The sequence below is a fragment of the Ligilactobacillus animalis KCTC 3501 = DSM 20602 genome (assembly GCF_001434535.1).
Lineage (GTDB): Bacteria > Bacillota > Bacilli > Lactobacillales > Lactobacillaceae > Ligilactobacillus > Ligilactobacillus animalis.
This window is the reverse complement of record NZ_AYYW01000025.1, coordinates 127134-242476: the sequence shown is the minus strand read 5'-3', so window position 1 is coordinate 242476 and position 115343 is coordinate 127134. Positions and strand designations below refer to the sequence as shown.

120 protein-coding genes, 1 tRNA gene, 1 other RNA gene, 5 pseudogenes and 1 riboswitch (1 of these 128 only partly in view) are annotated in these 115343 nt (G+C 41.1%); of the genes and pseudogenes, 115 read left to right on the top strand and 12 right to left on the bottom strand.

Going from position 1 to position 115343, the window contains the following annotated elements; all coding sequences use genetic code 11:
- The 4 genes from FC30_RS04895 to FC30_RS04880 form a co-directional block, all read left to right on the top strand.
- Positions 1–75, top strand: the end of a protein-coding gene (locus FC30_RS04895; protein WP_010689665.1) for a YibE/F family protein. Its footprint begins 1020 nt before the window's first position; the window shows 75 of its 1095 coding nt (coding positions 1021–1095); its start codon lies beyond the left edge, outside the window; its stop codon occupies positions 73–75.
- 1 nt (position 76) lies between these two features.
- On the top strand, positions 77–844 hold the full coding sequence (locus FC30_RS04890) for a YibE/F family protein (RefSeq protein WP_010689663.1): 768 nt from the start codon (positions 77–79) through the stop codon (positions 842–844).
- Positions 845–937: 93 nt separating this feature from the next.
- Positions 938–1942: a hypothetical protein gene (locus FC30_RS04885; RefSeq protein ID WP_050778949.1), complete on the top strand. Its 1005-nt coding sequence runs from the start codon at positions 938–940 to the stop codon at positions 1940–1942.
- 23 nt (positions 1943–1965) lie between these two features.
- The gene (locus tag FC30_RS04880) at positions 1966–2334 is read left to right on the top strand and encodes a DUF3899 domain-containing protein (RefSeq protein ID WP_010689658.1); all 369 of its coding nucleotides are present in this window, start codon (positions 1966–1968) and stop codon (positions 2332–2334) included.
- 66 nt (positions 2335–2400) lie between these two features.
- Here the strand turns inward: FC30_RS04880 and FC30_RS04875 are convergent, their stop codons facing one another.
- Positions 2401–3714: an HD domain-containing protein gene (locus FC30_RS04875; protein ID WP_010689657.1), complete on the bottom strand. Its 1314-nt coding sequence runs from the start codon at positions 3712–3714 to the stop codon at positions 2401–2403.
- Between the two features lie 119 nt (positions 3715–3833).
- Between FC30_RS04875 and FC30_RS04870 the strand changes: the two genes are divergently transcribed.
- The 7 genes from FC30_RS04870 (at position 3834) to FC30_RS04840 (ending at position 10378) form a co-directional block, all read left to right on the top strand.
- Positions 3834–4244, top strand: coding sequence for a YwiB family protein (locus tag FC30_RS04870; RefSeq protein WP_010689656.1), 411 nt, complete (start codon positions 3834–3836; stop codon positions 4242–4244).
- 44 nt (positions 4245–4288) lie between these two features.
- Positions 4289–4858 (top strand): DNA-directed RNA polymerase subunit delta, encoded by a 570-nt coding sequence (gene rpoE / locus FC30_RS04865; protein ID WP_010689655.1) that lies wholly within the window; start codon positions 4289–4291, stop codon positions 4856–4858.
- 174 nt (positions 4859–5032) lie between these two features.
- Positions 5033–6631 (top strand): CTP synthase, encoded by a 1599-nt coding sequence (locus tag FC30_RS04860; protein ID WP_010689653.1) that lies wholly within the window; start codon positions 5033–5035, stop codon positions 6629–6631.
- A gap of 117 nt (positions 6632–6748) precedes the next feature.
- Positions 6749–7171 (top strand): hypothetical protein, encoded by a 423-nt coding sequence (locus FC30_RS04855; RefSeq protein ID WP_010689651.1) that lies wholly within the window; start codon positions 6749–6751, stop codon positions 7169–7171.
- A gap of 240 nt (positions 7172–7411) precedes the next feature.
- Positions 7412–8692, top strand: a complete 1281-nt coding sequence (locus tag FC30_RS04850) for a UDP-N-acetylglucosamine 1-carboxyvinyltransferase (RefSeq protein WP_010689650.1) — start codon at positions 7412–7414, stop codon at positions 8690–8692.
- Between the two features lie 24 nt (positions 8693–8716).
- Positions 8717–10030 carry a transcription termination factor Rho gene (rho, locus tag FC30_RS04845; protein WP_010689648.1) on the top strand — a complete coding sequence of 438 codons (1314 nt, stop codon included), beginning with the start codon at positions 8717–8719 and terminating at the stop codon, positions 10028–10030.
- A 99-nt stretch (positions 10031–10129) separates the two neighbouring features.
- The gene (locus FC30_RS04840) at positions 10130–10378 is read left to right on the top strand and encodes a type B 50S ribosomal protein L31 (RefSeq protein ID WP_004049440.1); all 249 of its coding nucleotides are present in this window, start codon (positions 10130–10132) and stop codon (positions 10376–10378) included.
- A gap of 43 nt (positions 10379–10421) precedes the next feature.
- Here the strand turns inward: FC30_RS04840 and FC30_RS04835 are convergent, their stop codons facing one another.
- Both FC30_RS04835 and FC30_RS04830 read right to left on the bottom strand, forming a co-directional pair.
- Positions 10422–10901 (bottom strand): ImmA/IrrE family metallo-endopeptidase, encoded by a 480-nt coding sequence (locus FC30_RS04835; RefSeq protein ID WP_010689644.1) that lies wholly within the window; start codon positions 10899–10901, stop codon positions 10422–10424.
- Between the two features lie 89 nt (positions 10902–10990).
- The gene (locus tag FC30_RS04830; RefSeq protein WP_010689643.1) at positions 10991–11422 is read right to left on the bottom strand and encodes a helix-turn-helix domain-containing protein; all 432 of its coding nucleotides are present in this window, start codon (positions 11420–11422) and stop codon (positions 10991–10993) included.
- 533 nt (positions 11423–11955) lie between these two features.
- Between FC30_RS04830 and FC30_RS04825 the strand changes: the two genes are divergently transcribed.
- The 7 genes from FC30_RS04825 (at position 11956) to FC30_RS04795 (ending at position 16689) form a co-directional block, all read left to right on the top strand.
- Complete coding sequence (locus FC30_RS04825; protein ID WP_010689642.1) at positions 11956–12213, top strand: hypothetical protein; 258 nt, start codon at positions 11956–11958, stop codon at positions 12211–12213.
- A gap of 75 nt (positions 12214–12288) precedes the next feature.
- Positions 12289–12966, top strand: coding sequence for a DUF2238 domain-containing protein (locus FC30_RS04820; protein ID WP_010689641.1), 678 nt, complete (start codon positions 12289–12291; stop codon positions 12964–12966).
- Between the two features lie 179 nt (positions 12967–13145).
- Positions 13146–13691: an alkaline shock response membrane anchor protein AmaP gene (amaP, locus tag FC30_RS04815; protein WP_010689640.1), complete on the top strand. Its 546-nt coding sequence runs from the start codon at positions 13146–13148 to the stop codon at positions 13689–13691.
- 29 nt (positions 13692–13720) lie between these two features.
- Complete coding sequence (locus FC30_RS04810) at positions 13721–14092, top strand: Asp23/Gls24 family envelope stress response protein (RefSeq protein ID WP_010689639.1); 372 nt, start codon at positions 13721–13723, stop codon at positions 14090–14092.
- Positions 14093–14103: 11 nt separating this feature from the next.
- Complete coding sequence (locus tag FC30_RS04805; protein WP_035447505.1) at positions 14104–14322, top strand: CsbD family protein; 219 nt, start codon at positions 14104–14106, stop codon at positions 14320–14322.
- A gap of 13 nt (positions 14323–14335) precedes the next feature.
- Positions 14336–14590, top strand: coding sequence for a GlsB/YeaQ/YmgE family stress response membrane protein (locus FC30_RS04800; RefSeq protein WP_029507343.1), 255 nt, complete (start codon positions 14336–14338; stop codon positions 14588–14590).
- A 110-nt stretch (positions 14591–14700) separates the two neighbouring features.
- Positions 14701–16689 carry an ABC transporter ATP-binding protein/permease gene (locus FC30_RS04795; RefSeq protein WP_010689555.1) on the top strand — a complete coding sequence of 663 codons (1989 nt, stop codon included), beginning with the start codon at positions 14701–14703 and terminating at the stop codon, positions 16687–16689.
- A 63-nt stretch (positions 16690–16752) separates the two neighbouring features.
- Here FC30_RS04795 and FC30_RS04790 read toward each other — a convergent pair whose 3' ends face one another.
- Both FC30_RS04790 and FC30_RS04785 read right to left on the bottom strand, forming a co-directional pair.
- A complete protein-coding gene (locus FC30_RS04790) occupies positions 16753–17166 on the bottom strand; it encodes a DUF1810 domain-containing protein (RefSeq protein ID WP_010689554.1) in 414 nt (137 codons plus the stop codon).
- Entirely contained in the window at positions 17166–18074 is a 909-nt protein-coding gene (locus FC30_RS04785) for a LysR family transcriptional regulator (RefSeq protein WP_010689551.1), read from the bottom strand. Before FC30_RS04785 ends, FC30_RS04790 begins: the two co-directional genes overlap by 1 nt.
- A gap of 140 nt (positions 18075–18214) precedes the next feature.
- Here FC30_RS04785 and FC30_RS04780 point away from each other — a divergent pair, with 140 nt between their 5' ends.
- The 50 genes and pseudogenes from FC30_RS04780 to FC30_RS04540 all read left to right on the top strand — a co-directional run bounded on the left by FC30_RS04780 (position 18215) and on the right by FC30_RS04540 (position 66115).
- Complete coding sequence (locus FC30_RS04780; RefSeq protein WP_010689549.1) at positions 18215–19834, top strand: malolactic enzyme; 1620 nt, start codon at positions 18215–18217, stop codon at positions 19832–19834.
- Between the two features lie 62 nt (positions 19835–19896).
- The gene (locus FC30_RS04775) at positions 19897–20865 is read left to right on the top strand and encodes an AEC family transporter (RefSeq protein ID WP_010689546.1); all 969 of its coding nucleotides are present in this window, start codon (positions 19897–19899) and stop codon (positions 20863–20865) included.
- 187 nt (positions 20866–21052) lie between these two features.
- The gene (locus FC30_RS04770; RefSeq protein WP_010689545.1) at positions 21053–21640 is read left to right on the top strand and encodes an ECF transporter S component; all 588 of its coding nucleotides are present in this window, start codon (positions 21053–21055) and stop codon (positions 21638–21640) included.
- A gap of 30 nt (positions 21641–21670) precedes the next feature.
- Positions 21671–22270: a glycoside hydrolase family 73 protein gene (locus FC30_RS04765; RefSeq protein WP_010689543.1), complete on the top strand. Its 600-nt coding sequence runs from the start codon at positions 21671–21673 to the stop codon at positions 22268–22270.
- Between the two features lie 63 nt (positions 22271–22333).
- A riboswitch (purine riboswitch) is annotated at positions 22334–22432 on the top strand.
- Positions 22433–22489: 57 nt separating this feature from the next.
- Positions 22490–23065, top strand: coding sequence for a xanthine phosphoribosyltransferase (locus tag FC30_RS04760; RefSeq protein WP_010689541.1), 576 nt, complete (start codon positions 22490–22492; stop codon positions 23063–23065).
- Positions 23066–23069: 4 nt separating this feature from the next.
- Positions 23070–24395 (top strand): nucleobase:cation symporter-2 family protein, encoded by a 1326-nt coding sequence (locus tag FC30_RS04755; RefSeq protein ID WP_056938483.1) that lies wholly within the window; start codon positions 23070–23072, stop codon positions 24393–24395.
- Between the two features lie 143 nt (positions 24396–24538).
- Positions 24539–25696: an ATP-grasp domain-containing protein gene (locus FC30_RS04750; RefSeq protein WP_010689539.1), complete on the top strand. Its 1158-nt coding sequence runs from the start codon at positions 24539–24541 to the stop codon at positions 25694–25696.
- Positions 25697–25862: 166 nt separating this feature from the next.
- Positions 25863–28061, top strand: coding sequence for a DNA helicase PcrA (gene pcrA, locus FC30_RS04745; RefSeq protein WP_143828598.1), 2199 nt, complete (start codon positions 25863–25865; stop codon positions 28059–28061).
- A gap of 15 nt (positions 28062–28076) precedes the next feature.
- Positions 28077–30089 carry an NAD-dependent DNA ligase LigA gene (ligA, locus tag FC30_RS04740; protein ID WP_010689537.1) on the top strand — a complete coding sequence of 671 codons (2013 nt, stop codon included), beginning with the start codon at positions 28077–28079 and terminating at the stop codon, positions 30087–30089.
- Positions 30089–31240, top strand: coding sequence for a CamS family sex pheromone protein (locus FC30_RS04735; RefSeq protein WP_010689536.1), 1152 nt, complete (start codon positions 30089–30091; stop codon positions 31238–31240). The genes ligA and FC30_RS04735 overlap by 1 nt, the downstream gene beginning before the upstream one ends.
- A gap of 75 nt (positions 31241–31315) precedes the next feature.
- The gene (gatC, locus tag FC30_RS04730) at positions 31316–31618 is read left to right on the top strand and encodes an Asp-tRNA(Asn)/Glu-tRNA(Gln) amidotransferase subunit GatC (RefSeq protein ID WP_005917887.1); all 303 of its coding nucleotides are present in this window, start codon (positions 31316–31318) and stop codon (positions 31616–31618) included.
- A 3-nt stretch (positions 31619–31621) separates the two neighbouring features.
- Positions 31622–33085, top strand: a complete 1464-nt coding sequence (gene gatA / locus FC30_RS04725) for an Asp-tRNA(Asn)/Glu-tRNA(Gln) amidotransferase subunit GatA (protein WP_010689535.1) — start codon at positions 31622–31624, stop codon at positions 33083–33085.
- Entirely contained in the window at positions 33085–34518 is a 1434-nt protein-coding gene (gene gatB, locus FC30_RS04720) for an Asp-tRNA(Asn)/Glu-tRNA(Gln) amidotransferase subunit GatB (RefSeq protein WP_010689534.1), read from the top strand. Before gatA ends, gatB begins: the two co-directional genes overlap by 1 nt.
- 28 nt (positions 34519–34546) lie before the next feature.
- Complete coding sequence (locus tag FC30_RS04715; RefSeq protein WP_010689532.1) at positions 34547–35569, top strand: diacylglycerol kinase; 1023 nt, start codon at positions 34547–34549, stop codon at positions 35567–35569.
- Positions 35570–35761: 192 nt separating this feature from the next.
- Positions 35762–36401 (top strand): annotated as a pseudogene (locus tag FC30_RS04710) (NAD(P)H-binding protein).
- Positions 36402–36418: 17 nt separating this feature from the next.
- A pseudogene (locus FC30_RS04705) lies at positions 36419–37456 on the top strand (zinc-dependent alcohol dehydrogenase family protein).
- Positions 37457–37611: 155 nt separating this feature from the next.
- Complete coding sequence (locus tag FC30_RS04700) at positions 37612–38928, top strand: replication-associated recombination protein A (protein WP_010689530.1); 1317 nt, start codon at positions 37612–37614, stop codon at positions 38926–38928.
- Between the two features lie 82 nt (positions 38929–39010).
- Complete coding sequence (locus tag FC30_RS04695; RefSeq protein WP_010689523.1) at positions 39011–39415, top strand: MarR family winged helix-turn-helix transcriptional regulator; 405 nt, start codon at positions 39011–39013, stop codon at positions 39413–39415.
- A 5-nt stretch (positions 39416–39420) separates the two neighbouring features.
- Entirely contained in the window at positions 39421–39546 is a 126-nt protein-coding gene (locus tag FC30_RS09835) for a hypothetical protein (RefSeq protein WP_258409071.1), read from the top strand.
- Positions 39547–39554: 8 nt separating this feature from the next.
- On the top strand, positions 39555–39929 hold the full coding sequence (locus tag FC30_RS04690; RefSeq protein WP_010689519.1) for a pirin family protein: 375 nt from the start codon (positions 39555–39557) through the stop codon (positions 39927–39929).
- Between the two features lie 84 nt (positions 39930–40013).
- Positions 40014–40577 (top strand): hypothetical protein, encoded by a 564-nt coding sequence (locus tag FC30_RS04685; RefSeq protein ID WP_010689517.1) that lies wholly within the window; start codon positions 40014–40016, stop codon positions 40575–40577.
- The gene (rlmD, locus tag FC30_RS04680; protein WP_010689515.1) at positions 40577–41953 is read left to right on the top strand and encodes a 23S rRNA (uracil(1939)-C(5))-methyltransferase RlmD; all 1377 of its coding nucleotides are present in this window, start codon (positions 40577–40579) and stop codon (positions 41951–41953) included. The genes FC30_RS04685 and rlmD overlap by 1 nt, the downstream gene beginning before the upstream one ends.
- A 411-nt stretch (positions 41954–42364) precedes the next feature.
- Positions 42365–42802: a DNA methyltransferase gene (locus FC30_RS04670; RefSeq protein ID WP_056938482.1), complete on the top strand. Its 438-nt coding sequence runs from the start codon at positions 42365–42367 to the stop codon at positions 42800–42802.
- A gap of 176 nt (positions 42803–42978) precedes the next feature.
- On the top strand, positions 42979–43728 hold the full coding sequence (locus FC30_RS04665) for a Crp/Fnr family transcriptional regulator (protein WP_010689512.1): 750 nt from the start codon (positions 42979–42981) through the stop codon (positions 43726–43728).
- Positions 43729–43913: 185 nt separating this feature from the next.
- Positions 43914–44216 (top strand): hypothetical protein, encoded by a 303-nt coding sequence (locus tag FC30_RS04660; protein ID WP_010689511.1) that lies wholly within the window; start codon positions 43914–43916, stop codon positions 44214–44216.
- A gap of 50 nt (positions 44217–44266) precedes the next feature.
- On the top strand, positions 44267–46114 hold the full coding sequence (locus FC30_RS04655; RefSeq protein WP_010689510.1) for a heavy metal translocating P-type ATPase: 1848 nt from the start codon (positions 44267–44269) through the stop codon (positions 46112–46114).
- 62 nt (positions 46115–46176) lie between these two features.
- Positions 46177–46410 (top strand): heavy-metal-associated domain-containing protein, encoded by a 234-nt coding sequence (locus tag FC30_RS04650; RefSeq protein WP_016174972.1) that lies wholly within the window; start codon positions 46177–46179, stop codon positions 46408–46410.
- A 292-nt stretch (positions 46411–46702) separates the two neighbouring features.
- Positions 46703–47704 carry a FecCD family ABC transporter permease gene (locus tag FC30_RS04645; protein WP_010689506.1) on the top strand — a complete coding sequence of 334 codons (1002 nt, stop codon included), beginning with the start codon at positions 46703–46705 and terminating at the stop codon, positions 47702–47704.
- Positions 47697–48686, top strand: coding sequence for a FecCD family ABC transporter permease (locus tag FC30_RS04640; RefSeq protein ID WP_010689505.1), 990 nt, complete (start codon positions 47697–47699; stop codon positions 48684–48686). The genes FC30_RS04645 and FC30_RS04640 overlap by 8 nt, the downstream gene beginning before the upstream one ends.
- Before the next feature lie 14 nt (positions 48687–48700).
- Entirely contained in the window at positions 48701–49126 is a 426-nt protein-coding gene (msrB, locus tag FC30_RS04635; protein ID WP_010689504.1) for a peptide-methionine (R)-S-oxide reductase MsrB, read from the top strand.
- Positions 49127–49388: 262 nt separating this feature from the next.
- On the top strand, positions 49389–49649 hold the full coding sequence (locus tag FC30_RS04630) for a hypothetical protein (protein ID WP_010689503.1): 261 nt from the start codon (positions 49389–49391) through the stop codon (positions 49647–49649).
- Positions 49633–49920: a DUF4160 domain-containing protein gene (locus FC30_RS04625; protein WP_373878869.1), complete on the top strand. Its 288-nt coding sequence runs from the start codon at positions 49633–49635 to the stop codon at positions 49918–49920. Before FC30_RS04630 ends, FC30_RS04625 begins: the two co-directional genes overlap by 17 nt.
- A 193-nt stretch (positions 49921–50113) precedes the next feature.
- Positions 50114–50974 (top strand): annotated as a pseudogene (locus tag FC30_RS04620) (helix-turn-helix domain-containing protein).
- Positions 50975–51119: 145 nt separating this feature from the next.
- Positions 51120–52235: an MFS transporter gene (locus FC30_RS04615; RefSeq protein ID WP_010689498.1), complete on the top strand. Its 1116-nt coding sequence runs from the start codon at positions 51120–51122 to the stop codon at positions 52233–52235.
- 138 nt (positions 52236–52373) lie between these two features.
- Positions 52374–53282, top strand: a pseudogene (locus tag FC30_RS04610) (alpha/beta fold hydrolase).
- Positions 53283–53473: 191 nt separating this feature from the next.
- Positions 53474–53988: pseudogene (locus tag FC30_RS04605) on the top strand (ClbS/DfsB family four-helix bundle protein); the annotation flags it as partial.
- A gap of 35 nt (positions 53989–54023) precedes the next feature.
- A complete protein-coding gene (locus tag FC30_RS04600) occupies positions 54024–54533 on the top strand; it encodes a DinB family protein (RefSeq protein ID WP_010689489.1) in 510 nt (169 codons plus the stop codon).
- A gap of 213 nt (positions 54534–54746) precedes the next feature.
- Positions 54747–55073, top strand: a complete 327-nt coding sequence (locus FC30_RS04595) for a DMT family transporter (protein ID WP_010689488.1) — start codon at positions 54747–54749, stop codon at positions 55071–55073.
- 2 nt (positions 55074–55075) lie between these two features.
- Positions 55076–55387 (top strand): DMT family transporter, encoded by a 312-nt coding sequence (locus tag FC30_RS04590; protein ID WP_010689480.1) that lies wholly within the window; start codon positions 55076–55078, stop codon positions 55385–55387.
- 46 nt (positions 55388–55433) lie between these two features.
- Positions 55434–56207 (top strand): protein-ADP-ribose hydrolase, encoded by a 774-nt coding sequence (locus FC30_RS04585; protein ID WP_010689478.1) that lies wholly within the window; start codon positions 55434–55436, stop codon positions 56205–56207.
- A gap of 339 nt (positions 56208–56546) precedes the next feature.
- Positions 56547–57038 (top strand): hypothetical protein, encoded by a 492-nt coding sequence (locus FC30_RS09755; protein ID WP_235804174.1) that lies wholly within the window; start codon positions 56547–56549, stop codon positions 57036–57038.
- Entirely contained in the window at positions 57002–57742 is a 741-nt protein-coding gene (locus tag FC30_RS09750) for an MFS transporter (protein WP_235804173.1), read from the top strand. Before FC30_RS09755 ends, FC30_RS09750 begins: the two co-directional genes overlap by 37 nt.
- Before the next feature lie 132 nt (positions 57743–57874).
- Positions 57875–59755 (top strand): amidase family protein, encoded by a 1881-nt coding sequence (locus tag FC30_RS04575; protein ID WP_050778948.1) that lies wholly within the window; start codon positions 57875–57877, stop codon positions 59753–59755.
- Positions 59730–60356 (top strand): amidase, encoded by a 627-nt coding sequence (locus tag FC30_RS04570; protein WP_050778947.1) that lies wholly within the window; start codon positions 59730–59732, stop codon positions 60354–60356. Before FC30_RS04575 ends, FC30_RS04570 begins: the two co-directional genes overlap by 26 nt.
- Positions 60357–60464: 108 nt before the next feature.
- Complete coding sequence (locus tag FC30_RS04565; RefSeq protein WP_010689476.1) at positions 60465–61070, top strand: NADPH-dependent FMN reductase; 606 nt, start codon at positions 60465–60467, stop codon at positions 61068–61070.
- Between the two features lie 24 nt (positions 61071–61094).
- Positions 61095–62312 (top strand): NAD(P)H-dependent oxidoreductase, encoded by a 1218-nt coding sequence (locus FC30_RS04560; RefSeq protein ID WP_010689474.1) that lies wholly within the window; start codon positions 61095–61097, stop codon positions 62310–62312.
- Between the two features lie 177 nt (positions 62313–62489).
- Complete coding sequence (locus FC30_RS04555; RefSeq protein WP_010689472.1) at positions 62490–63017, top strand: SA1002 family membrane protein; 528 nt, start codon at positions 62490–62492, stop codon at positions 63015–63017.
- 421 nt (positions 63018–63438) lie between these two features.
- Positions 63439–64590, top strand: coding sequence for a hypothetical protein (locus FC30_RS04550; protein ID WP_010689470.1), 1152 nt, complete (start codon positions 63439–63441; stop codon positions 64588–64590).
- Positions 64591–64606: 16 nt separating this feature from the next.
- Positions 64607–65755, top strand: coding sequence for a M20/M25/M40 family metallo-hydrolase (locus FC30_RS04545; protein ID WP_010689469.1), 1149 nt, complete (start codon positions 64607–64609; stop codon positions 65753–65755).
- A 93-nt stretch (positions 65756–65848) separates the two neighbouring features.
- Positions 65849–66115 carry a hypothetical protein gene (locus tag FC30_RS04540; RefSeq protein ID WP_005922582.1) on the top strand — a complete coding sequence of 89 codons (267 nt, stop codon included), beginning with the start codon at positions 65849–65851 and terminating at the stop codon, positions 66113–66115.
- 815 nt (positions 66116–66930) lie between these two features.
- Here FC30_RS04540 and FC30_RS04535 read toward each other — a convergent pair.
- The gene (locus FC30_RS04535) at positions 66931–67293 is read right to left on the bottom strand and encodes an iron chaperone (RefSeq protein ID WP_010689468.1); all 363 of its coding nucleotides are present in this window, start codon (positions 67291–67293) and stop codon (positions 66931–66933) included.
- Between the two features lie 67 nt (positions 67294–67360).
- Here FC30_RS04535 and FC30_RS04530 point away from each other — a divergent pair, with 67 nt between their 5' ends.
- A complete protein-coding gene (locus FC30_RS04530; protein WP_010689467.1) occupies positions 67361–67786 on the top strand; it encodes an N-acetyltransferase in 426 nt (141 codons plus the stop codon).
- 55 nt (positions 67787–67841) lie between these two features.
- On the opposite strand, the gene FC30_RS04525 is transcribed toward FC30_RS04530, so the two are convergent.
- Positions 67842–68489: a nitroreductase gene (locus tag FC30_RS04525; RefSeq protein WP_010689466.1), complete on the bottom strand. Its 648-nt coding sequence runs from the start codon at positions 68487–68489 to the stop codon at positions 67842–67844.
- 188 nt (positions 68490–68677) lie between these two features.
- Here FC30_RS04525 and asnA point away from each other — a divergent pair, with 188 nt between their 5' ends.
- The 4 genes from asnA to FC30_RS04505 all read left to right on the top strand — a co-directional run bounded on the left by asnA (position 68678) and on the right by FC30_RS04505 (position 72427).
- Complete coding sequence (gene asnA, locus FC30_RS04520; RefSeq protein WP_010689464.1) at positions 68678–69685, top strand: aspartate--ammonia ligase; 1008 nt, start codon at positions 68678–68680, stop codon at positions 69683–69685.
- A 59-nt stretch (positions 69686–69744) separates the two neighbouring features.
- Positions 69745–70581 carry a DNA/RNA non-specific endonuclease gene (locus FC30_RS04515; protein WP_010689462.1) on the top strand — a complete coding sequence of 279 codons (837 nt, stop codon included), beginning with the start codon at positions 69745–69747 and terminating at the stop codon, positions 70579–70581.
- Positions 70582–70748: 167 nt separating this feature from the next.
- Positions 70749–71624, top strand: a complete 876-nt coding sequence (locus FC30_RS04510; protein WP_010689460.1) for a CPBP family intramembrane glutamic endopeptidase — start codon at positions 70749–70751, stop codon at positions 71622–71624.
- Positions 71625–71752: 128 nt separating this feature from the next.
- Complete coding sequence (locus tag FC30_RS04505) at positions 71753–72427, top strand: ABC transporter ATP-binding protein (RefSeq protein WP_010689458.1); 675 nt, start codon at positions 71753–71755, stop codon at positions 72425–72427.
- A 77-nt stretch (positions 72428–72504) separates the two neighbouring features.
- Here FC30_RS04505 and FC30_RS04500 read toward each other — a convergent pair whose 3' ends face one another.
- Positions 72505–72876, bottom strand: coding sequence for a DUF4828 domain-containing protein (locus FC30_RS04500; RefSeq protein ID WP_010689456.1), 372 nt, complete (start codon positions 72874–72876; stop codon positions 72505–72507).
- A gap of 221 nt (positions 72877–73097) precedes the next feature.
- Between FC30_RS04500 and FC30_RS04495 the strand changes: the two genes are divergently transcribed.
- From FC30_RS04495 to FC30_RS04410, 19 genes are all read left to right on the top strand, one after another.
- Positions 73098–74114: a Gfo/Idh/MocA family protein gene (locus FC30_RS04495; protein WP_029507341.1), complete on the top strand. Its 1017-nt coding sequence runs from the start codon at positions 73098–73100 to the stop codon at positions 74112–74114.
- A gap of 11 nt (positions 74115–74125) precedes the next feature.
- Positions 74126–75382, top strand: a complete 1257-nt coding sequence (locus FC30_RS04490; protein ID WP_010689452.1) for a DEAD/DEAH box helicase — start codon at positions 74126–74128, stop codon at positions 75380–75382.
- 65 nt (positions 75383–75447) lie between these two features.
- Positions 75448–75861 carry a DUF3284 domain-containing protein gene (locus FC30_RS04485; RefSeq protein ID WP_010689449.1) on the top strand — a complete coding sequence of 138 codons (414 nt, stop codon included), beginning with the start codon at positions 75448–75450 and terminating at the stop codon, positions 75859–75861.
- Between the two features lie 68 nt (positions 75862–75929).
- Positions 75930–76003, top strand: a tRNA-Arg gene (locus FC30_RS04480).
- A 122-nt stretch (positions 76004–76125) separates the two neighbouring features.
- Complete coding sequence (locus FC30_RS04475) at positions 76126–76557, top strand: PH domain-containing protein (RefSeq protein WP_010689447.1); 432 nt, start codon at positions 76126–76128, stop codon at positions 76555–76557.
- 124 nt (positions 76558–76681) lie between these two features.
- Positions 76682–78139: a glycoside hydrolase family 1 protein gene (locus FC30_RS04470; RefSeq protein WP_010689446.1), complete on the top strand. Its 1458-nt coding sequence runs from the start codon at positions 76682–76684 to the stop codon at positions 78137–78139.
- Positions 78140–78264: 125 nt separating this feature from the next.
- The gene (locus FC30_RS04465; RefSeq protein ID WP_010689445.1) at positions 78265–78870 is read left to right on the top strand and encodes a class I SAM-dependent methyltransferase; all 606 of its coding nucleotides are present in this window, start codon (positions 78265–78267) and stop codon (positions 78868–78870) included.
- Between the two features lies 1 nt (position 78871).
- Positions 78872–79324: a tRNA adenosine(34) deaminase TadA gene (gene tadA, locus FC30_RS04460; RefSeq protein ID WP_010689444.1), complete on the top strand. Its 453-nt coding sequence runs from the start codon at positions 78872–78874 to the stop codon at positions 79322–79324.
- Between the two features lie 63 nt (positions 79325–79387).
- Positions 79388–79474, top strand: an RNA gene (ffs, locus tag FC30_RS09315) — signal recognition particle sRNA small type.
- A gap of 76 nt (positions 79475–79550) precedes the next feature.
- Positions 79551–81287 carry a DNA polymerase III subunit gamma/tau gene (dnaX, locus tag FC30_RS04455; protein ID WP_010689442.1) on the top strand — a complete coding sequence of 579 codons (1737 nt, stop codon included), beginning with the start codon at positions 79551–79553 and terminating at the stop codon, positions 81285–81287.
- An 18-nt stretch (positions 81288–81305) separates the two neighbouring features.
- Positions 81306–81620: a YbaB/EbfC family nucleoid-associated protein gene (locus tag FC30_RS04450; RefSeq protein WP_143828584.1), complete on the top strand. Its 315-nt coding sequence runs from the start codon at positions 81306–81308 to the stop codon at positions 81618–81620.
- A gap of 20 nt (positions 81621–81640) precedes the next feature.
- Entirely contained in the window at positions 81641–82240 is a 600-nt protein-coding gene (gene recR / locus FC30_RS04445) for a recombination mediator RecR (RefSeq protein ID WP_010689439.1), read from the top strand.
- A 14-nt stretch (positions 82241–82254) separates the two neighbouring features.
- Entirely contained in the window at positions 82255–82494 is a 240-nt protein-coding gene (locus FC30_RS04440) for a YaaL family protein (RefSeq protein ID WP_010689438.1), read from the top strand.
- A gap of 124 nt (positions 82495–82618) precedes the next feature.
- The gene (gene tmk / locus FC30_RS04435; RefSeq protein ID WP_010689437.1) at positions 82619–83251 is read left to right on the top strand and encodes a dTMP kinase; all 633 of its coding nucleotides are present in this window, start codon (positions 82619–82621) and stop codon (positions 83249–83251) included.
- 10 nt (positions 83252–83261) lie between these two features.
- Positions 83262–83585 carry a cyclic-di-AMP receptor gene (locus FC30_RS04430; RefSeq protein WP_010689436.1) on the top strand — a complete coding sequence of 108 codons (324 nt, stop codon included), beginning with the start codon at positions 83262–83264 and terminating at the stop codon, positions 83583–83585.
- 122 nt (positions 83586–83707) lie between these two features.
- Positions 83708–84700, top strand: coding sequence for a DNA polymerase III subunit delta' (gene holB, locus FC30_RS04425; protein ID WP_010689435.1), 993 nt, complete (start codon positions 83708–83710; stop codon positions 84698–84700).
- A 21-nt stretch (positions 84701–84721) separates the two neighbouring features.
- Entirely contained in the window at positions 84722–85072 is a 351-nt protein-coding gene (locus FC30_RS04420; RefSeq protein ID WP_010689434.1) for a DNA replication initiation control protein YabA, read from the top strand.
- Positions 85072–85953 (top strand): 16S rRNA (cytidine(1402)-2'-O)-methyltransferase, encoded by an 882-nt coding sequence (rsmI, locus tag FC30_RS04415; RefSeq protein WP_010689433.1) that lies wholly within the window; start codon positions 85072–85074, stop codon positions 85951–85953. The genes FC30_RS04420 and rsmI overlap by 1 nt, the downstream gene beginning before the upstream one ends.
- Before the next feature lie 14 nt (positions 85954–85967).
- Entirely contained in the window at positions 85968–86708 is a 741-nt protein-coding gene (locus FC30_RS04410) for an acyl-[acyl-carrier-protein] thioesterase (protein WP_010689431.1), read from the top strand.
- Positions 86709–86770: 62 nt separating this feature from the next.
- Here FC30_RS04410 and FC30_RS04405 read toward each other — a convergent pair whose 3' ends face one another.
- Positions 86771–87748, bottom strand: a complete 978-nt coding sequence (locus tag FC30_RS04405) for an asparaginase (RefSeq protein ID WP_010689430.1) — start codon at positions 87746–87748, stop codon at positions 86771–86773.
- A gap of 204 nt (positions 87749–87952) precedes the next feature.
- Between FC30_RS04405 and tsaB the strand changes: the two genes are divergently transcribed.
- The 3 genes from tsaB to tsaD are packed head-to-tail and all read left to right on the top strand — an operon-like array spanning position 87953 to position 90274.
- Positions 87953–88678: a tRNA (adenosine(37)-N6)-threonylcarbamoyltransferase complex dimerization subunit type 1 TsaB gene (gene tsaB / locus FC30_RS04400; protein WP_010689429.1), complete on the top strand. Its 726-nt coding sequence runs from the start codon at positions 87953–87955 to the stop codon at positions 88676–88678.
- Positions 88662–89264 (top strand): ribosomal protein S18-alanine N-acetyltransferase, encoded by a 603-nt coding sequence (rimI, locus tag FC30_RS04395; RefSeq protein ID WP_010689428.1) that lies wholly within the window; start codon positions 88662–88664, stop codon positions 89262–89264. The genes tsaB and rimI overlap by 17 nt, the downstream gene beginning before the upstream one ends.
- The gene (gene tsaD, locus FC30_RS04390; protein WP_010689427.1) at positions 89243–90274 is read left to right on the top strand and encodes a tRNA (adenosine(37)-N6)-threonylcarbamoyltransferase complex transferase subunit TsaD; all 1032 of its coding nucleotides are present in this window, start codon (positions 89243–89245) and stop codon (positions 90272–90274) included. Before rimI ends, tsaD begins: the two co-directional genes overlap by 22 nt.
- A gap of 84 nt (positions 90275–90358) precedes the next feature.
- Here tsaD and FC30_RS04385 read toward each other — a convergent pair whose 3' ends face one another.
- Complete coding sequence (locus tag FC30_RS04385) at positions 90359–92317, bottom strand: ABC-F family ATP-binding cassette domain-containing protein (RefSeq protein WP_010689426.1); 1959 nt, start codon at positions 92315–92317, stop codon at positions 90359–90361.
- Between the two features lie 169 nt (positions 92318–92486).
- On the opposite strand from FC30_RS04385, the gene FC30_RS04380 reads away from it, so the two are divergent.
- Positions 92487–93116: a redox-sensing transcriptional repressor Rex gene (locus FC30_RS04380; RefSeq protein WP_010689425.1), complete on the top strand. Its 630-nt coding sequence runs from the start codon at positions 92487–92489 to the stop codon at positions 93114–93116.
- Between the two features lie 38 nt (positions 93117–93154).
- Here the strand turns inward: FC30_RS04380 and FC30_RS04375 are convergent, their stop codons facing one another.
- Positions 93155–93793 (bottom strand): CPBP family intramembrane glutamic endopeptidase, encoded by a 639-nt coding sequence (locus tag FC30_RS04375; RefSeq protein WP_010689423.1) that lies wholly within the window; start codon positions 93791–93793, stop codon positions 93155–93157.
- A gap of 208 nt (positions 93794–94001) precedes the next feature.
- On the opposite strand from FC30_RS04375, the gene groES reads away from it, so the two are divergent.
- The 4 genes from groES to FC30_RS04355 all read left to right on the top strand — a co-directional run bounded on the left by groES (position 94002) and on the right by FC30_RS04355 (position 99210).
- Positions 94002–94286 (top strand): co-chaperone GroES, encoded by a 285-nt coding sequence (gene groES, locus FC30_RS04370; protein ID WP_004048331.1) that lies wholly within the window; start codon positions 94002–94004, stop codon positions 94284–94286.
- A gap of 46 nt (positions 94287–94332) precedes the next feature.
- Positions 94333–95949: a chaperonin GroEL gene (groL, locus tag FC30_RS04365; protein ID WP_010689422.1), complete on the top strand. Its 1617-nt coding sequence runs from the start codon at positions 94333–94335 to the stop codon at positions 95947–95949.
- 174 nt (positions 95950–96123) lie between these two features.
- Positions 96124–97953: an APC family permease gene (locus FC30_RS04360; protein WP_010689421.1), complete on the top strand. Its 1830-nt coding sequence runs from the start codon at positions 96124–96126 to the stop codon at positions 97951–97953.
- A 162-nt stretch (positions 97954–98115) separates the two neighbouring features.
- Complete coding sequence (locus tag FC30_RS04355) at positions 98116–99210, top strand: glycosyltransferase family 4 protein (RefSeq protein ID WP_010689420.1); 1095 nt, start codon at positions 98116–98118, stop codon at positions 99208–99210.
- A 45-nt stretch (positions 99211–99255) separates the two neighbouring features.
- On the opposite strand, the gene FC30_RS04350 is transcribed toward FC30_RS04355, so the two are convergent.
- A complete protein-coding gene (locus FC30_RS04350) occupies positions 99256–99903 on the bottom strand; it encodes a YigZ family protein (RefSeq protein ID WP_010689419.1) in 648 nt (215 codons plus the stop codon).
- Positions 99904–100056: 153 nt separating this feature from the next.
- Between FC30_RS04350 and FC30_RS04345 the strand changes: the two genes are divergently transcribed.
- From FC30_RS04345 to trxB, 15 genes are all read left to right on the top strand, one after another.
- The gene (locus FC30_RS04345; RefSeq protein WP_010689418.1) at positions 100057–101403 is read left to right on the top strand and encodes an ATP-dependent helicase ComFA; all 1347 of its coding nucleotides are present in this window, start codon (positions 100057–100059) and stop codon (positions 101401–101403) included.
- Positions 101384–102073 carry a ComF family protein gene (locus FC30_RS04340; protein ID WP_029507340.1) on the top strand — a complete coding sequence of 230 codons (690 nt, stop codon included), beginning with the start codon at positions 101384–101386 and terminating at the stop codon, positions 102071–102073. Before FC30_RS04345 ends, FC30_RS04340 begins: the two co-directional genes overlap by 20 nt.
- Positions 102074–102223: 150 nt before the next feature.
- Entirely contained in the window at positions 102224–102778 is a 555-nt protein-coding gene (gene hpf / locus FC30_RS04335) for a ribosome hibernation-promoting factor, HPF/YfiA family (RefSeq protein WP_004048318.1), read from the top strand.
- A gap of 157 nt (positions 102779–102935) precedes the next feature.
- Positions 102936–105296, top strand: a complete 2361-nt coding sequence (secA, locus tag FC30_RS04330; protein WP_010689416.1) for a preprotein translocase subunit SecA — start codon at positions 102936–102938, stop codon at positions 105294–105296.
- Positions 105297–105371: 75 nt separating this feature from the next.
- Positions 105372–106488, top strand: a protein-coding gene (prfB, locus tag FC30_RS04325; RefSeq protein WP_191975474.1) for a peptide chain release factor 2 whose coding sequence is annotated in 2 segments (ribosomal slippage) — positions 105372–105443 and positions 105445–106488 — 1116 coding nt in all. Because the reading frame shifts where the segments join, the coding sequence is not laid out codon by codon here.
- A 20-nt stretch (positions 106489–106508) separates the two neighbouring features.
- Positions 106509–107204, top strand: coding sequence for a cell division ATP-binding protein FtsE (gene ftsE, locus FC30_RS04320; RefSeq protein WP_010689414.1), 696 nt, complete (start codon positions 106509–106511; stop codon positions 107202–107204).
- The gene (ftsX, locus tag FC30_RS04315) at positions 107185–108072 is read left to right on the top strand and encodes a permease-like cell division protein FtsX (protein ID WP_010689413.1); all 888 of its coding nucleotides are present in this window, start codon (positions 107185–107187) and stop codon (positions 108070–108072) included. Before ftsE ends, ftsX begins: the two co-directional genes overlap by 20 nt.
- Before the next feature lie 195 nt (positions 108073–108267).
- Positions 108268–109410, top strand: coding sequence for a PDZ domain-containing protein (locus FC30_RS04310; protein ID WP_010689412.1), 1143 nt, complete (start codon positions 108268–108270; stop codon positions 109408–109410).
- Between the two features lie 45 nt (positions 109411–109455).
- On the top strand, positions 109456–110169 hold the full coding sequence (locus tag FC30_RS04305) for a response regulator transcription factor (RefSeq protein WP_029507339.1): 714 nt from the start codon (positions 109456–109458) through the stop codon (positions 110167–110169).
- Complete coding sequence (locus tag FC30_RS04300; RefSeq protein WP_010689408.1) at positions 110162–111541, top strand: sensor histidine kinase; 1380 nt, start codon at positions 110162–110164, stop codon at positions 111539–111541. The genes FC30_RS04305 and FC30_RS04300 overlap by 8 nt, the downstream gene beginning before the upstream one ends.
- A gap of 25 nt (positions 111542–111566) precedes the next feature.
- Positions 111567–111890 carry a PspC domain-containing protein gene (locus FC30_RS04295; RefSeq protein WP_010689407.1) on the top strand — a complete coding sequence of 108 codons (324 nt, stop codon included), beginning with the start codon at positions 111567–111569 and terminating at the stop codon, positions 111888–111890.
- A gap of 1 nt (position 111891) precedes the next feature.
- Complete coding sequence (locus FC30_RS04290) at positions 111892–112248, top strand: phage holin family protein (RefSeq protein WP_004048289.1); 357 nt, start codon at positions 111892–111894, stop codon at positions 112246–112248.
- A gap of 217 nt (positions 112249–112465) precedes the next feature.
- Positions 112466–113410, top strand: a complete 945-nt coding sequence (gene hprK / locus FC30_RS04285; protein WP_010689405.1) for an HPr(Ser) kinase/phosphatase — start codon at positions 112466–112468, stop codon at positions 113408–113410.
- 10 nt (positions 113411–113420) lie between these two features.
- On the top strand, positions 113421–114263 hold the full coding sequence (lgt, locus tag FC30_RS04280; RefSeq protein ID WP_010689403.1) for a prolipoprotein diacylglyceryl transferase: 843 nt from the start codon (positions 113421–113423) through the stop codon (positions 114261–114263).
- A gap of 74 nt (positions 114264–114337) precedes the next feature.
- Positions 114338–115264, top strand: coding sequence for a thioredoxin-disulfide reductase (trxB, locus tag FC30_RS04275; RefSeq protein WP_010689401.1), 927 nt, complete (start codon positions 114338–114340; stop codon positions 115262–115264).
- Positions 115265–115343: the final 79 nt, after the last annotated feature.

Here is a 115343-nt window from a genome sequence, read left to right as displayed (position 1 = left end):
ATCAGTGGGATCGGGATCGTTTTGACTGTTCCGTTAGCTAGTTTTTTAAGTGCCCAGTTTTTAGGGGGGAAGTAAAATGTCGGCAATTAGTATTTTAACGCTTATTTTAGCAGGTTTGATGTTACTTGTTGGTGGTAAAGCTGGTCTAACTGCATTTTTTAGTGCCGTATTCAACTTTGTCATTTTGTTTATAACAGTCATCTTGATCACGGGTGGTTTGCCTCCAGTCTGGGTCGCCTTTTTTGCGGGAGTTTGTATCCTAGCGATCACGATCTATATGGGAAATAAGGATGAAAAAACGGCCAATATTGCTTTTAAGGCGACGTTGATCGTGTTGATCGTGATGCTGATCTTGATCATTCCGCTGGATCATTTCGCTCAGATCAAGGGTTTTGCTAACGAGCAATCCGAAGAGATCGAGGCGTTTGATCTTTTGGTCGGAGTCAATTTCGAGCAGTTGATCATTGCCACAACAGTCTTGAGTACTTTAGGGGCAATTGCAGAAGCTGCGATCGCGGTCGCAAGTGGGTTAAATGAATTGATCGAACAAAGACCGACGATCACTTTACCCGAGGTCTTCAAAAGTGGTAAAACGATCGGCTTTCAGATCATGGGGATGACGTTTAATACGTTATTTTTTGGAATGTTTGGCAGTGATCTAGCGCTATTTATTTTGTTGTACAAATTAGAGGCAGGCTTTAGTTATTACTTAAATTCCAAGATCTTTGTCAAAGAATGCTTAGCGGTACTTTGTTCAGCAATCGCTGTGATCTTGGTGATCTGGATCACAACGTATTTGGTCGGGAAAAAGCTCAATGAAAAACGAGCCCAGATCGATAAATAAGTGCGCAAAATGGTATAATGTAACTGTAAGATCATTATGCTGTTTGTTTAAAGCGGAAAGGAAAAGCTATTTTTTAATAGTCGGCTGATAGTTATGAAAAAACAAAGAATATTAACGTTGGGCTGTTTGCTTTTTAGTGTGCTATTTATCTTGAGTGCCTGTTCGAATCGTCAAACAGAGACTAAGACTAGCGAAAGCACTAGTCAAACAGTTCAAGCCAAAGTCAATGAACGCTATCAAGATGCACTTTCATATTTGGAATCAGGTGAAAATAAGCAAGCTTATGATGAGTTGAATAAGATCAAAAATATCAAGCAGGCCCCAGCACGTGTGCGGGAATTAAAAGCTGATCTTGCTTCGCTCTTGGCAGCTAAAAAGGCTGTGACCGCAGCTAAGTTGACCGAAGCGGAGAAATACTTAGCTCAATTAGAGAAAGTTGAATCACCGACAGCTTTAGTCAAACAAGTCAATGAACTTGAAAAAGAATATCAAGCCGTAAAGTTGGCTAAACATTATGCCGATGAAGTTGAACAATACTATCAAGCTGGTGCTTATCAAGCAGCGGGCGGTAGTTTACAAGCGTTAGATTCGCTTTCTAGTAAGTATCAAGCTGTGGCGATGTTACAAGAAAAAGAAGGTGGCTATAAAGCCAAGATCGCTTCAGCACAAGCGACGACTAGCTCTGAACAAAGTAGTACCGCTACTAGTACAAGTGAGGTAACTACTTCAAATAACGCAACGTCTAAGGCTGGATACACTAACGCCCGGAGCTCGAAGTTACTGAGTTCAGAGTATAAAAAAGAAACTGGTAGCGAGATCGCCAGTGCTCCAAGTGAGGCTGTCTCCTCAATGTCAGCTAAGATGAGCAACCAAGATGTCTTGAGTGCTTTTCGTAAGGCGACTGCGATCCCACAAGAAGCCGGTGACCAATATTATGTTCAAGACCTCGGTAATGGTCACTACCAGATCGAGATCAGACATACCAGTCCAAGCGATCCGCAAGTTTCCAATTTGAAAGGTATGTATCAATTTGACCTGACCAGTGGAGTGGCACAAAAGTTAAATGAAGTCAGTGGACAGTACGAAAAACTTAATTAATAAATAATGGGTGAGAAAAGAGAATGCAATTTGTCAAAGAAAACATTTGGCTCAAAGGTGATCTAGTGATCGCAGGGATCGTGTTGCTTTTAACGATCATTGGGCGTTTGACTAGCAACCATATTTTAGTTTCAGATATTTTATTTATGAGTGGATTAGCGTTATTGTGTTTAATGATGTTTGACATTTTACTACACGCTAACTTGTTGGCTGGTTGGTTCCAACGCCAACGCAAGGGTGAAAGTGATGAAGAATTTGCCAAACGCAAGATCGACATCAAGCGGGTAGCTTCAGAGAAGAAAAATGCACCGATCCATTTTAAAAAGTTTAGCTTCAATTGCTTGCTTTTAGGGAGTTTTATGATAATTTTAGCTGTCATTGTGACACTATAACCAATGAAGGCCCCATCATGATGTTTTGCATCACGATGGGGCCTTCGTTATCCACTGGCCACTGCATTAGATGAGCCGGTCATTTTTAATGTGCTCTGAAAATTCTTGATAGTAAGGTTGGAAGACTTCTTGTTGGTCTTCAGGAGTACCTAACATTTGTTTTGGAAAGAAGAAACGTTCGTCACCCAGTTCTTTATCAGTCACAGCCTTGACTAGAGGTGAGACCTCGGATAGTTCTTCTAGGTCGCCATTTGGCTGGATCAAATTGATCTTAGCTTTAGAATCATAAAGCGCATAGGGTAAGTTGAAACTATCATTAGTTGCAGTGTAGTAATTAGCGTCATAGCCTGAATTGGTCACGAGTGAGGCTAATTTTGGTAATAGATCAGCTTGTTCTTCTGTGACGCGCACTGATTTTAAAGGCTGACGATCTAAGAAACGTTGGGCTAAGTCACTTAGGATCGGATCTTTGGCAGTCCGCCAGTTTTCAAAGCAAGTATTTAAGATCCCATCGTCAAGGCGCAAGTAATCGGCTAGTGTAAAATCTTTTTCGAAGAAAGGCTGTAAAAACTCGGCGGCAAAATCTTTTGGTAATTTACCAGCTAAATAGAGGTCTTTAGCTCGCTTGAGCAAATGGCCCAGAATAACTTCCATTGAGCGGGAAACGGGATGGAAATAGACTTGTTGATACATTTGAAGGCGACTGATGATGTAATCTTCGACTGCATGCATCCCGCTGTATTCAAAGACGATCCCATTTTTACTTGGGCGCATGACGCGTAAGATCCGCGTCAGATCAAATGTTCCATAGTTAGCCCCAGTGAAATACGAATCGCGTAAAAGATAATCCATCCGGTCAGCGTCGATCTGACTAGAGATCATTTGCACGACTTGGAGATTGGGGTAAGTCTTAGCGATCACGCTGGCAACTTTTTCGGGAAAGTCAGGTGCGACTTGTTTTAAGACCGCATTGATCTGGGTATTTTCTGATGTGATGATCGTGCGGGTCATTTCTTCATGGTCGGTTTCAAAAATATGTTCAAAAGTATGTGAGTAAGCGCCATGTCCTACATCGTGTAGAAGTGCAGCGCATAATGCTACTAAGCGCTCGTTATCATCCCAACCACCATCACCCGATATTTTAGTGGCGTAGTTTCGTGCAAATAGATCACAGATCCGACGGGTGATCTCGTAAACACCGACCGAGTGTGTAAAGCGGGAATGCTCGGCACTATGGAAGGTGTAATTGGTCGTTCCCAGTTGTTTGATCCGACGCAAACGTTGGAACTCGCGGGTGTTGATCAGGTCGAGAATGACTTGGTGTTTGATATAGATATAGTCATGGATCGGGTCGCGCAAGACTTTTTCTAACGGCAACATTTTTGAGGTATAGCGAGTTGTGATTTTAAAGCCCCCTTCGTAATAATTATTGTTATAATAAGTATATACGTTGAGTGATCAATTGTACATGTTTAGAAATGGGGTAGAGCGTTTTGACAATGCAAGTACCAGTGGAAATAAAATTAAAAACGGTCCAAACTCAGGCGGGTGAGATCGAAAAATTTGAATTGCTCGAACAGGGTGAGTTGACGCGTAAGGGAGAAACGGTATATTTGCGGTATACCGAGGCTAAAGCTGGCGCCCAAACGATTTTAAAGATCAAGCCAGCTGAATTATTGCTGACTAGACACCAAAAGGAGTTAGCTTTGCAATTAAATTTAGCTGAGGGTCAGCAAACCAATGCTAAGTATAAGACAGCTTATGGGATCATTCCGTTGGCGGTCAAGTGTACGACTTACAGATATGAACAGCTTGCTGAAACTAGCGGTGAGTTAAAGGTGGAATATCTCTTATATTCGGGTGAAGAATTATTGGGAGAATACAAATTAGAATTGCAATTCAAGGCTTAATATTGTAAGATGAAGAGTAAACTGTGGAAAGGACGTGTACCAGTTTGGAGCTAGAAAAATTCAAAGATGCTAACCGCAATGAATTATCAATGGTCGAAGTTGCACACGCAATTTTAAGTCAAAAAGGTGATGTGATGGCCTTTGCTGACTTAACAAATGCAATTCAAGAATATCTTGGTAAGAGCGACCAAGAGATCCGTGACCGTTTAGCGCAATTTTATACAGATTTAAATGTTGATGGCAGCTTCATCTCTTTAGGGGATAATCTTTGGGGCTTACGCTCATGGTATCCATTTGAATCGATCGACGAAGCACTCGTTCACTCTGAAGACGAAGAAGAAACTCGTCCACGCAAGAAGCGTAAGAAAGTCAATGCTTTCTTGGCTGATGCGACTGACGATGATGACGTGATCGATTACAATGATGATGATCCAGAAGATGTCGATCTAGATGATGATTATGACGATGACGACGATGATGATGAAGATCGCGAATTAAAAGCTTATAGCAAAGATCTAAGCGATATCGACGATCCAGAAGATGAAGAAGATGATCTTCCAGATGGGATCGAAGGTCAGTTGACTGAATTATCAGATGCTGATTTAGAAGATTAATAATTTTGTGCTTGACGTCAAGCAGTGTTTTATGTAAAATTCAATATGGGCGCTTCACTTATAGGTGAAGTCAGACGTACGGCAAGGCAAGCTCCCTATTCTAAGAGATGAATAGGGAGCTTGTTATTTTTGTTAGTTCTACCCTGATAAATTAAATTAAAGGAGCATTTAATAATGACCAAGTATATTTTTGTTACGGGCGGCGTTGTTTCATCTCTAGGCAAAGGTATTGTTGCCGCTTCACTAGGCCGTTTATTGAAAAACCGCGGATTAAAAGTTACGATCCAAAAATTCGATCCATACATCAACGTTGACCCAGGGACGATGAGCCCCTATCAACACGGTGAAGTTTTCGTGACCGATGATGGCACAGAGACTGATTTGGATCTCGGTCACTATGAACGCTTCATTGATATCAATTTGAACAAATACTCAAACGTTACAACTGGTAAGATCTACTCAGAAGTTTTGAAAAAAGAACGTCGTGGTGATTACTTAGGCGCAACGGTCCAAGTTATCCCACATATCACAAATATGATCAAAGAAAAGATCATGCGTGCTGGTACGATCACCGATGCAGATGTTGTTATCACAGAAGTTGGGGGAACAGTAGGGGATATCGAATCACTTCCGTTCCTTGAAGCATTGCGTCAAATGAAGTCTGAAGTTGGGAGTGAAAATGTAGTTTACATCCACACGACTTTAGTACCATACTTGAATGCAGCTGGTGAAATGAAGACCAAGCCAACACAACACAGTGTAAAGGAATTACGTGGCTTAGGTATCCAACCAAATATCTTGGTCGTTCGGACAGAAAAACCAATTTCTCAAAGTATGCGTGACAAGATCGCTAACTTCTGTGACGTAGAACCAGAAGCTGTGATCGAATCAATGGACGTAGATACACTTTATCAGATCCCATTGAACCTCCAAGCACAACACATGGATGATATCGTATGTAAGAAGTTGCATCTTGAAACACCAGAAGCTGACATGACTGATTGGAGTAAGTTAGCTGATAAGGTACGTAACTTAAATGGTGAAGTTAAGATCGCTTTAGTTGGTAAGTATGTTCAATTACCAGATGCATATATCTCAGTCAACGAAGCCTTGCGTCATGCAGGTTATGCGATCGATTCTAAGATCAAGATCGATTACTTTGATTCAGAAAAATTGACTGCTGAAAATGTAGCCGAACAATTAGGTAGCTATGATGGGATCATCGTGCCAGGTGGCTTTGGTGACCGTGGCCTTGAAGGTATGATCCAATCGATCCGCTATGCTCGTGAAAATGACGTGCCATTCTTAGGTATCTGCTTAGGGATGCAAATGGCATGTATTGAATTTGCCCGCGATGTGTGTGGTCTTGAAGATAGCAACACAGCAGAAGTTGATCCTAATGCTAAGAATAAGATCATCGATCTAATGGCTGATCAAGCTGAAATTCAAGATATGGGTGGTACACAACGGCTAGGTCTTTACCCATGTAAATTAAAACCGGGTACAAAGACAGCCGAAGCTTATGGTAACCAAGACGTGATCCAACAACGTCACCGTCATCGTTATGAATTTAACAACCAATACCGTGAGATCATGGCTGAAAAAGGCTTAGTCTTTGCCGGTACTTCACCAAACAACCATTTAGTCGAAGTTGTGGAAATTCCAGAAAACAAATTCTTTGTGGCTGCGCAATACCACCCAGAATTCTTATCCCGTCCACAACGTCCAGAAGGTTTATTTGCTGCTTTCGTAGCTGCAGCTGCTGGAAAATAGACCATTTAAAAGCACTTCAATTTGAGGTGCTTTTTTTAATAGCTATAATTATTGAGTTGTAGTTAACAGCGATAAGTAGTAGGATCAGCGTAAAATGACTAAGTGAGAAGGTTAGTGATGGCTAAAAAATGGTCAATATTTTTACTTATTGCAACAATGATCAGTGTGCTAAGTGGGTGTGGGAACAGCTCCGCACCTAAAAGAGAGCAGCATACTTCGAGATCTGAAAAAGTATTTAAGAGTGAGCCGGAAGATACTTCAAAAGAAAAAAGGATAATAAAACTATACGCTCAAAGAGGGATAAAAGTCGATATAAGTCCATTTAAAGCGGGCTATCAAGTGATACCGAGGGATGGTTCGCTATTGGGAAATTTACGAAATAATGATAAAGATGGCTATATCCAAAACCAACTCGTTCCAATTTCAAAAATTATCAGCCAAGAAAGTAACGCTAAGATCTACCTTAAAGCAAATGATCCGAATAATGTGCTGTTAGCGGTATGTAATAACGGGGAAATTGAATATACGCTGCTCAGGTGAGCTGATTTTTAGCATTGTGATTTGAAATATATTTCGAATTGCAATGCTGTTTTAGTGTAATTTAAAAATTAGCTAAGATATTTCACTGATAAAGCACTAATTTACATTGAAACCTTAGCTTTTATCCTGTAAAATTCAATATGGCGCATTGTTTACTGTTTAATGATCTGCGCAGACTATTTGATGATGATTCGAAAAGATATATATTTATTTAATTGATTTAGTGAGGAATTTAACAAAATGAAAAAAATGATTGTCAAGGGTTCGCAAAAATTGTCAGGAGAAGTGACGATCGGCGGGGCCAAAAATAGTACTGTAGCTCTTATTCCAGCTTCCATTTTAGCTGATACACCTGTTGAATTTGATTCTGTTCCTGATATTTTAGATGTGCACAACTTAATGTTGATTTTAAAATCAATGAACGTAAAATCATTTTATAACCGAGGAAAACTTACCGTTGATCCAACAACGATCGAATCCACTCCACTTCCCGGTGGAGCTATTCGCAGTTTGCGAGCTTCTTATTATTTTATGGGTGCTTTGCTTGGTAAATTCGGTAAAGCTGTCGTAGGTTTCCCCGGTGGTGATAATATCGGGCCACGTCCGATCGACCAACATATCAAGGGCTTTAAAGCTTTGGGCGCTAAAGTCGTTGAAAAAGATGATACGGTTTATATCACGACTGGTCCAGAAGGCTTACAAGGTGCCCGGATCTTCTTTGATCTAGTTTCGGTCGGTGCGACGATCAATGTTTTATTAGCTGCGGTCAAAGCTAAAGGGACAACGATCATGGAAAATGTTGCACGTGAGCCAGAGATCGTTGATCTAGCAACATTTTTAAATAACATGGGGGCTAAGATCCGTGGGGCTGGAACGGATGTGATCCGCGTACAGGGTGTTGACAGCTTAAAAGCGCAAAACATTCACACGATCATTCCCGATCGGATCGAAGCGGGAACATATTTGTCATTTGCAGCTGCAAACGGTGAAGGGGTCTTGGTGAAAAATGTGATCACGGAACATTTGGATCCTTTTATCGCTAAGATGCAAGAAATGGGCGTGACCCTTGAGATCGATGAAGATAAGATCTATGTTCCTGGGGGCGACCTTCTAGCCCCAGTTAGCGTCAAAACCGCACCTTTCCCAGGCTTAGCCACTGATCTACAGCAACCCTTGACTCCACTTTTAATGAAAGCTAAGGGCAGTTCAACGATTATTGATACCCTTTATCCACAAAGAACTAAGCATATTCCTGAAATGCAAAAAATGGGTGCTAAGATCTCCAGTCAAGATGGTGTGATCACGATCGGTCACGCTAAGAAGTTGATCGGTACAACGGTAGAAGCTGGCGAGATCAGAGCCGGCGTATCATTGTTAGGTTTGGCTTTAATGGCAGATGGTACAACAACGATCACCAAGGCGGACAACATTTTACGTGGGTATGATCGGATCGTTGAAAAATTCCGCGGGTTAAATGTTGATCTGAAAGTTATCACTGAGAGTGAAACACTAGATTTTTAAAATAATTACGATAGAGGCGATCGCATGTCAGAAATGCAAACTTTAGAAGACTTACAAAAAAAGACGTTAAAAGAATTATATGAGTACGCACGTAAGTATAAGATCAAATACTACAGCCAGATGAATAAAAAAGAACTTTCCTTGGCTGTTATCCGTGCTCAAGCAGAAGAATCAAGTTTTGTCATGAAGGGCGTCTTAGAGATCTTTTATGATGAAGGTGGCTACGGCTTTTTACGTCCATTGAATTATAGTCAATCCAAAGAAGATATTTATGTCTCGGCTTCTCAGATCAAGCGCTTTGGCTTGCGTAACGGCGATGAGGTCGTAGGTAAAGTCCGACCTCCAAGACAAAATGTCGCTAACGACCGCTATGGAATGCTTTATATCGATTCTGTTAACGGAAAAAGTCCAGAAGAAGCCAAAGGTAGACCGCATTTTCCAGCGTTAACGGCAAAATATCCTGATCAACGTTTGATCTTAGAACATGATCCTAAAAAATTATCGACACGAATGATCGACCTATTTGCCCCGATCGGTTTTGGCCAACGGGGGCTGATCGTGGCACCACCTAAAGCGGGTAAGACTACCTTTTTAAAGGATATTGCGGCAGGGATCTCGAAAAATCATCCCGAAGCAAAGCTATTAGTCCTTCTGATCGATGAACGACCTGAAGAAGTGACCGATCTGGAAGAATATTTAGCGAAGATCAATCCAAATGGTGAGGTCGTCTACTCAACGTTTGATCAACGTCCAGAAAACCATGTGCATATTTCTGAGCTGGTCTTAGAAAGAGCGATGCGGTTAGTTGAAGACAAACAAGATGTCATCATCTTATTGGATTCGTTGACACGTTTAGCTCGAGCATATAATCTAGTCGTCCCAGCAAGCGGAAAGACCTTATCTGGTGGTCTTGATCCAACGGCACTGTATCGCCCTAAGAAGTTCTTTGGGGCTGCGCGGAATGTCAAAGAAGGTGGGAGCTTGACGATCTTGGCGACCGCTTTAGTTGATACTGGTAGTCGAATGGATGATATTATTTTTGAAGAGTTCAAGGGGACCGGTAACCAAGAACTGCAATTGAGCCGAACCTTAGCCGAACGTCGCATCTTCCCAGCGGTCGACTCGAAAAAATCAGGAACGCGTAAAGAAGAATTACTCCTTTCAGACGATGAATTGGAAGCAGTTTGGAAACTGCGCCGTGCGATGGGGGATGACACGCTAAAGGACACCGAACAGATCTTAAAGATCTTGCGCCAAACCAAAAATAATCAAGATTTTTGTATGCAGATCGATCAACTAGAACTTTCAAATAGTTCGACACAAAATCGCAAAAGATAATTGCAACGAAGTAAAATTCATGGTATCATGTTGTTTGTTGTATAACACGAAAATAACTCTGACCCAGCAAATGGATCAGGGCAAAGGAGCGAAATTAGAATGAAACAAGGAATCCATCCAGATTATCACAAAGTTGTTTTCATGGATTCAGCTACAGGTTACAAGTTCTTGTCTGGTTCAACAAAGACAACTGAAGAAACAATTGAATGGGAAGACGGTAACACATACCCATTGATTCGTGTGGAAATCTCCAGCGACTCACACCCATTCTACACAGGTAAGCAAAAATTCACACAAGCCGATGGTCGTGTGGATCGCTTCAACAAGAAATACGGTTTTACAAACTAATATATTTCATGAAAGCTACGGTCTTGACCGTGGCTTTTTTATTTTAAAGCAGTAACTGCGCTAAGTGTTGATGATGCAATTGCATTTGAGAAAACGTATCTAAGAATAATGCCTTACAATGCTCGGGGATCCCCAGCTCATACATCAATTTATCTGGACCAACTTCTAGATCGGTCGTCGCGTAGTAGTGACATAAAAGCAAGATGATCGCAAATCGATCGGCCTCTGCTTCAAAGTGTGAGATAAAACGACTATGGTTCATATATTGGAGCAATAGTGGTTTGATCCCTTTATGGAGCAAAATATGCCCTAGTTCATGTGCGACGACAAAACGTTGCGTAGTAGTGGCAAGGTGTTGGTTGAGATAGATCAATGAGACATCACAGTAAGTGGTTTTAAAGCCTAGAATATCGCCAAGATCAAAGTATAAGATCTCAATATCTAAGGTAGCACAGAGAATATAAGGATCAAAAGTCCGATCGTATCGTTTGAGAGTAATGACTTTTTCAAATAAGCGCTCCATTTTTAAACCTCCTGAACGTATGTTTGGTTTTAGTTTAGCACTTGCCTCAGAAAAGTAAAATAAAAAGTCCTCTAAATTAGAGAACTTTTCTAGTTATTATCATAATGCTCTGCTTGCTTGCGTTGGCTGAGTTCTAAGCCGATCTCAAGCGCGTTGGCAAGTAACTTGCGATTGTCAGATGTTAGAGGTAGGCCGTCAAAGTTTAGATCGGGTTCATTTTCAGTAAGATCGATCAAGTCTTTGATCTTGCGTGCGAGATCTTTTGCAGTTTGTTCATTATATTTGTGATAAAGCTTTTCTCCCTTAGGAATATCCGCAGACTTTTTACCTAAGATAAAATCAGTTGAGACATCGAAGATCTCGGCTAGTTTTAAGATCTCCTCTGCGCGTAATGGGCGATCACCATGTTCGATCCGCCCCATAACGTTTTTATTTAAGCCCATCAGCTTAGCAAGTTGTGCTTGCGATAGGTCGTGACTTTCTCGAAGTGTGATGATCACTTCGGGGATCGTTGACTTCATATCACACCTCCTTTATCAATTCGACCAAATAAAGCGCCAATGAAAAAAGTGGGTGCAAAATGAAGATGATTTATTGACATACCTATTTTGGAGTGATATATTCATAGTGCAAAGGATTTAGGTATATCTAAAAATTGTCTCTATTTTGTTTGCTTTGTTGAAAGGATCAGTATTACTTTCCCGTATACTGATCCATGTCCATTGACGATATTGAAACTTAATGCCAGCAATTGCGCCAACAATTAGCTGGTCAGCTTTGATCAATTATTCTGACACAATCATAGCATAATTTTTATATCCTGTCATTTTCAAGTTTTAGGCTAAGCGGTGAAGCCCCACTGTATCAGCCTTAGGGCGTTAAAAGCTTGTCGTCCTGAAATCAGTCAAGACCTGATAAGACATTTTTCTGGCATTATAAGTTATAGTGGCGGAAAGCCGATCTTTTTTGATCGAGCTTGTTCATACTTATCGGCATAAGGGGGGCCTGATGTGGGAACCCCTTTTTGCCTTACTAAAAATTAGGGGGAATCGACATGTTACTTATCAAGAGTAATAACTCAAAACAACAAGTGTTGAATCAAGCACTAAAAAAGTTGACAGAAGATCTACATTTGAAGCTGGTTGCGTTTGCAGCTGATGAATTTGGGGTCAACGAAGCAGAAATGGTCGTTTTTTTACTGGACCAACAATCACGCTTAAAGTTACCACTGCTACAAGAGGGATTATCGGAGCGCAAGATCAAAACTAAGGTGCTTGAAACGGAAAATTATGGACTTTTCCCAACGATTTGATGATAATCGCTTGCGAAAATTGTGTGCTTGTCCTTTAATTAATACATAGCAGTATTTTTTGAAGGGAAGAAAAACATGCAAAAAAGCAGTTTTAGTGAACGTTGTTTGAATATATTTTTACTGTTCGTCGTTATTTCGATGGTGTTATCCTTGGGCTTTACAGTCAAGGATGCTCTATTAGGTCCCACGGCAGAGCAAGGAGCAGCTTGGTTTTTAGCACTTGAGATCGTATTAGGTTTGATCATTGTACTGATCCCCAAGTGGGTCGCTAAGCGCTTGCGGATCTATTTACCACCAACATTGTATTTGTTCTTTGCCCTCTTTATTTATGGGTCAGTCTATTTAGGGACAGTCTATCATTTCTACAGTGTTCCATATTGGGATAAAGGGCTGCATTTGTTAAGTGGTGCATTGTTAGGTGGTTTTGCCTTTTCAGCCTTTGGCGCTTTAGTTCCAGATGATGCTATCGAAAAGATCTCACCCTTTTTTATTGGGATGTATAGCGTAGCCTTTGCGGTCTTTTGTGGTGTGTTATGGGAATTTTATGAGTTTACGTGTGATAGTTTTGGCATGAACCTCCAACGTTACATGCAGGCGGGACGTCCGTTAGTTGGACGCGCTGCGTTGATGGATACGATGGGCGATCTGTTCGCTGATTTTATCGGTGCCTTGCTTTTCGCAGTGATAGCTTATGTACAACTAAAGAAAAATCGTAATTGGTTAAAGAGTTTCTTCTTTAAACGAATTGAATAGTAATAATGATTTAAGGCTTTTGTGGTGCAAATATTACAAAAGCCTCTTTTTTTGAAAAAATAATAAAAAATTAAATATTATTTATTTTATGTTAAGAAGTTTGATTTGCTTATGAAATAGCATGCAAAAATGTGAGATATCTGTTAGTGTTAAGACAGGGACAAGAAAGGCGTGATGTCATGAAAGCATGGATCAAATGGAGTGTTTGTTTCGGAATGTTTCTCCAAGCTGCTTTAGGAGGCATCGTGATCGCTTGGTGGTTTTTCCCACAGGCAAGTATCTTCCAAAATATTTTTGCCTATCTACTGACTGACTTTGGTCAAAAGGTCATTTTAGGCCTTGGGATATATCTAGTTGTACTTGCAGTTTTGTGGCTTAGTTGGACGATCAGTCGTCCGACGACACAGGGCAGTATGACGATCCACCGCGATCATGCCAGTAAGGTTCAGATCGATCAAAAGGCAGTTGAGAATAATGTTCGTTTGACGCTTGGTAAGTATGATCTGTTTAACATTGAGGTCAAAGTTAAGTTGTTATCTAATCGAAAGCAAGCTGATGTAGTTGTTGTGGCGACGTTATCGCAAACGACCGATCCTACAGTGTTAGAGTCACAAATCACCCAAACTGTGAGGCGTGATTTAAAGGAGATGTTGAATATCGAACTAAGACGTTTAAATTTAAAACTTAAACCATATCATTATGATCAAAAAGTTACTATTGTCTAGGGATACAAAGAAATTGCGAGGTAAGCGATATGGAGAAAGAAAAGTTAGAACAGAAATTGACCTTTGATGATCAGGTGATCGAAAAAATTGCCGGGATCACAGCAAATCAAGTTCCCGGGATCATTTCACTTGATGGCAACATGTTCAGTGAATTTACCGATAAACTGACCCAAGGGACCGATAAGACCAAGGGGATCGAAGCTGAAGTCGGTGAAAAGCAAGTGGCGATCAAAATGGATGCCACGATCGAATATGGTAAAAGTGCCGAGACGATCTTTGAAGAGGTCTCAAGCAGAGTCCAAAAAGCTTTACGCGAGATGACAGGGCTAAATTTAGTGAAATTTGAAATGCATATCAACGACGTAAAAACTAAAGAAGAATTGCAACAAGATAATAAGTAGGAGGACCAAAAATGAGTGAAGAAAAATTAAAAGGCTTAAAAGACGAGGCAGTAGGTAAGGTCAAAGAGACTGAAGGAAAATTGACCGATGACAAGGTGCGCGAAACGCAAGGTAAAGCACAAGGATTGTTGGGTAAAGCGCGTGAAAAAGCAGCTGATCTGAAAGAAGATATCGAACAGGGTGCTGAAAAACTAAAAGAAAAATTTGAAAAAGACGATAAAAATAAATAAGGAAGTGATTTAAATGTTACATTGGCTTTGGGTATTGATCGTTGGTGCGATCATTGGTGCAATTGCAGGTGCCTTGACGAAAAATGGTGGTTCGATGGGCTGGATCAGTAATATTTTAGCTGGTCTGATCGGTTCATCATTAGGTGAAGCTTTACTAGGTGCTTGGGGACCACAGGTTGCGGGGATGGCGATCATTCCTTCGATCATCGGTGCGGTGATCTTGGTACTTATTGTGTCGGCTATCTTTAGTAGAAGAGCACATGCATAGTTAAAACGGCTTAGACTAGGGGCAATTGTCACTAGTCTTTTTTTGTAGACGGTTCAATTATTAAATATTAAAATTATGGTGAGGGGGAAGATACGGAGAGGATGGGCAGGATGGATATCTTAAAATTAAAAAATGTCGTTAAAATTTATAAAATGGCTGGAGGTGGCACCTTTGAGGCGTTGAAAAATATCAATGCGACCTTTTCAGCCGGTGAGTTAGTCTCGATCGTCGGTGAATCGGGGAGTGGAAAATCCACGTTGATGAATTTGATCGGTGGCTTGGATTCTGACTTTGAGGGTGAAATCAGTTATCGCGGTAAAAATTTGCGCGATTACACTGCACAAGAACTAGCTGATTACCATAAGAAAAGCATCGGGTTTATCTTTCAAAACTTTAATTTGATCCCCCATTTGAATTTGATCGATAATGTTGCCTTAGCGATGACGTTATCTAATGTCGATAAGGAGACGCGGGTCAAACGCGCTAAGGAACTGTTAGAAAAGGTTGGTTTAAAAGATCATCTCTATAAAAAGCCAGATCAGATCTCTGGCGGCCAAAAGCAACGCGTTGCGATCGCCCGGGCTTTGATCAATGATCCCGATGTTATCATTGCTGATGAACCTACGGGGGCTTTAGATGCTGAAACGACAGACAATGTTTTGGCTTTGATCAAAGAGATCGCGCAAAGTGGTAAGTTAGTTTTGATGGTGACTCACTCAGATCGTGTAGCTGCCCATTGTACACGGGTCTTGCGGATCGATAATGGAGAACTGGTTTCAGATGAAGTGACGGGTAAGTTAGAGCCCTTAGCGACGAGAACAGAACATGACGCTATCGAAGTCAAAAATATGAGCTTGTTCAATGCGATCAGATTAGCCTTTCTCAATATGAAAGCCAAATTGGGCCGTAATACTTTAGTTGCCTTTGGGACTAGTATCGGGATCATGGCAGTTGTTTTGATGTTATCGATCGGGCGGGGCGTAACTAATTATATTAAAGATACGATGAATAGTTACACCAATCCTAATGTGACAGAAGTCCATCGCCAAAGCATGATGCCTGATCCTGATAAGCAACCGGATATGGACGATCATGCAGAGATCAGTCGGATGCAACAAAACAATATGGCAGCTTTGACGGGCTCGGGAACAGATAATGATTTTACGACAAAAGATATCACAAAACTTAAAACTATCAAACATGTCGATCGTCTGGAAAAGGGCTATTCGACGCTTTCGTTAGGCACAAACAGTGTTAGTTATGGTGATAAAAATGCTACGATCATGACGTTACAAACGATGTCGAGCAATATCACCAAGTCAAGTATCGTTTCAGGTAAAGCCCCTGGAAAAGATGAGGTATTACTTGATAAGGGAACGGCAGATCTCTTGGCCAAGAATATTGTTGGTAAAGAAGTAACGTTCAAGCTAACGATCGATGGTAAGCAAGTCGAGCAAAAATTAAAGGTCAGCGGGACCTATGAACAGCAGGGGTCTAACTTCAGCACTGCGATCGTCCGTTATAGCGATCTAAAAGATATTTTTGCTCAAAATGGACAGACGTTGAAGCCTAATGTTGTCTATCTCTATACTAAGGATAAAGACAATACCGAAAAGATCAAAGATGAGGTCAAAAAGCTTGGTTTCAGTGGCTCGATGCAAGAAACGATGACTGAGATGTTTACTAAGATGATGGATGTCATCAGCTATGTCTTAGCCGCGATCGCCGCCGTTTCGTTAGTGGTCTCAGCGATCATGATCTTAGTAGTCTTGAATATCTCGGTGGTTGAACGCACTAAAGAGATCGGAGTCTTGAAAGCCTTAGGTGCTAGAAGAAAAGACATTCGCCGGATCTTTGTTTCAGAAGCTTTCTTGATCGGTCTCAGCTCAGGAATACTGGGAGTCGTGTTGACTTGGATCTTACAAGTTTTAGTCAACCATTTTACGGTAGCGCAGTTTGAGGTGCCAGTAGTGATGATGACGACTAACTATATTTTGACAGGGATCGTGATCAGTGTAGTCATCAGCATGTTAGCGGGACTTTTGCCAGCCGATCGCGCTTCAAAATTAGACCCAGTTGAAGCTTTGCGAAAAGAATAGTATATAAGGCCCTCACCACGTGGCATCGTGGTGAGGGCCTTGTTGTTATGTTAGTTTTGTTTGTTACATATTTTTTAGTAATAAAAGGGTCTTTTGATCATGTTCACCGTGAAAAAATTTATCCAGTACAGCTTGAAAAATGGGGTCGTTACTGGCTTTAAAAAAGAGTGTCATTGACGACTTGAGCTTTAGATCATCGGGAAAACCAAAGATCGTTTTAGCGTTATTGGTCGGAACTTGTAACAGAACTTCACACAATTGACGTAAATTGTTGCCTAAATATGGATCGGCCAAGAAGGCTTGGGCTTCATTGAGATCAGCTATCCCGTATAAGTGAGCGGTCTGACTTTTGCCTAAGCCACGTAATTGGGGAAACATGAACCACATCCAGTGGGAACGTTTCTTTTGTGCTTTGAGTTCGGTCATAGCTAGTTTGAAATATTGTTGTTGCGGAGCGGTAAATCTTGCTAAAGTCATTATTCATTTTCCTTTCCGATAGGGGAGTTATAGACCGTGTCGTGCAAGATATCTAGCAACTGTTTTTTAGCTGGTGTTATTACTTGAGTCGCACGTGTGACGATCGAGAGTAAGAATTTGGGCTGTTGTTCGTCTAGGAGTTCTAGAACGGAAAAGTCATCGTTGGGGCTGATCGCAATGTCTGTCAAACAGGCGATCCCCGTGTTGCTTGCGACCATGGATTTTAATACGTGGACGTAATTAGTACGGTAGATGATATCAGGTCGGAAGTGTTCTTTTTGAGCTAAGAGTTTGAGGACCTTATCGTGAATGAAACCTTCATTATGCACGATAAAGCGCTCGTCTTTTAATTCGGAAAAATAGACGGCCTTTTTTGAGGCTAGGGGATGTTGCTTGCTGACGATGATCTTAAATGACGCTTGAGCAAAAGTTTCAGCTTTTAGAGCGGGTTGGGTCAAAGGTTCAAGTGAGCCTAAGAGACAAAAATCAAGCGAGCCATCTAATAAGAGCTTAAGTAGAGCTTGTGAACCAGCTTCCCTAGTCTCGAGTTGTTCGATCAAACCAGTCGCGATCAATTTAGAAACGATATTGGGGAAAAAATAATTGCCGATGATCGGTGGTAGCCCAAAGAGTAATTTTTCTTGTTTAGCACGCAAAGCTTCTTTTTTAGCGATAGCTAACTCGTTTAAGATCACTTTTAAATGGGCATCAAATTGGTAGCCACTAGGGGTGACCAGTAATTCTTTGTGTGAGCGATCCCGGATAAAAAAGGTCGTTTCAAATTCTTCTTCGAGCCGCTTGATCGCTAATGTGACCGTTGGTTGGCTAACAGAGAATATCTGGGCAACTTTGGAAAAATTTTTTTCTTTGACTAATTGGTGGAAATATTCAAAATCTCTAATATTCATCTTCAGATCCTTGATTTGACAGCTTTTTAAAAGCTCATATTAATTTTACTAATAGTGTACCACAAAGTTGACTATAAAAATCGCACCGTTTTAAAATGAGTGACATCAATTGAGATCTAGTAAAAAAGGAGCCGATAAACATGGCAGATACAATGAACATTTTAAATAATCCTTTTTTAAATAAAGGAACAGCTTTTACAGTTGAAGAACGTAAAGAACTTGGTTTGACAGGTGCTTTACCAGCTAAGGTCCAAACTTTACAAGAACAAGCAGACCAAGCTTACGGTCAATTCAAGCGCAAATCAAGCCAATTAGAACAACGCCAATTCTTGATGACGATCTTTAATACGAATCGAACACTATTCTACTATTTGATGGGACAACATATCGTAGAATTTATGCCGATCGTGTATGATCCAGTGATCGCTGAATCGATCGAACAATACAGTGAGATCTTCACGCGTCCCCAAGAAGCAGCTTTTATTTCTGTTGATGACCAAGACAGCATCGAAGAGTCCTTGCGAAATGCGGCTGACGGGCGTGACATTCGTTTGATCGTTGTAACTGATGCTGAGGGTATCCTTGGTATGGGTGATTGGGGCGTTAATGGTGTTGATATCGCAGTCGGCAAATTGATGGTCTACACAGCAGCTGCTGGTATCGATCCAGCTCAAGTTTTACCAGTTTCACTTGATAACGGAACAAATAATGAAAAACTATTGAATGATCCTCTTTACCTTGGTAACCGCCATGCACGTGTTTATGGTGAAAAATACCATGCAATGGTCGACAAGTTTGTTGCTACAGCAGAAAAACTCTTCCCTGAAAGCTTACTGCACTTTGAAGACTTTGGACGCTCGAATGCAGCGGTCATCTTGGAAAAATATCAAGATAAGATCTTGACCTTCAATGACGATATCCAAGGAACAGGTATCATTTCGCTTGCTGGTGTCTTGGGTGCGATGAATATTTCTAAAGAAAAGATCACCGATCAGATCTTCTTGACTTTCGGTGCTGGGACAGCTGGTGTCGGGATCGCCAATATGTTATTTGATGAATTGGTTCGCGAAGGCTTGAGCGAAACAGAAGCTAAAAAGCACTTCTACTTAGTCGATAAACAAGGGCTTTTATTCGAAGATACAGAAGATCTAACTCCAGGTCAAAAAGCTTTTGTGCGCAAACGTTCAGAATTTGAGAATGCTGATGAGTTAACGAACTTAGAAGCTGTCGTTAAAGCAGTTCATCCAACTGTTATGATCGGGACCTCGACACAACCAGGTACATTCACGGAAAGTATCGTTAAGGAAATGGCAGCTCACACGAAACGTCCAGTGATCTTCCCATTGTCTAACCCAACACGTTTGGCTGAAGCTAAAGCAGAAGATCTTTTGAAATGGACAGATGGTCGTGCTTTAGTTGCAACAGGTATCCCAGCTGGTGATATCGAATATAACGGTGTAACTTACAATATCGGTCAAGCAAACAATGCTTTGGTCTACCCAGGTGTTGGTTTTGGTGCGATCGCGGCTAAAGCTAAGATCTTAAACGAAAAGATGTTGGCCGATGCAGCCCACGCTTTAGGTGGTATCGTTGATCCAGATCAACCAGGTGCTGCAGTGTTACCACCAGTTTCTAAGTTACAAGAATTCTCACAAACAGTTGCTCAAGTCGTAGCACAATCAGCGATCGATCAAGGCCTTGCTGGCGTGACAGACGCTAAGAAGGCAGTGGCTGATATGAAGTGGGAACCTAAATATTAATAAATTGATAAAAGGCCACTTGTTGGTCTTTTATCTTTGGCAGAAGAAAAAGGAGAATTATTATGGCAGTTTTTTTAACTTCCGTCTCAAGTGTGCTTGTGATCGTATTGATCATGGCACTTGGTTATATTTTACGTAAAACAGGTTGGTTTGCCGATTCATTTGGTGGCAATATCGCATCTTTGATCACTAAGATCGCTTTACCAGCTTCGATCTTTATGGGTGTGATGGATCACTTGACTCGGGAAAGCCTCTTAGGTTTAGGAAAAGGTATTATTTTCCCAGCCTTAGGTGTGATCATTGGTTATGTGATCGCTTGGTCAGCAGTTAAAGTCTTAAAGATCAAGCCGGGTCGTCGGGGGATCTTCATGAATGCGGTCGTTAACGCAAATACGATCTTTATCGGGATGCCTTTGAACAATGCGCTTTTTGGTGAAAAGGCGATGAGTTATTTCTTGATCTATTACATCATCAATACCGTTTCAACTTGGGCTTTTGGGGTCTACTTGATCTCAAATGATGATCCAACGGTCGATAAGAGTCAAAAGAAAGCTCATAAGATCAATTGGAAAAAAGTTCTACCAATGCCACTCGTTGGTTTTATCGTAGCGATCGTGTGGTTGCTATTAGGGATCCCAGTACCAAGTTTTATGGGACAAACCTTGTCTTATGTCGGTGCTTTGGTGACACCATTGTCCTTGATCTATATCGGGATCGTGTTATGTGATGCAGGTTTGAACAATTTCCGGTTCGAACGCGATTCGATTTTGGCATTATTAGGTCGTTTTGTGTTATCACCAGTCGTGTTGATCTTGTTGATCAAAGCAGGTGCAAGTTTTGGGGTCGACTTACCGACATTGATGCGTCAAACATTAGTTGTTCAATCAGCAACTCCAATGTTAGCCGTCTTACCTATTTTGGCAAAGGAAGCTCATGGGGATGTTAAATATGCGACTGATGTGGTCGTGATGAGTACTGTTTTATTTGTAGTCGTAGTACCGATCTTGATGGCGATCTTACAATTTATTTAGTGTAATATAAAGTCAGTTTTAGTGCTGTAAGCATTAGAACTGACTTTTTTAAATTTTTGGAAAATTCCTTGCATCATAGCCAAATTTGACTAAAATAAACTTACAAGTGATCAGCGAACTTTTCTTTTGTAATATTTAACGCAGGATAATATAATCTATAAAAAGATCATAAAAAAGGAAGTTTAATTTGAAACAACGAAAAAAAACGCAACGGATCGCCTTTTTAGCGCTATTTACAGCGATCATTATCATCCAAAATTTTATCCCATTTCTGGGTTATATTCCACTTGGCCCCCTTAATTTAACGATCATCCATATCACTGTGATCGTGGCTGCACTCGTTTTAGGACCTAAAGATGGTGCGATCGTCGGTGGAGTCTGGGGCACGATCACCTTTATTCGCGCCTTTGTTTGGCCGACGAGTCCCTTGGCAACGATCGTCTTTACGAATCCACTGGTCTCTGTTTTACCTCGGATCTTGATCGGGGTCGTGGCAGGCTATACATTTATGTGGTTATCTAAACGCTTATCCTCAAAGATCTTAGCTGCAGGTATCGCAGCCGTTTTAGGGTCATTGACTAATACATTGTTAGTTTTAGGCCAGATCTATCTCTTTTATCAAGGGCAAGCACCAGCCATGTATGCCTTGGATGTAGCAGCCTTGTTACCATATCTATTGGGGGTCGTGGCAACAAATGGGTTACCAGAAGCGGCTTTGGCAGCGATTATTGCCCCCAGTGTTTCGCTTTCTTTACTGAGAAAATTAAAAGCGTAGGTTCTTGATTTTTAAGAAAGGCGGTATTTTGTGGCACGTCGAAAAAAGAAAAATTACTCACAGTTACTTTTTTTAGGTTTTATAGTGCTACTAGCGGTAACATTTCTTACGGGCATGGCAGATAAATATTTTGCTACTAGTGAGACACCGCAAGCGACAACTTCAAATGATGAACAAGCTAAACAAAATTTTATCAAGCAACTTGCTCCGATCGCGCAAGCCGAACAGCGCCAGTATGGTGTTTTAGCAAGTATCACCTTAGCTCAAGCAGCCTTAGAGTCTGATTGGGGCAAAAGTGAACTTTCTGCTAAGTACAATAACTTATTTGGGATCAAAAATCCGAACGGGTCTTTGATGACAACGCAAGAATATGTCGATGGCCAATGGACTACGATCAAGGATACTTTTGCAGTCTATGGCAGTTGGGAAGATTCGGTCAAGGCGCATACACAACTTTTTGTTGATGGAACGGACTGGAATACCGATCATTATGGGCCAGTACTGCAAGCCAAAAATTATGAACAAGCAGCGTGGGCTTTACAAAATCAAGGCTACGCGACTGATCCTAATTATGCCGAAAAGTTGATCGCCTTGATCAAACAGTATAATTTAAATCAATACGATTTATGATACATTTCAGATATTTTGGTGTAAAAGCCGAATATTTGAGCTTGAAAACGAAAAATAGTTATGCTATTCTAGCTACAGGTTACTTATATAATGCCATAATCTGGTTGGCGAGTTTCTACCCAAGACCGTAAATCTTGGACTATGAGTAAAAAAACGTTAGGAGACCAGACTTTTGTTTTTGCCAAAGTCTGGTCTTTATTATTTTTAGGGGGCTATAGCTTGAAAGTATTAGAAGAACGCATCAAACAAGATGGTGTTGTTTTACCGGGAAACGTATTAAAGGTCAATCAATTCTTGAACCATCAGATCGACCCACAGTTGATGTATGAGATCGGCCAAGAATTTGAGCGTTTATTCAAAGATGAGGCTGTGACAAAGATCTTGACGGTCGAAGCTTCAGGGATCGCACCAGCTATCATGGCTGGACTCGTGATGGATATTCCAGTGGTCTTTGCGCGCAAGAAAAAGCCATCGACCTTGGATAGTGATGTCTATGCGGCTGAGGTCTACTCATATACTAAAAAGGTGACCAATACGATCTCAGTTGACCAAAAATTTTTATCGGAAACTGACCGCGTGTTAGTGATCGATGATTTCTTGGCTAACGGGCAGGCAGTCTTGGGCTTACTTGAGATCTGTCGCCAAGCTAGCGCCCATATCGTTGGAGCAGGGGTAGTTGTTGAAAAATCGTTCCAAGCTGGGGCTAAATTGATCAAAGAGCGCGGGGTAAGATTGGAATCACTTGCGCGGATCGCTTCTTTTGAAGACGATAAAGTGCACTTTGTGGGGGAATAACACGATGAAAAAAGCAAATAATAGTCAGGCGGCTTTACTAGGTTTACAGCATTTATTAGCGATGTATTCTGGAGCGGTGGCCGTTCCCTTATTGATCGGGACAGCCTTGAATTTTAACACCGAACAGATGACTTACCTGGTTTCGATCGACATTTTTATGTGTGGGTTAGCTACTTTACTTCAGCTTATGCGCAATCGTTATTTTGGGATCGGCCTGCCCGTTGTTTTAGGGTGTGCGATCCAAGCTGTCGAACCGTTAAAGATGATCGGAAGCCAATTTACGATCCAGACGATGTATGGGGCGATCATTGTGGCGGGGATCTTTGTTTGTCTAGTCTCGGGCCAGTTTTCGAAGGTCAAACGCCTCTTTCCACCTGTGGTCACAGGGACGTTGATCACTGTTATCGGTCTGACATTGATCCCGATCGCGATCCAAAATATCGGTGGTGGTAATGCTAGTGCTAAAGATTTTGGTTCACTTACCAATATCACTTTGGGCTTTTTGACGGTGATCTTGATTTTAGCGATCCAAGTCTTTGCAAAGGGCTTTTTGAGTTCGATCGCAGTCTTACTGGGATTAGTGATCGGGAGTTTAGTAGCTGCAGCGCTGGGGCTAGTTTCCTTGGCGCCATTACATGAAGCACCGTGGTTCCACGTACCACAGCCTTTTTACTTTGGGATGCCTCACTTTGAATGGTCATCTTCGGTTACGATGATCATCATCGCTTTGGTTTCCATGGTCGAATCGACGGGTGTTTATTTTGCTTTAGGGGATATTTTGAATAAAAAGATCACCGAAAAAGACCTCAAACTCGGCTATCGGGCTGAAGGGATGGCGGTCATTTTAGGTGGGATCTTCAATACTTTCCCATATACGACATTTTCACAAAATGTTGGCTTGCTTGAGCTTTCAGGGATCAAGACCAAGCGTCCGATCTATTGGTCAGCAGGACTTTTGATGCTGTTAGGGCTGTTGCCTAAGGTGGGGGCGTTAGCGACGATGATCCCGACACCGGTTTTAGGTGGGGCGATGCTAGTGATGTTTGCGATGATCAGTGTGCAAGGGATCAGGATCTTAGCTAATGTTGATTTTACCGACCAACGAAATATCTTAGTTGTGGCGGTTTCGATCGGTTTAGGTCTGGGCGTGTCGATCTATCCAAATATCTTCCAAAATCTACCGCGTGCAGTTCAACTATTCTTAGGTAATGGGATCGTGGTGGCAAGTTTAAGTTCAGTATTATTGAATTTGGCCTTCAAGGGTAGAGCAGGACTAGCTAAAAAAGATATCAAGCAACAAGTGCGTGTTTTAGAAGATGTAGACAAATAATGTGTGAAGCAGGTGATAGCCTGCTTTTTTTGTTAGGTGGCACAAAATATATTTTTAAAAATTTACATTATTAAAATACTGTCTTGCTGAGTAATGTGGTAAAATAGAAAGTAAGTATTAGTGATACGAGAGGTTGTGAGAGAATGGAACAAGAGATCCTTTTTCCAGGCGATACTTTAGGGATCATCGGGGGCAATCCCAACGGCATCATGTTAGCACGGGCGGCTAAGAAAATGGGCTTTACTGTGATCGTTTATTGTTCAGACGAAAGTAATCCCGTGTTAGCCGAAGCTGATGTAAAAATGGTCGGTAAGTTGAACGAAAAAACAAAGCTCCAAGATTTTGCACAGCGGTGTGACTTAGTAACTTATACCTCAGAAAACATTGATGTTGAGGCGGTCAAATTCTTGCAACGCTTCACGCGGGTCCCCCAAGGTAGTGATACGTTGGAGATCACGCAGGACCGCTTATTAGAACGGGCTTTCTTTGAACAACTCAATATCAACGTTGCGCCGTATGCTACGATCGTCAGTTTAGATGATGTTTACCAAGCAGTCAGTTCGATCGGTTATCCATGCATTTTAAAACCGATCCAAAAAGGTTTTGGCAAGCGCCGAAAACAGATCATCAAAAAACAAACCGACATTGCTAAGTGTGCGGACATAATCGATCTAGGGACCTATATTCTCGAGTCATGGATCCCGTATGAAAAGGAATTATCCCTGACTTTAGCCCGAGATAAAGACGGTAACTTGACGTATTTCCCGATCGCAGAAGATTATTATCGCGAACACCGTTTACATGCGACCTTGGCACCAGTAGCTTTAGATGGTGAAGTTGCAGCTGAGGTCAAGCGCTTGACAGCTGAGATCGTCAAAGAACTGGATTATGTTGGGGTCTTACAAGCAGAATTTTTCTTGACTAAGAGTGGTGCTTTGTATATCAAACGGATCATTCCGGCATTATATGCTTCAGGTTATGTATTTGATAAGGCGACCGACGTTTCGATGTTTGAACAACATTTGCGTGCCTTGGCACAGATCCCTTTGTCTAAACCTAACTTGGTAAAACCAACTGAGATGGTGATGATCGCGACCAAGGATACCGATGCTTTGCGGACACAATGGGTCTTAAAGGATAACTGGCATTACAATTATTTCCGTTATCCTAAATCGCTTCATCCCGTTAAAGCTGAAGGCTATGTTCTAGTGACCGCTGATTCGAGCAAACATGCCAAGGAACAAGTCGAAGCAACTGGGATCTGGGATGAGATCACAGCTGATGATGAAATAGTTGAATAGTATTTTTTAAGACGCACGGTATTTATATCGGCGTCTTTTTACATCTTGTTTGCTAAGATTTAAGTAATTTTAAAGAATAGGGCTGTAATATTTGCTATAATAGGCATTGATTGAAAATTTTAGAGGGGATTTGAAAATTTTGACAGCAAGAAACTTATTAGATGGCATGAATGATAAGCAAGCAGAAGCTGTAGCCTGCACTGAAGGGCCACTACTCATCATGGCCGGTGCCGGTAGTGGGAAAACACGGGTCTTGACACACCGTGTAGCCTACTTGATCGAAGAAAAAAATGTAAATCCTTGGAATATTTTAGCGATCACCTTCACCAACAAAGCAGCGCGGGAAATGCGTGAGCGGATCAATAAGTTGATCGCTGAAGGTGCAGAAGATATTTGGGTCTCGACTTTCCACGCTTTATGTGTCCGGATCTTACGCCGTGATGCTGAAAAGATCGGCTATGATCGCAATTTTACGATCGCAAGCACAAGTGAGCAACGGACTTTGATGAAACACATTTTAGCGGATAACTTAAACGTTGACGTTAAAAAATTCGAGCCCCGGGCCGTTCTGAGTGCGATCTCGAACGCCAAAAATGATTTAAAGACACCAGCAGAACTAAGAAAAGATGCAGCTGATCCATTTTCACAGGTGGTAAGTGATGCTTATGAATTATACCAAGAGCAGTTGCAAAATAATCAAGCTTTGGATTTTGATGATCTCATCATGCAAACGATCCGGTTATTTAAAGAATCACCAGAAACATTGGCATTTTATCAACGTAAATTTCACTATATCCATGTGGATGAATACCAAGATACTAACGAAGCTCAATATCAATTGGTCAGCATGTTAGCTCAAACATATCGTAATCTATGTGTTGTGGGGGATGCTGATCAAAGTATTTACGGTTGGCGTGGAGCTAATATGGAAAATATCATGAATTTTGAGGAAGATTATCCTGATGCGACCGTGATCAAGTTGGAACAAAATTATCGTTCAACTAAGACGATCTTGCAAGCGGCTAATGAAGTTATCGAAAATAACATCAATCGTAAAGCTAAAACATTATGGACACAAAATGCAGAAGGCGAAAAGATCCATTATTATCGTGCAGATAATGCCAACGATGAAGCCTTTTATGTCGTTAAGCAGATCCAGCAAAAGATGCGCACTGAAGGTAAGCATTATGGCGATTTTGCTGTCTTATACCGCACAAATGCCCAATCACGTGTGATCGAAGAAACATTTGTCAAAGCTAATATCCCGTATAAATTAGTTGGGGCTCACCGGTTCTACGATCGAAAGGAAATTTTGGATATTTTAGCTTATCTGCGTTTAGCTGCCAATCCGAATGATTCCTTGAGTTTTGCGCGTGTTGCTAATGAACCTAAACGGGGGATCGGGGCAACTAGTTTGGCTAAATTGCAAGCATTTGCTGAGATGAACGGTCTTTCCTTGATCGAAGCAGCAGAAAACGTCATTATGACTGGCGTAAGTGGCAAGGCAGCTACCCAATTAGAAAGTTTCGCTAAGTTGATCCGGCGCTTCAATGAATTGGAGAAAACTAAGAATATCACTGAGTTGACGGAGATCATTTTAGATGAATCGGGCTATAAACAAAGCTTACAAGCTAAAAATACGCTTGAAGATCAAAGTCGCCTAGAAAACTTAGAAGAATTCATGTCTGTAACAAAGCAATTTGATGAAAACTGGGAACCAGAAGAAGAAAATAGCGATCCGTTCGTTGATTTCTTAGCTGACCTAGCTTTGGTTTCTGATCAAGATAGCGTTGATGAAGATCCAGATGAAGTGACCTTGATGACATTGCACGCCGCTAAGGGTCTGGAATTTCCAACAGTCTTTTTGATGGGCTTAGAAGAAGGGATCTTCCCGTTAGGCCGAGCTGTGATGGATGAAAGTGAGCTCGAAGAAGAACGGCGCTTGGCCTATGTTGGGATCACCCGGGCTGAAGAAGAACTCTACTTATCAAATGCCTTCTCGCGGATGCTCTATGGACGGCGCCAGAGCAACCAAGTTTCCCGCTTTATCAGTGAGATCTCCGATGAATTGTTGCAAAGTGATAACGAAACTTTAGCTGATTATCAACCAAAAACCAAAGTCGATGTTCCTTTTGCTAAGAAGCCAGTTTACCGCAAACCAGCTGGAACTGTCGAAAAAAGCCAAGGAACTGGGGCTGAAAAGAAACAATGGAATATCGGTGATAAGGTCTCCCATAAAGCCTGGGGTACAGGGACTGTGGTCAAGGTCAGTGGTAGTGGTGAAGATATCGAACTTGATATCGCCTTTGCTGGCCAAGGGATCAAGCGACTATTAGCGGCCTTTGCACCGATCACTAAGATTTAAAAAGAGGTAAAAGAGATGGAAGCAAAGACTTTAGAAGAGGTCAAAGATCTACGTGCTCAATTGAACAAATGGAGCCATGAATACTATGTGTTAGATCGACCAACAGTGGAAGATCATGTCTATGACGCTACCTATCAACGTTTGGTCGAACTTGAAACTAAGTATCCTGAGCTCGTAACTGATGATTCACCTACTAGACGTGTCGGCGGTCAAGTTTTAAGTGGCTTTGAAAAGGTCGAACATGAGATTCCGATGCTTTCACTAGGCGATGTTTTTTCAAAAGCAGAACTAGCCGAATTCAAAACCAAACTAGAGGAAAATGTAGCCAAGACTTTTGCTTATAGCTGTGAATTAAAGATCGACGGCTTAGCGATCTCATTGGTCTACGAAAAAGGTGTCTTTGTCAAAGGTTCGACCCGTGGCAACGGGATCATCGGTGAAGATATCACGGAAAACTTAAAAACGATCAAGGCGATCCCTTTGCGTTTAAGTGAACCGATCGACGTTGAAGTCCGGGGCGAATGCTATATGCCAAAAGAGTCATTTCTAAAATTGAATAAGGCGCGCGAAGAACAGGGCCAAACAGTCTTTGCTAACCCAAGAAATGCTGCAGCTGGTTCATTGCGGCAATTAGATACCAAAGAAACAGCCAAGCGTAATTTAAGTGTCTTTATGTATTATTTGATGGAGCCCGAAAAATTTGGGGTCGCGACCCAAAGTCAGGCTTTAGCTCAATTAAAAGCATGGGGCTTCAAAGTCAATGAAGAAGCGATCGTAGCGAGTGAAATGGCTGAGATCGATGCCTATATTGATAAATATCAGGCTAAACGGGCACAACTAGCTTATGAGATCGATGGGATCGTGATCAAAGCTGATCCGTTTGCGATCCACGCCGAAGTTGGAAATACGGTCAAAGTTCCGCGTTGGGCGATCGCTTATAAATTTCCACCAGACGAACAAGAAACGATCGTCCGTGAGATCGAATGGACGGTGGGACGGACTGGAGTGGTGACACCAACGGCCGTGATGGATCCAGTGACTTTAGCGGGGACCGTGGTTTCAAGAGCTTCTTTACACAATCCTGATTATTTGCAACAAAAAGACATCCGCCTCGGTGATACTGTCAAATTACACAAAGCAGGCGACATTATTCCAGAGATCTCAGAAGTTGTGTTGGCTAAACGTCCAGCTTCAAGTCAACCTTATACGATACCGACAGAATGTCCTGAATGTGGCGCAAAACTGGTTCATTTGGATGACGAAGTTGCGTTGCGGTGTATCAATCCGCAGTGCCCAGCCTTATTAAAAGAAAGTCTGACGCACTTTGCGTCGCGAAATGCGATGAACATAGATGGGTTAGGGCCACGGATCATTGAACAACTTTTCGACAAGAAATTGATCAAAGATGCGGCGGGGCTATATAATTTGACCTTTGATGAATTATTGACGTTAGATAAATTCAAAGAAAAATCAGCCAATAATTTGTTACAAGCGATCGAACAGAGCAAAGCTAACTCATTAGAACGGTTACTTTTTGGCTTGGGGATCCGGCATGTGGGGGCCAAAGCGGCATTTATCTTAGCCCAACACTTTAAGACGATCCAAGCTTTAAAGAAAGCAACGGTAGCAGAGATCGTAGAACTTGACTCGATCGGCGAAACAATCGCGGATGCTGTGGTGACATATTTTGAAAATGAACAAGTTGACCTATTATTGGAAGAATTTACTGCAGCTGGAGTTAATTTGACTTTCCTAGGTCAGAGCGCTGAAGAGCTAGCCGAGCAAACAGCCGATGATCCATTGAATGGTCTGACCGTAGTTTTAACGGGAAAACTCGACAAGATCAAGCGAGCGGAAGCTAAACAGATCTTAGAGGCGCATGGTGCTAAAGTAACAGGGAGCGTTTCGAAAAAGACCGACCTTTTAGTTGCAGGTCATGATGCTGGTAGCAAATTGACTAAGGCCCAAGAATTAGGAATAAAAATTATTGATGAAGATGAATTTTTACGGCAAACAGGAGGCAATTGATGAGAAAGAAGTATTTAGCATTAGTTAGCTTATGTGCAGGTACCATGTTACTTTCAGCCTGTGGTAATTTAGGAAGCAGTGGCTCTGGCAATTCAGTCACGCAATCAACGCAACAATCCAAAAAGGGTTACCAAACTACGGGTCAAGTAGATACCTCCGATTATCAAGGTGTGATCGAAAATGGACGTTATTTAACGAGTAAGGCTCGTGGTGTCGGGATCGTTCAAAATTCAGAAAATATGTTGAATTTAAAGAGTTTTGAAAGTGGCATGACAACCTTATCTAAAGAGGAATTTCCCACCAAAGATTACATTTTCCGCGAAGGCCAATTGTTGACCAAAGGCACGGTTCAAGATTGGCTCGGGCGTAAGTCAAAGGATAACCCGACTGGTCTAAATCCTGAAGATAATGGCGAAAAAGACGCAGACAAGCGCAATCCGATCTATATCCAACAGATCGAAGAACAAGATTACATGAAAGAGACCGATGGCAAACTGGAATTAGCTGGGATCACGATCGGTATCGGAATGAATCGTAAGGATTATTACCAAAAAGAACAGTATGGTGCGATGTACACCACTAATATCTCCAAGGAAAAAATGGAAGAAGAGGGTAAAAAAGCCGCAGCTGAAGTCTTGAAGCGGGTCAGAAAACTCGATGGTGCATCAGATGTACCGATCTTGATCTGTATGTATGAACAAGCGCCTAATGATAGTTTGGTCGGGGGAACTTTCTATGCTTATAGTGTGAGTGATGGTGATACTTTGGGGAGTTGGAAGGAAACTAATCTCCAAACCTCAGTCTTGCCATCAATAGCAGAAAATGGTGCGGTCAACGATAATGATGAAAGTTCCTTCAATGCTTTCAAAAATAAGACGCAAAGCTTTTTCCCTAACTTAGCTGGGGTAACGGCTCAAGCCAAGTATAAGAATAAGTCACTCCAAGAACTGCACGTTAAGATCACGACCCAATTTTACAGTGAAACTGAGATCAGAAGCTTTACGCAGTTTGTTTCTCAGATGGCAAAGACCTACTTGCCGGGTGATATTCCGATCGATATCACGATCAAAGGCTCAGATGGTGAAGTTCAAGCCTTTCTAGCTCGCGAAAAAGATAGTGGTAACTTCTATGCCCACGTCTTTGATGATTAGAATAAAATTGACTATAAAAAAGTCAGCAGATCTATGCTAAAATATTAAGCAGATATGCAAGAAAGAAGGATGAAGATGGCGATCAGCGCAAATGAAGTAAAGCACGTTGCAAGTTTGGCAAAGCTTGAATTTAGCGATGCAGAATTACAAAAATTCACCGGTCAAATGGACCAGATCATCAATATGGTACAACAATTGAGTGAAGTCGATACGACAGATGTACCGGTAACGACAACTGTGACGGATGCCTTTAATGTGATGCGAGAAGATATCGCAGTTAAGGGGACCGACCGTGAATTGTTGATGGAAAATGTACCTGAAAGAAAAGATGGCTTTATCAAAGTGCCAGCAATTATTGATGAAAGCGAGGAAGGCTAGCCCATGGATTATTTTACAACTGATCTGACCAGTTTACATGAAAAATTGGTCAACAAAGATTTGAGCGTGGAGGAGTTAACGAAAGATACTTTCAAGACGATCAAAGACCGTGATCAACAGATCGCTGCTTTCCTAGCTTTAAACGAAGAAGCTGCTTTGAAGCAAGCTAAAGAACTTGACCAAAATGGGATCGATCCAGCTAATGTTTTAGCTGGGATCCCGATCGCGATCAAAGATAATATCGTGACAAAAGGCTTACGGACAACGGCTGCCAGCAAGATGTTAGAAAACTTTGACCCGATCTATGATGCAACAGTTATGGAAAAATTAGCTGCTGCTCAAATGATCAATGTGGGTAAAGTCAACATGGATGAATTTGCTATGGGTGGTTCGACTGAAAGTTCAGCCTTTAAGGTAACTAAGAATGCTTGGGATCAAACTAAAGTCCCTGGTGGCTCTTCTGGTGGTTCAGCAGCCGCTGTTGCTTCGGGCCAAGTTTTAGCTGCCCTAGGTTCAGATACCGGTGGTTCGATCCGTCAACCAGCAGCATATAATGGTATCGTTGGGGTCAAACCTACTTATGGTCGTGTATCTCGTTACGGCTTGATCGCTTTTGCTTCTAGCTTAGATCAGATCGGACCATTGACACGCACAGTCAAAGACAATGCCTATGTCCTAAATGCAATCAGCGGTCATGATAGCCGTGATTTTACCAGCTCTAACCGTGAAGTTCCTGACTTTACCCAAGGCTTAGATGGTGATATCAAGGGTATGAAGATCGCCGTGCCAAAAGAATACTTTGGTGAAGGTGTTGCTGAAGATGTTAAAGAAGCGATCAAAGAAGCGATCAAGACATTTGAAAGCTTGGGTGCGACCGTTGATGAAGTTTCCTTGCCACACAGCAAGTATGGGGTACAAGTATACTACATCATTGCCTCTTCTGAAGCTTCATCTAACTTACAACGTTTTGATGGGATCCGCTACGGCTTTAGAGCCCAAGATGTTAAGAACTTAGAAGACGTTTATGTTCGTTCACGCTCGGAAGGCTTTGGCGATGAAGTTAAACGCCGGATCATGTTAGGGACATTCTCACTTTCCGCTGGGACTTATGATGCCTTCTTCAAGAAAGCTGCTCAAGTTAGAACCTTGATCTGCCAAGATTTTGCGAAAGTCTTTAACGACTATGACTTGATCTTAGGACCAACTGCACCAACAACAGCTTATGGGATCGGTGATGAGATCAATGATCCGATCACGATGTACATGAATGATATCTTGACGATCCCGGTAAACTTAGCTGGTCTACCAGGGATGTCACTTCCAGCTGGTTTCTCTAACGGTTTGCCGATCGGGATGCAATTGATCGCACCACAATTTAGAGAAGATACGATGTATAAAGCGGGCTATGCTTTTGAACAAGCAACCGACTTCCATAAACAAGTTCCAACGATCGGGGGTCAAAACTAATGAACTTTGAAACAACAATCGGGCTTGAAGTCCACATTGAAATGAAGACAAACTCCAAGGCTTATTCTCCCGCACCAGTAGTTTACGGGGCAGAACCAAATACGAATACTAATGTTATCGATTGGGGCTATCCTGGGGTCTTGCCACAATTGAACAAGGGCGCTTTGGAATACGGGATGCGTGCTGCTTTAGCACTTAACTGTGAGATCACACGGGATATCCACTTTGACCGTAAGAACTACTTCTATCCAGATAATCCAAAAGCATACCAGATCACCCAAGCTCAAACACCGATCGGACACGATGGTTGGCTTGAGATCGAACTTGAAGATGGAACTAAAAAGAAGATCGGGATCGAAGAAATGCACGTTGAAGAAGATGCGGGTAAAAACACGCATAATCCGGACGGCTACTCTTATGTTGACTTGAATCGTCAAGGCACACCATTGATCGAGATCGTCTCTAAACCAGATATCGCTTCTCCAGAAGAAGCTTACGCATACTTGACACGTTTACGTCAGATCATTCAATTTACCGGCGTATCCGATGTGAAGATGGAAGAAGGTTCAATGCGGGCTGACGTTAACATCTCAGTTCGTCCGATCGGTTCAACTAAGTTTGGGACTAAGACGGAAATGAAGAACTTAAACTCCTTTGAACACGTGAAGAAAGGTTTGGAATATGAAGCTAAGCGTCAAGAACGTGTCTTGATGGCTGGTGGTGAGATCCAACAAGAAACACGGCGTTTTGATGAACCAAGTGGTGAAACGATCTTGATGCGTGTCAAAGAAGGTAAGAGCGATTACCGTTACTTCCCAGAACCTGATCTACCACCGATCCATATTTCTGATGAATGGGTCGCTGAGGTCAAAGATTCGATCCCAGAAATGCCTGACGTTCGTCGGAAACGCTATGTCAACGACTGGGGCATTACTGAATATGATGCGGGCGTCTTGACGCAAACAAAAGAAATGTCTGATTTCTATGAAGCAACTGTAGCTGCTGGAGCGGATGCTAAATTAGCGGCTAACTGGTTGATGGGTGAAGTTAGTGCCTATTTGAATGCTCAAAAAGTTGAGTTAGGTCAAACCGCATTGACACCAGAACATTTGGCAACCATGATCAAGTTGATCCAAGATGAAACGATCTCATCTAAGATTGCTAAGAAGGTCTTTAAAGAGATCATCAAAAATGATACCGAACCAAAAGCATGGGTCGAAGAAAAAGGCATGGTACAATTATCTGACCCAGCTAAATTGCAACCGATCATCGATGAAGTATTGGACAACAACGAACAATCGATCGAAGACTTTAAGAATGGTAAAGATCGTGCGGTTGGCTTCTTAGTGGGTAACATCATGAAACAGACCCATGGTAAAGCTAACCCTAAAGTTGTTAATAAATTGTTGATGGCAAGTTTAAAGGAAAGATAGACGCAAACTGCGCCATGAGGGAATAATTATGCAAAAGCGTTGCCGAATTATTTATAATCCGACATCTGGACGTGAAGCTTTAAAAAATGATCTAGTTGAGATCTTAAATATTTTAGAACGTGCTGGTTATGAAACGAGTGCCTTTGCAACGACGCCTGAACCTAATTCTGCTCAAAATGAAGCTAAACGAGCAGCTCAAGCAGGCTTTAACTTGATCATTGCTGCTGGTGGTGATGGCACGATCAATGAAGTCGTTAATGGGATCGCCCCTCTAAAGCATCGGCCAAAGTTGGGGATCATTCCCGCCGGTACAACTAATGACTATGCGCGTGCTTTAAAGATACCACGGGAAAGTCCGATCGAAGCAGCTAAAGTTATCGCCAATGGTAAAACGGTCAAAATGGATATCGGGCGTGCCAATGATAAGTACTTTGTCAACATTGCAGCCGGTGGTCTCTTGAGTGAATTGACATATGCGGTGCCATCTGAATTCAAGACGCTCTTTGGCTATTTAGCTTACCTAGTTAAAGGAGCTGAATTGTTGCCACGGGTCAAACCGATCAACATGCACCTTGAATATGATGATGGTGTTTATGATGGGAAAGCCTCGATGTTTTTCTTAGCTTTGACTAATTCAGTTGGTGGCTTTGAGCAGATCGTGCCCGACGCCAGTTTAGACGACGGAAAATTTACCTTGATCGTGGTCAAGACGAGCAATCTGTTAGAAATGATGCGTTTGATCACAATGGTCTTAAACGGTGGTAAACACATCAACGACGCTAATATCCTCTATGTTAAAACATCTAAGTTGGTCGCTAAACCAGTCGACGAAAAAATGATGATCAACATCGATGGTGAATACGGTGGGGATGCGCCGATGAAATTCAAGAACTTGAAACGTCACATTGAGATCTTTGCTAATACCCAAGAGATCCCAGAACGGGCGATCACGGAAGTCAAAGAAGATGAAGATATGGACGAAGCCAAGAAAAACTTTGTTGATGGTGTCCAAGAACTCGATGAATCTGACAATATCAAATTAGATAAGTAGTTAAGAACTCGTTGTTCCAAGATGGAGCAGCGAGTTTTTTTATCTAAATTTCTACTTGCCTTATAGTTCACTTCAAGGTTTATAGTTATTCTTGTAAATAAGTGGAAGCATAATATGCTCAAAAGTAAAATGAGAGAAGTTTTTGGATGACAAAAAAGATATTTTAACATGGGCAAAAGAGGTAATAGAAAAATGAAAAAAGTATTGATCATGGCAGCTAATGGACAAATTTCGCGTTTAGTTGAGGAACGTGTCTTAACTGAACCAGAATTTTCTGATGTTGAGTTGACGTTATTTTTACGCGATAAAAAACGTTTGGCAGCTTTAGAAGATAATGACCGTGTGACGTTGATCGAAGGCAGTTTGAATAATTATGCTGATGTCAAACAAGCTATTTTGGGTCAAGATCTAGTCTTTGTAGGCGTGGTCGATCATACTAGTGATAACCATCAAACTAAATATGTGATCGAGGCGATGAAAGAAACAGGTGTTAAGCGGGGCGTCTTTACCAACATTTTAGGGATTTTTAGGTGAATTTGGGCGTTGGAACAAAGAGATGGTTGCACCTGGCTTGGAATCAGCTAAAAATTCTGATAAGCTGTTGGCAAGATCAGGTCTAGACTATACGACTTTACGGCTCCCATGGTTAAATGACCGTGAAGTGGCTTATGAGATCACTCATAAAGATGAAACTTATCTCGGTGTTTCAGGTTCGCGTAAGAGTATTGCAGATGTGGTCTTAAGGATCATTGCTGATCCAAAATTTTTAGTCAATGATAGTGTAGGCATCGCTGACCCTAAGACTGAGGGCAGTGATCGTCCGGTGTATTAATGAGAGGGGTAAATAGGATGAAAGTGGCAATCTTTGTAGAACCAGGCAAAATGGAAGTTACGGAAGTCGAAAAACCAATACTTCAAAAATCAACTGATGCGATCATCAAGATCGTGCGTGCTTGTGTCTGTGGTTCAGATCTTTGGTGGTATCGCGGGATCTCTAAACGTTAAGCTAACAGTTTAGTTGGTCATGAGGCGATCGGGCTCGTTGCTGAAGTTGGAACAGATGTAAAAAATGTCAAAGTTGGTGATTTCGTGATCGTCCCCTTTACCCATGGTTGTGGGCACTGTGCGGCATGTCAAGCAGGCTTTGATGGTAACTGTTTAAATCAAGAAGCCGGCAGTAATGGGGGCTATCAGGGTCAATATTTGCGGTATTATAACGCTGATTGGGGCCTAGTCAAGATCCCTGGCCAACCAGCCGATTATACTGATGAACAGTTGAATTCTCTTTTAACTTTATCTGATGTCATGGCAACTGGCTATCATGCTGCTTTTACGGCTGAAGTCAAAGCCGGTGATACTGTTGTTGTGATCGGTGATGGAGCTGTTGGACTTTGTGGCGTTATCGGTGCCAAATTACGTGGGGCTAAGCGGATCATCAGTTTGAGCCACCATGAAGATCGAGCTAAATTAGCCCGTGAATTTGGAGCGACTGATATTGTTTCTGAGCGTGGCGATATGGCAGTTCAAAAAGTACTAGAATTGACAGATGGTGCGGGTGCAGATGCTGTTTTAGAATGTGTAGGGGCAACTTCAGCGATCGAACAAGCCGGGCAAGTAGCTCGTCCAGGTGCAGTGATCGGTCGTGTAGGCGTTCCGCAAACTGAACCAAGCTCTAATCAACTATTTTGGAAAAATATCGGTTTACGCGGTGGGCTCGCTTCGGTCACGACTCATGATCGAGCCGTACTATTAGCGGCAGTCTTAGAGGGCAAGATCGAACCGGGTAAGGTCTTTACCAAACGTTTCACATTGGATGATGTCCAAGCCGCTTATGAAGCTATGGATAAACGTGAAGCGATCAAATCATTATTGATCATAAGTAAATAGGTCAAGGTACTTTGGGCTTCAGACCTATGAAAAAATCAATTAGGCAGCTAGGTAACTGGCTGCTTTTTTGTTAGAACAAGTATTTTGATTTTATTTTTTACAAACTAATGTTCGGTGTAATAGAATGGAAACGACAGATAAACGGAGGTGAGAGCATGCAACAAGGATCGATCTTTGAGGACCAAGCTAATGAACCGCTAGCTAGTCGTTTACGACCAGAGAAGTTAGATCAAGTTTTCGGACAGACGCATTTATTGGGACCAGGTAAGATCTTACGAGAATTGATCACGCAAGATCGAGTGACTTCGATGATCTTATGGGGCCCTCCCGGTGTGGGGAAGACGACGTTGGCTCAAGTTATCGCTAAGCAGACTAAAGCCGGTTTTATCTCATTTAGTGCGGTCACAAGTGGAATCAAAGAGATCAAAAAGATCATGCAAGAAGCCGAAGCTAATACTGCTTATGGCCAAAAGACGATCGTTTTCGTAGACGAGATCCATCGTTTCAATAAGGCGCAACAGGATGCTTTCCTCCCATTTGTGGAAAATGGAAGTATCGTTTTGATCGGGGCAACGACAGAGAATCCATCTTTTGAGATCAATTCAGCGCTCTTATCCAGATTGAAAGTCTTTATCTTAAAGCAACTGACGAAAGAACAATTAGTTGAATTATTGGATCGTGCTTGTCGAGAAGGATTTGAAAAAGAGCTCACCGCCTCAAAGACATTATTAGAACAGATCGCGATCTTTAGTGATGGGGATGCGCGAAATGCTTTGAATACCTTGGAGATGTTAGTTGATAATGGAAATGTCAGCCAAGATGGAACTTTAGAACTGAGCGATGATCTGTTAAGTCAAGTTTTAGGGGAAAAGACGCTCAAATATGATAAGAACGGTGAAGATCATTATGACTTGATCTCAGCGCTGCATAAATCCATGCGTAATAGCGATGTTGATGCAGCGATCTATTGGTTGAATCGGATGCTAGCTGGTAGTGAAGATCCTTTGTATATTGCCCGACGCTTGTTGCGGTTTGCCAGTGAAGATATCGGCTTAGCTGATAACAATGCTTTGAATCTAGTGGTCAATGTTTTTCAAGCGTATCAATTTATCGGAATGCCCGAATGCAATGTGCATTTGACCCAAGCGGTGATCTATCTATCTTTGGCACCTAAATCTAATGCCGTCTATAAAGCAACTACAAGAGTCGCTAAAGATGTCAAACAGACTTTAAATGAACCTGTACCCCTGCAGATCAGAAATGGGACGACCAAGCTGATGAAAGAATTAGGCTATGGTAAAGGTTATGAGTTAGCTCATTTTGCTAAAGACAAACTGACTACAATGCAAACGATGCCGGATAATTTAGTGGGACATACTTATTATTTACCAACTGAGCAGGGAAACGAGATCCGTTTCAAACAACGCTTAGAACAGATCAAGGCGTGGCATCAACAACATGATAAAGCTTAAGAGTGGTGCGCCACTCTTTTTTACTTGACAAGATCATAGTTTATATATAAACTTACTAATTGAATTGTAAGGAAGTGGCAAGATGAATCGAGAAAGTTTGATCTTTATGCGTATTAGTCAGTTACAACGGCAACTTTTGGCAAACAGTGCAGAAGTCTTACAGCAAGCCGGGATAACCAACGCACAATATGATATTTTGAATCATTTATATAATCATGCTGGTTGTACACAAAAAGAATTGGCGACAACTTTGATCGTGACTAAGGGAAATATCACTCAAATCATCACAAAGATGGAGAAATTAGAGCTGATAACGCGAAAACAAGTTGGAAAGACAAAACAACTATTTGTAGCTGAACGTGGAAGTAAGCTATATTCGATGGTAACACCTAAATTAGAGGCTGCCCATGCTGAGGCATTAGCTGGATTAAATTCAAACGACCAAAAACAACTTTTAAAACTGTTAAAATTAGCTATGAGGGGATGAAAAAGATGCAGATCTTTCGTAAAGAACAAGCGGTCAATAATGGACATAAAAGCTTTTGGCATCAAGAATCCACGCCAGATGAGGATGTAGAGATGTTACAGATTTTATTCGTCCACGTGAACAAGATCTGAGTCCCAACGTGCAATTTTTTGACCGCAAGATCACGCGTTATGGTGCTTGGAATTTGTTAGCAGGTCCAGAAAATACGGCTAGTCCTTTGACGATCAGAGAAGCAACTTATCTCTATAATGCTCATTTTGATAAGCAAACTAAAACAACTTTACCAAATCTAATGGGGTATAGACCCGGGCTATATGTAATGGAAGGTAAGCTCAAAGTGAACGGACAAAAGCTGACAAAGGGAGAAACAGTAACCGCTGACCCAGTCGAATTAGAGCGGGTCAAGGCGTATCCGGGAACAACTTTAGTCTTATTGTTAACAGATCTACAAGCAAAAATGACTTATGCGGGGAAATTTAGTGGGATCAAGCGTTTTGAGTATGTAGCTGAATAATAAAAAATGGTGGCGCTTTGCCACTTTTTTTGTGTTCCCGGACTTGGTAGAATAGATAATAATGATAAAGAAAGAAGTTTGATGATGAAATTTTATTTGATTTTACTGCTTGCAGTCGGGTATATGTGCTCTAAAGCGTTCAAGTTTGAGAAGGTAAGTCGGTTAGAGGCTGTAACGTTACCGTTCTATGCTTTCTGGATGTTTTTAGCTAACTTTACTTGGAATTGGAAAAATGTAGGGATAATGTGTGCTTTATGCATAGTTGCAGTGTGCTTAGGTTGGTATCAGACAAGGGATGCAGAGCTCAAAGAAACTACTAGATTTGACAAACATGGACGTCCGATCAAGTTGCTCAAAAAAGGAAAAGCATATAATATTGGCTGGTTTTTGGTCTTTTTAGTGGGGATCATGTTAGAAGCTGTAGCTGAGCATGGGATCGGCTTTCAAATGATTTTAGAAAAATTGCAAGAAGAAGTTGAACGTGACCTCTTTATCTTTAAGTATTTTAGCACGGGCAGTACTTGGTATTTATGGGAACTTTCAGCTGTGTCGGACTTAGCTTGTACATATTTTTTAGAAAAGAAATTTCCTAATTTAAGGACAGCTTTTAAAAGAACAAGTAAAACTAAAACAAGTGAGGATAAGTAATGAAACGGAAATTACCTGTAGTTAAAAATCAAAAAGTAGAAGCGACGATCGTGGATCTGACTTATCAAGGAATGGGTGTCGCTAAAGTTGACGGATATTCACTTTTTTGTGATGATGCTTTACCTGGTGAAAAAGTTAAACTCCATGTGTTAAAGGTCGGTAAAAATTTTGGTTATGCTAAAGTTATCGAACGCTTAACGACCAGTCCTGATCGGGTGACGGGGAAAGGCAAAGCTTATTCACAAACAGGGATCGCACCATTACAACACCTGGCTTATCCAGCTCAGTTGAAATTCAAACAAAAATTAGTTAGTGACCTATTGCAAAAGGCGCATCTAGCCGATCTAGCAGTTGAACAAACTTTGGGGATGGCAGAACCATATGCCTATCGTAACAAGGCACAAGTCCCAGTCCGTGAGCTTGATGGGAAATTGACAGCTGGCTTTTTCAAGCGTGGTAGCCATAATTTCTTGCCACTAACAGACTTCTTGATCCAAGATAAGCGGATCGATGAAGTGATCCAAAAAGTGTTGGCGATCTTACAAAAATATCAAGTGACAGCTTATGATGAAGTTACACATAGCGGGATCTTACGGCATATCATGGTACGGCGAGGACACTATTCTAAAGAAGTGATGGTCGTTTTGGTGACGCGGACCAATAAGCTACCAAATAAAGAAGCGATCGTGACTGAGATCATGGCTGCTTGTCCTGATGTGGTGAGTTTGCAACAAAATATCAATTCCAAACAGACCAATGTGATTTTGGGTGACAAGACCCAGGTATTAGCTGGTCAAGAATATATCACAGATCAGTTGAATGGACTTAAATTTGAGATCTCAGCAAAATCATTTTACCAAGTCAACCCAACGCAGACCGAAAAACTTTATCAAGAGGCGATCAAGCGTGCCGGTTTGACCGGAAATGAGACCGTTATTGATGCTTACTGTGGTATTGGGACGATCTCATTATCTATGGCAAAGCATGCTAAAAAAGTGTATGGGGTCGAGATCGTTGAAGCTGCGATCGCGGATGCCAAGAAAAATGCGGCGTTAAACAACTTGAATAATTTGGAATTTGAAGTGGGCAATGCCGAAGACTGGATGGCAACTTGGCAAGAACAGGGGATCAAGCCAGATGTGATCATGGTCGATCCACCACGCAAAGGATTGACGCAAAGTTTGATCGAAAGTGCCACTAAGATGCAACCACAAAAGATCGTTTATGTCAGCTGTAATCCAGCAACTTTAGTCCGTGATCTGCAAAGTTTCATGGAACTTGGATATGATGTGACCCAACCGATCTTGCCAGTCGATCAGTTCCCACAAACAGCACATGTTGAGACGGTTGTATTGATGTCAAGGGCTGATAAGTAAGACTGTAAAAAGGTAAGTAAATAAAGGCTTTCCGTGATTTGAGGTCTGGTTATAAGCCGGAAGGATAATCACGGATTTTTGCTTTGTGGGAAGATATCTAAGAGTGGTGAGTTAGAAAAGTCATCAGCCGATATATTTATTGAGTTGGTGAGTTGACAATACGCATAATGAAAAGTAATTGGCTTCAGACTATTTTTAGCCTATATTCAGACTGGAAGATTGGAGGGGCTAATATGGGTAACGAATTAGTTTATTTAGACACATATGTTTTGCAACAAGATATGAGAATACGTTTGCCAAAAATAATTCTACAAAATATGAATGTAGAAAAAGGGGAGACACATTTCGATATATATCTGAATAGGGAAGATCAATCACTTATTCTGAGACCAACTAAAAAGAGATCGATGAATGATACGGCTATTTAATGACACTAATTTTGAATATGTCGAATCTGAGGATTCTTTAACCATATTCAATGACTGTATATCTACATTAAAATCAATTAAGGATAAATCAGTAGATTTGATTTTTGCTGATCCACCTTATAATTTAGGGAAAGATTTTGGTAATGAAAGCGATTCATGGGAAAATAAAAACGAATACCTAAATTGGTGTTACAGATGGATCGACGAATGCTTTAGAGTTTTAAAGGATAACGGTACATTCTATTTAATGAATTCGACCCAGAACATGCCTTATATATCCATGATAATTAATGATATTGTATGGGTATATGATAGTTCTGGAGTTCAATCTAAGAAGAAATACGGTTCCCTATATGAGCCAATATTGATGGCCGCAAAAAGCGATAAAACAAAGTATACTTTTAATCATGAAGATATTTAGTTGAAGCAAAAACCGGAGCTAAAAGGGGGTTAATTGATTATAGGAAAAATCCACCCCAACCTTATAACACACAAAAAGTACCAGGAAATGTTTGGAAATTTCCTCGTGTTAGATATAAACATGAATATTTGGAAGAGATAAACAAGGCTACAAGAAGTTATGAAAGGAGTATCTAAATGTCGAAAAAGGATTCCAAACAAGATATAAGAAAAGATGGGTGTAATACTTCCTCTCACACTCATCATCACAGAGATAAATTAGATTCACAAGCTTCATGTATCAGTGTCGTTCCAATCTTTAATCATTTAGAAGAAGAGCAGATGGATGAAATTATGAAAGTGATGAAGTCAATTTCATATAAAAAGGGTCAAATGGTTTATCGGGAGGGAGATACATCCAATGCCTTATATGTTGTAAGTAAGGGTAAAATTAGAATCTATCGTTTATCTGAGTCTGGAAAAGAACAATTATTGAGAATTTTAAATCCTGGAGATTTTACTGGAGAACTAGCTTTGTTTCGTGAATCGATCCATGAAGCGTATGCAGAAGCAATGAGCAATACCGATGTGTGTATGATTAGTAAAAATGATTTACAAGAATTTTTATTAAAGTACCCTACGATATCTTTGAAGTTCTTATCAGAACTTTCTAACCGATTGGAAACATTAGAAAAACAAACAACCAGATTCACTACAGAAAAGGTGGATGCTAGATTAGCGCTGTTTCTTGCAGAATGTATGGATGATGGTGAGGGTTCAATGGAAATTGAATTGCCAATGAATAGAAAGGATTTAGCTTCTTACTTAGGAACTACACCTGAAACGGTAAGTAGAAAGTTGGCTGATTTTGAGAATGAAGGTTATATAAAACAAAAAGCAAGTAGAAAGATTGAGATTTTGGATTTAGATGGTTTGTTGTTAGTATAAATGATAGTCATAAAATGAAACATAAAACAGTTGGAGTCACTTCAAAACTTCAACTGTTTTATATTTTTAGGCAAAAAACGCAAATATTTACGCAAAAATGCATAAACTTGATTTAGGTCAATTTAATTTCTTTTAATCGCTTGTATGATGTAATCAAGTCAAAGATAAAAGAAAGAAGGAAAAACATGTCAAAACAAGTAAAATTTAATCAAGAAAAGGAAACTCATTTAAAACTATTGGCACAATATGTACCAGTTGTAGCACGAGTTCATGGCGGTAATCACCCGGAATTTCACCAAGTGCGTAAAGTATTTGATAGGCTTGTAAAAAAAGTAGAAGATGCAGGAGCGGGAAAACCTGACTTAGTAGATGAATTTGTAAAGTTGCGTGAAATTACAGATAATTATACAGTTCCAGATGATGTTTGTGAAAGCTATGAAGCAGTATATAACATGTTGGCAGAAATAGATAGAGCCTATGGATCATAAAATAAATCAATACTAGATTACTAAAAATTATAAGATGAAGGAGCATGAATATGCAAAAATTCATTTTAGGAAAGAAGAATCATATTACCATAGTAAGTGCAATTTTAATAATAATTGCATATGTTAGTAAATTAGGATTTAAAAACGAACCTATAGCCATATGGTCACTAATAATTGCCTCCGTTTTAGGAGTTATACCGATTGCTATCCAAGCGTATCAAGCATTGAAGGTCAAAGTTGTCAGTATCGATGTTTTAGTTACTATTGCAGTTATCGGAGCTTTTATAATCAAGAACTATGAAGAATCGGCAATCGTTACGTTCTTATTTCTATTTGGAGCTTATTTAGAACAAAGGACACTTAATAAAACACGTTCTGCAATAAAAGAATTAACTGAAATGGCGCCAGAAGTTGCTTTAAAGCAACTGAAAAATGGTGAGTTTGAAGAAGTCGAAATAGAAGAGGTTGATGTCGGTGATATTTTACTTGTTAAAACAGGTGCAAAAATTCCAGTTGATGGTACAGTGTTGACAGGAGAAGGGCACATTAATGAAGCAAGTATTACAGGTGAAGCAGTTCCAGTAAGCAAAAAGAAAGATTCAGGAGTATATGCTGGAACAATTTTAGAAAATGGCACACTGCAAATCACAGCTGACCGTGTAGGTGAAGACACTACTTTTGGTAAAATCATTGAGTTAGTGGAAGAAGCACAGGATTCAAAATCAGAGGCAGAACGCTTTATTGATAGATTCTCTAAATATTATACCCCTGCTGTTTTAGGTCTCTCTTTTATTGTAGGGCTCATTTCAAGGGATATTGAACTTGCAATCACGATATTAGTTTTAGGATGCCCAGGAGCATTGGTAATCGGTGTCCCTGTTTCAAATGTTGCAGGTATTGGTAATGGAGCACGTCATAGTGTTCTTCTAAAAGGCAGCGAGGTAATTAGTGATTTTAGCAGACTAGACACCATGGTATTTGACAAAACTGGAACATTAACAATAGGAAATCCTAAAGTAGCGGATAAAGAAATTTATGCAGATAATGTAGACGAAGTATTAGCTTATCTGTCAAGTGTTGAAAAGGAATCCGATCATCCATTAGCAAAAGCGGTTGTGGAATATATTGGAGATACAAAATCATATACCGTTGAAAAAACGGTGGTTGTCAAAGGCGGAGGAATTGTAGCTCATGTAGAAGGTCATAGAGTTGCGGTCGGGAATGTCGCATTGATGGAACAAGAAAATGTTCTTTTAAGTAAAAAAGTTCGAGGAGATATTGCCAGATTCGAGGAGAATGGAAATTCACTGGTTCTAACATCCGTTGATGGTGAATTAAAGGTATTGATAGGAATTCGTGATCAAATTCGTCCTGGTGTCAAAGAAGATCTTCAACAGCTGAAAAAACTTGGTGTTAAAAATCTAGTCGTTCTTTCAGGTGATAATCAAGGAACCGTGGATTTGGTGGCGCGTGAACTTGGACTCACCGAAGCCCACGGGCACATGTTGCCGGAAGATAAATCAGCATATATTAAAGCACTGCAAGAAAGAGGTCAAATTGTTGCATTTGTTGGGGACGGAGTAAATGATAGTCCTTCACTAGCTCTAGCACAAATAGGAATTGCTATGGGAAGTGGAACAGATGTAGCCATTGAAACTTCAGATGTTGTTTTAATGAACTCTGATTTCAGCCGCTTGCCATATGCACTAGGTTTAACAAAAGCAACAGCTAATAATATGCTTCAAAATATAATTATTGCAGTAGGAGTTGTATTAGTCCTGCTTGCCAGCGTATTCTTTAGTGAATGGATGAATATGTCAATCGGTATGTTAGTACACGAAGCGAGTATATTAGTAGTAATTCTAAATGCTATGAGACTTCTTCGCTATAAATTATGAAAATAAAATTTTTAATCTAAATCAATTTAAAATAGATAAATATATCAAAGGAGAAATGAAATATGCAAAAAGCAACGATTCAATTAGAAACATTAACTTGTCCATCTTGTATGCAAAAAATAGAAAACGGTGTGAAATCCTTAGAAGGGGTAAATAAAGAGAGTGTAAAGGTACTATTTAATTCAAGCAAGGTAAGAGCGGAATTTGACGATGAAAAAGTATCGATAAAAGATATCGAAAATTCTATTGATAAATTAGGATATGAAGTACTGAAATCCCAAGTAAAAAAAATTTAAAGTGGCGAATCAGTTAAGTCTGTATAATAGTAGAAGTCGTTGAAGGATCATCTTTATAATTTTGTTGATAATGTACTTTAATACTTAGTTCCATTACCCTCTTGTTAGGATATGGGAATACTAATGTTGACGGTAGTAAATAAAATTAAGAAAGGAAAAACTATATAATTCTTTCTCAAATATATTCAAATGTAACAAGTTGAATATGTTTGATTACATTGATCCATTGAGTTTGGAGTATGAATTAAAGACGATCGAAAATGGATTAAAAGCAATGGAATAGGGGAATAAGATGTCTTTTAGCAACAAAAAGTTTGCGGTTTATCTCATTATTATTTCACTGCTTTTCTTACTGGGACTTTACTGTGGTCTACGCTTTGGCGCTATTTCGTACAGTCAACAAGAACTGCTGACGACATTGTTACATCCGTTTAAAGAAACGGCCACGCAAGATATTTTGATCGATCTGCGTTTGCCCCGCGTTTTAGCAGCTGGGTTAGTTGGAGCTGCCATGGCCACGGCGGGTGCGATCATGCAAGGTTTGATGCGAAATGCGATCGCTGATCCAGGGCTTTTAGGGATCAATGCTGGAGCGGGATTGGCCTTAGCATTGGGCTATCTATTTTTTAAGAGTTTACATTACAGTATGATCTTGTTACTTTGTCTACTCGGGGCAACCGTTGCTGCGTTTTTAGTGTTAGTCTTATCGTATCAAGCCCGGATCGGATTTTCAGCGCTGTATCTTTTGTTAGCTGGTGCGATGGTCTCGGCTTTGTTCACCGCTTTAGGACAGGGACTAGTCACATATTTTAAACTTTCCCCGACGATCATCGGTTGGCAAGCTGGGGGCTTAGTGGGCGTCAATTGGGCGATGTTAAAGGTTATCGCACCGTTTATTTTGGTGGGATTGCTGTTAGCCTTTATCGGGGCTAAACAGTTAACGATCCTTAGCCTAGGACAGACTTTTTCGGTCGCCTTAGGTCAAAAAACAACGCGCTTTATGGTATTTTTCCTAGGTCTAGTCTTGATCTTATCTGGCGCCGCTGTTGCCTTAGTTGGAAGTTTATTTTTAGTGGGATTGATCATTCCGCATGTTGTCAAACAGTGGACAGGTCCAGTCTATCAAAAGATCTTACCGCTAACGGCTTTATTAGGAGCAACTTTTATGATCTGGGCGGATCTACTCAGTCGCTTCATCGCGCCACCATATGAGACGCCATTGATCTCAGTTGTCAGTGTGACTTGTTTACCGTATTTTCTATGGATGATCCACAAGGGGGAATTTTATGACTAAAAAGAGATTTTTCCTCATTACTGGGAGTCTATTCATAGTTAGTGTCGTGTTGGCGTTGGCACTGGGAAATGCTAAGCTTGATCTCGTTGAACTTTGGGATGTTATGACAGGACAAGCGACTCCAGCGCAAAATTTCGTCCTCTTTGAATTGCGAATGCCACGTATTTTAGCATGTCTGCTAGCAGGGGCCTCACTTGGTTTGAGCGGTTTATTACTCCAGACGTTAACGCAAAACCCACTGGCTGATTCGGGAACATTAGGGATCAACGCGGGTGCAGGTCTGCTGATCGCTTTTGCTTTGCGGTATTTACCCCAAGGATCCTATATGTCGCAGGTCTTACCGCTATTTGCAGTCATTGGTGGCTTACTTGTTAGCGGGCTGATCTACCATTTGGCCAAGAAGCAGCAAAGTACACTTGACCCGATCAAATTTATTATTACAGGCGTGACGCTTTCTGCAATCTTATCGACTAGTATCTTGCCTGTGGTCGGTCACGTTGAACAAGCTAAGTTGACCTATATGCTCGATTGGTTATCGGGTAAGATCATGGGCGATAATTGGACAAGTTTGAGCTTAGTGGCCCCCTTATTATTGATCTTGTGGGGACTAATTTATTATCGCAGTCGGATCTTTGACCTGTTGACGTTAGCTGAAGAGTCGAGTCTGGCTTTAGGCTTAGATCTACGTAAAGCTAGGCGGGATCTTTTGATTTTAACTAGTTTATTGGTATCATTAACTGTGATCATAGCAGGAAATATTGTGTTTATTGGACTTTTAGCGGGCCATATGAGTCAGCTATTCGTACCGGCGGGGCATCGGGTTCGGATCCCAGCAACTATGCTGTTGGGAGCATTGATACTTTTAGTGGCTGATACGCTGACACGGACATTTTTGATCGGAAATACTTTGCCGACAGGGATCGTGGTCTCAGTTATCGGTGCTCCGTATTTTCTTTTCTTGATGAAAAAAGCCCAACGTTAGAGAGGTGGTTTCTTATGGATAAAGCTGAACTTCGCCAAAAAATTGGGGACCTTGCTTATGAAGTGACCCAAAATGCTGCGACTGAACGAGCATTTACTGGCAAATATGATGATTTTTTTGAAAAAGGGATCTATGTTGACGTCGTGAGCGGACAACCCTTGTTTTCTTCCAGAGATAAATACGATTCTGGATGTGGTTGGCCTGCTTTTACGCGTCCGATCGAACAAAAAAATTTGACGACTAAAGCTGACTATTCGCACTTTATGCACCGGACCGAAGTCAAGAGCAGCCAAGCTGATTCTCACTTAGGTCATGTTTTTAATGATGGACCAAAAGCTCAAGGTGGTTTGCGTTATTGTATCAATTCAGCCGCTTTGCGTTTTATCCCGTATACTGAAATGGAAAAAGAAGGCTATGGGCAATATTTAGATCAATTATAACGATGAAGGGGATGCGACGAGGCATCCTTTTTATTTTACATTCGCATTCAGGTCAGCATGAAATATTGATTAGAGTAAGTCGGCCTTTACATTGAATGCGGTTAAATGGGATGATATAATTACGTTTGAAATATTGATCAAGAAATTTCACCTTTACGGGTGATTTATTTTAGAGTAGTAGGCTAGTTACCCATAAAATCGGAAAGGACTTTCTGTGGGATCCAGGAAGATTTTTAAAAATAATATTTTGGAGGTGCTAGAAATGTTATATCCATACGCTGAGTTTCCAGGTACGTTGATCGTAACTCATTCACAGGAAATGGAAGATGGCACAATACTTGTACACTTTGAGCAACCTTGTGACTGGGGATTTAAGGAAGCAAGATATGTTTTGCCAAGTAAAAACAACCTTTACAGTGAGGGGTTCACAGAAGCTGAGAAAAAGAATAACGAAAGAATACTTAACAATAATGCAAACTTAATTACTAAGTATGCTAAAATTGGTGGTGTTCCACTTGCCTAATGTATTGATATTCGGTAGTTATATATTATTCTTTTGGTCTAATGAGGGTAGTGAACCAGTGCATATTCATGTAGCTGTTAAGAGACCTAGTAGGGTTTCAGCTAAGTTTTGGATATTAGAAGATGGTAGTTGTAAGTTAGCCAATAATCATGCTGATATTCCAAAGAAGGATCTAAAAAGAATTTCTGAATTTATTCAGGGAAATATTGAAGATATTTTGAAAGCATGGAAAGATTTTTTTGTGGAAGAAGAAATAAGATACTATAAATAATATTTTTTGAGGATGCGACGAGGCATCCTTTTTATTTTGCATTGATATCTATAATTAATAGATAGTAGTTAATGAAAAATCATTGATGCAGCGCGAGTTATAGCTGATTTAAGCTAAAAAACTCGTGCTTTTATTTTGAAAAAGAGTGTGTTATTGTTGAAAAAATTTCTCAGATATGCAAAGGGGGAAAAGGATGCAACAATTGGGGGAAGTTTTTCAAAGGTTTCGTAAAGCACGGGGATTAAAGCTAAAAGATCTAGCCACAGCGGGCGTTTCGATCTTACAATTATCACGGTTTGAACATGGGGAGACCGACCTTACGATCACAAAATTCATGTTGGCACTGGATGAGATCAACTTACCGATCACTGAGTTTATGTATGTGGCGCATGAATTTCAGCAAGATGAGCTAAGTGAGTTATTGGCAAAGATCAATAAATATGTCTTGGTAAATGATGTCACAGCTCTAAAGCGTCTCTTAGTTTCGATGTTAGAAGACAAGACAAAGCACACTAAACTTTGGCAATTGGAACTGACTTTACTCAAGCTTAAATTGCAGGAATTGACGGAGGTCACTTACTGTTCGAAGCAAGAAGTGAAATATCTGACTGATTACCTGTTTAGTGTTGAAGATTGGGGTCACTATGAATTGTTGCTCTTCATGAATACAATGGAAGTCTTTGATCATCAAAGTGTAATGGTCTTAGCGCGTGAAATGGTAAAAAAGACGAGCTTTTATGCCGAGTTGCCCGAGAATCGGCGCTTGATCTCAAAGATGCTTTTAAAGGGGTATCTGACTTGCATCGAAAGACATGAAATGGTCGATGCAGTGTATTTTGAAAGGTAGCTGAATCATTGCTTCTTTACGGAAACTGAGATCTATGAGCGGCTGGTTTTTCAATATTGTAAAAATCTATATCAATATCAAAAGACGAAAAATTATCGTGCGATCCTTGAGATACATAAGTGCATCGGCGCAATGCGGTTAGTTGCAAGTGATCATTTAGCCCAAAAATATGAGCAGCATCTCGAAAAGATCTTAGCGACTGAATAAAAATTGCAGATAGGGGAATTTTTTAAAATATATCTGAAATGCGGATAAGATAAAGTCATAAAAATTTATTGGAAGAATTATTATGACTAAAGAATTTAGGTGACTGATCGCTTCACAGATCGTAGCGAATCTAGCCGATTACTCGTTGGAAGTCTTGATCATTGCTAATATTTATCTTACCTCAAAGTCAGTGGTCTCTAGTTCGATCATTCCACTTTTGATGAGTGGAACATCGTTTATCTCGACTTTACTCGTACCATTAGTAAGTAAAAGATTTGCATTGAATAAGATCATGTTATTTTCACAAGCTAGTAAAACGGGATTGTTGTTGATCTTGACTGTAGCCTTATATCTATGGCCAAGGTTATCGCTGTTAGGAGTCTGTGTTTTGATGATATTGATCACACTACTAGATGGCTTTGAAGGTCCGGTCACTGCTGCGATGATAGTTCATTACACGACTGACTTGATCAAAGCAAATGCCATTTCATCGGTTTGTTTTCAAACGATCGATATCCTAGGTTGGGTTTATGGTGGTGTTCTTTTCTCGATCCTTGGATTATATCGTTCATTGCTGATCACGATCACTTTATTTGGAATAGCTACTTGGATGACAAGTTTATTGCCACGGGTGGCCTTTGATGAGTTAAAGAATGAAACTGATCGCCAAACGTTGTTGAAGGGCTGGAAACTACTTTTAAAAAATCCAATATTATATACCTTAGTCGGGATCGAGTTTTTTGAAGAGTTTGCTAATTTGATCTGGGTCTCAACGATCATTTTAGTCTTTGTTTCAGAACGATTACATGAGAGTACTAGATATTGGGGCTATGCTAATATGACTTACTCAGTGGGGATCACTTTAGGTGGGTTATTAGTATTTAAGATCTCCGAGAAATTGCTCGAACGTAAAGTTTACAGTATGATGACCTCGCTCGTTTTGACCGCTTCGTTGATTTTAGTGATCTTAATTATTCCTAATTCGATGGTCTTTTTGACTTGTTCAGTTTTGATCGGGATAGTATCTCAATTAAAAGAAATTCCAGAAATAACTATATTACAAGAAAATATTCCTGAAAAACAGATGGTAAATATCAGATCAGTTTTTGAGATAATTTCAGTGATAAGGTTTGGAATGTTACTTTTAGTGATGAGTTTTATCACGCAAAAATTTGGGATCACGGTCTCATTCTTATTAGCTACCATCAGCTTATTGATCGAGGCGGGGTTGATCTTCAAATATAAAAAGTATTTTGCATAATAGTTTAGCCACTCGAAATAGTTATTTTGGGTGGCTATTTTATAGAAACTAGCCCCTGATCATTGCTATTTTTAGTTGGTTCTATGCTATGCTTTTAGTATAGATATTTTAGCTAAAACATATAAGCAGGTGGGATTGATGACAGAAGTAAAGAAGTGGAAGTTTGGCGAACGAAATAATCATGCAGTCATGTGGGCGATCCCACGCCCCAAAGCGGTTTTGCAGATCGTTCATGGAATGATTGAACACATCGAGCGCTATGATGAGTTTGCGCGTTTTGCCAATCAAGCAGGTTATTTGGTCGTGGGTCACGATCATGTCGGGCATGGAAATACAGTGGTAGAGCCGGATGATTATGGGCACTTTCCTAAAGACTGGCAGACCTTAGTGGCTGATGTACATACTTTGCAGGTTGAAGTGAAGCAAAAATATCCCAATATTCCATATATCATCATGGGACATTCGATGGGATCTTTTATCACGCGTCTATATCTGGCAAAGTATGGTCAAGATGTTGAAGCGGCGATCATCATGGGAACGGGACAGCAACCCCGAGTACAGACTTGGACTGCGATCGGTCTGACGAGGATCTTGCGTGCTATCCATGGTGAAAAATATCGCAGTAAATTCCTAGAGCAGATGAGTACGGGGCTATTCAATCGCTTTTTTTCACCTAATCGGACCAAGGCTGATTGGCTTTCGCGCGATGAGGCTGAAGTTGATAAATATTTAGCGCATGAGCATCATCAGTTTACACCGACTTTGAATATGTACCATTCATTATTTACCTTTTCAAACTATGCGGCCAGCTCTAAATAGATCAAGCAGATCCCCCATGCGTTGCCATTGTTACTGATATCAGGTGCCACAGATCCGGTTGGGGGAGCAAGTAAGTGTGTAGAGCGTTTCTATGCACTCTTACAGCGTGAAGGTTTTAGCAATGTGACTTTAAAACTTTATCCAGAGGCAAGACATGAGATCTTAAATGAGTTGAATAAAGTTGAGGTGATGCGTGATCTAGTCGCTTGGATGGATGAAAAGATCTAGTTACGGTTAGCTCAGTGAAACGGCTACGAATGATCTGTCTGTGAAAAGAGTATATTTTTTATAAAAAACGTTATAATTGTTACAATTAAAAGGGTAATGGTGATATGTTAGTTGATTTTAAAACTTTCAAAGATACTAATGGCGAAAAACAAAAAAGGTAGAAAAGAAAAAAGTAAGGAAGGGGTCAAACGATGAGAAGTTATCGTGATAAAGCCGAACTAAAAGCAGAGATCCAAAAAGCATATGCTAAATATATCGCAGAATTTACCGAGATCCCCTAGGCATTAAAAGATGAGCGCTGTAATGATGTGGATCGCACGCCCACTGAAAATCTAGCTTATCAAGTAGGGTGGACGACATTATTATTGCAGTGGGAAGCGGATGAAAGACAGGGTAAGTCAGTAAAAACACCCACTGAGAACTATAAGTGGAATCAATTGGGGGAACTCTACCAGTATTTTTCTGCAACCTATGCTCTATTATCACTAGCGGAATTGAAAAAAGATTGGACCAAAATATCCAAAACATATATCAAATACTTGATGAAATGAGAGAAACTGAAGTATTTGAACCACATATGCGAAAATGGGCGGATAATTCGACCAAAACAGCAGTCTGGGAAGTCTATAAGTTTATTCATGTGAATACCGTGGCGCCTTTTACGACTTTTAGACCTAAGATCAGAAAATGGGAGCTTTTGATGTTATAGGCGATAAAAATTTGAGAATGTGAGGAAATATTATGCAAACAGTAGAGATGTTAGTTGATGCACTTAACCGGGCGGAAGAACGTTTTTTAGAGACGATCGCCCAAATGAATATTGAACAATTGAACACGATGCCAGCAGATCTGATAAAGTCGGTCACATGGTTGACTTGGCACACAGCTAAGATGATCGATCAACAATTGTCGGAATTAGCTGGAAAAGAACCGCTCTATACTAGTCAGGGATGGGCCCAAAAGTTTGATCTAGATCTACCTTTAGACACACAGGATTGGATCCATACACCAGCTGAAGCACGTAAAGTTCAAGTGAAAGATAAAGAATTATTAGTCGATTATTTCCAAGCAGCGGTCGCTTTTGGACGGGATTACCTATCGAAAATAGACCTAACAACATTAGATGAGATCATTGATGAAAGTTGGGAGCCCTCAGTTACACGAGCAGTGCGGATCATCTCAACGCTAGATGATGCTAGCATGCATTCAGGCCAAGCGGTGTATACTAGACGTTTGGTTTTAGGTAAATAAGGTATGGAGTGTCAGTGATGGCGGCAAAGATAAAGTCCTTCCATTGGCTAAGATAGTGGACTTTTTCCGACAATATTTGAAATAAATTTTGAATTGACAGTTGAATATAACTCTGATAGCATAATTATGCTTTTATATCGGAGCATCACCCTAAGTGTAGTTAGATGAGCAGATCCTTGTCTAGCTATGCTTTTTTTGAAAGGATGAATTGATTTGAATAAGAATTGGTTACTGTTGATCATAGGTGGCCTGCTGGAGATCGTTTGGGCGTTGACCCTGAAGCTCTCGGATAGTTTTACGGTCCAGCCTTATGGGATCATCACGATCATTTTTATTGTTTTGAGTTTTTACTTATTCTCCCTAGCTATGAAAAATTTACCGGCTGGGATCGCTTATTCGGCTTATTGTGGGATCGGCGCAGTTGGCTCGGTCTTATTTGGTTGGATCTTTTTAGGTGAAGCATTGAGTTTGGGCCAAGGTATCTGTGTTTGCTTGATGATCAGTGGTTTGGTCGGCTTAAAGTATTTGGGGGATGAGTAACGATGGACATTATCTATTTAATTGGCGCAGGGTTAGCTGAAGTCGGTTTGGTTTTTTGTATGAAACGTGCTGGCGGTTTTAAACAGCTGTTTTGGACAGTGGGAACATTATTTTTTGCGACGGTAAGTTTGACGGGACTTTCATTTGCGATGAAAACGCTGGATGCTGGTGTAGCCTACAGTATTTGGGTCTCGTTTGGTAGTATCGGAGCTTTAGCAGTAGGCAACCTTGTTTATGGCGAAAGATTAAATGCTAAACAACTGATCTGTGTTTGTTTGATCATCGTGGCCGTTATCGGCTTGAAAATATTTTAAGTGGCTAAAGGTGATATATACTATAGATAAAAATGGGGGTATCACTATGGACCAAGCAAAACGTCGGCTGTATCTGATCCAAAGCTTATTAAATGAAAATCCACGCACAGCCAAATTCAAGATCCCAAAGACACAAGCAGACCAAGAAAAGATGCTAAGAGCGTTATTCAATACACGTTTAGCACGCCCGATCACACCTGAATTTGAGCAGATCCAAGATGAATACTTGACTGAAGTATTAGCGCAAAAGCAAATAACGACGCTCAAAGATCTAACGCCGGTCGCTGACAATATCTATCTGTGGCAGGGGGATATCACGACTCTTAAAGTCGATGCGATCGTCAATGCAGCGAATAGGATGATGCTGGGGTGTTACCGTCCAAACTGTAATTGTATCGATAATGCGATCCATACTTTTGCGGAGATCCAACTGCGAAATGAATGTTATCAAGTCATGCAAAACGTCGGACGCTTTGTGAAAGTCGCTCAAGTCTTACCGACCAAGGCATATAATTTGCCTAGCAAGTACGTCTTACATGTGGCGGGACCGTATGTTAAAAATAAGATCTTGACACCAGAATACGAAGAACAGTTAGCTCAAGCATATTATAATTGCTTAAAGCTGGCACATGATAATGATTTAAAAAGTTTAGCTTTTTGTTGCATTTCTACGGGTGAATTTGGCTTTCCCAATGAGCGTGCTGCTCAGATCGCAATTAAGACGGTCAAAGATTTCTTAGTTCAAACGGAGACACAACTACAGGTAGTTTTTAATGTTTTTAAAGATCTAGATCTAGAGATATACCAAAGAATATTGTGATGTGTATACAAGGCCGAGTAGTTCTTGGTCTTTTAAAATGGTCTAATTGTATCCGGTTACATTTAAAGGTGTATTTTACTAGACGAAAACCTACCTTTAAAGATAGAATAAAGATGTACAAATAAAAGTTGATTTGGGTGGAAAATAGCGAAGTGTCCACTTTATTGTGGTTTTATCATAAGTAAAAGCTTCTTGAAATATAATTTTTTATTGTTATAGCGTTCGAAAATGATAGCGCTATCAAAATAAACGAGGGTGAGGTGGTCTAGTCCAAGTAGACACCCAGACTTATTTGTTGTTAGTTGCATCGGTCAATTAAAGAATGGTAGGGGATCTTAAATGAAAGAAGTCAGTCAAAAAACGGGTATTTTAATGTTTTTCACCCTATTTGCTGCATATGTTACATTTGCTGCTAGTTGGGTCGGTGGTTCCAATCTTGGACCGCAGATCATTCAAACTTATTTTGGACATGAAGTTTCACCAGTGTTGAGTCAAGTTGTCAACTATACGATCACGATCGCGCGCGTTGTCGCTAATTTTTTAGCTACTTTATTTTTGATGAAACTCGGGATCAAGCGCGCCGGTCAATTTACCTTATTTTTATTATCATTTTCGATGATCGCGATCTGGATGCCTAACTATTGGCTTTACATTATTGCTCGGATGATCATGGCGCTTGGTGGTTCGATGATCATGGTCTACATGAACCCGATCGTGGTCCGTTTTGTTTCGCGGGACAAAAGATCTTTTATTCGTCATTTATCACCGCATCTTACAATATCGGGGCCTTCATCATGGCGATCGTATTTGTCTTTTTTGCCGATAAGATGACGCATAATTGGCGCTTGACGCTGAGTTGTGTAGCAACCTTTAGTATTTTCTTCTTTATCGTTTGGTTATTGAAAGCTCAAAACTTTGAGACCTCAGGTGGGGCTGAAGTTAAAAATGATTATAGTTATGGAAAAGCAGTCAAAGATCCATTTGTTTGGAAATTTGCTTTGGGTTTTGGAGCTTTCTTATTCTTATACGTAATGACTTTGACCAGTTTACCGCCAACATTGGTAAATGCTTATAGTAATTTTAAACCAGGTACGATGATCTGTGCCGTTTCCGGTGGTGGTATGGTCGGAACGCTATTGATGTTAAAGATCAAGGTCGAACGAAAACGCCGGCCGATCTTATTAGTTTTAGGTAGTGCAGCGATTTTAGCCATAGCCGGTGCGATCTTTTTAGCGGGTATCTCACCATTAGTGGCATATACGCTACTATTTATCAGTGGGATCTTTTTATTCTCCCAATATCCGATCTATTTAAATATTCCACATGAATTACCAAATATGAATCCACAAAAGTCGACCTTGCTCTTTGGGGTGATCTGGGCTTTGACCTATGGCTTTTATACCATTTTAAATGTCATTTGGAGTATGATCTTGGGTGCAGGTGGCTTGCTATCCGCTAATATTTTCTATGTTATTGTGTCAATGATATATCTGGTGGCAATTATCTTATTGCCAGAAACTTATCGCAAGAAGTGATCAGATACTTGCTCAAAGATCATGGCAGGCACTCTTGCCATGATTTTTTTGTATAGAGTTGTGGAGTATATTTACAATTCAGAACATGACAGGTATAGAGAGGTGATCTAAAAGTTTGAAGAAGTCAAATTATTGCTAGCCTGGAAAGATAAATTAGCCACAGGGCCGTGGGGTGAGTGGTGCTATCGTCCAGGGGAGATACCCCATGTCAAATATTCTCAAACTGTTGAGGAGTTTATCAGAGAAGTCGAATTATTCGTATACGACCAACCTCAGCTTAATTTAGAGAATTATCAATTGATCTTATCCCAAGCGCAGGTGGATGTTGAAACTGTAACGGATCTGTCAAATTTATCTCCGCAAGTATTATTGGCAGCTTTAGTGCGGATCATCAAGCGTGAAGAGTTTAGTGAGGGCTATATTTTGCGCTTTTTACAGAATCGGCTGATCGTTGATATTTTGGTTGAACTCGCACAAAAACTTAGCTCAACGACTGAGAAAAAATACATGTTTTGTCAGGTCGAATTTATACCTGATGCACCACTCTATACGTATCTATGTGATGATGAGACCATTAAAGAAGGCGATGAAGTTGTTGTTCCAGTGGGCCCACATGAAGAGATGCACATCGTCAAAGTTAAAAAGATCATCTATGCAACGGCAGCCAATGCACCTTACCCGTTTGAACGTTGTAAAAAGGTCATCGATAAGTTAGAAACAAGAGTGGATCTGGTAGCAGTTGAGGAGAATATCTTTACCGTGACTTCGCAGGCTGTCGATGCGTTAGATACTTTGATCGGTACATTTAGACTTAAAAAAGATGGCAGACCTTTAGCAATCGAGTGTCTAGAAGCGTGTTTTTCAAAAACGCATGAAAATCAACGAGGAACTTTGATCTTTAAATCAGCACGCTCCAATGTATACTTAACTGATCCAGGGGTATACCTTTGTTTAGACAATACGCCTAAAGTTGAGATCTTAGAAAAGATCACGCAAAGCTTAGGCGGGGTAGGTAATGAGTGGCAAAAGATCGAGTTGCGAAGTGTCAATGACCTTGAGATGCAGTTAGAAGAAGCAACTGATCTTGCTAAGGTCGAGTTAAAGTTCGATTCTAAACATGATGTAGATGTTCTCTGGCTCGATTACTTTATCACGGCTGATGGGATCACTGTTTACTTTAGTGAATGGGAGGAAAAAATGAATAAACAAGAACCGATCCAGTACGGACACGCTAAAACTAAAGCCTTGATCAGGCAACAATTACAAGATATTGATCGCGCTGAGATCCACGCTAAAGCCGAGGTGATCTTAGGGAAAAATATAGTTGAATTACAGCAAGCTGTGGCAGCACAGCTATTGACTTATGAACAATTGGTGGCATTTTATCTAGATCGGATCGAGCGGTCGATCGAGTTGAATGCAGTCATTGAAATCTCACCGACGATCATGGCAGAGGCGAAAAAGTGTGATCAAAACCGCCCGGCTGACCCTAATTTACTATATGGTATGCCATTGACACTTAAAGATAATATCGCTAGTGTGGGTATGCCATTTAGCGTAGGAACTTATTATTTGCGTGATTTTATACCACTCAAAGATGCTCAATTAGTTACTCAACTAAAAGAACAAGGGGCTTTGATCTTAGGAAAAGCCAATCTTTCCGAGCTAGCCAATTATGTTTCATCGGCAATGCCCAGTGGCTATAGTTCTAAAGCAGGACAGACACGTAATCCTTTTGGTCCATTGACCTTGACACCATATGGATCAAGTTCTGGTAGTGCGGCTGGTGTAGCTGCTGAACTTTCCGTAGCTTCGATCGGTTCGGAAACGACAGGCTCGATCGTTGCTCCAGCGGCGATCCAATCGGTCGTTGGCTTTAAGCCAAGTCAGCCGGCGATCAGCGCTAAGGGCGTATTCCCGTTAGCTAAGCCTTTAGATGTGACCGGACCACTGACTAAAAATGTTTTTGATGCAGCTATTATCTATAATGCAATGGCTAAAAAAAGCACCTAAAGTAGAGCTAGCTAAATTAAAGCAAGCTACACTTTCAGGTAAGCGTCTTGGAGTATTGACTGGGGATGAAAAATTGATCACGGCTCTGCAAAATTTAGGCGCTACTTTGTGTATGATCGAATTAGATCCTGTTGGAGTTGATAATTTAGCGGTGATCGATAATAATTTTAAGTTCAATGTAGCCGAGTTTGCAGCTGAATTCGAATTACCTTTTAGATCGTTAGAACAATTACTGGCGTATAATGCTCAAGATCTTAAACACCGGGCGCGTTATGGGCAAGAATTAGTTGAGCGGGCTGCTAAAGTCAGCGAACATGATCCATTTTTAGATAAAAAACAGCTACAACTAGCACAAAAGTATCTGCTGGAACTCTTTGAGCGCGAAGAACTCGATGCGATCGTGACTTTGGATTACAATGATGTCTTGACTCCAGCAGTTGCAGGCTACCCCGAAATTATGGTCCCCTTTGGCAGAAATGCTGCAGGCGAACCACGGGGCGTATTATTTTTCGCCAAAGACAAGCATGATCCAAAACTTCTAGAACTTGCTTACGCTTTTGAACAAGGAACTAAGGGAAGATTGGTTCCTAAAATATTTTAAAGTAAAAAGCTAAATATATTTTCTACTAGGGGTTTGAATACGGTATAATTAAACTGAGAGTTTAAGAGGATCAAACTATTATAACTAGTGGAAAGCGAGGACTACACAGTGAAACTTATTGGAATCGTTGGTACGAACTCAGCCAAGTCGACTAATCGTAAATTATTACAATATATGCAAAGTCATTTGGCAGATAAAGCTGAGATCGAATTGGTCGAAGTAAAAGATATCCTTGTTTTCAACAAGCCGGCTGACAAGAAAGTCCCTGAAAAGGTGACTGAGATTGCTACGAAGATCGAGGCAGCAGAAGGGGTGATCATTGCTACACCAGAATATGATCATTCGATCCCGGCCGCTTTAATGAATGCTTTAGCTTGGCTTTCATACGGGATCTCACCTTTATTGAATAAGCCAGTTATGATCACGGGGGCTTCATACGGTAAATTGGGCTCTTCCCGTGCACAAGCTCAATTGCGTCAAATTTTAGATGCCCCTGAATTAAAGGCTAGTGTAATGCCCGGCTCAGAATTTCTCTTGGCACATTCACTACAGGCTTTTGATGAAAATGGTAATTTGATCGATCTGGAAACCGTTCAAAAACTGGACGCACTCTTTGATGATTTCCGTGTTTTCGTCAAAATTACAGCTAAACTTTCAAATGCACATGAGTTATTGCATCAGGAAGCTGAAAATTTTGACTGGGAAAATCTTTAATTTGCGAGGAAGGGGTATTTAACAATGAAATTTGTTGGCATCGTTGGCTCTAGTGCAGAACAATCATATAATCGTTTATTGTTGGAATATATCAGAAAACAATTCAAATTAAAATTTGAACTTGAAATCTTGGAGATCGATGAAGTTCCAATGTTCAATCAAGATGATAATTGGGCAGATAGCTTCCAATTACGCTTGTTAAACAACAAGATCACGCGTGCAGATGGGGTCATCATCGCTACACCAGAGCATAATCATACGATCACTGCAGCGTTAAAGAGTGTTTTAGAATGGTTATCCTATCAAGTTCATCCGTTTGAAAGTAAGCCTGTGATGATCGTTGGGGCTTCATATTATGATCAAGGAACTTCTCGTGCGCAAGCCCATTTGCGTGAGATCTTAGATGCACCAGGGGTCAATGCCTATACATTACCGGGGAATGAATTTCTGTTAGAAAAAGCCAAAGAAGCATTTGATGATGAAGGCAATATCATCAGTCAAGATACGGTCAACTTCTTAGAGACGTGTTTAGATAATTTTATCAAATACGTTGAAGTGGTCAGTTCATTGAAGAAACCAAAACCGATCGCCCCCGAAGATCTAGATGCGAACCATCCGATCAAAACAACAGTAACTGAGGTCGATCCCGATGATCCAGAATGGGTCGAAAAAGTAGCCAAGATCACAGGGGCGGTTTCAGGTGACACTTATGTCAAGCTCGACCATGGGATCTTAACGGTCGATCAGATCAATATGTTCTTGAAGTCGATGCCGTTTGAATTGACTTATGCAGATGATAACAATCAGTTCCTATATTACAATAATGCGCATCAAGATCCAGACACCATGTTTGCTAAACGTGTGCCAGCGCAGTCTGGTAGCCGATTATCGACGGTGCATAATTCATTGCCACCAGCACGGATGAAAAATGTTGAGTGGGTCGTGGGGACTTTACGCAATGGAAATCAGGAGTTTGTGCGCACGATCATCCCTGGTTCACCTGCGAGTGTGGTCAATACGCACCACTATCAAGCAATGTATTATCCAGATGGATCCTATGCCGGAATCAATGAATTAGTCTTTAACTTCAAGCCATGGCTAGATTGGTATTTGAAAGAAACCGGGCAACGTTTGGTCGGGGGCAATACGGGACCTATGATGCCGGATGCTAGCACGGGTGCCTCTGAAGCTCCAAATGCTGAAATGACACCTGATGCTAATACAGGCGCATCAGAACATTAAAATAAATACTTGAGAGGCTTGTTTGTCTAATATAGTTATGATGTCATATGCGCATCTAAAAGCTATACAGTAGAGATAAAGCCTAGTGAATAACGAGGAACTTGCTGTGATGATACATCATAGTCGGTCCCTCGTTATTCGTATAGTCTCTCTTTTGATTTGGAAAAGGATTTTTAAATGATATTTTCAGCTTTGGTGATCTTGATCATTTTTTCGGGCTTTTTAGCAGGTCTAGGAAAACAAAAAGCTTTACAGATAATCAAGGCCTTCTGCTTTGTCGGGGGCGAAACGTTATTAGGTTGTCTCTTATTTGAGTTGTTGACATTAGTGTTTTTTATGTTACCACTTGAAAATTTGTTGTCAGATGGAGCGGGGAGCATCTTTTCAGTGATCTTAGTGATCGCGATCATAAATGGGATCATTTTATACTGGTTAAATCGTTTTTTGAATGTAAAGTTCAAGATCTCAGCACAAGTTCAAGTGCTGTGTGAGTATATGATCCAATGGGGCTTGATCTATGTGACTGTTTATCAAGTTATGTTCGATAATTTTTTGAGTGTTTTAAAGAGTGAACATTTTAAAACCAGTGATATCAGTACCTTGAATCTAACTGATCCAACTGATCTGATCATTTTAGTCTTGCCCTCATTGATCTCTGTGTGGATCGCATTAGTTTTATCACGTTTAAAAAATGACACCTTATAAAATATGGGATGTTAAGAAAAATATTTTTATCTGCATAAATGTGTGTGTAAAATTTTTCTTTGCTAAAGATCCTTTTAGGCATAAGACGAGATTTTTAAAGCGGTTAAAAATCCCCAAAAATAGGTGCTTGACATTTATTTTTACTAAAACTATAATTCAGACAATTATTACAGGAAAGGAGTCAATACTATGGATCTGCGTTATGAACCAACTAGTTGGCAAGTCTGGTACATTTCTTGATCGCATCTCGTGGTATTCACAGGTACGATCTATTTGGGCTTTCTCAAGATGTACCTGTGCTGACTCTGATAAATAGTGACCGCACAGATCTGATATAGGCTGTGCGGTCTTTTTGTATCTGAATATATCACAGGTATCTAAATTGAGAAACGATATTTACATAGAGTTTGGAGGGATTTAGATGTCTGTAGTTTTAGATCTAACAGCCGTTTTGGTCATGTATGCTTTTAGTGAGTTGATCGCACAAAAGACTCATGCGATCATCGATACGGTTTTAACAGTCTCAGTGTTATCGTTGATAGGATTTTGGTTAGGTATCCTGCCCAAAGATATGTTTGTTGTTAGTGGGATCGATACTTTTGGGATGGCGATCGTTGGTCTGATGTTGACTTCATTGGGAACGACGATCGATCTTGGTGAATTGAAACGCCAATCTAAAGTGGTCATGATCGCGATCAGCTGTGCTATCGGTGCCAGTGTTTTGATAATTTTAGTTGCATTTTTGTTGGGACATAAGAATTATGGGATCATTGGAGCCCCAATATATGCTGGGGGAAATGCAGCAACCTTAGTTTTATTGAACGCGCTTAAAAGTCATCACATGCAAACTTTAACGACTTATGCTTTAGCCGTGCTGACTTTTCAAAATTTTGTCGGTATTCCGATCGCGACCTATGCTTTACGCAAAGAGGCAAAACGTTTTTTGGAAAAAGGTGTATTTGAGCCTAAAGCTGAAATAAAAGTTAAAACGACTGGTAAATTCTTGCAACAGCTACCAACAACTCCAGTCATATGTCTAGCTAAATTGGGCTTAGTTGCTTCGCTTAGCTATGGGGCAAGTTTAGTTGTTCACGGCAAGATAAATTACTTAGTGATCTGCTTTATCTTCGGGATCATATTTTATCAGCTAGGTTTTTTGGAAAAAGGAAGTTTGGAGAAAACAGCTTCAAGTGGACTGATAACATTTTTAGTGACCGTAGTTATTCTAGATAGTTTGGCTAATACGAGTCCACAGCAAGTGCTGCTCGTTATCGGACCTTTATTGATCTGTCTAGGGATCGGTACGGTCGGTGTGATTTTGACAGCGTTATTGATCAGTCGCTTCAGTCAGGTTTCGTTTGAGATGGCGGTCGCTTTGGGGTTGACGTGTACCTTTGGTTTTCCGACAACGATGATTATGTCACAAGAAGTAGCAGCTAGTTTAGGTAAGATATCAGCTGAACAAAATGCGTTAGAAAACTATTTTTTGCCTAAGATGCTGACTGCAGGATTGGTAACAGTAACGTTGATCTCAGTCTTTTTTGCAGGTTTTGCGATCAATTATTTGCATTAGGAGGGTAGGTAGTATCATGAGAAATATCCAGCAATATTTAGTGTCACAGCGAGCAGAAATGATCGCTTTAACTGAAAAATTAGTTAATATCGATAGTCCGTCAACTTATCTAGCCGGGATCAAACAAGTGGCAACGGTCTTGAGTGAAAAAATGCAGTCTTTAGGGATGCAGATCCGCCAGATCGATCAAGGAAAGCCAGGAATGGTCTTGGTGGGTGAGTTAGCAGGCGTTAGGGATCCAGCCCCCGTGATCTTAAGTGGTCATCTAGATACTGTTTTTCCAGTGGGAACAGCCACAGCACGACCCTTTAAGGTAGTCGGCGACAAAATGCAGGGACCGGGAGTCTACGATATGAAAGCTGGCTTGGTCATCGGATTATTTGCTATCCAAGCGTTACAACGAGTTTCTTTGCTAAAACGCCCGCTAAAAATGATCATTGTAAGTGATGAAGAAAAGCTACATTTTGATTCACGCGCAGCTACGATCATGGCACAAGAAGTCGTCGGGGGTGCATATGGTTTGAATTTGGAAGGTACTGCTGACCAAAACCAGATCAGCACTCACCAGCGTGGCGGGATGATCGTTGATATTACGGTGCATGGTAAAGCGGCTCACTCGGGGATAGAACCGCAAAAGGGACGCAGTGCGATCTTAGAGTTAGCCGCTAAGCTCCCTAAATTGGCAGCCTTAACTGATATGACCCAGGGGATCCACGTCAATTGTGGGATGATCAGTGGTGGAATAAGTGAAAATATTATTCCCGATAGAGCTAAAGTCAGTCTGGGTGTTCGGTTCAAAACTGAAAAACAAAGAAAGGATCTGTTGGAAAAAATCATTCAGATCGCCCAAGAACACCTTGTTTTAGACACCACAACTGAAGTTACGGTCAGAACTAAGATCAACAGTATGGAAGAAACAAAACAGGTAAAGCAGCTTTTTGCTGATCTCAAACAGACAGCTCAACGAGTAAATTTGCTCATGCTAGAAGCAGTAGGTGATAGTGGAGCATCGGACGCAGGGATCATGGTGACAAATGGTGTTCCTTGTTTAGATGGTGTAGGCGTTGTCGGCGATGGCGCGCATACAGATAAGGAATTTGCTAAAGTCAGTTCAATGATCGAACGGGCTAGTTTGCTGGCTGAATTTATCAGAGCACAAGAGTAGGTGAAGTGATCTGTTGTGCAAAAGACAAAAAAGTTGTGTTTGCCTAACACATCCTGTATATTTTTAAGTAAAGAAGGAAAAGGAGGTGCTGGGATGGACATGTTATTTATCGTTTTACACGTGCTCTTTGGCTTGGGTTCATTTGCAGGCTCATTGATGTTAGCAGTTGGCTTCAAAGATAAATTCAATGAACTCAACACATTGCAAAAATCTGGTATCTTATTGACGATCATCAGTTTGTTTGCAACGATCGCAGTTACGATGGTCTCTAAGGGCAATATGATCGCTGCAATTATTTTTATCGCATTAGGTGCCGTAGCTTGCGGTTACTTGGCATTTGCTAAGACAAAAGAGGCGTAATCATAATTGAATAACTAACTTTCCCTCTTGGCTCATTTGATCAGCAAGAGGGTTTTTGTTGGTCAAAAAGCTTGTCAAAAGGGATAAAGAGTGTATAATAGTGACACTAAAGTTCTTTGAAAACAAGATCATATCGAACTTAGTGCAGAGAAGTTGAACGCTTTGCTAAGATATCTCGGAGGTTAAGTCCTCGTAGTTTGCTAGTTGGGATACTGGCTAGTGGCTATCAAAGTGGTGGTGACATCATGGCGTTTTGTAAAAGCAAAAGAGGCTAAGAGGTATGCAAATGTAGCCCAGAATTAACGTACTGAACTTTTCCACACGATAATAGATGCTCAGTGAGAAGAAGCTAATATTGCTACTATTCAGGGATGAATATAGTTTACATTGGTAATATCCAACCAAGTGTGTTGCTGTGAATGTTAGAAATAACAGTATAAGAAAAGAAGCAGGTACATCGCTCAAGACGGCAGTTATCATACAAATATATGAAAATGCTGAATGTTCGGGTCGATGTTGGAAGTTGAAACACTTGCCACGGTCGAGTAATGCATAAGAAAGTAGTGAGTCGCTCTCACTGCTCAGCTCTTATGAACTGTTGACGGAACGAATTCGCAAGCTACAGGCGTAGAGAGAAATACTCCGATATGATCTTGTTTTGAGAGAACTTTAGTTAAAGGAGTGGGCGACCAGTGCTGTATGAACAACAAGGGACCTAGCATGATGTATGTGTGTGCATCGAGCTAGGTCCCTTGCTTGATAGTAGTATTAATGAGATTTACGGTATTTTTTTATTCGCCAACTTTACGTTTATCCTAAAAACTAGTAACGTTTTGTTTGTCTGCTAGCGTATAATTGATGAGCGCACGCAGTAAGTCGTATGGGATATCTTGGCCAAATTGGAGCTGGAAAGTCTTTTTACCATGTTTGAGCTTCAGGTCTTTGATCTGTGGTAAAAAGTGCTCAAAAGTACGCATTTCAGGTGCCACAGTAAAATGCTTCGTGGCAACACTAAAGCCGATGATAAAAGTTCCATGATGGGTGAACATTGGCTGATTCCATTTGTATTCTGGCTTTAATTCAGGAAAGTCAGTCATTAACCAGTTGATAAAGTCGCCAGAGATCAAACGGTTATCTGGATCATCGATACGTTGTATATACTCAAGGATCTGTTCCATTGTTAAGTCCTCGCTTTTTTGTTGTGTGCAATTATTGTATCATGGTATGGAAGGGAATGGTTAGTTTATGATCAGAAAATTTAAAACCGATGATTTAGAACAAGTCATGGAGCTTTGGTTGGCGACAAATATTTCAGCCCATGATTTTATTCCGACTAAATATTGGCAGGACAACTATGCATTAGTTAAAGAAATGCTGCCTCAAGCTGAGATCTGGGTCTATGAAGCGGGAAATGAGCTTCTAGGCTTTATCGGACTGCAAGCTGATCACATTGCTGGGATCTTTGTGGCTAGCAAGGCACAAGGCAAGGGGATCGGAAGCAAGCTGTTAGCTAAAGTCAAACAAGAAAGAGAGCAGTTGAGTTTAGCCGTCTATGCTAAAAATGAACGTGCGTTAAAATTCTATCGGCGCGCAGATTTTGCCGTGGTGAACGAACAGCTGGATGAGGCGACCAGTCAAGTAGAGTATCAGATGGAATGGAAAGCGAGATAATACGAACATAAAAAGTGATCAGGCCGTCTCTCGTAATGAGGTGGCCTGGTCACTTTTAATCTTTAAAGGTAGCGACTTGTTCTAAGGTCAGTTTATTAGGACTAAAGCTATTTAAGGGGTCAGTTGAAGCGTAGCCTAAAGCCACCCCAACGGCTAAAGTCTCACTGTCAGGGATCTCCATGATCTCTTTGACAAGAGTAGGGAATTTGACTAATTCGTAAGCCGTGATCGATGCAAGTCCTTGAGCGGTAGCACTTAGGACTAATGTTTGGGTAAAAGCCCCGATATCATGGACTGACCAAGGGGATAAATCTTTTGGAAGCGTGATATAGATGAGTGCTTGAGCATTGAAGAGCTCAGCTTGACTTTTACGAAAATCGACTTCACCAGGCTTGAAGCGTTGCTTGAATTCAGTCGTCCAAGCAGCCATATTTGCCTGTGAACGTTGATCCCACTTATCACGACTCAAGACCGGATATTCTGGTTGTCCAAGGTCGCCTTGTTTAACTGCTTCACGGTGCTTTTCTTTGATCAAAGCTAGAGTTTTTCCCGTAGCAACATAGACGCGCCAAGGTTGGGAATTGACCCAAGATGGTGTTGTTAGAGCATCTTGAATGATCTGCTCAAGCTGTGATCTAGGGATAAATTGGTCGGTAAAATCACGTGTCGAATGTCTTTTCTGAACGAGTGTGGTAAAATCCATCACGATCATCCTTTCATTTATAAACTACGGTAAGTATAACATTTTGGTGAAAACGCCACCATCAAAAACGTTTGGAAGGCCAAAAGTAGTTAAATTAAAAAATAAGGTACGAAATTCAAAAAATAAAGATTGCAATCTAATCATTTTAAGGTAAAATTAAACTAACTAATTGAGAAAGGATGACATTTATGGATCTTATTATTCCAAAAGATTATGATCCCAAGCTTGATGTCAAAAAGACACAAGAAGCGATTCGATATATTCGTGAGACCTTCCAAGATGAATTTGGCAAAGAGCTTGGCTTATCACGTGTTTCAGCACCAATGTATGTAGAAAAGAGTTCGGGGTTGAATGATAATTTGAATGGTTATGAAACACCTGTATCTTTTACGATGGAGAGTATCCCAAATGATACCATCGAAGTCGTCCATTCTTTAGCTAAATGGAAACGGATGGCCCTAAAGCAATACGGCTTCAAGCTACATGAAGGGCTATATACTAACATGAACGCGATCAGAAAAGATGAAGAGTTGGATAACTATCACTCAAGTTATGTCGATCAATGGGACTGGGAAAAGATCATTGCTAAAGATGAACGCAATGTTAAGACCCTTGAAGATACGGTCAGACGGATCTTCAAAGTGATCAAGCACATGGAAAATGAAGTCTGGTATAAATACCCTGAAGCAGTCAATAAATTACCTGACGACATCTTCTTTATCACAACTCAAGAATTAGAAGATATGTACCCAGAGCTCACGCCAGAAGAACGTGAAGACAAGATCTGCCAAGAACACGGCGCAGTCTTTTTAATGCAGATCGGTGGCACGTTAAAGAGTGGTCAAAAACATGATGGCCGTGCTCCTGACTATGATGATTGGAGCTTGAATGGTGATATCTTATTCTGGTATGAGCCACTCAACTGTCGGTTAGAGCTTTCAAGCATGGGGATCCGCGTTGACGAAGACTCGATGCTAGCCCAATTAGAGGCAGCAGATGCCCTTGATCGTAAGCAATTACCATACCATCAAATGGTTTTGAATAAGGAATTGCCATATACGATCGGTGGCGGGATCGGACAATCTCGTTTATGTATGTTGTTACTAGGTAAAGCGCATGTTGGTGAAGTTCAAGCAAGTATTTGGCCAAAGGAAATGATTGAAACTTGTCGCGCACATAATATCAACATTTTATAATAATCGAACAAACAGAGACCAATGGATGATTCTGTTGGTCTTTTTTTACGGAGGACATTATGAAGTTCAAAAAAATACTGACCGGATTTGCGGCAGCTTTGATGCTCAGTGGTGCGATCGGGGCACCGATAACGGCCAAAGCAACTACTCACTATGGTGGCTGGCGTACACATCAAAAAAATAGCTCGAGTGGCTCGGGTGAACTAAAAAAGAGCACCCCATCACAACAATTAGCCCAAACAGTTTTGACACCTGATGTTGTTAAACAATTGGGCGGTGAGCAAAATCTCAAATGGAACAACAGTGGGGCTTTTATCGTTAATAACAACAAGGCAGATCTAAAAGCTAAGGTTTCTAGTGCACCTTATGCAACAAATGAAGTCGATAGCTTGAAACGTCCGACGGTGGCAAACGCCCTTTTGAATAGGACAACGCGTCAATACAAGAATCGCCACCAAACTAATAATGGTTCGACTAAATGGAAACCACAGGGCTTTAAGCAACTCACTAACTTAAGTGGCGCCTACAACCATGCTTATGATCGCGGTCACTTACTAGGGTATGCTTTAGTTGGAAATATTCGTGGTTTTGATGCGAGTGAGAGCAATCCTAAAAATATTGCGACTCAAACTGCTTGGGCTAATGAAGCTAATGCAAAGTATTCAACAGGCCAAAATTATTACGAAAGTCTTGTTCGAAAAGCCTTGGATCGTAATAAGACTGTCCGTTATCGTGTGACAAATATCTATAGTGGTAATAATTTAGTCCCAGCAGGAGCTCACTTGGAAGCCAAATCAAGTGATGGTTCGTTGGAATATAATGTTTTTATCCCTAATGTTCAAAAGGGCTTAAAGATCGACTATGCTACTGGTCATGCGACAAAAGTGAACAACTGATGGATAGATGTTCAGACTTGTGATACAAGGGCCGTACCATGATGTAAAACATCATGGTACGGCTTTTTATTATTCATACGGCGCTGACAGTATTATTTTATGCCCATTTTACTAGCTTTTACTTATTTTTTGTGTTTTAATTTTTATGTAAAAAAGGATGTGAGTAGATGGATAAATTAAAACGGATCGGTAGGATTTTTTTATGGACACTTCTATTGATGATCCTATCATCGATCCCAATGGGGCTGATCATGCTTTTTACGGGCTTATTGATGGCTGCTTTTTCGGGTGATCTAGGAGATATTTTTTCACCACTAGCACTAGGCTTGGGCTTGATCGGTGAGATAATCGTTGTTTTCATCTTGAAACAAGAGTATAAAGGTGATCCAAAACAGTTACATCAGATCATGCCATTTGATAAAAACGGCTCGTTTTTACGCTATGCTACGGGCTATGTCCTCGGAATAGCATTTTTTGCTTTGATCTGGGGGATCACGGTCTTAGGTAAGGCATTTAGTGTGAGTGTCATCTGGCAAAATTCCAATTGGGCAGTATTATTAGCCTTTTTGCTAGGCTTTGGGATGCAAGGGATGACCGAAGAAGTGATCTTTCGTGGCTATTTACAAGGAAGATTGGAAAAAGAAGTTTCACAACGTTGGGCGATCCTCATCTCGGCGTTGGCATTTGCCGTTGCTCACTTAGGTAATAGTGGGATCGGGATCAATGCGCTCGTTGGCTTGACACTCTTTGGAATCTTGATGAGCTTGTTTCGGACCTATACCGGCGATCTTTGGTTGGCCGGTGCGTTTCACAGTGCTTGGAACTTTGCCGAAGGACCGTTATTTGGTACCCCAGTTTCGGGGATCAATGGTACAAGTGTGGTCCTAGAGTCGCATCCGGTCTCAGGGTACGCGATGTTAAATGGCGGTACATTTGGGATCGAGTCCAGTTATTTGGTCTTTGTAGGCCTCTTTGTTTTAGTGATCCTGACCTATTATTTAGGCCAAAATTATGCTAAACCAAGCAATCGAATCAATAGTTAAACTAACAGTCGTCTAAGGGGCGACTGTTTTTTTGTGACAATTGTCATGAAATGTCATGACAGGTGGTTCTAGGGACAAGAGTAGTTTTCATTTAAAATGAAACTATCTTGAGTATGGAAGTGAGAGCAATGAAAAAAGTTATCGAAGTGGCTGGGCTAACTAAAACTTATACCAAAGAACCAGTCCTAAAGCAATTGAGTTTTTCAGTTGAGCGTGGAGAGATCGTAGCTCTTTTAGGAAAAAATGGTGCTGGCAAATCTACCTTGTTAAATATTTTGCTACAGATGACCCCAAAGGATGACGGGAAAGTCGAGATCTTAGGGAGTAAGCAATTAAAAACCGAGAAGATCGGTGTCATGTTACAAAATGACTTTTCATTAGAAAGAGTAACGGTCAAAGAGATCATCGAACTTTGGCAAAGTTATTACCCTAATAGCAAAAATTATACCGAATTGTTACAGATCGCTGATCTAGCAGATAAACAACATACCTTTTTGGCCAAACTTTCTGGTGGTCAAAGAAGGCGGTTAAATTTTGCCTTATGCTTAGCCGGTGATCCTGAGTTGATCTTTTTAGATGAGCCAACAGTTGGGATGGATGTGGTAAGTCGGCAAAAATTTTGGCAACAGATCAAAAACTTGCAAGCATTAGGTAAGACCTTTTTGATCACAAGCCATTATTTAGAGGAATTACAGGAGATCGCGCAACGTTTTTTGATCTTAAAAGACGGAAAGCTGGCTTTTGCTGGAACTTTACAACAGTTGCAACAAGGTCATCAGATGGTTGGATCTAAAAAGCGGTGAGGCATAGTTAGCCTCACCGCCTTTTGTTTGCTTAAAATAAAAAGACTTCCTACGTCGAGAAAGTCCAACTATAAATGCTATAAACAAGGTGTGTCATGATCAAGCTCATCAACTAACTCATAGACACGGTTATCAGCTTCGTCATAGACGCTGATGGGTTTACTGTCAACGGCATCGATCCGCAAATGGTAGCCGTAACCATCCAAAAAAATCAGTTCTTTAGCGGTAAGGGTCTGGACCTGGCCCGCAAGTTCGCGGTGGTCGATCAAAATACGCAAGTCAGTTGTGATCTCAAGACGATGAGTTCGATTACTTAATTCATCGGTAAATTGCCAACTACCGGCATAGATCAGCGGTAGGGACACCTGTGGTTGCTTGCTTTTCTTGTTAAAATTGATCACGTTACTGAATAAAGTATGGCCTAAACTTATCAAGCCCTTGCGTTTCATTGCTTCAACCCCTCCAATTTTCTTATTGAGTATAATATACCACGATTTATACCGTAAAAATAGTAAAACACCAGCAATATTTGAAAATGAAACATAATAGAAATTTTGTCATATTTTTGGAATATTTTAACTTAAAAAATTGGGATAAATCAGCTCTTAGTACGCTAATGTTTCGAAGTCTGTTATAATAAATGCGAATGAAGAATTGAAAGGGGTTACTTATCATGAAACTCGGGATTATTGGTACTAATTGGATCACCAAACAATTTGTTGAGGCTGCAGAAATGACAGGTGAGTTTACTTTGACCAGCGTATACTCAAGGAAATTAGCCACAGCACAAAAATTTGGTGCAGATTTCAAAAATGTAACAGAATATTTTGATAATTTAAGTGAATTTTTTGAACAAGGCACTTTTGAGGTGGTCTACATTGCATCTCCCAATAATTTGCATTTTGAACAGACCCTTCAAGCCTTAAAAGCCAAGAAACATGTGATCGTTGAAAAGCCGATGTTCTCTAACCCAGCAGAACTCAAAGTCTTGCAGAAATACTTACATCATCATCCAGAACTTTATTGCCTTGAGGCAGCTAGACATTTTCACGAGCCAAATTTTCAAAGTGTCAAGCAAGCAGTCAAAGAGTTACCTGTGATCCAGGGGGCTGATCTGACCTATAAAAAATACTCCTCACGTTATGATCAATTTTTAGCGGGCGAAGAACCAAATGTCTTTTCACCTAAGTTTTCCGGTGGAGCTTTGCAAGATCTAGGTGTATACCTTGTCTATGATGCGATCAGTTGGTTTGGGATCCCAGAAGATGCCCACTATTATCCAGTAAAATTACGTAACGGGATCGATGGCTCTGGGACGGCTATTTTGAACTATCCGGGGTATGATGTGGTCTTAAATGTTGGTAAGACAGCTAATTCATATCTACCGGGTGAAATTTACGGTCTAAAAGAGACGATCGTGATGGATAATGCGGCTGAATTACAAAAAGTGGAATTGGTCGATGCCACAGGAAATGGTACAATGTTATCAGTGGATCCGGCTAAAAATCCAATGTTAGCTGAAGCAAAGGCTTTTGGAGAGGTTTTACGGGATACGGATTCACTGCAAAATAAGCAGTTACAGCAGGAGTGGTTAGCCGTAGCCGTTGAAGTAAATCATGTCTTGTATAAATTACGTCAAAGTGCAGGACTTGCTTTTCCGGCTGATGAGCATGAGGTTAACTACTGAGAAAGGTAAGTATGAATCCAAAATTTGAGAATTATTTTAAAGAACAAGGCTTTAAAGACCTAACACCGATCCAAGCGGGAGTCGCACCATTACTAGCGCGCGGTGAGAGTGTCTTAGGTTTAGCGCCAACCGGTTCGGGTAAGACTTTAGCCTACGCATTACCATTGTTAGAACAACTTTTGCCTAAGGATGGGACACAATTATTGATCTTAGCGCCATCGCAAGAATTGGCAGCGCAGTTGACTAATGTGATCCGACCATGGGCTAAGTTACTTGAGCTTAATGTCTTATCTTTGATCGGGGGCGCAAACGTCAAACGCCAGATCGAAAAATTAAAAAAGCGACCTGAAGTTGTGATCGGTACTCCAGGGCGGTTATTGAACTTGATCAATGATAAAAAATTAAAATTGCATAAACTAGAAGCGATCGTGATCGATGAGGCCGATGAGTTGTTGGGTGAAGCCGAAACGTTAGCTGATTGTCGTGAGATCATTGCGCATGCGCCCGGTGAGGTGGCTGTTTCGTTCTTTTCAGCTACTAAAGCTCCGATCTTGGCAGAATTACATCGCTGGTTTGGGATCGAACCAACTGTGATCGATGTGCGCCAAGTCGATCATACCCAAGGTCAAGTGGACCACTATGTGTTAGAAGTTCCACAAAGAAAGCGCGTGGATGCTTTGCGCAGATTAGCGCAGTTAGATGAGTTTTGCGCCCTAGTCTTTTTCAAACAAACAGCAGAATTAAATGATGCATACGAAAAGTTAAAACATGCACATGTTAACATTGCGCGTTTGAATAGTGAACAGCGTCAAGTTGAACGTGAACAAGCTTTACGCCAATTGCGCAAACGAGAAGTGGCTTTGTTATTGACCACCGATGTAGCGGCTAGAGGATTAGATATTCCAGGATTACCGGCTGTCGTGAACTATGATCTGCCTAAAAATGTCAATACGTATATTCACCGTGTTGGGCGGACAGGTCGTATGGGGGCTGATGGGACCGTCATTAATATCGGTAATGAACGCGATCTACGGATGTTTAAACAATTGGTCAAAGAAAAAGGCTATGAACTAGCTCCAGTTTACCTCTATCAACGGCAACTAGTTACTGATCAAACTGAGTTAGCTGAGTTGAAGAAACAAGCGCCTAGTCGTCCAGTTCGTAAAAAGGCGAATAAGCCAGTGGCACAAGCTGACTCCGCTAAGAAAAAGCGGAAAAAGAACCGCAAACGTGACCAAAAAAATAAAGGAAAATGTAAGAAAAGTTAGATAACTGGTGCAAAGCAGATAAAGTGATATACTGAGAGTAAAGCTAGCAGAAAGAGGAAGAGCAGATGGAAATTTCAATGAATTTGAATGTTTCAGCCGAATATTTATTTCAGCGTTTGTTGGATACGCTCCTGTATGATATCAAGCAAGAAACAGGACGTGACTTGACTGTGGCTGAGTTATCTGATCTAAGCTATGCAACTAAGTTAGATCATCAGACCAAAGCTCAACTCAAGGTCATCAAGTTGATCCCGAATCGCAGTTATCATTTACAGATCGAAACAGATCATTATGTGAAAAAAGAAGCTTATGAATTGACACCTTTAGCTAAAAATCAGGTCAAAGTCGATTATTATGAAGAGAGTTTGGCCAAAAAGCAGACTTCTAAATTACAAACTAAGATCGTTGCACCTTTAGCTAAGTGGATCAGACGGCATAATTTCATGAAATTACTAAAAGAGATCGAGGTCGGTTACTAGGATCATTGACTTTATAAGTGATTCTTCCTATAATAGAGTAGTCGTTTTTAACGACTATTCTATTTTTTGCGCTTGTAGCTCAGCAGGATAGAGCAACCGCCTCCTAAGCGGTAGGTCATCGGTTCAATTCCGATCAAGCGCATGATGTATCCTTATACTTTAGCCTTCTGAATGTACAAACACTTCAGAAGGCTTTTTAGTAGCTGATTTATCCAGGTTCCTTTAAAATCAAGATGTAAATGATTTTGTGAAAGGATGAGTCAAATGTTTAAAAATTTAGTCCAAGGTGCCTTGGGAAACTACTCTGAAGTCAGTGTGCGTGAATTGACCCAAGAATATGGCGACTTCTTACTGACAGACGAAACGATCAGCAGTGGCTATAAACTGGTTCGCGATGCCTTGATCTTTACAAATTATCGGATGATTTTTGTTGATAAGCAGGGGGCAACGGGTAAAAAGACCGCTTACCACACGATCTATTTAGATGGGATCGTTGATGTAACGATCGAGACAGCTGGGTTTGGGATCGATGATAGTGAGATCAAAGTGACTGTTTTGGAAAATGTTTATCAAAAGCCACATAAGGAAAATCTGACAACGATGAAATTTGAATTTCCTAAGCGAATCGATATTTTACCACTCTACCGTTACTTGTCCGAATTAGCCTTGGAAAATCGCCAACGGATAAATAAGTAAGGCTAAAGGCTGTAGGTAAAACTACAGCTTTTTTTGGTGCCTAAAAGAATAAGTGTAAACGTTTGTATCGATTAGCTAAAAGTGCTACGCTCAAAGTGAGTTAATGATAAAGAAGGTAAGCAAGATGTATCAAACAGATTATCCACATGCATTTCCCAAAGATTTTCTATGGGGTGGTGCTACAGCAGCAAATCAGATCGAAGGGGCTTTCGCTACTGATGGCAAAGGTCTGACGACTGCCGAAGTCGTAAAAAAGGCTGCTGATAGGCAACAGATCTCAATGGGGAATGTGACTAAAGATTCCCTTAGAGAAGCATTAGCGGAGCAAACAGTAGGTGATTATCCTAAACGGCGGGGGATCGACTTTTATCATCAATATCCAGCCGATATCAAATTATTTGCGCAAATGGGCTTTAAGGTGCTACGGATCTCGATCGCTTGGGCCCGGATCTTTCCTAATGGCGATGAAAAGCGACCGAATAAGGCAGGGCTGAAATTTTATGATAATTTGATCGCTGAAATGAAAAAATATAACATTGAGCCAGTCGTGACATTATCGCACTATGAGATGCCTTTAGGGCTGACCTTAAAATACAATGGCTGGGCTAGTCGAGAAGCCGTCAGTGATTTTACGCGCTTTACGCAAACTGTTTTTGAACGCTATAAAGATAAGGTCAAGTATTGGATCACTTTCAATGAGATCAATACTGGGGCTTGGGGCTTTCATGAAACTGGGGCGCTCGAAGACGGCTTGACCGAGCAAGAAAAATTGCAACAACGCTATCAAGCTTTACACCATCAATTTATCGCCAGTGCCTTAGCGACCACACAATTGCATGAGATGGAGCCAGAAGACAAGATGGGATGTATGCTGGCACGTATGCAGACTTATCCAGCAACGACTGATCCAGCTGATGTTTTAGCTACTCAGCAAGCAAATGACCGAAACCTATTTTGTACCGATGTCCAAGTCAGAGGAGAGTATCCTAACTACATGAACCGTTTCTTTGCTGAACATAAGATCAAGATCAAAATGGAACCTGGTGATCAAGCAGTTCTAAGAGAAGGTAAAGTTGATTATTTGAGCTTTAGCTATTACATGTCGACTGTGACAGCTGCAGGAGAAAATGAGGATCTAGGTAACTTTTCATATGGTCTCAAGAATAAATATCTTGAAGAAACACCTTGGGGCTGGCAGATCGATCCAGTGGGACTGCGGATATCTTTAAACGAGCTGTGGGATCGTTACCAAGTGCCGTTATTTATCGTTGAAAATGGGATCGGGATGCTCGAAGCACCAGATAGTGATGGTAAGATACATGATGATTACCGGATCGATTACTTGCGGGCACATATCGAACAGATGCAAGAAGCGATCGCTGATGGAGTGAAATTACTCGGTTACTTGATGTGGGGACCGATCGATCTGATCTCGTTTTCTACGTCTGAGATGTCAAAACGCTATGGCTTTATCTATGTTGATCAAGATGATGAGGGTAAGGGGAGTTTGAAGCGGACTCCGAAAGATTCTTTTTATTGGTATCAAAAAGTGATCGCAACTAATGGTAAAGACCTTGCTTGAGTAAGCTAAGGATAGGGTAAGCCCTGTCCTTAGTTTTTTGTTATTGTCTTGTAAGCAAAGCCTAAAGCTAGATATGATATAATTAGGAAAGTGAAGATAACTTGAAAAGGAAATTTGGTGACTGAATGGAAAACTACTATTATTCAAAGAATCCAAATGTCGAACATGATGAAAAATATTGGAATTTTGAACTATTAGGACACGAGTTTACTTTTGTAACAGATAACGGGGTCTTTTCCAAAAATACAGTTGATTATGGCTCGCGCGTCTTGTTAAATGCTCTAGCAACGACCGATCTTTCCGGTGCGATCTTGGATGTTGGCTGTGGTTATGGCCCGATCGGCTTAGCTTTGGCAAAAAAAGCTCCGGCTGTGACCGTTGATATGGTCGATGTCAATGAATTAGCGCTAGAATTAGCTCAAAAAAATGCAGCCCAAAACGATATCGAAAATGTCAATATCTTTGCTTCGAGCATCTATGAAAATGTAACGAAGACAGATTATCAGTTGATCGTGACCAATCCGCCGATCAGAGCAGGCAAAGCGGTCGTACATGAGATCTTGGAAGCTGCCAAAGAGCATCTAGCTGCCGGGGGCAAGTTAGTTGCTGTTTTACAAAAAAAGCAGGGAGCACCGTCTGCCAAGAAGAAAATGGAAGCAGTCTTTGGTAACTGTGAAGTTATCCTAAAAGATAAGGGTTATTTCATTTTACAAAGTGTGAAAGAAAGCTAAAATGAAACGAGAAGAGTTTATGCAAGCTGCCCTAGCTGAAGCTAAAAAGGCCCAGGCTCTAGGTGAAGTCCCGATCGGTTGTGTCATCGTACATCAAGGTCAGATCATCGGGCGAGGCCATAATTTGCGCGAAACGACACAACAAGCCGAAAAGCATGCTGAGATGATCGCGATTGCTCAGGCCAATCAAGTGCTGGATAGCTGGCGCTTACCGGAAGCTGAGTTATATGTGACGCTAGAACCTTGTCCAATGTGTAGTGGAGCGATCATCAACTCGCGGATCGCTAAAGTCTATTATGGTGCAGCCGATGAAAAAGCTGGTACAGCTGGAACATTGATGAATTTATTGACGGATCCACGTTTCAATCATCAAGTCAAGGTGCAAAAGGGACTGCTACAAGCTGAATGTGCGCAGATCCTCAGTGACTTTTTTGCGAATTTGCGTAAAAAATAAAAATAATTGATTTAAAGACTGGAAATTTTACCTAATTTCATGTAATATAGAATATGCCGCAAGGCCTTAGGGCAATGTTGTCCTTACGAAGCGTGTCAGGTCCGGAAGGAAGCAGCACTAAGTTTGGTTCAGCATGTGCCCTAAGTTAATATGAAATTAGGCTCTCGGTCATTTAACTTTGATCGAGATTTTTTTTTAAACTGAAAAAGAAAGGAAGCAATGGTTGATGAGCTATCAGGCTTTATATCGTGTCTGGCGTCCGCAAGTTTTTAGTGATCTGGTGGGGCAAGAATTTATCACGAAGACGCTAAAAAATGCGTTGCTGACAAAACAGACGACACATGCCTATCTATTCACCGGCCCGCGGGGAACTGGGAAAACTTCGGCGGCTAAGATCTTTGCCAAAGCGATCAACTGCCGGAACCAAAAAGACGGTGAACCTTGCAATCAATGTGAGACTTGTAAGGCGATCACAGCGGGACGGTTAAATGATGTGATTGAGATCGATGCGGCCTCAAATAATGGGGTCGAAGAGATCCGAGATATTCGTGATAAGGCTAAATACGCTCCAACACAAGCGGATTACAAAGTCTATATCATCGATGAAGTTCACATGCTGTCGACCGGAGCTTTTAATGCATTACTAAAAACGTTAGAAGAACCACCCACTAATGTCGTCTTTATCCTAGCGACGACTGAGCCGCATAAGATCCCGACGACGATCATTTCGCGGACACAGCGGTTTGATTTTCGCCGGATCACTCCACAAGCGATCTTAAAGCGGATGGAGTATATCTTACAGCAAAAAGGCTTTACTTATGATGAAGCAGCACTCAAAGTGATCGCTAAGGCGGCTGAAGGTGGGATGCGGGATGCGTTGAGTATTTTAGATCAGGTGTTGTCTTTTGGGGATAACCAAGTGACATTGGATAATGCGTTACTTGTCACCGGAAGTGTTACACGTGATAACTTGACTAAGTATCTGCATCAAGTCGTGGCTAAAGATACGAGCAGTGCTTTAGCTACGATCCATGAGATCTTGGAAGATGGCAAGGATGCCAAGCGTTTGATCGAGGATCTGATCAATTACTGTCGTGACCTTTTATTGTACCAACAAGCACCAAAGCTCGTCGAAGAAAGCGAGTTAGGGATGCTTGATAATGATTTTAAAAAATTTGCCGGTGAGGTCGATCCCGAGCAGCTCTACCAAATGATCGATATTTTAAATGAGCAACAAGAAAATATGCGTTTCACTGTCCATGAAGCGATCTATTTAGAAGTACTAACGGTCAAATTGTCCCGGTTACAGGTCACAAAGACACCGGTCACAACGCAGGTCACTTCCGATCCAGCAACCGATGCTAAAATGTCACAGTTGCAAAAGCAGCTCAACGCATTGGAGCAAAGTTTCAAACAGCTCCAAACCTCAGGTGTACCTGCTAAAACGCCGACGCCACCAAGATCAAACCGTAAAGCCACTAAGCAAAATGGTGAGTTGAAGCTGAATTTGAGCAAGATCTATGAAGTCTTAGACCAAGCTTCGAAGCAAGATCTGATGCAAATTCGCCAAGTTTGGGGCGATCTGATGAATATGTTGAATGTGACGCAACGTGCCATGATGCAAGTCGCTAAACCGGTCGCAGCTAGCTCAGATGGAGTCGTGATCGGTTTTGAATACGACATCTTATGCCAACGTGCCCTTGAAAATCAAGAACTCCAAGATGTTTTAGGCAATGGACTGAGTCGTTTGCTCGGTGCAGCTCCACATTTGATCTTTATCCCGGGCAATCGTTGGCCTGAGATCAGAAGTCGCTATTTGAGTGAACATGGTGATGTCAGGCAAAAAGTACCTGAAAGTGATGAACAAGTGAGCCAAGCACCGTCGCAGCCGGTTGTGCCTGAAGTCGTTGCTAAGGCCCAAGAGCTCTTTGGGGAACAATTAGTTGAAGTTAAAAATGATTAGAATTTGAAAGGATGATTTATTATGATGCGTGGAATGAACATGCAAGGTATGATGAAACAAATGCAAAAATTGCAAAAGCAAATGCAAAAGGATCAAGAAGAATTACATGCAACGATCTTTGAAGGTCATGCTTCTGATGATGCGGTAGTGGTTAAGTTCACTGGTGATCACAAGATGACTGATATTGCGATCAAAGAAGAAGCTGTCGATCCAGATGATGTTGATATGTTACAAGATCTAGTTATCATGGCCGTTAACGATGCGATGGCTAAGATCGATGACCAAACACAAAAGACAATGGGTAAATATTCCCGCAACATACCTGGTTTTTAAGCGTGAAAGAAGGTTAGACGATGCAATATCCTGAACCGATCGCTAAGTTGATCGATAGTTATCTAAAGTTGCCAGGGATCGGTGAAAAGACCGCAACTCGCTTGGCATTTTTTACGATCGACATGGAGGAAAGCGATGTTGTTGCTTTTTCTAAAGCACTGGTCGCCGCCAAAAAAGATCTCAGTTACTGCAGTATCTGTGGCAACATCACGGAAAATGATCCGTGTGTGATCTGTGCGGATAAGACCCGCGATCAAAGTCAAGTTATCGTAGTCGAGCAGGTCAAAGATGTGATGGCTTTGGAGAAAATGCAGGAATATCGTGGCTTATACCATGTTTTACATGGTGTTTTGTCGCCGATCGAAGGTAAAGGCCCTGAAGACATCAATATTACCAGCTTACTGCGACGTCTCCAGCAAAATAGCCAGATCAAAGAGGTCATTTTAGCGACTAATGCAACGCCTGAGGGTGAAGCAACGGCGATGTATATTTCGAAGTTGATCAAACCAGCTAATATCATGACGACCCGTTTAGCACACGGCTTAGCGGTCGGAAGTGATATTGAGTATGCTGATGAGATGACACTGTATAATGCGGTGAAAAACCGCCAAGAGATCTAGTTGGGGTGAAGTTGATGTTTAGAAGAAATAAGCAAAAACTTAGACGCTCTTTTAATGAATTATTATTAGAAGATATTGATCAAGCTAAGTTGGATTGGGATCAAGCCCGCCAAACTGCAGCTGCAGTCTATGATGTTGATGATGAATTGTTAGCTGAAGTGAGTCTAGCTCGTGCGAAGTATGAGTTTCTCTACCGTGAAGCTAAATATCGTCAGGTCAAGGGCCATATTCAAGCGTCAGTGATCAATTATTAAAAACTAGCCTGTCAAGCAGTCCGACTGAAGTGGCAGGCTTTTTCTTTTTGAAAAAATGGGGTCGTGGACAGCTGACAAATGTTACAGTACAATAAAATCAATAAATGAAAATGGGGTTTTACAAGTGAGCGGATTTTTTATTACCTTTGAAGGTACTGATGGATCAGGGAAAACTAGTGTCCTAAACGCGATCGAAGCTAAGTTAAAAGCTGCCAAGATCGATTATTTACGGACGCGTGAACCGGGCGGTAATCGTATTTCAGAACAGATCCGAAATGTTATTTTAGATGAAAAATTCACTGAAATGGATGCGCGGACTGAAGCTTTATTATATGCGGCTGCACGGCGTCAGCATTTAGTTGAAACAGTGCTTCCGGCTTTAGAAGCGGGCAAGGTAGTCCTGTGTGATCGCTTTGTCGATAGTTCTTTGGTTTATCAAGGGGCTGGGCGCGGCATCGGAGTAGCTGAAGTCAAGCAGATGAACCAGTTTGCAACAGCTGGTCTAGAACCAGATCTGACCATTTATTTAGCGATCGAACCGAGTCTAGGGCTTGAGCGGATCAAAAAGAATCGGCAAGATGAAGTTAACCGCTTGGATAAAGAAGCACTATCGTTTTACGAGACTGTCTATCAAGCATATCAAAAACTCGCCGCTGAAAATGAGCGGATCGTGACGATCGATGCCAGCCAAAAACTGGCTGATGTGATAGCTGATGTTGAGCTAGTCTTAAGTAGTAAAATTCCCGTTAGAAACTAGGTGTTTTAAAATGAAAATGATCATTGCGATCGTCCAAGATAAGGATAGCAATAATTTGAGCAATGCTTTTGTTGAAGCTGATGTTAGAGCGACCAAGTTAGCAACGACCGGGGGCTTTCTACGGTCGGGCAATACGACTTTCATGATCGGGATCGAAGACGAACGGGTAGCTGAAGTTTTAGCGTTGATCAAGCATGCATCTTCTAAACGTGCGGAATATATCACGCCACCAGTGAATGTTGAAGGTCAAGTTGAGCGGACTTATCCGGTCGAGGTCGAAGTCGGTGGGACCACCGTTTTCGTTTTACCGGTCGAACAGTTCTTTCATTTTTAAGCAGAGGTCAGTTAGAAAGAAAAAATGTGCAACTGATAACAAGAAATAAATTAAGAAGGGAAAACTATATTTTTTCTAGTCATCCAGTCTTGATGGCGCCACATTTGATATAGTTGAAGTTTATGGAACAGTCGATCATCGAGCTCCAACCACGTTTGACAAAGAATTTTGCCAAATTGGTGGACAATAAAAAATTGGCCCATGCTTATTTATTTTCTGGTCCACGTGGGACTGGCAAAAATAAGCTAGCTCATTGGGTCGCCCAAGCCATTTTTTGCAAGCAAAAGCAAAACGGTCATCCATGCTTAAAGTGCAATGAGTGTCGGCGGATCGCCCAAAATAATCAGCCTGATGTGGTTGAGATCAAGCCAGAAGGGAATTCGATCAAAGTCGACCAGATCAGATATTTGAAAGCCGAATTCGTTAAGAGTGGGGTCGAGAGCAATCGGAAACTTTTTATCATTCAAAATGCTGAAAAGATGACGATCAGTGCTGCTAACAGTCTGTTGAAATTTTTAGAAGAACCAAGTGGCGATGTGACGGCCTTTTTATTGACAGATAGTGTAAACCAGATCTTGCCAACGATCATCTCACGGTGCCAGTTAGTCGAATTGTCTTCGTTGACATTGAAGAAATTAGTTGCAACGTTAGAGACTAAAGGGATCGGGGCAGATAAGGCTAATTTATTAGCACATTTGACTAATAGCCAAAAAGAAGCCCAAGAGCTTGATGGTGACGAAGATTTTAATAAATTACTCGCCAATGTTTGGGAATGGTTTAATCAAGTTTTACGAAATGATTGGCGGGCTTTTGTAGGGGTCCAGACCAAATTGATGCCGTATGCGACCGATAAAGCTAGCCAAGATCGGTTATTACAGTTGATAGTCTTATTAACACGTGATATTTTATTGTTAAAATATGGTAAAAATGAGGACGTTGCCTTTATAATGTATAGTAAAGAGCTCAATGAAAGAAATTTAAAAATTCCGGAAAATGGAGCTATCCGCGCCGTTGAAGCTGTCCTTTCGACTAAACGGCAACGAGCGGTCAATGTCTCATTTCAGAGTATCTTAGAGGCACTGACTTTGAATTTATGCAGTTGGTATCAAGTATGATAACAGGTTGAAGGTGATTTTGTGGATAAACGCGAATTATATGACAATTTTGAAAATATGGAAGAAATGTCACGTGATGTACAAGCGATGCTGGCGAGCGTGAAAGAAGAGATGACACGGATCATCGAGAAAAATGCAGAGTTAGAGATCGAAAATCAGCATCTACGTGAAAGACTTCACGAATTAGAACAAAAGAAAACACAAGAGACAAGCAATGAAGAAGCGGGCCTCTCTAAGTCACGTAAGAATTTGGAAAAGCTTTATGAAGAAGGCTTCCATGTTTGTAATGTAGACAACATGTATGGCTCACGGCGGATAAATGATGAGCCGTGTGTCTTTTGTCAAGATGTTATCTATGGGGAGCGACATTAATGTCAATTAAGCAAAAGAGTAGTTTTAGAGAAAAAAATGAGCAAGGAACGTTATATTTGGTACCGACACCGATCGGGAACCTACAAGACATGACTTTTCGGGCACTTGAGATCTTAGAACAGGTTGATCTGATCTGTGCGGAAGATACGCGTAATACGATGCGCTTGTTGAACCATTTTGAGATCAAAACCCCGCAGATCAGCTTTCATGAGCATAATACGCAGGAACGGATCCCGTATTTGATCGAGAAACTTCAGGCGGGACAAGATCTAGCTCAAGTAAGTGATGCAGGGATGCCTTCGATCAGTGATCCAGGCCATGAATTAGTCAAAGCTTGTATCCAAGCTGACATTGCGGTCGTCCCACTGCCAGGAGCTAATGCAGCTTTGAGTGCTCTCATCGCTTCGGGGATAGCGCCTCAACCCTTTATGTTTTATGGCTTTTTACCCCGGAAGAAAAATGAGCAGCGTGAAGTTTTAGAGCAATTAGAACAACAAACTTGCGCACTGATCTTTTATGAAGCACCACATCGCTTGAAAAAGACCTTGCAGGCAATGCAAGCTGTTTTTGGCCCTGAGCGTGAGATCGCTTTGTGTCGCGAGTTGACTAAGCGTTATGAAGAGTTCTTACGCGGAACATTGGCCGATGCGGTGGAATGGGCTACCAATGAAGAGATCCGGGGTGAATTTGTGCTCGTGGTCCAAGGCAATAGTGCCCCACGAGCTAAAAAAGCCGATCCTTTACTGGAGTTGCCATTAGCTGAGCAAGTAACGGCTTTGATAGCACAAAAACAGTTGAAGCCTAATGCAGCGATCAAAGAGGTCGCAAAATTAAATGGTTTGAAAAAACAGGATGTTTATAACGAATATCATCAATTATAAGGATAAATAAGACAATGGCAGAAAATTTATATCGCATGCCCCATCAGATCGTGTACTATGAAACGGACCCTACAGGTAAACTGAGTCTAGGAAAATTGGTCGATCTGATGATGTTAGCTTCCTATGCGCAAGGAAAAGATGTCGGGATGCCGGAAGAAAAGTTGAATGCGCAAGGTTATGGTTGGGTGATCACACAACACTTGCTTTCGATCACTCGCTTACCTAGACGTGATGAAAAAGTTGTGATCGAAACGAAAGCAACGGCCTATAATCGCTATTTTTGTTATCGGGATTTTTATCTTCGGGATGAACAAGGCGAATTGTTGGCTAAGATGCATACGGCTTTTGTATTGCTTGATCTCGAAACGCGAAAGATCACGCGGATAACCTCTGATGTGATCGCACCTTTTGGACCTGAACCGATCAGATCGATCGAACGGTCAGCAAGTCCTAAGCGGTTAGAAGAAGTTATGTTAGCTAAAGATTATCGGGTGCGCTATTTTGATATCGATAGTAATCATCATGTCAATAATGTTCATTATATCGAATGGATGCTAGATGTTTTAGATAAAGATTTTTTAATGGAACACGAGCCGGTAGCTTTGAACATTAAATATGAACATGAATTGAATTATGGGCAAACCTGCACCAGTAAAGTGGAATTGCTTCGCTCAAAAGACGAGTTGACCACGTTACACGGGATCTATATGGCTGATGGAACTTTGAGTTGTAGTGCACAAGTGACTTGGAAATAATAAAAAATGAGAGTGTAAAAACATACGGTGTTGCGTATTGTTTTACACTCTCATTTTTTATATTAAGAAACAGCATCCGAAACAAAATCGGCTAGTTCAGCGCCACTTAGACCAGCGCTTAGCCCGACTAAGAGTTTGATCCGAGCCTTTTGTCCATTTAAACCGTGGCAGAAGGTAACGCCCATTTGTTTTAGTTGGACACCTCCACCAGGATAAGCATAAACATCTTGGGCGATCCCGTTGAAACTCCGGGATACAAGGACTACAGGGATCTTTTTGGCCAGTAATTTTTCGAGCACAGGCAAAACTCTAGGCGGAAGATTACCCGCACCCAAAGCTTCGATCACAACACCGTTAGTTTGGTTATTGAGCGCTATTTCAAGTAATTCTGGGTCCATCCCAGCATATGCTTTGAAAAGATAAATATGGTCGACCACGTGATCGATCAAAACACTGCGGTGGCGGAGCAATTTTTCAAAAAAACGCACTTCATCGCGCAAGATCAGCCCGATCGGACCAAAAGTCGGAGTTCTAAAGGTCGCAACATTAGTGGTATGGGTCTTAGTCACATAGCGAGCCGTGTGGATCTCATCATTCATGACCACTAAGACGCCCATGCCTTTAGCTTCAGGACTAGCAGCAGTCAAGATCGCGGTTTTGAAGTTGTACAAGCCATCAGAACCGATCTCATTAGCTGAACGCATCGCTCCGGTCAAGACGATCGGAAGTTTAAATGGGATAGTTAGATCGAGAAAATAAGCTGTTTCTTCAAGCGTATCAGTCCCATGGGTGATCACGACCCCATCGATATTTTCATTCTCATAAGCTTTGATGATCCGTTGTTGCAAGACGAGCATATTAGCGGGATCCATATGGGGTGAGGGGATGTTGAAGATGTTTTCGATCACGAGTTCATACTCAGTCCCAAAAGGATTCTTAAATTGATTGAGGGGATTTTCTTTTCCGGGAGCGACCGCACCGTTTTCGTCTTCTGACATTGCGATCGTACCACCAGTGTGCAAAATAAGAATTTTTTTCATTTTGCATCTTCCTTTCTAGGTGTACCAGTAGCGCTAGTGGTACACAAAATTAGCAAAATACCGTTTTTTTATTATAACGATTAAACCAATGAATGTCGATAGGCTGTCTAATTGAAATAAAAGCTTTTTTCTGTAATGATTTATGTTAAGATATTCATTGTGATTTTAAGTAATAAGATTAGATAAAAGGAAGTTAGCTGCAAGATGAAGATATTAGCCTTGGATACTTCAAATCGTCCTCTGAGCGTGGCGGTTTTAGAAGATGACACGTTATTAGCAGAAACAACGCTCAATATGGCGCGAAAGCACAGTACGACTTTGATGCCGATCATTTCTGAAATGCTCAAAAAGTCAGATACAACACCACAAGATCTCGATCGGATCGTTGTTTCTGCCGGACCGGGTTCATACACGGGACTTCGGATCGGAGTGACGGCAGCTAAGACATTAGCATTTACTTTGAATAAAGAGTTAGTCGGGGTCTCAAGCTTAGAACTTTTGGCGGCTAATTGTCAAAATGATACGAATGAACTTTTAGTGCCGATCTTTGATGCGCGTCGCGAAAATGTTTTTGCTGGTGTTTATCAAAATAAGGCAGGTAAATTAGTGGAAGTTTTACCAGATCAGCATCTCTCAGTCGTTGAGTTATGCGAATTTTTAAAGGATAAAAAAGCTTGCTTGATCGGAGCGGATGCTAAGGTTTATCGTGAACGCTTTGAAGAACTGCTTACAGCTGGTAATTATCGCTTTAGTGCGCCTAAAGATGATTATCCGAGTGCTTATTTGTTAGGACTTTTGGGTAAAGAGCGTCCTGTAGCGGATACCTTGACATTTGTACCACATTATTTACGTTTGACACAAGCAGAAGTACAATGGATGGAAAAACACCCTGGAAAGGATCAAGCGGATTCTTATGTTGAAAAAGTATAAAGATAAACTTTTGGCGTTGCTAAAACCAGTACAAGCGACCCCTAATTTAGATTTTGGTTGTCATAATGTAGTCGTTGAGGACAAAAATTATTTGATGTGTCGTGCGATCGTACCTGACATTGCTGAAATGCTTGAGATCGAAAGTTCGGTATATGCTGGGCATCAGCCTTGGAGCTATGGAGATTTTGAAAAACATATTCAAAATAAATTGACTTCGCTTTACATCGTTGTGCGTTACGAAGATCACATGGTAGCTTTTGCCGGGTGTGATCTTACTTATGGACCTAATGAAGCGCATGTGACTAATATTGCAGTTTTACCCGAATATCAACATCAAGGGTTAGGGCTGATGATGTTAGAGAATTTGCAGATCGAAGCTAAAAAATACGGGTGTCGTCGTTTGAGCTTAGATGTCAGACGGAGCAATTTAGAAGCCCAAGCACTATATCGGCGAGCTGGCTTTAAAGAAGTAGCTGTCAAAAATGCTTATTACAAAGATGAAGATGGGCTAGAATATAGCTATAACTTGGTAAACAGAAATTTAAAAAAGAGAGTTGAAAAAGGATGGAAAAAAATCGGAATTTGATCTTGGCTTTTGAATCAAGCTGTGATGAGACAAGCGTTGCGGTGATCGAAAATGGAAATAAGATCCTCTCAAATATCGTTGCAACCCAGATCAAGAGCCACAAGCGTTTCGGGGGTGTCGTTCCCGAAGTTGCTAGTCGCCACCACATCGAACAGATAACTTTATGCATTGCGGATGCCTTAGAACAAGCTGCAGTGACCTATGCTGACTTGGATGCTGTAGCGGTGACTTATGGTCCAGGCTTAGTGGGTTCATTATTAGTCGGGGTCACAGCCGCTAAGATGATCGCTTTTGCGCACGATCTTCCCTTGATCCCGGTCAATCATATGGCAGGACATATCTATGCTGCCAATTTTGCCGGTGAGATCCAATTTCCAGCCTTAGCATTACTTGTCTCAGGTGGACATACGGAATTAGTCTACCTGGCCGGACCAAATGACTTTAAGATCATCGGCGAGACACGGGATGATGCAGCAGGTGAAGCATATGATAAGGTCGGACGTGTTTTAGGTTTGGCGTATCCAGCCGGAAAAGAGATCGATGAATTAGCGCATAAGGGGAAAGACACTTTTGCTTTCCCACGAGCAATGGAAAAAGAAGATAACTATGACTTTAGTTTTAGTGGCTTAAAGAGTGCCTTTATCAATACGGTCCATCATGCTGATCAAGTAGGGGAAACCTTAGATAAAGCTGACTTAGCTGCTAGTTTCCAACAAAGTGTCGTCGATGTTTTAGCACAAAAAACAGTTCGCGCACTGGAAAATTATCCGGTCAAACAATTGATCTTGGCTGGTGGTGTAGCAGCTAATCAAGGCCTACGTGATCGTTTAGATGAAGAGTTGAAACGCTTTGAAGACGTTGAATTATTAAAAGCACCTTTGAAACTCTGTGGTGATAATGCCGCGATGATCGGAGCAGCTGGTTATGCGGCTTACAATGATAAGATATTTGCTAACTTAGATCTAAATGCTGATCCAAGTTTAGAATTTGATTGGTTAGAAGAAGCTTAGATAGGATAAATAAAGCGGGGCCCCCTATGATTTTGCATCGTAGTGGGCCCCGCGTTATTTTTTAGGAGTTATCGGCACTGTGCTCTAGTTTTCACTGTTGAAATTTTCCAGTTCCATGCTGCTGTTTTCCCAGTCTGTTTCGGCTTGGGCTAATTGAGCTGTGATCGTTTCGAGCTGTGCTTGTAATTTTGCCATCTTATCGAGATCGTTGAAGTTTTCTGGTAATGCCATCGCTTGTTCTAGTTCAGTTTTATTTTCATCGAGTTCTTCAACTTTAGCTTCTAATTCTGCGACCTTACGTGTAAGTTTGCGTTCCATTTTTTGATGCTCTTTACTTTGAGCATAGCTTTGTTTTCCCGCGGAGATCTCTTTTTTAGTTACGACTTCAGGCCGTGTTGCTTTGGCCTTGGCTTCAGCTAACTCAGCTTGTTCTTCTTTTTTAGCTACATAATAGTCATAATCACCTAAATAAAGTGTGCTACCAGTTGGAGCGATCTCTAAGACGCTAGTGGCGACTTTGTTGATGAAATAACGGTCGTGTGAGACTAAGAGGATCGTGCCGTCAAATTCTTTGATAGCTTGCTCTAAGACTTCCTTACTGTCGATGTCTAAATGGTTAGTCGGCTCGTCTAGAATTAGGAAATTATCGTGTTTCATCGCAAGTTTTGTCAGTAATAACCGTGCTTTTTCGCCCCCAGATAGACTGTGGACCATCTTCTTGACATCGTCGCCACTGAAAAGAAAACTCCCTAAGATCGAACGAATATCTTTTTCAGGTGTCGTTGGATGATCATCCCAAAGCTCATTTAAGACCGTTTTTTGGGGGTGAAGATTATGTTGCTCTTGGTCATAGTAACCGGGATGGACGTTGGTACCAAACGTAGCTTTTCCTTTGATGAAAGGCTGTTTACCCAGAATACTTTTTAACAAGGTCGATTTACCGATCCCATTTGGCCCTACGACTGCAAAGATTTGGCGTTTGCGCAGTTCAAAGTTGATCGGTTCGGCAATGATCTGACCGTCATAGCCGATCGCACCGTCACTAACGGTCAAAACGACATTGCCACTTTCTTGCTCGGCTTTGAAGCGAAAATGCATATTTTTTTCGGGACCTTCAGGACGATCGAGCCGGTCCATTTTTTCGAGCTGTTTACGTTTACTTTGCGCACGTTTAGTTGTCGAAGCACGCACGAGATTTTTGTTGACGAAATCCTCGAGTTTATGGATCTCAGTTTGTTGTTTTTCGTAGTTCTTCCACGCTAACTGCGCTCTTTTTTCACGTTCAACGATATAATTGGAATAATTTCCTTTGTAGTAGTGAGCTTTACCGTGCGTGATCTCGTAAACTTCATTGACGATCTTATCTAGAAAGTAGCGGTCATGCGAAACGATCAAGAGTGCACCTTGATAATTTTGGATATAGCCTTCTAACCAAGTTAAAGTTTCGATATCTAAGTGGTTAGTCGGTTCGTCCAAGATCAACAGATCGCGTTTTTCCAAAAGTAACTTAGCCAGGGCCAGGCGAGTCTTTTGGCCTCCAGAAAGTGAGGCGATCGGACGGTCATGATCTTCAGGATAAAAATGGAAACCGTGTAAAACAGAGCGGATCTCATTTTCATAACCATAGCCGTTTTGCTCTTTAAAATCATGTAATAGTTGATCATAGCGACTTAGCAATTGTTGATAAGCTTTTGAGGCATGATCTGCATTTGGATCAGCGATCTGAGCTTCTAATTTATGGAGATCTTGTTCCATTTGGCGTAATTTATCAAAGACGCTGAGCATTTCTTCATAGATCGTTTTATCAGATTCAAGCCCGGTATTTTGGGCAAGATAGCCCATTGTTAGGCCTTTTTTAGTTACGATCTGGCCTTCATCAGGAGCTTGTTCACCGATGATCATTTTTAAAAGTGTCGATTTACCGGCACCATTTTTTCCGACCAAAGCGATACGGGAGTGCTCCTGAATATCAAGATCGATATTTTCAAACAAGACATCCGCCCCAAAATGGCGCGCGACTTGTTGTGCTTGTAATAAAATCATTTTTTCACCTACTTGAGTAATTAGTCGTTTCACAAAGTTAAAAAATTAAAACTGCGCTAAAACAGTAATTATTAGTTATATTGTGAATTAATTTACAATTTTTTAATTTTTTTAGTACAGTTGTTATGCTAAAATTTATCATATTGAGTAATCTGAGAGGAGAAACTAGATGGTGACCCCAAATATTCCTAAGGCAACGGCAAAACGTTTGCCGATCTATTACCGCTATCTCAATATTTTAGCGGATGCTGGTAAGGAGCATGTCTCTTCGACTGAATTAGCTGAAGCTGTTAAGATCGATCCAGCAACGATCCGACGTGATCTCTCATATTTTGGTGCTTTAGGCAAGCGTGGCTATGGTTATGATATCGCCAGCTTGCAAGCATTTTTCAAAAAAACACTACGTCAAGATAAATTAAATAATGTAGCTTTGATCGGGGTGGGTAATCTAGGCCACGCCCTATTGAATTATAACTTTCACAAGAGCAATAACGCGCGGATCAGTGCGGCTTTTGATATTGACCCTAAGATTACGGGATTGATCCAAAGTGGGATCCCAGTTTATCCGATGGAAGATATGCAAGAGCAACTGCAATTGCAACAAATAGAGATCGCGATCCTGACTGTTCCAGCTGATAAAGCTCAGGCCGTGACGGATGAATTAGTTGCAGCTGGGATCAAGGGGATCTTGAACTTTACCCCATTGCGGATCACGGTCCCTAAAGATGTTCGCGTCCAAAATGTTGATCTGACTAATGAATTGCAGACTTTGATCTATTTTTTACAACACTTTGAATAACTATGAAAAAGGATGTGTGGTGCACACATCCTTTTTTGTTACCAAGCACTTAAAATAATAAGCAAATTCATTAAACTATGGGCTAAGATCGGAATGCGTAAACGGCCTGTTCTAGCATATAGCAAGCAAAGCACTAGTCCGATCCCGGCATAAGTCAAATAATGTCCATCTTGATGAGCCAAACTAAAGAGTAAACTCGAGGCCAGTGCCGCACCGATCGGGTCGATCACAGAGCCAAGATCAGCAAACAAGACTTTGCGAAAAACAAATTCTTCCATGATCGGTGCAAAGATGACGATGTTTACTAAATAATATGGATATTTGGCAAGGACTGTCAAAAGATAACCGGTATTAGCCGAATAACTAGGCTGTCCAAGAAATTTGATCTCGATATACGAACTGAGCCATTGCAACAAAACGAGCGCTAGTGTACCAAAAATAATGTAATAGATTTCTTGGCGAAGTGCAAGCTTTTTTGGGGTGCGCAAAAAACGATCCTTGAAAGGAAACTTGTGCGCTAAGTAGAGCAGCGTCCCGCAACCGATGAGATTCAAAACGGTCACGGCTGGATAATACCAAGCATTTTTGAAGATCACCCATAATAAAGGCGCCAAAGTCATTGTGCCACAATAGATACTTAAGATGACAAGTGAATTTAACTGTAACTGTTTTTTCATCGATAAAGGTCCTAACTATAAAGTTTCAATAGTTAGATTATATGTTTTTAACGCTATTTATTCAAACTAATTTCAAAAATATTTTAGCACTCTTAAGGTGCGAGTGATAAAATGCTTGCAATTTAAAAGTAAAGTTAGTATAGTAATAGTTGTAATCGATTAGCACTCAAGTTGTTAGAGTGCTAAAAAGAATTTGGAGGGATATAACGTGCTTAAACCATTAGGAGATCGCGTAATTTTAGAGGTCGAAAAAGAAGAAGAAAAAACTGTGGGTGGGATCGTCTTAGCCGGCGGTGCTAAAGAAAAACCACAAACAGCTAAAGTTGTTGCTGTTGGTACGGGACGTATCCTTGATGATGGCAAGAAATTAGAAATGACACTTAAAGTCGGCGATGTTGTCGTTTTTGACAAGTACGCCGGTGCTCAAGTTGAATTTGAAGGTCAAGAATATTTAGTAATGCACGAAAAAGATATTCTTGCCGTTGTGGAATAAATATATAAGTAAACATTGAACTTAATTCGTATGAGGTGAATTAGAAATGGCAAAAGAAATCAAGTTTTCAGAAGATGCACGCGCAAAGATGCTTGCTGGTGTAGATAAGTTAGCTGATACTGTAAAATCAACGATCGGTCCTAAGGGACGTAATGTTGTTTTGGAACAATCATACGGTACTCCAACGATCACAAATGATGGGGTAACGATCGCTAAGGCAATCGAATTAGAAGATCATTTTGAAAATATGGGTGCTAAGCTAGTAGCCGAAGTAGCTTCAAAGACTAATGATATTGCGGGTGACGGTACCACAACAGCTACTGTTTTGACACAATCGATCGTTAACGAAGGAATGAAAAATGTGACTGCTGGTGCTAATCCAGTAGGTATCCGTCGTGGGATCGAGTTGGCTACTAAAGCTGCAGTAGATGCTTTGCACAAGATGTCACATAAAGTTGAATCTAAGAGCGATATTGCTCAGATCGCATCTATTTCTTCGGCTAATGAAGAAGTTGGTAAATTGATCGCTGATGCCATGGAAAAGGTCGGTAACGACGGTGTGATCACGATCGAAGAATCTAAAGGGATCGATACTTCATTAGATGTTGTTGAAGGTATGCAATTTGATCGTGGTTACCTTTCTCAATACATGGTAACTGACAATGACAAGATGGAAGCAGATCTTGAAAATCCATACATTTTGGTAACTGATAAGAAGATCTCTAACATCCAAGAAGTTTTGCCATTGTTACAATCCATCGTTGAACAAGGTCGTCCATTGTTGATCATTGCTGACGATGTTGATGGTGAAGCCTTGCCAACACTTGTTTTGAACAAGATCCGTGGGACATTCAACGTGGTAGCTGTTAAAGCTCCAGGTTTTGGTGATCGTCGTAAAGAAATGTTACAAGATATCGCTGTTTTAACTGGTGCAACTGTGATCACAGATGATCTTGGTCTCCAATTGAAGGACACGACCTTAGATCAATTAGGGACAGCTAGTCGTGTAACAGTTACAAAAGAAAACACAACGATCGTCGAAGGCGCTGGCGATAAAGCACAGATCGCTGAACGTGTTGAACAACTCAAAAAACAGATCGCTGAAACGACTTCTGAATTTGATAAAGAAAAACTCCAAGAACGTTTGGCTAAATTAGCTGGTGGGGTAGCCGTTATCAAAGTCGGGGCTGCTACTGAAACTGAATTAAAAGAACGCAAATACCGGATCGAAGACGCTTTGAATGCTACACGTGCAGCGGTCGAAGAAGGCTTTGTTCCTGGTGGTGGTACAGCTTTGATCGATGTGATCGATGATGTCGCTGCTTTGAGTGAAGCTGGCGATGTACAAACAGGTATCAACATCGTTAAACGTGCGCTTGAAGAACCAGTTCGTCAAATCGCGATCAATGCTGGTAAAGAAGGTTCTGTGATCGTTGAAAAACTTAAAGAACAAAAAGCCGGTATCGGTTATAACGCTGCTACTGATGAATGGGTCGATATGATCGAAGCTGGTATCGTTGACCCAACTAAGGTAACTCGTTCAGCACTACAAAATGCGGCTTCTGTCTCAGCGTTATTGTTGACAACTGAAGCAGTTGTGGCTGATAAGCCAGAAGAAAACAATGATGTAGCTGCTCAAATGCCACAAGGGCCAATGATGTAAGCAAGTTAAATCAAAATTTTTTGAAGCATCCTAAAATTTTAGGGTGCTTTTTTTGTGAGATTGGTGTAAAATTCAACTGTTACTCTTTGAAGTGACCTAGGAATTTTGAATTTAAAATCTAATCAGCCAGTAGCTATCAAAATGGCTAACTAGCTAAAAGGGGGTTTTCTGTTTATGTATCGATATTTAAAGAGATTATTGATCGGACAACCGCTAAAAACTGCTGAAGAAAGTGGGCAGTCTTTGACTAAATTCAAAGCTTTGGCCTTACTTTCCTCGGATGCGTTGTCATCAGTGGCATACGGGACAGAGCAGATCACAACAGCATTATTTATTTTATCGGCTGCTGCGACCTGGTATGCATTACCAGCTGCTGGGATCGTGTTACTCTTATTGTTTGCGATCACGATGTCGTATCGTCAGATCATCAATGCTTATCCTTCTGGGGGTGGAGCTTATGTAGTTGCGACCAAAAACTGGGGGACGAGCGCAGGCTTAGTTGCTGGTGGATCACTTTTAGTTGATTATATGTTGACTGTGGCTGTTTCAGTTACATCTGGGACAGAAGCTATTACCTCAGCGATCCCAAGTTTACAAGCACACAGCGTTTTTATCTCGGTCGTGATCGTCTTATTTATTATGACGTTGAATTTACGTGGGATGCGTGAATCGGCTTCATTTTTGACGATCCCAGTGTACTTTTTTGTGATCATGATCGTTTCGATGGTCGCTTTGGGTTTGTTTAATATCGCAACGGGTAAGATCCAATATTCAGCCGCAGCTCATATTGGTGATGCGGTACCAGGGATGTCGTTATTGCTGTTTTTAAAAGCTTTTTCAGCGGGTTCATCTTCATTGACTGGGGTAGAAGCCATCAGTAATGCAGTTCCTAATTTTAAAGAGCCTAAAAAGCGCAATGCGGCGAATACCTTGGCGATCATGTCATTGATTTTAGCGGTCTTCTTTAGTGGGATCACCTTTTTGAGTTATTATCTAGGTGTTTTACCTGATCCTAAACAAACGGTGCTTTCTCAGATCGCAGGTGCCGTTTTTGGTCACGGTATTTTCTACTACCTACTGCAATTGTCAACGGCCATGATCTTGGCGGTGGCTGCCAATACTGGCTTTTCGGCCTTTCCGATCTTAGCCTATAACTTGGCCAAGGATAAATTTATGCCTCATATGTTTATGGATAAAGGCGATCGTTTGGGCTATTCTAATGGGATCATTGCATTAGCGATCGGGGCGATCGTATTGATCTTTATCTTCAAAGGCCAGACTAATTTATTGATCCCATTGTATGCGGTCGGGGTCTTCGTACCGTTTACGCTCTCACAAGCAGGGATGTTGATCCATTGGAAACGCCACAAGGGCAAACATTGGATCTTAAATTCTTGTTTTAACCTATTGGGGGCAGTGATCTCCTTTGCTTTAGTGGTCTTTTTATTCTGGTTACACTTTGACAATGTTTGGCCATATTTGATCATTATGCCGGTACTGCTCTTTGGTTTTTACAAGATCCATAGTCATTATGTTACTGTAGCGGCGCAATTGCGTTTAAGTGAAGAACAACAATTGCATGATTATTCTGGTTCAACGGTCATCGTGCTAGTTAGCTCGGTCACACACGTAACGACTGGGGCGATCAACTATGCACGTTCGATCAGTGATAATGTGATCGCAATGCATGTTTCGTTTGATACTAATCCTAAAAAAGAACACGAAACGGCACAGGAATTCAAAATGGCGTTTCCAGATGTTCGCTTTGTCGATCTGCATTCTTCATATCGGTCGGTCGTGCCCCCAGTTTTGCGCTTTTGCGATGTGATCGCTAAGGATGCTAAACAGCGCAATTACTCGTTGACGGTCTTGGTACCGCAGTTTGTACCGAAGAAACCTTGGCAAAATATCTTGCATAATCAAACGAGCTTACGTTTGCGGTCAGCTTTAGGAGCCCACGAAAATATTATCGTGTCGACTTATAGCTACCACTTGAAAAAATAGAATATCGGGGTCGTGGAGATTGCTTCACGGCCCTTTTTTAATTTTTCTCACGCAAAAAATGACCCATTCGCTGGTTTATGGTAAAATGATACTTGAATTATAGGCTTTTTAGCTGATAATGAATTCTCAACATTTGAGGATTTGATGGAAAGAGGACGCTATATGTACAAAATCCTTGCGTCGTTGTTAGCAACATTTGTCCTAGCTTTAGTGCTGACTCCATTGGTCCGGCGCCTATCTTTTCGAGTCGGAGCAGTTGATAATCCCAATGCCCGGCGAGTTAATCGGGTGCCGATGCCGACCATGGGGGGCTTAGCCATTTTTGTTGCATTTAATACGACAAATTTCTTTTTATTACGCGATCAATATCCCTTAAAACAATTAGTTGCGTTATTATTGGCGCAAAGCTTGATCATCGTGACGGGAATGATCGATGATATTTTTGAATTAAAACCGCGCCAAAAAGTTTTAGGGATCACACTGGCAGCATTGGTAGTTTATTTTATTGCTAATATCAAAATGACGACTTTGACGCTACCGTTTCTTGGAGTCGTTTCTCTAGGCTGGTTTAGTTTACCGATAACTTTGATCTGGATCTTAGGGATCACTAACGCTGTCAATTTGATCGATGGCTTGGATGGTCTGGCTACAGGTGTCGCGATCATTGCGCTTTCGACTAGTGCACTGACGGGATATTTCTTCTTGAACGTGACGTCGACATTTATTTCGATCATGATGGCGACCTTGGTAGCTGCTTTATTGGGCTTTTTACCGTATAATTTTCATCCTGCTAAGATCTATTTGGGGGATACCGGTTCGCTGTTTATCGGCTTTATGATCTCTGTCTTCTCGCTTTATGGTTTGAAGAATGCAACTTTTATCACGTTGATCATCCCGGTGATCATTTTAGGAGTACCGATCACGGATACTTTATATGCGATCTTACGTCGACTCTTGAATAAAAAGCCAATCTCACAAGCCGATAAGCATCACTTGCACCATCGCTTGATGCAGATGGGATTGACCCACCGCCAGACAGTGTTGGTGATCTATGGGATCGCATTGATCTTTTCGTTTATCTCATTGCTATACCCCTTGTCCAATTTATGGGGTTCGATCTTACTGACGGTTGCAACATTATTTGGTTTAGAACTATTTGTTGAAGCGATCGGCTTGGTTGGAGATACACGCCAGCCTTTATTGAATGGGATCAAACATTTAGTTTTGAAAGTCAGTCGTTTATTTGAACATAAATGAATTACATAAAAAATACGCCATCCCAGATCAAGGATGGCGTATTTTTTAGGCTTGATGGGGATCAAAATCGATCTCGTGATAGCGATTTTCCCCAACGGTGATCGTTACGCGACCATTCAGTAAGTCGGTGATCTTAGTTGCTAATTCATCAGCCAGATCCATATCGACAGCGATCACGACCTCGACTTCTTCGGTGTAGTTCGTCGCCAAGGTAAATACGGGCTGACTTTCCAGATAATTTTGTAGCTTGCCTAATAATGGGTAGCTGACTTTTAGTGAAAGTTCAGTTTGGACGACGCGTTTGACGATCCCTAATTCTTTTAGGGCTTGGGCAACGGCGCCACCATAAGCACGGATCAAGCCACCGGTTCCTAGTTTGATCCCACCGAAGTAGCGTGTCACTACGGCGCAAACATTATGCACTTGATTTTTCTTAAGCACATCCAACATAGGTACGCCAGCAGTCCCAGAGGGTTCACCATTGTCACTTTCCCGTTGGATCTCGTCGTTTAGGCCTAAAGTGTAGGCAAAACAGTTATGAGTAGCCTTGCGATGTTTGGTTTTGATCTCCTCGATAAAGGCTCGAGCTTCTTCTTCGGTTTCAGTTCGTTTGATATTACAGATGAATTGTGATTTTTTGATCACGATCTCGATCACACCATCTTGTTTTAAGGTAAGATATGGTTTATCCAAGTAAAATATAGCTATATTGTGAAATCAAAAGGCTATAGCTTCCCCCTTAAAGAGTTATTCTTTTAGTAGCTTCACAGACCTTACTACTATTATTTTTGAAACTCACAAATAATTTTACGCCTAGTTTGCGTATCTTATAAGTGAGGTGAAAAAATGGAAAAAACATTGAATTTGTTGATGGGTCGTCAAGTAAGTAGTCCACAGCTCCAAGCTCTAGGTGTAGCCTTAGATTCAACTGAGCTCAAACAATGGCCAGCTGTCATCATAAAAAAAGGACGCTTATTTTGTCAACGCTGTGGTTTTCAGGCGCCAAGAACAAATTATGCGCTACCAGATAAGAGTTATTATTGTCCTGCTTGCTTAGCGTGGGGGCGCTTGACGACGACCATGTCACTTTATAGTATACCCGAAGCCAACGATTTTAAAAAGTATTCCCAAGATCTGTTGGAGAAAAAGCCAAGGTTATCTTTGTGGCAGAAAAAGGCTGCCAAAGAATTATTGCAAACGGTCAAACGCAAACAAGAACGGCTATTATGGGCGGTAACTGGAGCAGGGAAGACCGAAATGCTATTTGAAGCACTAAATTTTGCGTTATTAAACCAGCAGCGGGTCTGTTTGGCAACACCGCGGGTCGATGTTTGTAACGAATTATATCCGCGTTTGTGCCAGGTATTCCCTAAAGTCAAAAGCAGTTTATTGTATCAAAATAGTGGTCAAGAATATACCTACACCCAGTTAGTAGTGTGCACAGTGCATCAATTATTGCGGTTTTATCACGCATTCGATCTATTGGTGATCGATGAAGTCGATGCTTTTCCTTATGTTAATGACCATCAATTGCATTATACCGTCGCGAATGCTAAAAAAATAAATTCGAGTACGCTATATCTGACGGCGACCCCTGATCGTTATTTAAAACAACAGATCCACCAAGAAAAGCTAGCGGTGACTTGTCTACCGCTGCGTTATCATCGGCATTTATTACCCGAAATAACATTGGTCAAGCTTTACTTCCCCAAACAAAAAATTGAAGCAAGGATCAAAAGATATCTCGCCAAGTGGATAAAAAATAAAACACCTTTTCTAGTGTTTGTGCCCCAGATCGCCTTACTAAAGCCAATTTTGGAAGAGTTACAGCATTTTTGGCCTGCGATAAAGGGGGAATGTGTTTCGGCTCTTGATCCTGACCGACTGCAAAAAGTCAAAAATTTGCGCACTGGGAGCGATTGCTATTTAGTAACGACTACTATCCTTGAACGTGGGATCACGATCGCTCGTTTGAATGTCATGGTATTGCAAGCCGATGCGCCGGTCTTTTCTGAGACGGTCTTAGTTCAGATCGCGGGCCGTGTTGGCAGAGATAAAGACTACCCAACAGGAGATGTGATCTTGGCTTATCAGGAAATGACATCGGCTTTACGCGCAGCTAAAAAACAGATCAAGCTTTTGAATAAAAAGGCTACGCAGTTGTTAAAAAATGATGAAGTGTCTACTTTGTAACGCTACATTAGCGTTTGATTTTTCATGGCGCTGGTTTTTTAGCTTCCAAGCTTTTGAAACTGTACCGATCTGCGAAAAGTGCCATCAAAAGTTTATTGCGATCGCTGAGAAAACGAGTTGTCCGGGCTGTGGGCGTAAACAAACCCAGCGTAAATTGTGCCAAGATTGTCTTCGCTGGCGCAATTTGCAAAAAGAATTATTGTACAACAAGGTCTTTTACGTCTATGCCGAACCTAATATGCGTGCGTACTTTGAAGCTTATAAATTTCAAGGGGACTACCGTTTGCGCCAAATATTTGCCAAAGCATTGCAAGCTTACTGTAAGAAGTATTTACGCCGGGGATGGTCAATAGTCGTGATCCCTGTAGATGAACAAACCTTAGCTACCCGAGGCTTTGATCAAGTTGTTGGTTTTTTACCAGATATACCCAAGAAAATGTATCTATATCATTTAAAAAAATTTGGCCGTTGTCCGCAGTCGCATAAATCACGACAAGAGAGACTGGCAACGCCGCAACCTTTTGGCTATCAAGGCCCAGCTGATCTAGAACGTAAAAATATTTTGTTAGTAGATGATATTTATACGACAGGTAGTACCTTATATCATGCGCGTGAATTGTTGTTGGCCCATAATTGTGGCTGTGTACGCTCAGTGACACTAGCCCGTTAATATATAAAATTTTATAAATGTTGAGTGGTTATTAATTGTTAATTTAACCGCTTTCTATTATAATAAAAATAGAGATAAGGTAAGACTAATAAAGTATATACCTAGTCTTTTAAGCATATAAAATGCTTAGTTGTGAAAGGAGAGGTTATCATGTTAAAGATTAATGTTCGTGGTGAAAATATTGAGGTTACGGGTGCGATCCGTGAATATGTGGAAAAGAAACTTTCCAAACTTGAAAAGTATTTTGAGGATACATCTAATTCTACCGCTCACGTAAATCTTAAAGTGTATTCTGACAAGAACAGCAAGGTAGAAGTTACGATCCCGCTTCCATATTTGGTATTGCGTGCCGAAGAGACCTCACCAGATATGTATGCAAGCATTGATCTGGTAACGGATAAGCTTGAACGCCAAATCAGAAAATATAAGACAAAGCTCAATCGCAAATCACGCGAAAAGGGTTTCAAGCATATGGAATTCGTTCCGACCGAAGATCCAAAACAAGCTGAAAAAGAAGATAAAAAATTCGAAGTTGTCCGTACAAAGAGCGTTTCATTGAAACCAATGGACGTAGAAGAGGCTATCTTGCAAATGGATATGTTAGGTCATGATTTCTTTATCTATGAAGATGCAGAAACTGAAGGCACAAACATTGTCTATCGTCGTAGAGATGGTCGTTACGGCTTGATCGAAGCTAATAACTAAGCTATCCTTGTGATGCTTTAAGCGCCTGATTTAGTTCAGGCGCTTTTTGTAGTCTAATTGTAATTGTTTGAGCACCAATAAAATGCTAAAATAAGAAGAAGTATATTTTTATTTGAAAAAAATAATGTAATCGTTGCAGAAAGGATTTATAAAGTAAATGGCAAATGTCCTAAAAAAATGGGTCGAAAGCGATAAACGCGAATTAAAACGCCTTGGAAAGATCGCTGATCAAGTCGAAGCTTATGCCAATGACATGGAAGCTTTGTCTGATGAAGAATTAAAAGCAAAGACCCCTGAATTTAAACAACGTTATCAAAATGGTGAAACTTTAGATGATCTCTTGCCGGAAGCCTTTGCGGTCGCACGCGAAGGGGCTAAACGTGTGTTGGGGCTATATCCTTACCGGGTCCAGATCATCGGGGGTACAGTGTTACATGAAGGTAATATTGCCGAAATGCGGACTGGTGAAGGTAAAACCTTGACCGCGACAATGCCGGTCTACCTTAATGCCTTATCAGGTGAAGGGGTCCACGTTGTTACCGTTAACGAATATCTTTCAAGTCGTGATGCTACTGAGATGGGTGAATTGTATAACTGGCTCGGTTTAACGGTAGGGTTGAACGTTGCGGATAAGACTCCAGAAGAAAAACGTGAAGCTTATGCTTGTGATATCACATATTCAACTAACAGTGAGCTTGGTTTTGACTACTTGCGTGATAACATGGTGGTCTACCGTGAAGATATGGTCCAACGTCCATTGAACTTTGTTATCGTCGATGAGGTCGATTCGATCTTGATCGATGAAGCGAGAACACCGTTGATCATTTCGGGGCAAGCAACTGCAGCTACGCAGTTATATACTCGGGCTGATCGCTTTGCTAAGACGTTGAAAAAAGACGAAGATTTTAAAGTTGATCTGGAATCAAAGACTGTTTCCTTGACCGAAGAAGGTATCCAAAAAGGTGAAAAATATTTTGGTTTGACTAACTTATTTGATCCTGACAATACAGCTTTGAACCACCACTTAGATAATGCTTTACGTGCTAACTACATCATGCTACGTGATAAAGATTATGTGGTCCAAAATGATGAAGTCATGATCGTTGACCAATTTACTGGACGTATCATGGATGGTCGGCGTTATTCAGATGGTTTGCACCAAGCGATCGAAGCTAAAGAACACGTTAAGATCGAAGAAGAAACTAAGACGATGGCTAACATCACTTACCAAAACTTCTTTAGAATGTACAAAAAGCTCTCAGGGATGACTGGGACAGCTAAAACTGAAAAAGAAGAATTCCGTGAAATTTACAACATGGAAGTCGTAACGATCCCAACGAACCGTCCAATCTTGCGTGAGGACCGTCCGGATCTGTTATATCCAACTTTGGAAAGTAAGTTTAAAGCCGTAGTCGAAGATATCAAGGAACGCCATGCAACGGGGCAACCAGTTTTGGTCGGTACGGTAGCGGTCGAAACATCTGAGTTATTATCTCAAATGTTAGACCAAGCGGGGATCCCACATGCCGTATTGAATGCTAAAAATCACGCTAAAGAAGCTGAGATCGTCGTTAATGCTGGCCAACGTGGCGCCGTAACGATCGCAACAAACATGGCTGGTCGTGGGACTGATATCAAGTTAGGACCTGGTGTGCGTGAGATCGGTGGTTTGGCTGTTATCGGGACCGAACGTCATGAATCACGCCGTATCGATAATCAGTTGCGTGGTCGTTCTGGGCGTCAAGGTGACCCTGGTGTGACACAGTTCTACCTTTCACTTGAAGATGATCTGATGCTGCGTTTTGGTTCTGAACGTATCAAACATTTCTATGAAACGATGAACATCTCGGATGATACTGTGATCCAATCCAAGATGATCACGCGCCAAGTAGAATCAGCGCAAAAACGGGTCGAAGGTAATAACTACGATACACGTAAGCAAGTTTTACAATACGACGACGTGATGCGGTCTCAACGTGAAGTCATCTACTCACAACGCCAACAAGTCATCATGGAAACTGAATCCTTGAAGCCAGTTATCATGCCGATGATCCAGCGGACGGTCGAACATAACGTTCAAATGAATACTGTCGGCGATAAAAAAGACTGGAATTTGGATGGGATCGTTGATTTTGCGATCGGTGCAATGGTCAATGAAGATAGCATCAGTAAAGATGATTTTGCAGGTAAGAGCCAAGAAGAGATCGTTTCTTACTTGATGCAAAAGGCTGAAGAAAACTATGCTGCTAAAGAAGCACAATTGAATGATAAAGCGCAAATGCTAGAATTTGAAAAAGTTGTTATCTTGCGCGTGGTCGATGCCCGTTGGACTGATCATATCGATGAGATGGATCAATTACGTCAATCGATCGGGTTGCGTGGTTATGGTCAGCTAAATCCATTAGTTGAATATCAATCAGACGGTTTCAGAATGTTTGAGCAAATGGTCGGTGACATTGAGTATGATGTGACCCGTCTCTTCTTGAAAGCTGAGATCCGTCAAAATATTAGTCGCTAGTAGTTAGAAGAAGACCAGTTTTGACTGATCTTCTTTTGACTTACATACGAGTAATTTGTAATTGAGGGAATAATTATGGAAATCAATGAATATAAGAAAGAAATCGAAGCGATGAAAGCTAAAATTTCGGACTTTAGGGGGTCTCTTTGACTTAGAAGGTCTGGAAGAACTCATTTCAGAAAATGAAATGAAAATGGCTGAACCGGGGTTTTGGGATGATCAAACTAAAGCTCAGACGGTCATCAACGAAAATAACGAGCTCAAGGCTAAATATGATAATTTTCATCAATTAGCTACGGCGGTCGAAGAACTAGAAGTTTTGTATGAATTGGTCCAAGAAGCACCCGAGGACGAAATGTTGTCTGAATTAGCGGAAAACTATACTGCGACTAAGCAAAAGTTAGAAAGTTATCAGCTGACATTATTGCTAAATGAGCCTTACGACAAAGATGATACGATCTTGGAGATCCACCCCGGTGCTGGGGGGACCGAATCACAAGATTGGGGTTCAATGTTGTTACGAATGTATACTCGTTGGGCCGAGCAACACAATTTCACGGTCACGACCCAAGACTATCAACCTGGTGATGAAGCTGGGATCAAGTCGGTAACACTGACGATCTCGGGGCATAATGCATATGGCTATTTACGTGGTGAAAAAGGTGTTCATCGTTTAGTCCGGATCTCACCTTTTGATTCGGCTGGTCGTCGGCACACATCATTTGCTTCGGTCAACGTTATGCCTGAGTTGGATGATGATGTGGAAGTTGAGTTGCGTCCAGAAGATATCAAGATGGAAGTCTTCCGAGCTAGTGGTGCTGGGGGACAGCATATCAACAAGACCTCATCAGCTGTGCGCTTGATCCACGAACCAACGGGGATCGTTGTGTCCAGTCAAGCTCAGCGTTCGCAATTCCAAAACCGGGCGACCGCTGAAAAAATGTTACGCTCGAAACTGTATCAGATCGAATTAGAAGAACAAGAGAAAAAACGGGCTGAGATCCAGGGCGAGCAACTAGATATCGGTTGGGGCTCTCAGATCCGTTCCTATGTCTTCCACCCATATTCAATGGTCAAAGATCACCGGACCAATTTTGAAACAGGTAATACGCAAGCAGTAATGGATGGAGATCTAGATGGTTTTATCAATGCTTATCTCCAATGGAAATTACAAAAAACAAATCCAAGCTAAAAAAGAAAGGAAGAAACAGCTTGATAGAATATAAAGATGTTGTCAAAAAATATGACGGCGATACATTGGCAAATGATCACATTTCCTTAAAGATCGAGCAAGGCGACTTTGTTTATGTCGTTGGTCCTAGTGGGGCAGGGAAATCGACCTTTATCAAAATGATGTATCATGAAGAAGTACCTACTTCGGGTCATATCAAGGTAAATGACTATAACTTAGAGAGTATGAGAAATCATGAGGTTCCTTTTTTACGGCGTGAATTAGGGATCGTGTTCCAAGATTTCAAACTATTACCACGCCTGACTGTTTTTGAAAATGTAGCTTATGCGCTTCATGTTATCGAAAAAGAACCTGAAGAAGTTGAAAAACGGGTCGCTCATGTCTTAGATCTTGTTGGTCTAGCTGATAAAAAAGATAGTTTCCCAGATGCATTGTCCGGTGGGGAACAACAACGTGTCGCAATTGCACGTGCGATCGCAAACAAACCAACGATCTTGATCGCCGATGAACCAACGGGTAACCTTGATCCAGACACAGCTCGTGGGATCATGGATATCTTAGAAAAGATCAATCAAGAAGGTACAACGATCGTTATGGCGACCCACAATAGCTTTATTGTAAATGAATATCGGCATCGCGTGATCGAAATTTCGGATGGCAAGATCGTTCGAGATCAAGAAGAGGGGGATTATACTGATGAAAACAGTCACGCTTAAGCGCCATTTGAAGGAAAGTTTAAAGAGCTTAAAACGCAATGGTTGGATGTCAGTTGCCGCTGTTAGTGCGGTAACTGTGACTTTGATCTTAGTCGGAGTTTTACTTTCGATCTTGCTAAATATCAATAAAGTTGCTCATGATGTTGAAAATGATGTGCAAGTTCGGGTCGTTATCGATCGTGATGCAACCAAAGAACAACAAGCACAGTTGAAAGCAAAATTACAAAAGATCGATGGTGTTCAAAAGATCAGTTTTTCAAGTAAGAAAAACGAGTTGAACAACGTGGTCGGAACTTATGGGAAAGAATTTCAATTATTCAAGGGTGACGATAACCCACTTTACGATATTTTTATCGTTGATACGAATTCCCCAGCTGAAACGATCAGTGTAGCTAAAAAAGCTAAAAAGTTACAATATGTGTATGATACACGATACGGTGGAGCTTCAGCCAAGAAGTTATTTAAGGCGGTAGCTGCGATCCAACGTTGGGGATTAGTGATCAGTTTGCTCTTGCTCTTTGTGGCAGTCTTCTTGATCTCTAACACGATCCGGATCACTATCTTATCACGGAGCAATGAAATTGCGATCATGCGTTTAGTTGGGGCAACTAATAGTTATATTCGCTGGCCATTTATCTTAGAAGGCGCTTGGACGGGCTTTTTAGGGGCTATTTTACCGATCGTCTTGGTCGATATCGCTTATTTATGGTTATACGGTATTATGTCAAGTTCAATGGCAAGTACAGGTTATCAATTGTTGACGCCAGGAACATTCTTATGGCAGATTGATCTCTTGTTAGCTGCGATCGGGATCATTATCGGGGCTTTAGGTTCTGGTCTTTCAATGAGCCGTTTCTTAAAAATTTAGTAATTAATAGTGTAGGCCAATGCGGTCAACACACCGAAGGGTCCACCATGATGTTTGGCATCGTGGTGGACCCTTTGTGTATTGTTAAACTTATGGCACAGTCTTTTTGGTTATGATGGTTTTCAAAGCTATAAGTATGTTTCATCCGCAAAAATTGTTATAATGTAACCAAACACTTAGAAAGGACTGGAGTCTTTGCAACTTTTAAAAAGTGTGGGTCTCTTTTTTATCCAGCCGCTATTTTGGGCGGGGATCTTGATGACCTTGATATCTTATCAATTACGCTTAAAAAATGAACGTCGTAATTTTCGGATCGCGATCGATCGGGATTTTTATGAAGCACGGCATTTTATCAAACATGGCTTGTTATTTTTAGTGCTGGGGTCATTGTTTGCGCTTATCTTTGGACTGAGTTTACCAACGCAGACATTGGTTTTATACCAGATCTTAGCAGTCGTGGCACTTTTGTTCATCAATGTAGGCGATCTTAGTCTAGCAGCACTTTTGGTCACTGGAGCGGTGACCTTTGTCTTGAGTGAGACGCCGTTTGGAAGTGATGCTAGTTGGGCAAGCTATATTTTACCTCATGAACTGGGAACTCGCTTTGGCAGTGCTATTTTGCTTTTAACTGCGATCTTAGCTCTTTTCCAAGCTTTTTTAGCCCGTGAAAATAAAGCTGAATGGTTTAGTCCTAAGATCTTTGCCGGTAAACGTGGGCGCCGGATAGCGGGTTATACTTGGCGTGAATTCACGGTCTTTCCACTGATCATGTTTATACCGGGAATGAATTTTGATTCTTGGCAACAGTGGCTTGACCCGAGCCAGTATTTAACGCATTTTATGGTAGTGCCACTATTTGTGGGGGCTTTTTGCAAGATCTATAAGCAACAACCAAAAGAAGCTTTACACTTACGCCAACGCCAAAGTTATCTGATTGCATTTTTAGCTGGTCTTTTAGCATTAGTAGCATATTTTGTACCAGTAGTAGGCTTTTACGGGATCGCTGGGCTGTTATTGATCTTGGTCGCCCAAGCTTTTGGTCGTTTGAAAGCCGACCATGATGCTAAACGTTGGTATGTGGAAACTTCGGAGGGTGTACGGATCGTAGCGGTCAAACCAGAGACACCAGCAGCTAAGATGAAACTTGAAGTTGGTGATATCATCCTTGAATGTAACGGGATAAAAGTAGCTACAGGTGATGAACTTTATGAAGCATTACAAAAAAGTCCGGCTTATTGTCGTTTAAAAGTCAAAAACTTTGAAGGTGAATTGAAATTAGCTGAAAGTGCGATCTATGCTGATTCACCACATGAGATCGGATTGGTATTATTTGAATAAGATGCAAAGGGGGACGACTTTGGTGAAACAAGGTCGTAGATGAACGTGAAAAAAGTATTAGTAGTTGAAGATGACACTGCGATAAAGACCCTGCTCAAGTATAATTTAGAGCAGGCAGGTTACCAAACGACAACTAGCAGTGACGGTCAAGCGGGCTATGAACTAGCTTTGAACAATGAATATGATTTTATTTTGTTAGATGTGATGTTACCTAAATTAGATGGCTTAGAGATAACTAAACGCTTGCGGCAAGAAAAAGTGATGACCCCGATCTTGATCATTACAGCACGCGATCAAGAGCTTGATAAGATCATCGGATTAGAATTAGGAGCGGATGACTATTTGACTAAGCCGTTTTCGCCTCGAGAAGTCATCGCGCGCTTAAAAGCGATCAGTCGGCGGATCACACCTAAAGAAGTAACACCTACACCAAAAGTTGATACGCAAACACTTTTTAAATATCCAAATTTCACAGTGGATCTAGAACGAGTCAAGGTCACGGCAAATGATCAGACCGTAGCTTTGACCCCAAAAGAGTTTGAGCTATTGGCCTATTTTATCAAACGCCCGGGAAGAGTCTTGAGTCGTGAGAAATTATTGAACGGCGTCTGGGGCTATGATTATGTGGGCCAAACGCGCATGATCGATATGCACGTCAGCCATCTGCGTGAAAAATTAGAGCCAGATCCTAAAAAGCCAAAGTATATAGAAACTTTACGTGGCTTTGGCTATCGCTTCAATGGTGGAACTGATGACTGAGATGCGTGAACTATGGCAATATTTATTACTATCGTTAGGCGAAGTTTTAGCAGTCGGCTTGGTTTATGGCATGATCTTTCATGAACATTTTTTGACTGTGTGGCAAGAAGAAGGAGCAGCTTGGATCTTTTTAGCGGTGATCTTAGTGGCATTAGGCAACTATCTCTTTTTTAAACGCCAAGCAAAACGGCGCTTAGCTAGCCAAGCCTTGTTGCTCAAAAAGCTAAGTGAATTAGTTGAAAATCAGCCAAGTCGCCATGTCCTATTACCAAAAGATGATGAGTATTATCAACTCTCCCGTTTGGTGAATCGCCTGCAATCTAATCAGCGTAACCTTTTACGAAGTTATCAGCAACAAAATCGTGACTATTTAACGCTGTTACAGTCGTTGACCAGTGGCGTGATCGTCTTTGATCAGCGTAAACAAACGGTCTTGTATAATCATGTGTTAGCCAGTATATTAAATACAACAGAGCTCAAGGGTCAGCCGTTTTATCAAGTATTTACGGCAGTCGAGCTGATCGCTGTTACCCAAAAAGTCTACCAGACTAAAGAAGATCAACGGCTCCTGTGGCAAAAAAAGGTTGCTCAGAGCAATGAGTGGTTTGAGGTGCAGGTAGTCTATGTTCCCTTGAGTCGCCACCATTATTCAGTGATGTGTATCTTTAATGATGTGACTGAGATCAAGCAATTAGAGGTCAAGCAGCGTGAATTCATGGCAAATGCGAGTCATGAATTAAAGACGCCGCTAACTGCGATCCAAGGATTCAGTGAGACACTTTTAGCTGGAGCCTTGGATGATAAGAAGACCGCACGTGATTTTGTGCAGATCATCTTTGAACAAAGTCAGCAGTTGACCGAGTTGATCGAGGATATCTCGGCACTTGCCCATAATAAAAGAACGCAGGAATTAAAATTAGAGCAGATCAAGCTCAAAGCATTTTGCGAGCGGATCTTAGCCAGCTATTTAGCTCAAAGTAAGGCTAAAAATTTAGCGATCGAGTTGCAGATCCCGGATGACTTTGAGATAAGTTGTGATATCAAGTATCTACAACATATAATCAGCAATTTGATCCAAAATGCTATCAGATATAATGTAGTAGATGGTAAGATCAAACTCACAGCTACTAGCTCAGCTAATGAGTGGCGTTTAGTTGTCTATAACACAGGTCAAACTCTTGCTCAAGCTGATAAAGAGCGGATCTATGAGCGCTTCTACCGCGCAGATAAAGCGCGCTCAGCTGAAGGAAGTGGCTTAGGCTTAGCGATCGTTAAAGAGGCAGTCGAGGCTTTATCCGGGCAGATCGTTGTCATGAGTCCGTACAAAAATGGAACCAAATTTACGGTGACTTTACCGTTATTTTTAACATAAGAATGAAAAGAGAGGAAAAATGAGAATGAGAAAGAAACTTTATCGCTCCAATGATTCAGTGATCTGCGGTGTTTGTGCCGGGATCGCCGAGTATTTTAATATTTCACCATGGGTCGTTCGGACCATCTTTTTAGTGGTCGCAGTCGCTTGCAAGTTAGTGCCACTATTAGTTTATGTTCCGATCTTGTTATATTTAGGTTTGGCACTTTATCTACCTAAACATCCCAATGAAAAGTATAATGACGTCTCTACCTTGCTCAGTCGCTTTGGCCAACAAGAAGAAAAGCGCCGTCCAGTGACAGATGCTAAAGAAAGAGATGTTAAGCAAAATAAAAAGGGAGGCAAATAAGATGAATTTTTGGCAACGAACTTTGATCACCGTATTGGTCTTTTTAGCAACAGCGGGCTTTTTCCCAACTTATTTTCACGTTTCAAGCGTGTGGATCGCTTGTCTAGCTGCGATCATTTTGGGTTTGTTGAACATGTTCGTCAAACCGTTATTGGTCATCTTATCTTTACCGATCACAGTGATGACTTTGGGGATCTTTTACCTGTTCATCAATGCCTTTATGTTGGAATTGACCTCGTTTTTGGTCGGAAATTCGTTTGAGTTTTCAAGTTTTTGGTCGGCGATGATGGTGGCGATCATTTTAAGTATCGTAAACTTAGTGATCACCAACTACACCACACAAAATAGTAATTATTAATTGCTGAAAACGCTTTTCACGATTAGAATTATCTGTAGTTAGATCCTTTTAGAAAGATGAAATGTGGAGTGGATCAAGCAGAGATGGACGACATCTTTAAACTATCAGCATTAGGTCAGGCGATATGCTGATGGTAAATAAATCAAGAAGGGAAAAGCTATATTTCTTTCTATAGCATGATTATCATGCTAGTTCACGTTTATATAGCAGAAGACAAATGGCGAATACTGTTAGTGTAAAAAAATTAGTAGCAGATATCAGTAATTTAGAAGTCTATTCTGGAGAACAATACTTAGAAGAACGCCAGATCACGACCGAAGACATTTCACGTCCTGGGTTGGAATTGACCGGCTACTTTGATTATTATCCAGAAGAGCGGATCCAACTTTTTGGGATGACGGAAATCTCATATGGTAATAAGATGAGTTCAGAAGCGCGCAAAAAGATCATGGATGAACTTTGTGGTCCCAACACGCCATGCTTTGTGGTCTCACGTTATTTAGCCGTTCCAGCTGAAATGAAAGCTGCGGCTGAAGAACATCATATTCCGATCTTACGGACTAAATTGCCAACGACACGTGTTTCAGCTAAGTTGACCGATTATTTGAGTGGTCGTTTAGCCCAACGTAAATCGTTACATGGGGTCTTAGTTGATATTTATGGTCTTGGGGTATTGATCACTGGCGATTCAGGTGTTGGTAAATCTGAAACGGCGCTTGATCTTATCAAACGTGGGCATCGATTGATCGCCGATGACCGCGTTGAGGTTCACCAACAAGATGAACAGACATTGATCGGTGAAGCACCACGGATCTTACGCCATTTGTTAGAGATCAGAGGTGTCGGGATCATCGATGTCATGAATCTCTTTGGGGCAGGTGCTGTCAGAGCGAAGACTGATATCTCTTTGATCATCCATTTGGAAAATTGGGAAAAAGATAAACAATTCGATCGTTTAGGGAACGGTGAGCAACGGGTAACGATCTTTGATGTTGAAATACCTAAGATCTCGATCCCAGTGAAAGTTGGGCGCAACTTAGCGATCATCATTGAAGCCGCTGCAATGAATTATCGGGCAAAGACGATGGGCTATGATGCGACAAAGGCCTTTGAACGTAATTTAAATGAGTTGATCAGTGAAAATTCAGCAGAAGAGAAATAGGTGTTGAGAATTGAATTTTAGTTTAGGTGTCATCGATCCGATCGCTTTTAGTCTAGGGGGACTGCAGGTCCACTGGTATGGAGTGATCATTGGATGTGCGGTTTTATTAGCCTTATACCTTGCAGTTAGTGAAGGTAAGAAAAGACAAGTCCCCGCCGATGATTTTTATGATTATATCTTATGGGCGCTACCGATCGCTTTGATCAGTGCGCGAGCTTACTATGTCATTTTCCAATGGCAGTATTATCAAAATGATCTTAGTGAGATCTATCGGATCTGGGATGGCGGGATCGCGATCTATGGTGGCTTGTTGGGCGCATTGCTCGTTTTAGTGATCTTCTGCCGTAAGAAACAGTTGTCGGCTTGGCTATTTTTAGATATCATTTCGCCAACTGTGATCTTAGCTCAAGGTATCGGTCGGTGGGGCAATTTCATCAATCAAGAAGCCCATGGTGAAGCCGTATCACATGCATTTTTGACGAGCTTGCATTTGCCCGGATTTATCATTGACCAGATGAATATCAACGGGATCTATTACCAACCGACCTTTTTGTATGAGTCGGTGTGGGATATCTTAGGCTTTGTGATCTTGATGTTGTTACGCCATCGTAAGCATCTCTTTAAACGAGGCGAGATCTTTTTGACTTATGTCGCTTGGTATTCCTTTGGCAGATTTTTCATTGAAGGGATGCGAACAGATAGCTTGATGTTAGGTGCTTTGCGCGTTTCGCAATGGTTGTCAGTCATCTTGTTTATTGGGGCGATCATTTTGATCGCATATCGGCGTTATTATCGTCCCAATGAACCTTGGTATTTAGCCGGAAATGTTAAATACGGGCGAGAGCTTAAATAATTGAGCTTAATATTTGAAGTTGTTTCAGCAATTTTAGAAGAGTATCATCAAGTAAATAGGAAGGTGAAGATATTATGGCTAAAAAATATGATGTGATCGTGATCGGTGCAGGTCCTGGGGGCTTGACGGCTGGCTTATATGCTTCACGGGCTAATTTGTCGGTTTTGATCTTAGACCGTGGAATCTATGGTGGTCAAATGAACAATACCGCTGAAGTTGAAAATTATCCCGGATTTAAGTCGATCTTAGGACCAGACTTAGCTGAAAAAATGTATCAAGGCGCGATCCAATTCGGAGCAGAATATGCATACGGTAGCGTTGAAAAAGTTGAAGTCAATGGTGATCTAAAACAAGTCATTACCGATAATGAAACATATGAAGCACCTGTTGTGATCATTGCCACAGGTTCGCAATACCGGAAATTAGGTGTTGAAGGCGAAGCCGAATATGCTGGTCGGGGTGTTTCTTATTGTGCAGTTTGTGATGGTGCTTTCTTTAAAGATCAGCCACTAGCCGTGATCGGTGGCGGTGATTCCGCCGTTGAAGAGGGTGTCTATTTGTCTAAGTTAGCTTCAAATGTCAATATCATCCACCGTAGAGACCAATTACGGGCCCAAAAGATCTTGCAAGAGCGTGCTTTTGCTAACGATAAGATCGACTTTACATGGGATACGGTCGTAACAAAGATCAATGGCGATGGGCAAAAAGTCACGAGTGTATCGACACATAACAAAAAGACCGGTGAAGACGGTGAATTAAAGGTCAATGGTGTCTTTATCTATGTGGGGGTCATTCCTTTGACTGAACCGTTCAAAGCGCTTGGGATCACTGATGAACAGGGCTGGATCAATACCGATGAGTTGATGCGGACTAGTTTACCTGGTGTTTATGCGATCGGCGATGTTCGGGCTAAAGAATTACGCCAGATCACGACCGCTGTTGGCGATGGAAGTATTGCTGGGCAACAGGCGTTCAATTATATAGAAAGCTTGAAGGATTAAACGAATAGCACTAGTGGTAGTTTTACTGCTAGTGCTTTTTGATATCGAATAAATTTTTTGTAAGCGTAAAAGTGCTTGT

Excerpts from the sequence above, each read along its gene's own strand:
- FC30_RS04885 (WP_050778949.1), top strand. The coding sequence starts at position 938 with ATGAAAAAACAAAGAATATTAACGTTGGGCTGTTTGCTTTTTAGTGTG.
- FC30_RS04550 (WP_010689470.1), top strand. The coding sequence starts at position 63,439 with ATGTCTGTAGTTTTAGATCTAACAGCCGTTTTGGTCATGTATGCTTTT.
- FC30_RS04655 (WP_010689510.1), top strand. The coding sequence starts at position 44,267 with ATGCAAAAATTCATTTTAGGAAAGAAGAATCATATTACCATAGTAAGT.
- FC30_RS04585 (WP_010689478.1), top strand. The coding sequence starts at position 55,434 with ATGGACCAAGCAAAACGTCGGCTGTATCTGATCCAAAGCTTATTAAAT.
- gatA (WP_010689535.1), top strand. The coding sequence starts at position 31,622 with ATGGATTATTTTACAACTGATCTGACCAGTTTACATGAAAAATTGGTC.
- dnaX (WP_010689442.1), top strand. The coding sequence starts at position 79,551 with ATGAGCTATCAGGCTTTATATCGTGTCTGGCGTCCGCAAGTTTTTAGT.
- FC30_RS04630 (WP_010689503.1), top strand. The coding sequence starts at position 49,389 with ATGTTATATCCATACGCTGAGTTTCCAGGTACGTTGATCGTAACTCAT.
- FC30_RS04385 (WP_010689426.1), bottom strand. The coding sequence starts at position 92,317 with ATGATTTTATTACAAGCACAACAAGTCGCGCGCCATTTTGGGGCGGAT.
- FC30_RS04660 (WP_010689511.1), top strand. The coding sequence starts at position 43,914 with ATGTCAAAACAAGTAAAATTTAATCAAGAAAAGGAAACTCATTTAAAA.
- secA (WP_010689416.1), top strand. The coding sequence starts at position 102,936 with ATGGCAAATGTCCTAAAAAAATGGGTCGAAAGCGATAAACGCGAATTA.
- FC30_RS04840 (WP_004049440.1), top strand. The coding sequence starts at position 10,130 with ATGAAACAAGGAATCCATCCAGATTATCACAAAGTTGTTTTCATGGAT.
- FC30_RS04375 (WP_010689423.1), bottom strand. The coding sequence starts at position 93,793 with ATGAAAAAACAGTTACAGTTAAATTCACTTGTCATCTTAAGTATCTAT.
- FC30_RS04875 (WP_010689657.1), bottom strand. The coding sequence starts at position 3,714 with ATGTTGCCGTTAGAAAAAGTCTTGCGCGACCCGATCCATGACTATATC.
- FC30_RS04545 (WP_010689469.1), top strand. The coding sequence starts at position 64,607 with ATGAGAAATATCCAGCAATATTTAGTGTCACAGCGAGCAGAAATGATC.
- FC30_RS04570 (WP_050778947.1), top strand. The coding sequence starts at position 59,730 with ATGCAATGGCTAAAAAAAGCACCTAAAGTAGAGCTAGCTAAATTAAAG.
- FC30_RS04510 (WP_010689460.1), top strand. The coding sequence starts at position 70,749 with ATGGATAAATTAAAACGGATCGGTAGGATTTTTTTATGGACACTTCTA.
- trxB (WP_010689401.1), top strand. The coding sequence starts at position 114,338 with ATGGCTAAAAAATATGATGTGATCGTGATCGGTGCAGGTCCTGGGGGC.
- pcrA (WP_143828598.1), top strand. The coding sequence starts at position 25,863 with ATGAATGATAAGCAAGCAGAAGCTGTAGCCTGCACTGAAGGGCCACTA.
- FC30_RS04890 (WP_010689663.1), top strand. The coding sequence starts at position 77 with ATGTCGGCAATTAGTATTTTAACGCTTATTTTAGCAGGTTTGATGTTA.
- msrB (WP_010689504.1), top strand. The coding sequence starts at position 48,701 with ATGGATAAAGCTGAACTTCGCCAAAAAATTGGGGACCTTGCTTATGAA.
- ligA (WP_010689537.1), top strand. The coding sequence starts at position 28,077 with ATGGAAGCAAAGACTTTAGAAGAGGTCAAAGATCTACGTGCTCAATTG.
- FC30_RS04810 (WP_010689639.1), top strand. The coding sequence starts at position 13,721 with ATGGAGAAAGAAAAGTTAGAACAGAAATTGACCTTTGATGATCAGGTG.
- tsaB (WP_010689429.1), top strand. The coding sequence starts at position 87,953 with ATGAAGATATTAGCCTTGGATACTTCAAATCGTCCTCTGAGCGTGGCG.
- FC30_RS04785 (WP_010689551.1), bottom strand. The coding sequence starts at position 18,074 with ATGAATATTAGAGATTTTGAATATTTCCACCAATTAGTCAAAGAAAAA.
- FC30_RS04640 (WP_010689505.1), top strand. The coding sequence starts at position 47,697 with ATGACTAAAAAGAGATTTTTCCTCATTACTGGGAGTCTATTCATAGTT.
- tsaD (WP_010689427.1), top strand. The coding sequence starts at position 89,243 with ATGGAAAAAAATCGGAATTTGATCTTGGCTTTTGAATCAAGCTGTGAT.
- FC30_RS04830 (WP_010689643.1), bottom strand. The coding sequence starts at position 11,422 with ATGAAGTCAACGATCCCCGAAGTGATCATCACACTTCGAGAAAGTCAC.
- ftsX (WP_010689413.1), top strand. The coding sequence starts at position 107,185 with ATGAAAACAGTCACGCTTAAGCGCCATTTGAAGGAAAGTTTAAAGAGC.
- rsmI (WP_010689433.1), top strand. The coding sequence starts at position 85,072 with ATGTCAATTAAGCAAAAGAGTAGTTTTAGAGAAAAAAATGAGCAAGGA.
- FC30_RS04855 (WP_010689651.1), top strand. The coding sequence starts at position 6,749 with ATGGCTAAAAAATGGTCAATATTTTTACTTATTGCAACAATGATCAGT.
- hprK (WP_010689405.1), top strand. The coding sequence starts at position 112,466 with ATGGCGAATACTGTTAGTGTAAAAAAATTAGTAGCAGATATCAGTAAT.
- FC30_RS04790 (WP_010689554.1), bottom strand. The coding sequence starts at position 17,166 with ATGACTTTAGCAAGATTTACCGCTCCGCAACAACAATATTTCAAACTA.
- FC30_RS04820 (WP_010689641.1), top strand. The coding sequence starts at position 12,289 with ATGCAAAAAAGCAGTTTTAGTGAACGTTGTTTGAATATATTTTTACTG.
- FC30_RS09750 (WP_235804173.1), top strand. The coding sequence starts at position 57,002 with ATGGCGATCGTATTTGTCTTTTTTGCCGATAAGATGACGCATAATTGG.
- FC30_RS04535 (WP_010689468.1), bottom strand. The coding sequence starts at position 67,293 with ATGGAACAGATCCTTGAGTATATACAACGTATCGATGATCCAGATAAC.
- FC30_RS04700 (WP_010689530.1), top strand. The coding sequence starts at position 37,612 with ATGCAACAAGGATCGATCTTTGAGGACCAAGCTAATGAACCGCTAGCT.
- recR (WP_010689439.1), top strand. The coding sequence starts at position 81,641 with ATGCAATATCCTGAACCGATCGCTAAGTTGATCGATAGTTATCTAAAG.
- FC30_RS04295 (WP_010689407.1), top strand. The coding sequence starts at position 111,567 with ATGAGAAAGAAACTTTATCGCTCCAATGATTCAGTGATCTGCGGTGTT.
- FC30_RS04835 (WP_010689644.1), bottom strand. The coding sequence starts at position 10,901 with ATGGAGCGCTTATTTGAAAAAGTCATTACTCTCAAACGATACGATCGG.
- FC30_RS04540 (WP_005922582.1), top strand. The coding sequence starts at position 65,849 with ATGGACATGTTATTTATCGTTTTACACGTGCTCTTTGGCTTGGGTTCA.
- groL (WP_010689422.1), top strand. The coding sequence starts at position 94,333 with ATGGCAAAAGAAATCAAGTTTTCAGAAGATGCACGCGCAAAGATGCTT.
- FC30_RS04880 (WP_010689658.1), top strand. The coding sequence starts at position 1,966 with ATGCAATTTGTCAAAGAAAACATTTGGCTCAAAGGTGATCTAGTGATC.
- FC30_RS04475 (WP_010689447.1), top strand. The coding sequence starts at position 76,126 with ATGTTTAAAAATTTAGTCCAAGGTGCCTTGGGAAACTACTCTGAAGTC.
- FC30_RS04410 (WP_010689431.1), top strand. The coding sequence starts at position 85,968 with ATGGCAGAAAATTTATATCGCATGCCCCATCAGATCGTGTACTATGAA.
- FC30_RS04715 (WP_010689532.1), top strand. The coding sequence starts at position 34,547 with ATGCAAAAGCGTTGCCGAATTATTTATAATCCGACATCTGGACGTGAA.
- FC30_RS04360 (WP_010689421.1), top strand. The coding sequence starts at position 96,124 with ATGTATCGATATTTAAAGAGATTATTGATCGGACAACCGCTAAAAACT.
- FC30_RS04665 (WP_010689512.1), top strand. The coding sequence starts at position 42,979 with ATGTCGAAAAAGGATTCCAAACAAGATATAAGAAAAGATGGGTGTAAT.
- FC30_RS04870 (WP_010689656.1), top strand. The coding sequence starts at position 3,834 with ATGCAAGTACCAGTGGAAATAAAATTAAAAACGGTCCAAACTCAGGCG.
- holB (WP_010689435.1), top strand. The coding sequence starts at position 83,708 with ATGGAACAGTCGATCATCGAGCTCCAACCACGTTTGACAAAGAATTTT.
- FC30_RS04650 (WP_016174972.1), top strand. The coding sequence starts at position 46,177 with ATGCAAAAAGCAACGATTCAATTAGAAACATTAACTTGTCCATCTTGT.
- rlmD (WP_010689515.1), top strand. The coding sequence starts at position 40,577 with ATGAAACGGAAATTACCTGTAGTTAAAAATCAAAAAGTAGAAGCGACG.
- asnA (WP_010689464.1), top strand. The coding sequence starts at position 68,678 with ATGGATCTTATTATTCCAAAAGATTATGATCCCAAGCTTGATGTCAAA.
- FC30_RS09755 (WP_235804174.1), top strand. The coding sequence starts at position 56,547 with ATGAAAGAAGTCAGTCAAAAAACGGGTATTTTAATGTTTTTCACCCTA.
- amaP (WP_010689640.1), top strand. The coding sequence starts at position 13,146 with ATGAAAGCATGGATCAAATGGAGTGTTTGTTTCGGAATGTTTCTCCAA.
- FC30_RS09835 (WP_258409071.1), top strand. The coding sequence starts at position 39,421 with ATGCAGATCTTTCGTAAAGAACAAGCGGTCAATAATGGACATAAAAGC.
- FC30_RS04500 (WP_010689456.1), bottom strand. The coding sequence starts at position 72,876 with ATGAAACGCAAGGGCTTGATAAGTTTAGGCCATACTTTATTCAGTAAC.
- rho (WP_010689648.1), top strand. The coding sequence starts at position 8,717 with ATGTCAGAAATGCAAACTTTAGAAGACTTACAAAAAAAGACGTTAAAA.
- FC30_RS04490 (WP_010689452.1), top strand. The coding sequence starts at position 74,126 with ATGAATCCAAAATTTGAGAATTATTTTAAAGAACAAGGCTTTAAAGAC.
- FC30_RS04685 (WP_010689517.1), top strand. The coding sequence starts at position 40,014 with ATGAAATTTTATTTGATTTTACTGCTTGCAGTCGGGTATATGTGCTCT.
- FC30_RS04465 (WP_010689445.1), top strand. The coding sequence starts at position 78,265 with ATGGAAAACTACTATTATTCAAAGAATCCAAATGTCGAACATGATGAA.
- FC30_RS04560 (WP_010689474.1), top strand. The coding sequence starts at position 61,095 with ATGAAATTTGTTGGCATCGTTGGCTCTAGTGCAGAACAATCATATAAT.
- FC30_RS04750 (WP_010689539.1), top strand. The coding sequence starts at position 24,539 with ATGGAACAAGAGATCCTTTTTCCAGGCGATACTTTAGGGATCATCGGG.
- FC30_RS04755 (WP_056938483.1), top strand. The coding sequence starts at position 23,070 with ATGAAAAAAGCAAATAATAGTCAGGCGGCTTTACTAGGTTTACAGCAT.
- FC30_RS04300 (WP_010689408.1), top strand. The coding sequence starts at position 110,162 with ATGACTGAGATGCGTGAACTATGGCAATATTTATTACTATCGTTAGGC.
- FC30_RS04795 (WP_010689555.1), top strand. The coding sequence starts at position 14,701 with ATGGATATCTTAAAATTAAAAAATGTCGTTAAAATTTATAAAATGGCT.
- FC30_RS04860 (WP_010689653.1), top strand. The coding sequence starts at position 5,033 with ATGACCAAGTATATTTTTGTTACGGGCGGCGTTGTTTCATCTCTAGGC.
- FC30_RS04345 (WP_010689418.1), top strand. The coding sequence starts at position 100,057 with ATGGAAAAAACATTGAATTTGTTGATGGGTCGTCAAGTAAGTAGTCCA.
- FC30_RS04800 (WP_029507343.1), top strand. The coding sequence starts at position 14,336 with ATGTTACATTGGCTTTGGGTATTGATCGTTGGTGCGATCATTGGTGCA.
- hpf (WP_004048318.1), top strand. The coding sequence starts at position 102,224 with ATGTTAAAGATTAATGTTCGTGGTGAAAATATTGAGGTTACGGGTGCG.
- FC30_RS04405 (WP_010689430.1), bottom strand. The coding sequence starts at position 87,748 with ATGAAAAAAATTCTTATTTTGCACACTGGTGGTACGATCGCAATGTCA.
- FC30_RS04355 (WP_010689420.1), top strand. The coding sequence starts at position 98,116 with ATGTACAAAATCCTTGCGTCGTTGTTAGCAACATTTGTCCTAGCTTTA.
- FC30_RS04430 (WP_010689436.1), top strand. The coding sequence starts at position 83,262 with ATGAAAATGATCATTGCGATCGTCCAAGATAAGGATAGCAATAATTTG.
- FC30_RS04290 (WP_004048289.1), top strand. The coding sequence starts at position 111,892 with ATGAATTTTTGGCAACGAACTTTGATCACCGTATTGGTCTTTTTAGCA.
- FC30_RS04735 (WP_010689536.1), top strand. The coding sequence starts at position 30,089 with ATGAGAAAGAAGTATTTAGCATTAGTTAGCTTATGTGCAGGTACCATG.
- gatC (WP_005917887.1), top strand. The coding sequence starts at position 31,316 with ATGGCGATCAGCGCAAATGAAGTAAAGCACGTTGCAAGTTTGGCAAAG.
- tadA (WP_010689444.1), top strand. The coding sequence starts at position 78,872 with ATGAAACGAGAAGAGTTTATGCAAGCTGCCCTAGCTGAAGCTAAAAAG.
- FC30_RS04590 (WP_010689480.1), top strand. The coding sequence starts at position 55,076 with ATGGACATTATCTATTTAATTGGCGCAGGGTTAGCTGAAGTCGGTTTG.
- FC30_RS04825 (WP_010689642.1), top strand. The coding sequence starts at position 11,956 with ATGTTACTTATCAAGAGTAATAACTCAAAACAACAAGTGTTGAATCAA.
- FC30_RS04470 (WP_010689446.1), top strand. The coding sequence starts at position 76,682 with ATGTATCAAACAGATTATCCACATGCATTTCCCAAAGATTTTCTATGG.
- FC30_RS04515 (WP_010689462.1), top strand. The coding sequence starts at position 69,745 with ATGAAGTTCAAAAAAATACTGACCGGATTTGCGGCAGCTTTGATGCTC.
- FC30_RS04670 (WP_056938482.1), top strand. The coding sequence starts at position 42,365 with ATGATACGGCTATTTAATGACACTAATTTTGAATATGTCGAATCTGAG.
- FC30_RS04380 (WP_010689425.1), top strand. The coding sequence starts at position 92,487 with ATGGTGACCCCAAATATTCCTAAGGCAACGGCAAAACGTTTGCCGATC.
- FC30_RS04850 (WP_010689650.1), top strand. The coding sequence starts at position 7,412 with ATGAAAAAAATGATTGTCAAGGGTTCGCAAAAATTGTCAGGAGAAGTG.
- FC30_RS04695 (WP_010689523.1), top strand. The coding sequence starts at position 39,011 with ATGAATCGAGAAAGTTTGATCTTTATGCGTATTAGTCAGTTACAACGG.
- FC30_RS04805 (WP_035447505.1), top strand. The coding sequence starts at position 14,104 with ATGAGTGAAGAAAAATTAAAAGGCTTAAAAGACGAGGCAGTAGGTAAG.
- FC30_RS04780 (WP_010689549.1), top strand. The coding sequence starts at position 18,215 with ATGGCAGATACAATGAACATTTTAAATAATCCTTTTTTAAATAAAGGA.
- FC30_RS04505 (WP_010689458.1), top strand. The coding sequence starts at position 71,753 with ATGAAAAAAGTTATCGAAGTGGCTGGGCTAACTAAAACTTATACCAAA.
- FC30_RS04525 (WP_010689466.1), bottom strand. The coding sequence starts at position 68,489 with ATGGATTTTACCACACTCGTTCAGAAAAGACATTCGACACGTGATTTT.
- rimI (WP_010689428.1), top strand. The coding sequence starts at position 88,662 with ATGTTGAAAAAGTATAAAGATAAACTTTTGGCGTTGCTAAAACCAGTA.
- gatB (WP_010689534.1), top strand. The coding sequence starts at position 33,085 with ATGAACTTTGAAACAACAATCGGGCTTGAAGTCCACATTGAAATGAAG.
- FC30_RS04555 (WP_010689472.1), top strand. The coding sequence starts at position 62,490 with ATGATATTTTCAGCTTTGGTGATCTTGATCATTTTTTCGGGCTTTTTA.
- FC30_RS04600 (WP_010689489.1), top strand. The coding sequence starts at position 54,024 with ATGCAAACAGTAGAGATGTTAGTTGATGCACTTAACCGGGCGGAAGAA.
- FC30_RS04340 (WP_029507340.1), top strand. The coding sequence starts at position 101,384 with ATGAAGTGTCTACTTTGTAACGCTACATTAGCGTTTGATTTTTCATGG.
- FC30_RS04775 (WP_010689546.1), top strand. The coding sequence starts at position 19,897 with ATGGCAGTTTTTTTAACTTCCGTCTCAAGTGTGCTTGTGATCGTATTG.
- FC30_RS04530 (WP_010689467.1), top strand. The coding sequence starts at position 67,361 with ATGATCAGAAAATTTAAAACCGATGATTTAGAACAAGTCATGGAGCTT.
- FC30_RS04440 (WP_010689438.1), top strand. The coding sequence starts at position 82,255 with ATGTTTAGAAGAAATAAGCAAAAACTTAGACGCTCTTTTAATGAATTA.
- FC30_RS04645 (WP_010689506.1), top strand. The coding sequence starts at position 46,703 with ATGTCTTTTAGCAACAAAAAGTTTGCGGTTTATCTCATTATTATTTCA.
- FC30_RS04485 (WP_010689449.1), top strand. The coding sequence starts at position 75,448 with ATGGAAATTTCAATGAATTTGAATGTTTCAGCCGAATATTTATTTCAG.